Source organism: Mesorhizobium sp. EU05-FHT14A09, from assembly GCF_058790995.1.
Map to the genome: position 1 here is coordinate 398,311 of NZ_JBYTDF010000001.1, position 108,575 is coordinate 506,885.

The following is a 108,575-nucleotide window of genomic DNA, read 5'->3' on the forward strand; positions in this document are numbered from 1 at the left end:
CTTCCATCCCGGAAACCGGGAAAAGATGGACCGTTTCCAATATCTGCCGTTCGGAGCCGGACCGCGCGTATGCATCGGCGCAAGTTTCGCCATGCAGGAAGCGATCATTGCACTCGCCGTCTTGCTGTCGCGGTTCCGTTTCGACTCGGTGGCCGAGACGAAACCATGGCCGGTGCAGAAGCTGACCACGCAGCCCGACGGCGGCCTGCCGATGCGGGTGACGAAGCGGTGAACGACCAGGCGGTGCTCGTGCGCGTCGCCGGCCGGGTTCAGGGTGTCGGCTTTCGTGTTTGGACACAACGCGAGGCGCTGCGTCTTGGTCTGCGCGGCTGGGTGCGCAACGAGCCGGACGGCTCCGTCAGTGCCTTCATTGCCGGTTCGAGCGAAGCCGTGGCCGGGATGCTGGAGCGGTTCCGGTAAGGACCATCCGGGGCTCACGTGAAAAGTGTCGAGACAAGCCCTGCCGGCCTCGCGGATGCACCGGTGGATTTCGACATCACCGGCTGATCGGCCACGTCACGGCTTCGGGAATGGTTCGACCGTGCCCTTGAGCTTGATGGTGATCGGCTGGCCGAAGCGGTCCTTCGACTTGCCGGCGGGCGCACGGATCCAGCCCTCGCTGACGCAATACTCGCTGACATCGTCACGCTCGCGTCCGTTGAACAGGATGCCGACGCCGCGCTCCAGCACTTCGGCGTCGAAAAAAGGGCTGCGTGGGTCGTTGCTCAACCGGTCGGGAAGGCTCATTGGGTGCTCCATTCGCATGGGCGGCTGCGGCGAGGCAGCGCGAAATCAAGGTTGGGAAGCGCTGTTAAGGGCATTTCTCATCGCGGTAAAGACCCCAGCCCGCTAGTGTCCCTGAAAGATGTTCTCGACATGAACCGGCCAGCGCCAGGGCAGAACGGCCACCATGTCGAAGCGCACCGAAAGCCTGCCGAAGTCCGGCTGCCGCGACAGCCACAGATCGGCGGCGCGTTCGATACGATGCTCGGATTCGTATTGGACGGCTTCCATCGCTTCCTTCAAGGTTCGCCGCGCCTTCACTTCGACGATCAGCACGAGATCGCCACGCCGCGCAATCAGGTCGATCTCGCCAAGCCTGGTGCGATAGCGGCGGGCGAGGATGCGATAACCTTTGAAAGTCAGGGCGATTGCGGCGAGCCATTCGCTGCGGTGGCCGCGACGGTAGGACTTGCGTTTCCTGCTGACGGAGGCCTCAGCCACCGTTTGCATCCTTCAGCTCGAGCAGCCTGCGGTAGAGCACCTGCTTCTGCCCACCGGTCATCTTTGCCGCCTCGGCCGCTGCCTTGGAGGTTGGCATTTCCGCGGCAAGTGACAGAAGCAACCGGTCTATGTCCGCCGGACCTTCGGTTCTTGCCACCGGCGGGCCTACACAGACGACGATTTCCCCTTTCGGCGTGTCGGCGGCCGCGTAATGTGCCGCAAGCTCGGCCAGCGTACCGGGGCGCATCTCCTCGAAGGTCTTGGTCAGTTCGCGTCCGATCGCTGCCTGGCGCGTGCCGCCCAGCACCTCGGCCATTGCGCCGAGTGTCTCGGCCAGCCGTCGCGGCGACTCGAAGAAGATCAAGGTCGCCGGCACGCCTTTCAGCTCTTCCAGGCGTGTCTGGCGCTGGCCGGTCTTGGCCGGCAGGAAGCCGGCGAACAGGAAGGTGTCCGAAGGCAGGCCCGATGCCGTCAGTGCGGCAAGCGGTGCCGAAGGGCCGGGTATCGGCACCACGCGGATACCGCGCTCGATCGCTTCGCCGACCAGCCGGTAACCGGGGTCGGAAACCAGCGGCGTGCCGGCATCCGAGATCAGCGCGACGCTTTGTCCCTGTTCGAGCGCCGCGATCAGCCGCGGGCCGGCTTCGGCGGCATTGTGCTCGTGATAGGCTGTGGTGCGACGGCGAATGCCGTAGCGCTCCAGAAGCACGCGCGAAACGCGTGTGTCCTCGCAGGCGACGTGATCGGCAGCAGCCAGCGTTTCCAAGGCGCGCAATGTGATGTCGGCCAAGTTGCCGATTGGTGTAGCGACCAGGTAGAGCGCTGCCTCAAGGGGCCTGGCAGGGAGTTCTGCCTGCCCGATCATGTAGGTCTTCCTGGTTGTATCGCCGCTCATGCGCCCTCCGGTCATCCTTGTTTGGCACGGGCAGTCACGACTTGCAAAAGTCGTGCGTCGCCACACCTTTGCCACAGGGCCGCAGCACACAGGGCGCGGCGGAATTCAAGGGTGATTCTGGAAGCATACGATGCCCAATCATTTCGATGCCTGCATGTCCCAGCTGGAAGCGCGCAGCGCGCGCGAGACAGGACCTTCCAACGTCTCCAGCGACGAAAACGGCGATCATCGCCATGGCAAGGACGAGTTGAAGTCAGTTCGTGGCAGTGAACTCTTCGCCGAAAAAGATCGCGCCAAGAGCAATCACAGGCACTGATTGTTCCGGCGGGATCAACGCGCGAGATCGGCCACGACTGCATCCAGCACGATCATGCCGGCTGGCGTGGCACGCAGGCGCGAATTGCCGATCGACGCGACCAGCCCTTCTTCCTGCAGGATTGAAAGCCGGTCCGAGGGCAGTGCCCGGCCCGAATACTGCTCGTAGCGGGCAAGGTCGATGCCTTCGGCAAGACGTAATCCCATCAGCAGGAATTCGTCAGCCTCTTCCGAACGCGTCAGTATTTCGCCTCCGGTGATGCCATGGCCCTTGCTCTCGACGAGGTCGAGCCAGGTTTCCGGCATTTTCTCCGCCACCGTCACCACGCGCGTGGCTTTCTCGACGAAGCGTCCATGGGCGCCAGGACCGACGCCGACATATTCGCCATAGCGCCAATAGGTCAGGTTGTGACGGCTCTCGGCGCCTGGCTTGGCATGGTTGGAGATCTCATAGGCCGGTAGGCCATGCCCCGCGGTGATTTCCTGCGTCAACTGATAGAGGTCGGCGGCGTGGTCACCATCCGGGATTTCGAACTTCTTTGCCGCATACAGCATGTGGAAGGGTGTGCCTTCCTCGATCGTGAGCTGATAAAGCGACAGGTGGTCGGCGGCATGGCCGATCGCTTCCTTGAGTTCTGCCTCCCAGGCTTCCGGCGTCTGACCGGGACGGGCATAGATCAGGTCGAAGGAAAGCCGCGGGAAAATCTCGCGGGCAAGCCCGATGGCATGCAGCGCTTCGTCGACATTGTGCAGCCGGCCAAGGAATTTGAGGTCGCGGTCGTTCAGCGCCTGTACGCCGAGTGAAACACGATTGACGCCGGCCGCGCGATAGCCACGGAAGCGTTCGGCCTCGACAGAGGATGGGTTGGCCTCCAGCGTCACTTCGATGCCGGCCGGCACTGTCCAGTTCCTGGCAACTGCATCCAGCACCGCGCCGACCGTTTCCGGTTTCATCAGCGACGGCGTGCCGCCACCAAGGAAGATGCTGGTCACTTCGCGCGGGCCGGTGCGCTCGCGCATCTTCGCAAGCTCGGCCTCGAAGGCGCGTGTGTAGCGCTCCTGGTCCACCGGTTGGTGGCGGACATGGCTGTTGAAGTCGCAGTAAGGGCATTTGGCCGCACAGAACGGCCAATGGATGTAGACGCCGAAGCCGGGCGACCGATCCAGCAGCATCAGGTCGAACCCAGCCTGGCGCGGGCGAACTTCTGGAAGGCGCGGGCGCGGTGCGAAAGCGCCTCGGCCTGTCCTGGCTTCCAGCCATGCTTCTGCTCGGCGGTCATTTCGCCGAAGGTCTTGTCGTGGCCATTCGGGCGGAACACCGGATCATAACCGAAACCAAGCTCGCCTCGCGGCGGCCACACCAGCACGCCGTCCGCTTCCCCACGGTAATACTCAGCCTCTCCGTCAGGGAAGGCGAGGCAGATGACAGCGACGAAACGCCCCGTGCGCTGCGCCGTTTCAGTGGCCTTTACGTCCTGCAGTGCGTCTTCAGTCTTCTGCATCGCCATGCCGAAGTCGCGGCTGCCATCGGGCTTTTCCGCCCAATTGGCGGTGTAGACGCCGGGCGCTCCATCGAGCGCATCGACGCAAAGCCCGGAATCGTCCGACAGCGCCGGCAAGCCGGTCGCTTGGGCAGCAGCGAACGCCTTGATGTAGGCATTTTCCTCAAACGTCGTCCCGGTTTCGTCGGGCTCCGGCAGGCCGTACTCCTTGGCCGACTTGGCCTCGAAGCCAAACGGCGCCATCAGGTCGGCGAATTCCTTCAGCTTGCCGGCATTATGGCTGGCGACGACGATCTTCTTTCCATCGAGCGAATGCATTCACAGCTTCCAGATCTTGGGTTCGGCGAATTCCAGCGAATTGCCGGAGGGGTCGCGCAGATAGATGGAGCGGCCGCCTTGCGGCCATTCGAATTCGGCCTCGACGGCGACGCCAAGCGCGTCGAGATGTGCCTTCCAGCGATCCAGCTCTTCGGCACTCGCCGCGAAACAGAGGTGGCCTTGGCCAGCTGTGCCATGAGGCGGCACCGGCAGCCGTGCATCGAGCGCTGGTGGATGTCTTGTCGCGTCCGCATTGAACAGCAGCAGGACGCCATGGCCGCAGAGAAAGAACACATGGCGGCCTTCAACCTTGCCGATGCGCTCCAGGCCGATGATGTCGGCATAGAACACTTCCGCCGCCTCCAGATCGGTGACGTAGAGCGCGGATTCAAGGATGGCAGCAGGCTGCATCGGCCTCAGGCTACCGCCATCTGTTGCAGGGACACTAGCCGGGAAATGCCCTTCTTGGCCAAGCCCATCAGCGCCGAGAACTGTTCTTCCGAGAACGGCTCGCCTTCGGCCGTGCCCTGGATTTCGACGATGCCACCCTTGCCGGTCATGACAAAATTGGCGTCGGTGCCGGCCGATGAATCCTCAAGGTAGTCGAGATCGATGACCGGCTGGCCGTCATGGATGCCGCAGGAAATGGCTGCGACATGATCCTTCAGGACCTTGTCCAGCTTCACCATCTGTCTGGCTTCCATCCAGCGCAGGCAGTCATAGAGTGCCACCCAGCCTCCGGTAATGGAAGCCGTGCGGGTACCGCCGTCGGCTTGGATGACATCGCAGTCGACCGTGATCTGCACTTCGCCCAGGGCCTGCATGTCGACCACGGCGCGCAGGCTGCGGCCGATCAGCCGCTGGATCTCCAGCGTGCGGCCGCCTTGCTTTCCGGCTGAGGCTTCGCGGCGCATGCGGTCGCCGGTCGAGCGCGGCAGCATGCCGTATTCGGCCGTCACCCAGCCCTTGCCGGAGTTGCGCATCCAGCCTGGCACCTTCTCCTCAAGGCTCGCGGTGCACAGCACATGCGTGTCGCCGAATTTCACCAGGCAGGAGCCTTCGGCGTGCTTGGAAACGCCGCGCTCGAAGGAGATCGCACGCATTTCATCAGGCTGGCGTTTGGAGGGGCGCATCAAAGCTCTTTCTTCTTGGTTTTGGAGTCGTGGGCGGCTTGTAGCCCCATGCAGGATCGGGCGCAAAGGAAAACGGGTCGCTTGCGTCGCCCCGGTTGCAATCTATATCCTTGGCCCTGGAGATTTTGCGCCCGATGACCAAACCCATCGTCGATCCGATCATGCAATCGCCGGCCTTCCAGCCGCTCGACATACGTTCGCGCGACATTTTCCGACGCATCGTGGAATCCTATCTCCGGGATGGCGAGCCGGTCGGATCACGCTCCCTGTCGCGGATACTGCCTTCGTCACTGTCGCCGGCCACGATCCGCAACGTGATGAGCGATCTGGAACATCTCGGACTGATCTACGCGCCGCATATTTCCGCTGGGCGGCTGCCGACGCAGCAGGGGCTGCGCTTTTTTGTCGACGCCTTCATGGAGTTTGGCGACCTCACCGACGATGAACGCCGGTCCATCGAGACGCAGGTGAAGGCTTCGGGCGAGGGCATGTCGCTCGAACATATGCTGACCGAAGCCAGTCAGATGCTGTCGGGCATGTCACGCGGCGCCGGGCTGGTGCTGGCCGCCAAGGCCGAAGTTGCGCTGAAGCACATCGAGTTCATCCAGCTGGAACCGGGCAAGGCATTGGCGGTGCTGGTTTCGCAAGGTGGCGACGTCGAGAACCGCGTGATCGACCTGCCGGCCGGCATCACGCTGTCGCAACTGCACGAGGCATCGAACTTCCTCAACGCGCATATCCGTGGCCGGACGCTGGCCGAAGCGCGCGGCGAGATTGCGCGGCTGAAGGAAGAGACCCGCACAGCGCTCGACACGTTGTCGCAGGATCTGGTCGAGAAGGGCCTCGCCGTTTGGGCCGGCACTGAAAGCGGCCTGCCATCGCGCCTGATTGTTCGCGGTCGCGCCAATCTGCTTGAAAACGTCACTGCCCAGGCCGATATCGAACTTTTGAAGCGTCTGTTCGAGGACATGGAAACCCAGGATGGCTTGATCCAGCTCCTCGACCTGGCCGAACAAGGCTCGGGCGTGCGCATCTTCATAGGCTCGGAAAACAAGCTGTTCTCGCTTTCGGGCTCATCGCTGGTCGTTGCGCCTTACCGTGACAAGGATGCGCGAGTCGTCGGTGCTCTCGGAGTGATCGGACCGACGCGGCTGAATTACGCCCGCATCGTGCCGATGGTGGACTATACGGCGCAGCTGATTTCGCGCATGCTGCGGTAATTCGCTGAGACTGCCAGCCAGGAGGGAACACCATGGCGCTGGAAGAGATCAAAGCCCGCATCAGCCTGCTGCTGCAGGAGATGGTCAATCAGCCGGAAGACGAGCACGAGATCCAGGAACAACTGCGCGAGAAATTCTCCGAACTGCGGGCGCTTGGCCTGCCGCTGCCGGCCGATCTTGTCGAACTGGAGCAGCGGCTCGAAGACGGCTTTGGCGCGGAAGCATGACAGCTTTTATCTTTTCACGGTCAGTTGTGATGCGTTGATGCACCTCCCATCCTATCTTCGACCTGGTGGGCCAAGGAGGATGATGTGAAACGTGCTGTTGCAGCCTTGCTGGTTCCATTCTTTGTAGCGCCTGTGTCTCTGGCTTTCGCCCAGCAGTTCGAGGTTCTGAAAGGGGAGGCTGCCTTCGGCGGTTGGCGCACCGACAAGCCCGGTATCCAGCGCCTGCTGACGCCGCAGGATCTGCCGAAACCCTATGTCTCCGATTCCGCCTCCAACAGCCCGAGCGAAATCCGGCGCCCGAACAACGCGCAACCGAAGCTGCCTGCCGGCTTTTCGGCCGAACTGATTGCTTCCGGCATCAGCAATCCGCGTGTCGTACGCGTCGCACCAAATGGCGACATCTTCGTCGCCGACAGCCGTGCTGACCAGGTTCGGCTCTATCGGCTCGGGGACGGCAACGCCAAGCCCGTCGAAGAGGCGATCTACGCCAAGGGCTTGAGTTCACCCTATGGCATAGCCTTCCATCCGCCTGAAAAGCCGCAATGGGTCTATGTCGCCAACACCGACAGCATCGTACGCTTTCCCTACAGGGACGGCGATCTGGAGGCTTCCGGAAAGCCCGAAACCGTTGTCGCGGACATTCCGGACGGCGGTCATTGGACCCGCGACATCGCTTTTTCACCGGACGGCAAGACGCTTTACCTGTCGGTGGGCTCGGCTTCCAATGTGGCGGAAGAGTTGGGCGATCCTCCCGGAGGGCCAAAAGCCTGGGCCGCCAACGAGCCGCTGGGCGCGGCATGGGGTTACGAACGCGGACGAGCCGCGGTCTTTGCTTTCGACCCTGACGGTAACAATCGGCGCAGCGTTGCCACTGGCTTGCGCAATTGCTCGGGGCTTACCGTTCAGGCTGCGACCGGTCAGCCCTGGTGCGTGGTTAATGAACGCGATGCGCTGGGCGACAATCTTCCCTTCGAATACGCGACTTCAGTCAAGCAAGGCGCCTTCTATGGCTGGCCCTGGTACTACATCGGCAGCAATGAAGACCCGCGCCATGCCGGCACGCGTCGCGACCTTGCCGGCAAGGTGACGGTGCCGGATGTGCTGATGCAGGCGCATTCGGCCCCCCTCGGCATCACTTTTTATGAGGGCTCCCAGTTTCCAGCCGAATACAAGGGCGACGCCTTCGTCGCCTTGCACGGTTCATGGAACCGCGGTGCACCAACCGGCTACAAAGTGGTGCGGCTGTTGTTCAAGGACGGCAAGCCGACCGGCGCTTATGAGGACTTCATGACCGGGTTTGTCGTTTCCGATGACGCCGTCTGGGGTCGGCCAGTCGGCGTGGCCGTCGCCAAAGATGGTTCGCTCATCGTCACCGAGGACGGTAACGGCACGGTCTGGCGTGTCTCCTACAAGGGCAAGACCTGAGCTCAGCCGAACTTGCGGCGGGCGTCGAGCGCGAGACCGAGCCCGACCGAACCGAAGGCATCGCCCTGCACGACCTGGGCGTGCGGCACCAGGGCCAGGATGCTGCGTCGCGCCAGCGGAATAGCGGTCGAGCCGCCGGTCAGGAACACGGCCGTGATGTCTCCTGGCTTCACGCCGGCGTCGGCAAGGGTATCGGCAACCGTCTGCGTGACTCGGCCGACTTCGCCGCGGATGGTGTCTTCCAGGCCCTGCTTGTTCAAAGGCGCCGAGAATGTCGCGCCCGACAATCCGACATCCACCGACGCTTCGTCCTGATCTGTGAGTTCGATCTTGGCCCGTTCCACCTTGGTGGCGAGCGCATGGCCGAACCGATGTTCGACCACCTCGATCAGCCGGTCGACGAGATCGGCGCGAGCAGCCTCATACCGGATCTGACGTAGGTCCAGCATGGCCTTCGGCGTGTAGAGCAGGTTGATCCGCTGCCAGGTGGCGAGATCGACGAAATAACCGGCCGGCAGGTTGCGTTTACCGTCTTTCGTCTGCGTCAGATAGCCGAGTTCCGGCATGACATGGGCGATGCTGAGCAGACGGTCGAAGTCAGTGCCGCCGATGTGGACGCCGCGATTGGCCAGGATGTCGTCCTTGCGGTCGTGGACGGTCGAACGCTCCGGCGAAACCCGAACGATGGAAAAGTCCGACGTGCCGCCGCCCATGTCGACGATCAGGGCGAGCTCTTCGCGGTTCAGCGTGTGTTCGTAGTCGAGTGCGGCGGCGATCGGTTCGAACTGGAAGTCGATGTGCTTGAAGCCTTGCTTGCGCACGGCCTTTTCCAGTTGGTTCTGTGCTTCTGCGTCGGCCGCATCGTCTTCGTCGACGAAGCGCACCGGTCGGCCAAGCACCACATTCTCGACCGGTTGCCCGGCATGACTGTCCAGCTTTGCTTTCAGATTCGCGACGAACAGGCCGATGATGTCGGTGAAGGCCAGTGTGCGTGCCTGGATACGCGTCTTTTCATGTGCGAGCGAAGAACCCAGCACGCTTTTCAGCGCCCGCATCAACCGGCCTTCGACACTGTCGGTGTAGTCGGCGATGGCGCGGCGGCCGAACAGGGTGTTGCCATCCTCGAAATTGAAGAAGATCGCGGAGGGCAAAGTCGGGTTTCCGTCTTCGAGTGCCACCAGATGCGGCCTGCCGTTCTCGATCACGCCGACGGTGGAATTGGAAGTGCCGAAGTCTATGCCGCCGAAAGCCGGTCGCATCGTCTTGTCCTGGATGTTTGCGCAAAAGGGTGCGGGCCTGTCGAGGCAAGCCGCAGCGGGACCGTGCGCGTACAGGACCAGAAGCGAAATGTCGATGCCTTCTAAAGCATGATCCCGAAAAGTTGCAGACTTTTCGGACAAAGATCATGCGGCAAACAAACAGAACAGAATTCGCTTTCAGAAAAATGTGAGCGGCTGGACCAAGCGCTATGCCATTTCCAGCGGGCTGACTTCCATGCGATAAAGTATCGGTGCTTTCGAGGCTTTCCCGATGACCCTTGCCGGATTTCTTGCCTATTCCGCCGCTCTTGCGGTCGCCGCCGCCATCCCTGGCCCTGGTATAACCGCCCTGGTGGCGCGAGCGCTGGGCTCCGGCTTCCGGTCTGCATTGGCGATGTCGCTGGGCCTGGTTGTCGGCGACCTCATTTATCTTACCGCCGTGGTACTTGGTCTCGCGCTGGTGGCGCAGAGTTTCGGCATCGTGTTCCTCGTCATCAAATGGTTGGGCGTGCTTTATCTTGTCTATCTCGCCTGGAGTTTCTGGACCGCGGGCATCACGTCGGAGACCATCGAAGCCCGCAAGGGCCGGGATGGTTTCGTGCAATCGGTGCTGGCCGGCCTGGCTGTCCAGCTCGGCAATCCGAAGACGATGATCTTCTATCTGGCAATCACGCCGACCATTGTCGACGTGAAGTCCCTGACGTTCGCGGATTGTGGGGTTCTGCTCGCCATCACGGCTGTCGTGCTGCTCGTTGTGCTGGTGCCTTATCTGGCGCTTGCCGCCAAGGCGCGCTGGTTCCTGCGCTCGCCACGCGCCCTGAAGGCGTTGAACCGCACGGCAGCAGGTTTCATGGTTGGCGCGGCGGCGGCAATCGCCGCCAGGTCCTGAGATTGCTTTTTCAAAGCCTGATCTGAAATCGGATCAATCGGGAAAATTCTTCCGGTCACCCGTTGTTTCCAGCACGCCGCCCGCTCGGATATAGTCGGGCGGCGGCCTATCTTCCGTCGTTCAAAAGCCGCATAAGACAGCCTCGTTTCAGGGAGCAAAATCAATGAACAAGCCTGCAACCTCCGCACGTGTTCCCGGTCGGGGCCGCATCTACAATTCCATCACAGAGACGATCGGCGACACCCCGCTGGTCAGGCTGGACAAGTTCGCCAAGGAAAAGGGCATTGTCGCCAACCTTCTCGCCAAGCTCGAGTTCTTCAACCCGATCGCCTCGGTGAAGGACCGCATCGGCGTTGCCATGATCGAGGCGCTGGAGCGCGACGGCAAGATCACCCCCGGCAAGACCGTGCTGATCGAGCCGACGTCCGGCAACACGGGCATAGCGCTGGCCTTCGCCGCAGCCGCCAAAGGCTACAAGCTGATCCTCACCATGCCGGAAACCATGTCAGTGGAGCGGCGCAAGATGCTGGCGCTGCTCGGTGCCGAACTGGTGTTGACCGAAGGCCCGAAAGGCATGAAGGGCGCCATCGCCAAGGCTGACGAACTGGCTGCTTCGCTGCCGGACGCCATCATTCCGCAGCAGTTCGAGAACCCGGCCAATCCCGAGATCCATCGCGAGACCACCGCCGAGGAGATCTGGAACGATACCAAGGGCGAGGTCGACATCTTCATCTCCGGCATCGGCACCGGTGGCACCATCACCGGCGTCGGCCAGGTGATCAAGAAGCGCAAGCCGTCGTTGCATGTCGTGGCGGTCGAGCCGGAAGCTTCGCCCGTGCTGTCGGGTGGCCAGCCCGGCCCGCACAAGATCCAGGGCATCGGCGCGGGCTTCGCACCGAAGATCCTCGATACCACCATCTATGACGAGATCGTCAAGGTCTCCAACGAGGACGCGGTCGCCAATGCCCGTCTCGTCGCTCGCCTGGAAGGCGTGCCGGTTGGTATCTCCTCAGGTGCGGCATTGCAGGCGGCGATCGTTGTCGGCTCGCGACCGGAAAACAAGGGCAAGAACCTTGTCGTCGTCATCCCGTCGTTCGCTGAGCGCTACCTCTCGACCGTGCTCTTCGAAGGGCTCGGCGCATAGTTCTTTCTCTCAAGGGGGCTGCTGCGGCAAAGCGTTTGCGTCCGCTGGCCCTTGTGAAAAACCATCTGGCCCTGCCGTTGCCGGCTTGAGTGCCGTGCACCGGCAAGGTCAAATCTCTTCGGCTCGAAATAACGCCGGGGAGGAATCGACTGAAAATGCATAAACTCTACACGCGTCCGGGCTCGGGCGGGTTCGTGATCGAGGCCGCGCTCAAGCTGGCCGGTATCGCATTCGAACAGATCGATGTGCCGAAGACGCCGCAGCCCGCTCCGGAATTTCTCAAGATCAGTCCGATGAACCAGGTACCGGTGCTGGTTCTGCCGGACGGTCACGCCGTGCCGGAGACCGCGGCCATCTCGCTGCTGCTTGCCGAACAGCATCCCGGAAAGGGACTCGGTCCGATTGTCGGCGAGCCGGGCAGGGCGGACTTCCTGCGCTGGATGGCGTTCATGGCCACCGCCATCTATATGGCCAATCTACGCTACTACTATCCGCATCGTTCGACCACCGATGCCGACGGCGTCGGCGCGGTCAAGCAAGCAGCGGTTGTCGAAATGGACAAGGAGATCAGCATCCTGGACAGCGCACTGGTCGGGCGCGACTGGCTGGTCGGCGACAGCCGCACCATCGCCGATATCTACATGCTGATGCTGGTGTGCTGGTATCCGGAACCGGACAAGGCGCGCGCTGCCTGGCCGAATGTCGAGCGGGTATGCGCCAGGCTGCGTGCCGATCCCATGCTGGCTGCGCTCAACGGTCCGCACGAGATGTGGCCTGCCTGAGCAACGGCGACAGGCGCTGCTCAGTTCAGCAGCGTCGCCTTTCTTGCCGCGAGGAAGCGTCGCACGGCGTCGTCCCGTTCGAGGCCGATCGCCCGCTCATAGGCTAGCCTCGCTTCATCGATTTGGTGGAGTTCGGCAAGCAACCCGGCGCGTGCTGCCCAGTAAGGCTGGTAGTCTTCGATGCGACGGTCGCCGGCGACCGTATCGAGTTCGGCCAGTCCGGCGGCAGGCCCATCCGTTTCACCAATGGCCACTGCCCGGTTGATCGTCACGACCGGCGAGCCTGCCACCAGCGCAAGCGCATCGTAGAATTGCCGTATCGCCGCCCAGTCGGTCCTGCCGGTCAGGCGCCGGGCGACGTGCACGGACTGGATCGCCGCTTCGATCTGGTAGCGGCCGAGATCGGCCGAACGGCCTGCCCGTTGCAGCAGCGAGTCCGCCTCCTCGATCAGCCTGGCGTCCCACCGGGCCATGTCCTGTTCGCTGAGCGGCACGAAATCGCCTTGCGAACAGCGGCGCGCTTCGCGTCGGGCCTCGGCGTAAAGCATGAGGGCAAGCAGCGAGAGCGCTTCCGGTTCGTCCGGCATCAACTCGGTCAGCAGCCGGCACAGCCAGATGGCTTCGGTCGCCAGATTGCGGCGTCGTGTTTCGGTGCCGGCCGGATCTGTCCAGCCTTCGGCGAAGGCGGCGTAGACGGCCTCCAGCACTGCCGAGAGCCGCTCGGGCAGTTCAGGGCGCTCGGGGATCTGGAAAGGAATGCCTGCTTCCCGGATGCGGGCCTTGGCGCGGACCAGCCGCTGTCCCATCGTGGCGGGCGAGACCAGGAAAGCCGAGGCGATGGTGGCGGCGTCGAAGCCGAGCACGGTCTGCAGGATCAACGGCGCACGCACGCCTGGATCGATCGCCGGGTGGGCGCAGGCGAAGATCAGGCCGAGCCGGTCGTCCGGCAGTTTCTCGCGCATCGCTTCTTCCTCCATCTCGTCGCCGATGAGCCTGAGGTGCGGCAGTGCCGCCTCACGGGTCTGGCGCCGGCGATGCTGGTCTGTGGCCCTGCGGCGCGCCACGGCGAGAAGCCATGCTTCCGGATTTTGCGGAACACCTGTTTCCGGCCATTTCGTCAATGCCATGGCGAAGGCATCGGCGAGCGCATCTTCGGCGCCGGCGACATCGCGCGACCGCGCCGCGAGGAATGCGACAAGCTTGCCGTAGCTGTGGCGGGCGGCTGCTTCGGCTGCCGCCCGGGCCTGTTCCGTGGCCGAGGCCATGACGCTCAGTGTGTCGGCCAGATCGGGCGCACTTCGACAACGCCGTGGCTGGCCGCAGGGCAGCGCGCGGCCCAGCTAAGGGCGGCGTCGAGATCCTCGGCTTCGATCAGATAGAAGCCGCCGAGCTGTTCCTTGGTGGTGGCGAAGGGGCCGTCGAGCACCTCGGTCTTGCCGTCGCGGACCTTGACCGTCGTGGAGACGTTGGACGGTTGCAGCCTTTGGCCCACGACCATGGCTCCGGCTTTTTCGAGCGCGGCGTTGTAGGCCATGTAGGGTTCCGACATCACGCCCTGCATTTCCGGGGTCATCCTGGCGAAGGCGGTTTCGTCGACATGGATCAGAAGTATGTATTGCACGATAGTCTCCCGTGGTTTCGAAGGCCGCGTTCTTGCCGGCCACCCGAATGTCGCGGGAGCTTGCCTGATTTCGACAGGCGATGCGGAAAAATCTTGAGGCCTGCCCAGAAACAGAACCGCCAGCGAAGGCGCCGGCGGTTCGAAGATCGGGAAGTGGTATCGCTGGGGCGGTTCAGGGACGCGCGGGAATTCCGGGCCGCAGTGGCCGGTAGGTGGTCGTGCGATGTTCGCCGGCGGGACGGGCGACCCGGCTGTCGTGACGGCTTTCCAGTGTCATCAGTGCGCGCTCACGCCAAGCGCGTGGGCGCGGCGGGCGCAGGCCGGGCCTGGACCGCGCATGTAGTGGCGTTCCGGCCGATAGGTCGGCGCGATGAATTCGCGGATGGCTGCGGCGTAGCCTTTGAACTGGCTCCAGATGGTCATTCGTCTATTCCCTGTCCCGATTTTCGGATGCCCCGTCCGATTGGGATGCATCCTAGCGAGAAGGCGTGAATAGTCGGTGAACGGGATGTTAATCTTCGGGCAAAACCTTTACGAATCGTGGCCGGAAAGTGGCGGATTGGCGGTGTTTTGACGCCTTTTGACGCCTTCGTCGGCGATGTGGCTTTCGTGCCACAGAAGCTTTCGTTTGGGACTCGAAAATACGCGGTTCTGTTTCGATCCTGCGCTACGAAATACGGAACGATCGAGTCGTCTTGGGAGTTGCGGAAGAGGCTCCGTTTTCACTACGCTGCAGGACATCAACAGCGATCTGCGGGAATGTGAGAATGGAGCTCTGGCGCTTTGTCGACGCCATCAACCAGGCAGGAGAGCGCCCGGCAGCGCCAGCCGATCTGCAGCGGTTCGAGGAAACGACGGGGATCTTCCTTCCCGACGATTATTGCGCGTTCCTGATGACCTGTGCCGGCGGTCGCTGCCTGCAGAAAGTTTCATTCGATTTCCCGAACGGCGTGTGGGCCGGATATGTGGAGGACGTCGGTGGCCTGCACAAGAATCCGCGCTACTCGCTGGAGCACAACCGGAAATCTCCACCATGGCCCTTACACAACGACCTGGTGTGGATCATGAATGACCATGGCGGCAATCCGATCTGCCTCAGGTTCGATGACGGCAATGAGGGAAAGCTCTGCCTGATCGACCACGAGCTCGCGCCGGAGGACGACGACTGGACTCTGGAGGAAGCCAGTTCCAAGGACTGGGGCTACGTCTTGCCTCTGGCGTCCTCGTTCACGGAATTCGTCAGAAGTCTCCGGCGCAAATAATCGATTGGCTTAGATTTCGAGGAATGCCTTCTCGAACGCCTGGCGGCCTTTGGGCGAGAAGGTGACGACGCGGCTGTCCTTTTCGCGGCGCGCCCATTTCTCGGCGAGGATCTTGTCGAGAATTGCGGCGCCCAGCTGTCCGGCGAGATGTGAGCGACGCACGCTCCAGTCGAGGCAGTCGCGGCAGACCGGTCGGCGCGAAGGGCCGAGCTTCTCCACATCGATGCCGACGGCGGTGAAATGCGAATGGCCGATCGGGCCGAGGCGGATCTCCTGGCCATCGCGCACGAGGACGTCGCGGGCAAGGAACGTGTCCATCATTTTCACCGCGTGTTCGCCGGCGAGATGGTCGTAGCAGACCCGCGCCTCGCGCATCGCAGGTTCGCGCGGGCCGGGGCGCGCCCGCTTCGGCCCCACACCCGCAGCCACACCCATGATGGCCTCCAGCATGGAGGCAACCTGCGGCCCGGCCAGGCCGTAATAGCGGTGGCGGCCCTGGGCCGCGACCGTAAGCAAGCCGCCCTCGATCAACTTGGCCAGGTGAGATGACGCCGTCGGCAGGCTGACACCACCCTCCAGCGCCAGTTCGCTCGCCGTTAGCGCGGAACCTGTCATCAGGGCCGTCAGCATGTTGGCCCTGGCCGGGTCGCCGATCAGGCTGGCGATACGGGCAATGTCCGGTCCGTCTTTCATGGTTCGATCTCCATCAAAGCATTGCCGCAGAGAAAAGCACTAATCTGAGGGCAGTTCAAGGAGACAACGATGACCAGCCTGTTCCAACCTGTCAGCCTGCTCCAACCGGTCTGCGTCGATGCCGGTTATGCGAGGTTCCGCTTTCGCTGGAGATCGCGTGGGCTGCTCTCGCACTTCATGCGCCGTTACGATCGCTATCTGCAGCGGCTCGATCTTGCCGAACTCGACGCATGGCAACTCGGCGACCTGGGTCTGACGCCGGAAGACGTTCGGCGCGAATGCGCGAGGTCCTTCTGGCGGTTGTGACCGCATCGGCAGTCTATTCCCATTTTCCAAGCCGACGTTTCGATGCCGATCGAAGCGTCAGTGCCATATCAAGGAGACGACCGTGACCATCACCTGCTTCATCCGCTACGAGATCGACCCTTTCAAAAAGACGGCATTCGAGGAGTACGCCCGTAACTGGGGGCAGGCGATCCCGCGCTGCGGTGCGGACCTGATCGGTTATTTCGCGCCGCATGAAGGCTCGGCCACGACAGCTTATGCGCTCTACAACGTCGACAGCCTGGCCGACTACGAAGCCTACCGCGCTCGCCTCGCCGCCGACCCCGCGGGCAAGGCCAATTTCGAATTCGCCCGTCGCGAGAATTTCATTCGTCGGGAAGACCGGATCTTCCTGAAACTGGCATCCGCGCCGCATGCGGCTTTGGTGAAGCCGTGATCGCGGGCGATGTCTCAATGCTCGGCGGACGCGCCGGCGAGCCGCAGTTGCTCGTCAGGCGTGCGGCCTCATCGGGACCCAGCGTTCTCTACGTCCATGGCGCGACGTTTCCCTCGGCATTGTCGGTCGCATACCGGTTTCACGGCCATTCCTGGATGGATGATCTGCACCAGCGTGGTTTTGATGTGTGGGCGTTCGATTTTGCCGGCTATGGCGGCTCCGATCGTCCCGACTATTTTTCGCGTTCGCCTGTTGGCAAACAACCGGGCGGCCGTGCGCCATCGGCCGCCCGGCAATTGGCTCGTGTCGTCGCGCATGTCCTTGCCACGACCGGGAGGCCGCGGGTTTCGTTGCTTGCCCATTCATGGGGGACACTGGTCGCCGGGCTCTATGCGGCGGCGCGAGCCGAGACGTTGGACCGCCTGGTGCTGTTCGGGCCTTTCGCCCGTCGCGCGGCGGCAAGTCAGATCGAAGCCGATGTCCCGGGCTGGCGGCTGGTGTCGATAGCCGATCAATTGTCGCGTTTTGTAGAGGACGTACCCCCGGGGCACCCGCCTGTCCTGATCGAGCCGGAGCTGGCGTCCTGGGGGCCGGCATACCTCGCCACGGATCCGGCCAGCGCTTTGCGAACGCCGCCATCCGTCCAGATCCCCGGTGGCCCCGTGGCCGATATCGCGGCTGCCTGGAGCGGTCGGATGGCCTATGATCCCGATCTCATCAAGGCGCCCACGCTGATCGTGCGCGGTGCCTGGGATAGCGTTTCGAACGACGCCGATGCTGCCTGGCTGATGAACCGGCTCGGAAGCCGGATCAAGCTCGATCGCAAACTTCCCGACGGCACCCACTTGATGCATCTCGAGACCGGCCGTGTCGCGTTGTTTGAGGCAGTTGGCGATTTTCTCACAGGAGAGACCAATCCATGATCGCTGTTATTTTCGAAGTCACGCCGGCCGACGGTAAGCGTGACGCCTATCTCGGCATCGCCGCCAATCTGCGCCCGTTGCTCGACGGCATCGACGGTTTCATCTCGATCGAGCGGTTCCAGAGTTTGACCGATCCGGCGCGTGTGCTGTCGCTCTCGTTCTGGCGCGACGAGGACGCGGTGAGAAAATGGCGGAACACCGAGGACCATCGTCATGCCCAGAAGGCGGGTCGCGGCGGCATCTTCTCGGATTACCGCCTGCGCATCGCCCACGTCGTCCGCGACTACGGCATGTTCGATCGCGCTGAAGTGCCGGCCGACAGCCAAAGGGCGCATGGCTGATCGGCGCTTCCCGACAAAAGAGAAAGATCGTCAGGCGTTGCCGATCAGTACGCCTGCTGCGAACACCAGGGCGCCGCCAAGCACGACCTGAAACGCGGCGCGCAGGAACGGCGTTTCCATGTAGCGGTTCTGAATGAAGGCGATTGCCCACAATTCGAAGAACACAACCACCGCCGCGACGGTGGTCGCAGTCCAGAAATTCGTGATCAGATAGGGCAAGGCGTGGCCGAGGCCGCCGAGCGACGTCATGATGCCGTTGGCCAGGCCGCGTTTCAGCGGCGAGCCGCGCCCGGAGAGCTTGCCGTCGTCATGGGCGGCTTCGGTGAAACCCATCGAGATGCCGGCGCCGATCGAGGCCGAGAGGCCGACGAGGAAGGTCTGCCAGGTGTCGTGCGTGGCAAAGGCTGCGGCGAAGATGGGTGCCAGCGTCGACACCGAGCCGTCCATCAAACCGGCCAGTCCCGGCTGCACATAGGTGAGGATGAATTGCCGCCGCTCCGTAGCGGCCTCCTCATCACGCACGTCGCCGGGCACATATTTCTGTTCGAGTCTGTGCGCCAGGTCCTCGTGATTCTGCTCTGCGGCGGCGAGGTCGCCAAGCAGCTTGCGGGTGGAAGCGTCCGACGTGCGCTTGGCCGCCTCGATGTAGAAGAGTTGCGCCTGCCGTTCCATCTCCTCGGCCTGGTGGCGAACCTTTTCGATGCCCAGCGGGCGCACCAGCCAATCGGGCTTGCGTTCGTAGTAGCCTTTCACATGCTCGCGGCGGATCAGCGGGATATGTTCGCCGAAACGCTTGCGATGCAGTTCGATCAGCATGCCGCGATGCTTGTCCTCTTCCGCCGCCATCTCCTCGAACATCCTGGCTGAATGCGGATAGCTGTCCTGCAGCCCCTCGGCATAGGAGCGGTAGATACGGGCATCGTCCTCTTCGGAGGAGATGGCCAATGCCAGGATTTCCTGTTCGGAGAGCGATGAAAAGGGACGGCGGCCGAAACCGAAAACGCGCGAAAGCATGATTGATGATCTCTAGTTTAGAATTATTCTAAACTATGTCGAGGTCTGCCGCCGGTCAAGCGTGACTGGTGCAGTCGCGGCCGCAACGGGCGCTTCGTGCGCGCCTTTTTATCGGCAAATGTTCACCTATATATCGAGGAAGCCAAACCGGAGATATTCTGCATGACGGCAGCCAGGCGCGTGAAACATATCGACCCCAAACCCGTGCTCGACCTCATTGCGTCGATCGAAGCTGATCTGGCGCGCCTCAGAGACATGGTGTCGGCCCAGATCGAGCCGTTCGATCCGGCCAATCCGCACAACAAGACATCGGACGGCAAGCTGACGGGTGAGGGGGTCGAATGCTGTTACCGGCTCTTCGACCAGGGGGCATCGCGCTATTCCGTCTCGCAGAAAATGAAGATCTCCTTCGCGGCAGCGACGCACCGTTTCAATTCCTGGCGCAAGGCCGGAGGAAACAAGCGCAAGCCGACGCTGCTGGGGTGAGGGCTGGGCAGTAGGCAATAGCGAATAGGCAGTAGAAAAACGGGTAGACACGCTCCGCGTGACGCCAAGATTTACCGTCTACTGCCTACTGCCTACTGCCCGTGCGATCAGCTCATCAGCGGGCAACGCGGATCGCGACGACCGAAGATAAGGCGCACGCGTTCACCGCTGCGGGTCATGCCACGCACCTCGATGGTGCGGCGGCCGACGCCGGCGACACGAGCGCGGCGTACGCCCATACGCTCGGCCTTGTCGAGCGCGCGGTCCGGGCTGCATTCGCGGCGGCGCTCGGAGAATTCGTCCGGATCGTTGCGGTCGCTGCGCCATTCGTCGGGGCGGCGGCGGCCATAACCGTCGTCCTCATTGCGCCATTCATCCGAGCGGCGGCGATCGCCGCAATATTCGCGGTCGGGATCGCAGCGCCGGTCGCGCATGATGACCTTGGGTCCGTCCGGTCCGATCTGGATGTTGAGATCTTCGGCCGAGGCGGTTGCCAGCGGCATGCTGGTCAGCGCCAATGTCATGGCGAGGGTGGAAAGGGTAAGGATCTTGCGCATTTGGAGGCCTCCTCTCATCGCCGCACATGGTCAGGCGGCGCCTTCCTGTTCAAGTCAGATTTCGCTTAGGGTCGAAACAATCGGTGAGCACCGCCGACGTCCCTGACGAACCGATGACACCAGAGCATTTCCGTTATTACGGAAACGCTCTAACTCTTTGTTTTGCGCAATTCCGGACGGAAAACCGCTACGCACTTTTCCTGGAATTGCTCCAAGCGAATGAACATTGTCACGGTCACATCTTTTCGTTGGCACTCGCCCATGCTTCGCGCACATGATGACGGCGAATGTGTGATTAGGCAGGGTCCCATGACAGCTTCGCTTCCTGCGATCGCGGATGTCCGTAACGCCGCCGAACGTCTGGCGGGTTTGATCGTGACGACACCGTTGATCGAATCTCCCATGCTCAACGAGCGTTTCGGTGGTCGTATCCTGTTCAAGCCGGAAACGCTGCAACGCACCGGTTCGTTCAAATTTCGTGGCGCCTACAACAAGATTTCCTCGTTGTCGCAGGAAGAGCGCCGCGGCGGGGTGGTCGCCTTCTCATCCGGCAATCACGCCCAGGGCGTCGCGGCGGCCGCGGCGATGTTCGGCCTGAAGAGCGTCATCGCCATGCCTTCAGACGCGCCGGAAACCAAGGTTGCCAATGTGCAGCGCATGGGTGCCGAAGTGGTGCGTTTCGATCGCTTCGGCGACGACCGCATGGCGGTGGTGCGGCCCTGGGTGGAGCAAGGCATGGCGCTGGTACCACCCTTCGACGATCCCGCCATCATTGCCGGCCAGGGCACGATCGGGCTGGAATTGGTGGCGCAGGCGACCGCCCTTGGCGTGACGCTCGATGCCGTGGTGATGCCCTGCGGTGGCGGAGGCCTGTCGAGCGGCATTTCGATCGCAGTCAAGGATGCCTCGCCGCAGACCGTGGTCTGGGTGGCCGAGCCCGAACATTTCGACGACACCCGCCGTTCGCTGGAAGCCGGCACGCGCATCGGCAACGATCCTGGCCATGACTCGATCTGCGACGCCATCCTCACCCATGAGCCCGGCGCCATCACATTCGAGATCAACCGCAGGAACCTTGCCGGTTCCATCGCGGTTTCGGACAAAGCGACGGCGGCGGCGATGCGCGATGCCATGGCCTATCTCAAGCTGGTGGTGGAGCCCGGTGGCTGTGTCGGGCTTGCCGCGTTATCCTCCGGCCAGATCGATCTTGCCGGCAAAAGCGTGGCGGTGGTGCTCTCCGGCGGCAACGTTGACTTTGGTACCTATGCCAGGATCCTGGCTGCGGCGTAGTGCGCTTCTGCTGAAAACGGAAACGCCCTAGTCGAGTGTGCGGCGGAAACGCATCAACGCCAGCCCGGCGAACAGCGCCACGAAAAAGATCAGCCAGCCGATCTCGCTGGCGATGGCGCCAAAGCCGGCGCCTTTCAACATCACAGCACGCACGATGCGCAGGAAATGCGTGAGCGGGAAGATTTCGCCAAGCGTTTGTGCCCATCCGGGCATGCCGCGATAGGGGAACATGAAACCGGACAGCAGGATAGAGGGCAGGAAAAAGAAGAAAGTGAGCTGCATCGCCTGCATCTGCGTGCGCGACACCGTCGAGATTGTGTAGCCGAGCAGCACCAGTCCCAGGACGAAGACCAGGATCGACGACAGAAGCAATCCGAGGCTGCCGACGAAGGGGACATGGAACAGGAGCTTCGCCGCAAACAGCACCACCACCACCTGAACCGCCCCGACGCAGGCATAGGGCAAGACCTTGCCAAGCATGATCTCGACCGGGCTCGCCGGCATGGCGAGCAGGTTCTCCATCGTGCCGCGCTCGCTCTCGCGCGTCAGCGCCATGGCCGTCATCATCACCATGGTCATCTGCAGGATGACCCCGAGCAGGCCGGGCACGATGTTGTACTGAGAAATGCCTTCGGGATTGTAGAGGCGGTGGGTGATGACATCGAGCTGGCTAGCCGCATCCTCCGCCGCGGTAGCCTCCATGCCGCGGGCGCGCAGCAGGGCCTGCGAGGCGACGGTGCCGAGCGTGGAGATGGCGCCGCTCGCCGATGACGGGTCGGTCGCATCGGCCTCGATGAGGATTTGCGGCCGGTCGCCGCGTTCGACGCGCTTGCCGAAATCGGCCGGGATGGTGACCACGAAAGAGACGTCGCCGCGCGCCAGCAGGAAGTCCGCCTCGGCCTCCGTGCGGGCGACATAGTCGAAGCGGTAGTAGTTGGTGTTCTCCAGCGCCGAGACCATGGCGCGCGTGTAAGGGTCGTTGCTCATCGCCAGCAACGCGGCGGGCAGCCGCTTGGGATCGTTGTTGATGGCGAAGCCGAACAGGATGAGCAGCATCAGCGGCACCCCCAGCATCATCGCGAAGGTGACGCGATCGCGTCGCATCTGGATGAATTCCTTGGTCAGCAGCGCGCCGAGCCTGGCGGAGGAAAACAGGTTGCTCACGCCATATTGTCCTTCGAGCCGGCCATGAACTGGATGAACACGTCTTCCAGGCTGGTTTCACCGGGCGTCACCCTGACGCCGGGATGCGCTTTTTCGACATCGGCCAGTGCCAGCTTCAGCGCGGCGGCATCCGAGCCGACGACATGCAGTGTCGCGCCGAATGGTGCCACCTGGTCGACACCCGTCCTGCCTTCCAGGGCTGCCGTCACCGTGTCGAGCCGGGGTCCTTCGACGATGAAAGTGGTGAGGCCCGCATTCTTCACCACGTCCGCCACCGTGCCGGTCGCCAGCAGCTTGCCGTAGGAAATGTAGGAGATGCGGTGGCAGCGCTCCGCCTCGTCCATGTAATGGGTCGAGACCAGAACGGTGAGGCCGCCGCGCGCAAGGTGATGGATCTCGTCCCAGAATTCGCGCCGGGCTTTGGGATCGACGCCGGCAGTGGGCTCGTCGAGTAGCAGCAGGCGGGGCTTGTGCATGATGCAGGCGGCGAGAGCCAGCCGCTGCTTCCAGCCGCCGGAAAGCGTTCCGGCAAGCTGGTTGCGTCGGCTGGCCAGGCCGAGTTCCGCAAGCGTCCTTGCGACGTGATCCTCGATCGGCTTCAGGCGATAAAGGCGGGCGACGAATTCGAGATTTTCGCCGATCGTCAGGTCCTCGTAGAACGAGAACTTCTGCGTCATGTAGCCGACCTCGTTCTTGATCTTCAGGCTCTCGGTCCTGAGGTCGTAGCCGAGCACGCTGCCTTCGCCTTCGTCCGGCGTGAGCAGCCCGCACATCATGCGGATTGTCGTTGTCTTGCCGGAGCCATTGGGGCCGAGGAAGCCAACGATCTCGCCTTCCGCCACATCCATCGAGACATGGTCGACGACGGTGCGGTCGCCGAAGCGCTTGACCAGATTTTTGACATCGATGGCGTTCATGCCTAATCGCCACTCACCAGATCCACATCCACGATCTGCCCCGGCTGCAGCCGCCCTGCATCGCCGGCCGGCCGGGCTTCGACCAGGTAGACCAGCTTCTGGCGGTTTTCGAGCGAGTAGATGACCGGTGGGGTGAATTCAGGATCGGGAGAGACGTAGCTGATGCGTGCCTTGAGGTCCTGCGGGCAGCCATCGCAGCGTAAGGCAAGTTGACCACCGACCTTCACGGAGGAGAGGCTGGCTTCGGGCACATAGACGGTGAGTTTCACCGCGCCGTCCGGCAGCACCGAGAGCACCGGCGCGCTCGGGCCGGCGGTGTCTCCGGCATGGCGGATGATGTCGTCGATACGGCCCGCTGCTGGCGCCACAAGCGTGCGCTTGGAAAGCCGCCATTCGGCCTGATCGAGCGCGGTCCTGGCCTGTTTGACCTGGTTTTCGGCGGCCTTGATCGTTTCGGGCCGAGCCGGCAGCTGGCCGACGGCCAGATTGGCGGTGGCCTGGCCGATGGCCGCTTCCGCGACCTCGGCCTGGGTGGCAGCGTCGTCGTACTGCGCCTGGGTGGTAACCCCGCGTTTCAGCAGGTCCTGCGTCCGGGCAAGCGTGCGTGCGGCGTCGGCCGCCTGCGCCTTTGCCGAGCGCAAGGTGGCGTCGAGCACGGCGATCTCTTCCGGCCGCTTGCCCACCTGCAGGTCGGCAAGCTGCGCTTCCGCCTGGGCCAGTGCCGCCTTTGCCTGCGTCACGGCGATCTCGGCATCGGCTTTTTCGAGTGTGGCGACCGGCTGACCGGGACCGACACGGTCACCGCGCCGCGCTGAAACCGCCGTCACCTCGGCCACTTCGATTGGGGCCAACAGCACGAAATCGCCCTCTACATAGCCGACGGCGAGCGGCGCGCTGGCGCTGCATGCCGAGAACAGTTTTGCCGCCAGCGGCAATGAACACAGGAAGCTCATGTTTCACCCCCAAACTATCGGTCTTGCCGCTCATGCTTGTCCTGGCGCGCGTCGAGCATCGCATCGAGATTGCTGTGCAGCGTGGCGAGGATCTTGTCGGCTTCGTCCTGGCCGATCTTTGACCAACCCATGCGGCGCAACACCGGCTCGCGCCCGATCCGGAAATAGACCGCCTGTCCGATCAGCGAGAAAATGGCGAGCCTGGTGCTCTCGCTTTCCGCCGGCTCGCCGGTGGCGCGCTCCCAGATAACGCAGAGCCTTTTGTGTGTCGGCTCGAACAGGCCGGCATAGATGCGATCGAGCGTTGGCGTGGGATCGGCGAGTTCCCGCAACATGAATTGCACGATCTCGCCGGCTTCGGGTCTTGCTACGATGAAAGCGACCATGCCTTGCAGCGTGGCTTTGAGGTGCTTGCGCGCCGTTTCCGGTGTCAGGCTTGCCGGATCGGGCCCGGCCATGCCGCCGAGCGCCTGATCGGCGATTGACTGGATCGTCTCGACGATGTGGTCGGCAACGGCAGCGCGCAGGCCTTCCTTGCCGCCGAAATGATAGGCGATCGAGCCGATATTGGCTTTGGCTGCAGCGGCAATCTCGCGCGTCGAGGTGCCATCATAGCCTTGACGGCCAAACAGCTTGAGTGCGGCGCGCACCAGTGCAGCCTTGGTCATCTCGGCGGGTGAGAGGGATGGTTTGGTTGACATGGACGTAATTTAATCAATCGAATGATTAAAGTAAAGTCGGTGTCGTTTGTCGAGAGCATTGCAGGCGATTCTGTTTTCGCCTGAGATGCTCTCGCTCTTTGTTTTCACGCAGCTCCGGACGCAAAACCGCTGCGCACTTTGCTGAAATTGCTCTAGGACGTGAACGGAGCGGGGACTTGCAACCCCTCGAGCAGCGCGCCGCGAAAGACCGCAATGGGGCGGGCGAGACGGCCGGCGGGCGGTCGGTGCAGCATCCAGGCGCGCACCTGCGGCCGAAAATCCCGGACCTCGATGATTTCGACCCGGTCCTGCCACGGGCTTCCGGCCAAGGCTGCGGGCGTCACGATGCCGATGCCATGGCCACGCGCCACCAGCGACAGCCGCAGATCGGCGCTCAAGGCCTCCACGCCGACATTGAACGGCAGCCGCGCAGCTTCGAACTGGCGGCGGATGAAGTTGCGAAAACCGCATCCTGTCTCATTCATCACCCAGGGAAATTTCGACAGGCCTTCCAGGCTCGTCGGCTTCGGCAGCAGAAGATCCTTCGCGGCGACCAGCACCACCGATTGGATTCCAAGATCCTCGCTGATGAGCTCGTCAGATGGCTGCAGCCCTTCGGCAAGGCAAAGCGCTGCAGCGTCCAGTTCACTGCGCAGGACCTGATCCACCAGCCGCGGCGACCAGCCGGAGGTGATACGCAGTGTCAATTTTGGGAAGTCGGTTCGCAGCCGTTCCACCGGAAAGGCAAGCGCGGCATCCGAAAGATAAGGCATGATGCCAAGCCTGAATTCGCCTTCGATCTCTCCGACCGGCGAAACGCCGGCCTTGAGATCGTCCAGCGAACGCAGCACCCGGCGACCATGTTCATAAGCCTCCCGGCCGGCTGCGGTCGGCTTGAACGGCTTGGACTGGCGATCGAGCAACGTGGTGTTCAGCCGGTCTTCGAGGTTCTGGATGCGCCGTGTCACGCCGGGCTGGGTAAGGTTCAACCGCGCCGAAGCTCCGACGATGGAGCCTGTCTCGACAACGGCGACGAAAGCCTCGAGGTCATGAATATTCATGCGAGTTTTGCATAATCATTATTGGTAATTTTAATTTGTATCATGATGACGGCTGAGAATAAAGCTCCTGGTCGATATGTTCACGACGAGGAGCAGCTCCATGTCCACCAACGTCACCGATGCGTCCTGTGACGTATCGCACCCGACTTCCATCACCGGTTGGCAGGTATTTCTGTTCGCGGTGGCGGTCGGTGTGATCGTGACCAACCTTTTTGCCCCGCAAACCCTTGTCGGCCTGATTGGCCCGGCTTTAGGTTTCGGAACCGGGACCGGCGGGTTGGTGGCGATGGCCACCTTGCTCGGCTACGCTGCGGGGTTGTTCTTCCTCGTCCCCTTGGCCGACCTGTTCGAAAACCGCACGCTGGTCCTGCGGATGTTGGGCTGCGCCGTTCTGGCAACGGTTGCAGCGGCGTTTGCGCCTGATGCCGTGCTGCTGATTGTCATTCTTCTGGTACTGGGTGCAGCCTGTTCCGCAATCCAGATCCTGGTGCCCATTGCCGCATCGATGGCGGAAGCGGAACGACGCGGCCGCGTCATCGGCGATGTCATGAGCGGCCTGATGATCGGCATTCTGCTGGCACGTCCCGCTGCCAGCCTGATTGCCGACGCCTTCGGCTGGCGGGCCTTCTATGGCATGAGTGCGGCCGCGATGCTGCTGCTCGGCGTGGTTCTGGCAATGCGGCTGCCGCAGCGGCGGCCGGTGGGCGGCAAAGCATATCCAGCCCTGATCGGTTCGCTCTGGAAGCTGCTGCGCGCCGAACCGGAATTGCGCCGTCATTCCCTCACGGCCAGCCTCTCGATGGCGGCGTTCAGCCTGTTTTGGACATCCGTGGCGCTTCGTCTGACGCAGCCGCCTTTCGATCTCGGTCAGCGCGGCATTGCGCTGTTTGCACTTGCCGGCGCCGGTGGTGCGGTGGTGACACCTTTGTTCGGTCGCGCCGGCGATCGCGGCTGGACGCGACCTGGAACCATCTTCGCGCACTGCCTCACGATTTTCGCCTTCGCCCTGTCGGCCTGGGCCGGATCGAATTGGTCAGGCTCCTGGCTCCTGCCGCTTCTGTTGCTGGGTGCCAGTGCCATCCTTCTTGACGTCGGTGTCACCGGGGACCAGACCTTGGGTCGGCGGGTCATCAATCTGCTGCAGCCGGAAGCACGGGGCCGTCTCAATGGCCTGTTTGTCGGCCTGTTTTTTCTCGGTGGCGCGGCCGGCTCGGCTCTGGCGGGTGTTGCCTGGACATGGGGTGGCTGGCCGGCGATTTGCGCCATCGGCGCCGTCATCGCAGCAGCCAACCTCGTCATCGACGGTCTTCGGCGCAAGCGATGATGCAGGGCGGCGGCGGCCATGTATCAGGCCAGCCCGCAATTGCGGTTGATTTGCCGCCGCTGCCGCGCTTTATTCCCTGCCGATGGCCAAGGAAGTCGAACGCAAGTTTCTGGTAAGGGACGAGGGTTGGCGCAAGGCGGTGGAGCGCAGCGTCGCGATCACCCAGTTTTATATGGCCATCTCCTCGGAACGATCGATCCGCATGCGTATCAGCAACGGCAAGGCTGCCAAGCTGACGCTGAAGTTCGGATCCGATCTGAGGGTGCGCGATGAGTTCGAATATTCAGTGCCGCTCGCCGACGCACGCGAAATGATGGCTTTCGCCATCGGCAACATCATCCGCAAGACCCGTCATCACGTCCATCATTGCGGTTACATCTATGAAGTCGATGTCTTCAACGATGTGCTCGATGGGCTGGTCGTGGCCGAACTCGAAACGAGCGACAGCGTGCCGGATGCCCTGCTGCCCGCCTGGCTGGGGCGCGAGGTTACCGGGGAACTGCGTTTCTCCAACGCCTCGCTGGCGTTGAACGGTTTTCCGGAGTTGGTGCCATGAGCGCACAGCTCGACGCAAACTTGCCACTTGCCAACGACGCCATGCGCCTGCTGCGGCAGGATGTGCACCTGGCGCTCGATCATCTGGCACGGGCCCATGCCGAGCCGGAGGAGCATCTGCACAAATGCCGTCGCCGGTTGAAAGCCGTGCGGGCGCTGCTGCGGCTTGTGCGGCCCGGCGACGAGGCCTTTTTCGAGGCGGAGAACACACGTTATCGGGACGTGGCGGCAAGCCTGGCAGGGCCGCGCGAGGCAACCGCGCTGATCGAGACGATCGACCGGCTTGCCGGTGCGTATCCCCGCCATGCCGATCTCTATGCCGGTATTCGTGCCGTGTTTGTCGAACGACGTGCTGCCGCCATGAGCGACATCACCGCTTTCGCTGCCGTTATCGAGGCGGCCACGGACACCTGCCGTCAGGGGTTGCTGCGCGTTGGCGCACTGACCCTGCCGGCCGATCCGAACGCCTCTGCGGCAATTGTCGTGGACGGGGTGCGGACTGGGCTGGAGCGTGCAAGGAAAGCGCTCGCCAGAGCCGGTTCGCGCGGCAAGGAGGAGGATTTCCACGACCTGCGCAAGGCCGTCAAGGTTCACGCCGCCCAATTCAACCTGCTGGGCAAGCTTTGGCCGGACAAGCAGCGCTACAAGGCGTTGGACAAGCTCGGCAGCAAGCTCGGGGACCTGAACGATCTCGCTGTCCTGGATGCTCTGCTGACAAAGGACGGTGAAGCCCTTGCGATCACAGCCGAGGCGCGGGCAGCTGTCGGAAAGGATCTGCAGCGGGAAGGCAAACGGTTGCGCAAGGAATGCCTTGCCGCCGCGACCGTACTTTTCGACAAGGATTGGAAGCGCAAGTTCGCAAAGCTGACCGACAAACTGCGGCTGCAGTTCGCGGCGGTTCCAACCACGACTCTGTGGGCTGCCTGAAGCTCACGCGCCCACATCGACGAGCTTGTCTGGATTGCGCACCACATAGACGCCGCAGATCGCGCCAGCGACATTGAGCTCGAAGCTCATCGTCTGCTCGACCTTGCCGGCGATGGCGACGACAAGCCCTGGTGCGCCATTGATGATGGCGGGCGCAATCGTGGTATGCGACGGGTCCGGATTCTTGCGCGCCACGCCGAGCATGAACTTCACCACGGCATCGCTGCCCGACAGAACGTTGATCGCTGCCGGGACCTTGCCGCCGCCATCGGCGACATATTCGACATCCGCAGCCAGCAACACCTTCAGCGGCTCGATATCGCCGGCGCGCATCGCCGTGTCGAATGCGGCCACAAAACGTGCGACGTCCTCGTTCGACGCCGGGAAGCGGCTTTGGTCCTGCCTGATCATCCTGCGGGCGCGAGACGCCATCTGCCGACAGGCTGCCGGTGTACGCTTCAGCGTCGTGGCGATGTCTTCGAACGGCACGTCATAGAGGTCGTGCAGGAAGAGTGCCGCCCGCTCCAGCGGCGACAGGCGCTCCAGCGCCCGCATGACCGAAAATGAGATGTCGAGTGCCGCGTCGCTGCTGTCGGGTTCGACCGCGCCGGCTCGCTCGACGATCGGCTCCGGCAACCAGGGACCGACATAGGTTTCGCGCCGCGCCTGCGCCGAGCGCAGCCGGTCGAGGCACAGGTTGGTGACGATGCGGGAGAGCAGCTTCGGGGCGTCTTCCGGCTCTTCGGCTCCGGCAAAACGCAGCCAGGCATCCTGCACGATGTCTTCCGCCTCGCTTACCGAGCCAAGGTAGCGGTAGGCAAGCCTGGTCAGGCGGTGGCGCTCGCCGAGATAGGCGGCGAGCCGCGGGTTTTCAGCCATCGACCATCTCCCGCCTTGTTTCTTCCGTTGCTTCGCCGGCCAGCCAGGCCAGAACCGGTTCGCAGGCATTGCCGTGGCCGAGCCCGCGCTTGAGCAGCGGGTAGAAGGAACCTGAAACCGTCGCCGCGGCAAGCCCGGCCACGCCGGTCTTGCCCCAGAGCGCCTCGCAGGCCGCCAGGATGTTCATCAGCGCCGGGTCGTTGGCCAGCACGGCTTCGGCGTAGTGGCGGGCAAGTGACATTTCGCGCGGTGCGGTTTCCGCGCCATCGAGCAGCATGGCACGGATGTCGCGCATCGGGACGCCGGCCTCGCGGGCCATGGCGATAGTGAGCCTCAGGCACGAGCCGCAATCCGTCTGCCGTGCCGCAGTGATGCGCGCGGCGAAATAGGGTGCGGCGGCCAATCCAAAGCGGTGGTCGGTGAAAGGCGAGACCAGTCCCAGTTTGAACGCGCCTAAGGTGTCGGTATCCGCGAGCTCCGTGAGGTAGCTGGTATCGTAGCCGTAGCGGCCGCCGAATTTGCGGAAGGCCCGTTTGAGCAGCAGGACAAGCATCAGGCTGGCCTCCTCTCGGGTGCCAGGAGTGCGATGAGAGGCAGCAGGCCCGGCAGCGCGATCAGCATGATGTCGCGCAGCGCATCCGTTGGCGTCGTGCCGTGCAGCAGGTCGGCCAGATGCAGCAGCGCATGGCCACCGAGGAAGATCGAGGCGACCAGGATCGCTTTTCGATCGCGCCTGAAAGCGCCGATGAACAGCCCTGTGCCCGCCGCGATGAAGGCGAGCCCGATGTCGCGGATGAAATGCAGATTGGCCGGACCGGTCTCAGTGACCCCCGGAATGGTTGCATACCAGGGCATTGGGGCGACCAGCATGAAAAGGCCGTTGGCGCTTTGATAAAGGCCGATGACGATGAGCAAAATTCGCATGTCGTTTCTCCTCGCCCTTTGACGGGATAGGTCCAGGAGGTGTGACATCGGACAGAAGATTTTTTCAGGTGCGGGTCCGCTGTAGAACTAGCGCGTTATCGGAAACCCGCTTCGCGCACCGCCGCCGCAAAGCTGCGGCTGACCGGCAACTGCATGCCGTCCTTCAGCGTGAGGAAAAGCTTGCCGTCCAGGCGGGCCGTGCCAGCGACTGCGTCCAGCGCAACCCAGTGCGAACGGTGTATCTGCAGTCCTGCTTCGCCTTCCGTCTCACGCATCGCATCTGCCATACGCATCAGCACAAGTGTCGAGCCCTTGTCCGTGTGCACCTCGACATAGTGATCTTGCATCGAAAGGCTTGTCAGTCTGCCGCGCAGAGGCAGCGGCAGGCGCTCCAGCAGCGGTGGTCTTGCGGTATGCTGGGACGCGGCGAGGGCAATGCCCGCTGGCGGCGCGGCAACCGGCTGTTCGGTATCGGCGCTTGTCTCGCCTTCGATCAGCATAGAGGCAAGCGATAAAGCCGCGGCGATCAAGGCGGAGTTGAAGAACAGCGTGAGGGCCGACGACGCATTCGGTATTGGAGCTGAAAGCGCCGCCCAGTCGAAAGCAGTGACCACGAGCGCGATTGGCACGCCCGCCGCAAGTCCCGTGATGAGTGCCCGCACCACCGATGGCACGGCGCGTCCGTGGAACAGGACCTCGCTGACCAGGCGAATGACGGCATAGCCTGCGGTGAAGGTGGCGAGCGCCAGCGCCAGCCAGTAGGCGAGGCGCGGCAGCAGCGTCAGTCGTTCATATGTGCCGAACGGTCCCGTCACGCCGAGCACGGCGGTGGCGAGCAGGATCAGTCCCCAGAAGCGAGGCGAAAAGGCGAGAGCCTGCATTTCGCGAAGCGTGGAATGCATCAGGCCGTGCTTCACGTATCGGATCGTCCCTTCCCGAAACGACGTTTGCCGCGACGACCGCACGCCGCCACGGTGCTGGCCAGCCGAGACGGCGGACAGCGCCACACTGGTAGCGCGCCGCCCGATACCCTTCAACCGACGATATTCCCGAACGGAGTTTCATCATGTCTGCCCAGGCCGCCAGCCCCAGCCTTATCGACATCGTCACCCACACGCCATTGTGGGTGTGGCCGCTGATCCTCTACGCTCTTTATGCCGGCTGGGCACGCACCCGCGACCGCATCGTTTCACCGGCACGCCTGTTCGCGCTCCCGGTGATCCTTGTTGCACTCGACGTTTTCGAGCTGGCCCGCAGTGGACTTACCTTGCCGACGACCGCGGGGCTCGCCGCGGGTGCCGCCGCCGGAGCGCTGGCTGGCCTGGCGGCAGCCCGGCACACACCGGCTCGTGCTCTTGGCGATGGCCGCCTTGCGGTGAAGGGACATTGGCTGCCTTTTGCCATCGTGCTGGCCATCGTTGTCGTCAGCTATGCGCGCGGCGCGGCGCTGGGCATCGATCCATCGCTGGCCTCCAATGCGCGCTTCCTGCTCGCCAATGCGGTGCTTGCCGGCTTCTTGCCGGCGCTGATGCTGGCACGAACCCTGGGCTCGCTACCACGCGGCTATACCTTTCGATGAGAGGATCGTGCACCCCCTCCGAGTTGCGCCTGTGCGTCCTTGACCGAGGCTGCGAAGCTCACCAGCGGGCGCTTGACCCCGTGGGTGATGAGCATGCGCCGCGTTTGCGGTGAAGCACCGGCGATGACGAACCGCACGCCTGCCTTCCTGGCCTTGTGCGCCGTGCCTTCGATGACATTGGCCGCGGTGGAATCGAACAGCGGCACCTGGGAACAGTCGAGGATGAAGTTCCTGCGCTGATCGGCGATGCGGTCGAGCACGGCAGCCACCGTCGAGGCGGCACCGAAGAAGAAGGCGCCGGAAATGCGGTACACGACGGTGTCAGGGTCGCTGGCCTCGCTCGCATCATAGGCGTGAGGGTCGCCATTGCTGGCATCGGCGACGTCGTCGGCGATCAACGGCGCTTCGTTTTCGGAGATGGCCACGACCTTGGCCATGCGGTCGATGAACAGCACGGACCCCAGTGCGAAGCCGACAACGATGCCTTCCGTAAGGTCGCGAAAGACGACGATCAGAAAGGTTGCGGCAAGAACCAGCGCATCCGCTCTCGAAGAGCGCAGCAGGGCCGTGATCGCCTGTTTCTCGACCATGTTCCAGCAGACGACAGCAAGCACGCCGGCAAGCGCGGCCAGCGGAATGTAGCTGGCGAGCGGTGCCGCCACCAACATGAAGACGAGCAGGAAAATGGAGTGCAGCATGCCGGCGACAGGCCCGTGTGCGCCAGCCCGCACATTGGTGGCTGTGCGCGCGATTGTACCGGTGACGCAGATGCCTCCGAATAGGGCCGAGCCGATATTGGCGAAGCCTTGCGCCACCAGTTCGCAATTGGAGCGATGACGGCGTCCGGTCATGCCGTCGGCGACCACCGCCGACAGCAACGACTCAATGGCGCCGAGCAGGGCAAAGGCGATGGCGTCCGGCAGCACAGCGATCGCCTTGTCCAGGCTCATCGGCGGCAGCGCCGGCAGGGGCAGGCTGCGCGGAATGCCGCCATAACGCGAGCCGATCGTGTCGGTCGGCAGCGCGAGCAGCGCCACCGTCAAGGAAGCCAGCGCCACGGCAACCAGCATGCCTGGCCAATGGGGGCGCCATTTCTTCAGTGCAACGACAGTCCCGATGGAAAGAAGAGCAATGCCGGCGGCGGACGGGTTGAGCGTATTGCCTGCCTGCCAAAGCGCCATCAGCTTCGGCACGAAAGGACCTGGCTCCTTGCCGGGAAGTTTGAGCCCCAGCAGTTCGACGATCTGGCCGGAGAAGATGATGACAGCGATACCGGCGGTGAAACCAACAGTCACCGGGTAGGGGATGTATTTGATGTAGGTGCCGAGCCGCAGATAACCGATCGCGAGCAGGAACAGCCCAGCCATCATCGTGGCAAGCAGAAGCCCGTCCAGGCCCTGGCGGTCTGCGGTGGATGCCACCAGCACGATGAAGGCGCCGGCCGGTCCGCCGATCTGAAAGCGGCTGCCGCCGAGTGCGGAGACGATGAAGCCGCCGATAATCGCCGTGAACAGGCCACGCTCCGGCGTCACGCCGGAGGCAATCGCAATGGCCATGGAAAGCGGCAAAGCCACGATGGCCACAGTCAGGCCCGCCAGAGCATCGGCGCGCAACTGCGGCAGGCGATAGCCTTCGCGCAGCACCGTCACCAGCTTCGGCGTGTATAATTCGGCAAATGTCGGCCCAGCCTTGCGAGCCTGCTGCTGGCGGACCTGATCCATGGCATGCCTTCCGCAAAAGCGTCGGCATCGTCGGCATCGCAATTGTCTTGCGGAAAGTCGGCGCTCGCCGTCGCGAACCTTGGAGCGCTTCCGTTTTTCACGAAAACACTCTAACCCTTTGTTTTTAAGCAATTTCGGACGGAAAACCGCTGCGACTTTTCCTGGAACTGCTCAAGCCGACCCGGATCGGGAAGCCTATACGGAGCTCTTCAGCCGCACGCCCCTGCCGCCGCGATCACTGGCCTGGTTGTCGCCGATCAGTTCCACCCCGGCCTCATCGAGTGCCTGGATGACCTTCATCAGCGTATCGACCACGCCCCGAACCACGCCGTCGCTCGCCTCCATGCGCTGGATGGTCGGCAGCGAAACGCCGGCCCGTTCGGCGAGCGTCTTCTGGTCGATGCCGGCCAGTGCCCGCGCCGCACGCATCTGTGCAGCGGTAATCACCGGTCAGAACTCCCGTCTGAGTCTGCAGAATAAATGTATGGTACTTTCATAATGATGTGTCAAACATGAATATGGATTGGAAATGCATTAGTTCAATTCGTTGTCGCCATTCTTGCCGTGCGGCATGGTGCGCGCCGCCAGCCAGCACAGCATGGCCCAGGCAAAGCCGGCACACCAGCCCGCCAGCACATCCGACGGCCAGTGCACGCCAAGATAGAGCCGCGACACCCCGACCATCAGCGTCAGCAGCACCGCAAGCACGAAGATATAGATCTTGGTGACATGGCCGGGCAGGAAACGCGCGGCCAGCGTACCGAGCGTGAGATAGGTCACGGCCGAGAGCATGGCATGTCCGGAGGGGAAGGAAAGCGAGGTTTCCACCGCGAGCCTGGGCACCAGATCCGGGCGAGGCCGGTCGATACCGAATTTGAGCAGGGTCGACAGGATCTGGCCGCCGCCGACCGCCACCAGCACGAACAGCGCTGTCGTCCAGCGCCGGATGAGCAGGAAATAGATGATGGTTGCAGCGGTGATCAGCGTCAGCACGGCAGCGCTGCCGAGCGCGGTGATGTCGCGTACCGCGCCTTCGAAGCGCGGCGAGCCGATCGGATTGCTCGGATCGCCAGCCTCGCGGAAAGCAAGCAGGATCTGTGTGTCGAAGCTGTGGGGCGCCGAGTCGCGCGCGACCTCCATCAACTCGACGAACCCCCAGAGGCCGCCGGCCACGATGATGCCGGCCAGCAGAACAGGGAATTCAATCCGGTCGTAGAGTGTCGAAATGGTCTTTCGCATCAATCCTGCCGCAATGCCGTCTGTCGAAGAATGCCGGCTTAATCTTTCCCGGCACGGCTGTCATCGGCCTTGCAAATAAGGCCCCAGCGTGACGAGCGCGACGGCAACGATGGCCAGCGCGACACCGACCGCCTGAATGGCCGTCAACTTCTCGCCGAAGAAGGCCAGGGCAACGGCATTCACCGCCACCAGTTGGATGACCGCCGAGAGGCTGAGTGAAATCGACATGCCGAAATCACGGATCAGCTTCAGCATGATCAGATTGCCGAGTGTATAAAGTGCCAGGGTGATGACGATCTTGCCGAGGCTCGGTGCCAGCGCCCAATGTTTGGCTGCCGTGGCGGCAAGCAGGAAAATCACGGTGGAGACACCGAGCTGCGCCATGCCGACTATGTTCACCGATTGCCTCCACCCAGCCCCGCTGGGCAAGCTTGTTTCCCAACGGCAAGCGACGGTCAAGTGGAGAGCCTGAGCCTAGCGCAATTCCAGCAAAAGTTCGCAGCGGTTTTGCGCCCGGAATTGTGCAAAACAAGGAGATAAAGCATTGAAGGCGATCCTGTTTTCGCCGGAAATGCCCTAGCGCAACTGAACCGTCTTCGGAAACTCGATCACCTGGCCCTTCGGCTTCGTGTGCTGGGCGGTGACGATGGCCTCGATCAGGATGTCGAGCGCCTCGCAGGCTTTCGTGCTGGTCTGGTCGTTGCCGCGCAGGTAGTGGGTTGCCCGCTCAAGATGCAGGCGCGCGGCGGCAAAATCACTGTTCATCGGTACTCCGTTTGTTGCCCACCACGAGAGAAAGCATGGAGCGATTCGGTTGCGGGAACGGAAATTCCCGAACAGGCATTTGATTCAAACTTGCTGCATTCCCTGGCTTTAGGCGTGATCCGGCGCATCGGGTTACGGTGCCGGCGACCAGGAGAAGAAGCCGAAATGGACGCGCCCTGCGTCACGAAACTGTTAAGCCCGACCGCTACGCAAGGGGCTGACACGCAGCCCAGCCAGCACCAACAGCCAGAGGTCAGCCATGTCGGACCATAAAGACATCCGCTTCCGCACCAGCCTGCTAGAAGAGAATGACGGTCCGGCGATCAACCCGACAGACAATCGCACCATGGGCGAGATCATCGCCGCACGCTTTTCACGCCGCGGTTTTCTCAAGGGCTCGCTTGCAGTTTCGGCCATAGCGGTCACCGTCAGCCCACTCGCTCTGACCAGCGCAGATGAGGCACGCGCGGCTGAAGGCGGCTCGGCCTTCAGCTTTGACGAGGTCGAAGCCGGCATCGACGACAAGCACCACGTCGCCACCGGCTACGATGCCGATGTGCTCCTGCGCTGGGGTGATCCGCTGTTTGCCGACGCGCCGGATTTCGATCCGAACAAGCAGACTGCCGAGGCTCAGGCAAAGCAGTTCGGCTACAACAACGATTTCGTCGGCTATATCCCTCTGGAGGGCTCGGCCGAGCACGGTCTTCTGGTGGTCAACCACGAATACACCAACCCGCATTTGATGTTCCCAGGCATCGTCAAGGTGGTGGAGAAGGATGGCAAGAAGGCACTCGAGCTTGCGCCGCTGACCAAGGAGCAGGTCGATGTCGAGATGACTGCGCATGGCGGCACGATCGTCGAAATTCGCAAGGAAGGCGGCAAATGGCGGGTGGTGCGTGACGGCAAGCTGAACCGCCGCGTCACCGCCAACACGGAAATGGCGCTCTCCGGTCCTGTGGCCGGTCATGACCGCGTCAAGACCAATGCCGATCCGTCGGGCACGAAAGTCATTGGGACGATCAACAACTGCGCGGGCGGCGTCACCCCTTGGGGTACCTATGTGATGGCCGAGGAGAACATCCACGGCTACTTCTCCGGGGCTTTGCCGGAAGGGCACAGGGAAGCAGCGAATTACAAGCGTCTCGGCATCCCGGAAGGCTCCTATGAGTGGGGCTCCCATTATGATCGCTTCGACCTCGCCAAGGAGCCGAATGAGGCGAACCGCTTCGGCTGGATCGTCGAGGTTGACGTCACCGATCCCAACTCGGCGCCGAAGAAGCGTACGGCGCTCGGTCGTTTCAAGCACGAAGGAGCTGAATCGATCGTCGCCAGGGATGGTCGCGTCGTCTTCTATCTCGGCGACGATGAGCGCTTCGACTACGTCTACAAATTCGTCACTGCCGGCAAGTTCGACCCCGCCAATCCGGCTGCCAGCAAGGATCTGCTCGACGAAGGCACGCTTCACGTCGCCAGGTTCGCGGAAGACGGCGGTGTCGAATGGTTGCCGATCGTCTTTGGCCAGGGCCCGCTGACCGCCGAGAACGGCTTCAGCAGCCAGGCCGATGTGTTGATCGAGACGCGCCGCGCCGCTGACCTGCTCGGCGCCACCAAGATGGACCGCCCCGAGGACATCCAGCCCAACGGCGTCAACGGCAAGGTCTATGTGATGCTGACCAACAACAGCAAGCGCAAGGACGACCAGGTTGACGCCGCGAACCCGCGCGCCAAGAACGCCTTCGGCCATATGATCGAGATCGCCGAGGAAGGCGGTGACTTCGCCGCCACCAAGGGCAGATGGGAAGTGCTGCTGAAATGCGGCGATCCGTCGGTGGCCGAGGTCGGCGCTTCTTTCTCGACCGCGACCACGGCCAATGGCTGGTTCGGCATGCCTGATAACTGCGCCGTCGATTCCACCGGGCGGTTGTGGGTGGCGACCGACGGCAACAACGCCAAGGAAACCGGCCGCACCGATGGCCTCTGGGCGATCGATACCGAGGGGCCGGCGCGCGCCACCTCCAAGCTGTTCTTCCGCGTGCCGGTGGGCGCGGAACTGTGCGGTCCGCAATTCGCGCCGGATGACAAGACGGCCTTCGTGGCCGTGCAACATCCTGGCGATGGCGGCACCGACTGGGAGCCGTTCGGCAGACCGTCCTACTATGAGGATCTTTCGACGCGCTGGCCGGACTTCAAGCCGGATATGCCGGTGCGTCCATCGGTCGTCGCCATCACCAAGCAGGATGGTGGCAAGATCGGCGTCTAGAGCAATTCCAGGAAAAGTGCGGAGCGGTTTTCCGTCCGGAATTGCGTAAGAACAAAGGGTCAGAGCGTTTCCGTGAAAATGGAAACGCTTTGGAGATTTGGATTGCTACCATGCGCAGGCGGCGAGGTCATCGCCGACCTGCGATTTGTGCCGCAATCGCCCTGGCTTCCTGGCCTGCGGCATAGAAGTGGCCGACGATGCTCGGCTGCATGGAGATGAACCATAGGCCGGGCTGGCCGCCGGTCTCTGCTCCGTTGACCTTCGGCTTGCCGGTATCGTCGACAACGCCGAGCCCGTCCAGCATGGTGTCCAGCCCGGTGCGATAACCGGTCGCGGCAATGACGACATCGGCCTTGATCTTCGTGCCGTCGGCCAGCACGACCTGTTCCGTCTCGAAGCCTGCAACCGAGGCCACGACCTTGATGCGGCCAGCCTTGATGGCGTCGATAGCGCCATCATCGGCGGAGATGGCGACGTGATCCTCCTTCAGCCGGGTGATGCCGCCTTTTTTCACAGGCGCGAAACCGAGTTTGCGAAGGTCGCCGAACAGCAGGCGCTGCAGCAGCGCGACCATGAAATCGCCGACCGGAATCGGCAGCGCATCGGTGATCCTCGAGAAGCGCTGCACGGCGATCTTGCCGACGCGTTTGGGCAGGACGGAAGGACCTGCGCGGGCGGCGAGGTGGATCATGGCAGTCTTGGCGCCGATCAGATAGTTCAGCACGTCGAAGCCGGAATTACCGGCGCCGACCACCAGCACGCTCTTGCCTTCATAGTCCCTGGGGCTGCCGAATGCGGCGGAGTGGATCAACCGTCCCTTGTATTCCGATGCTCCCGGCCAGTTTGGCATCCACGGCACCTTGTCATGGCCGGTGGCGACGATGAGGTTCCTGGCGCGGTGCACGCCTTTTCTGGTGTGGATCACCCAGTGGTCGCTTTCGCGCGTGACCCGTTCGACTTCCGTGTTGAACGCGATGGCGATGTGGCGCTCTTCGGCAAAGCGCTCGAGATAGGCGATCACCGCGGCCTTGGGCGGGAATGCCGGCACACCCTTGGGATAAGGCATGCCCGGCAAATAGGACATGTCGCGATGCGTGTTGAGCGCCAGCCGCTCGTGGCGCTGGCGCCACGGTTCGGCGATCTTGGCCTCTTTTTCGAACACGCGGGCCTTGATGCCATGCCGGGCCAGTGCGTCTGCCGCAGCCAGTCCGGCCGCCCCCGCACCGATCACGATCACTTCTTCGATCGCTTCGGTCATATTTCCACCAAATCCTTTCGCGACATCCCAGCCGCAACTCGATTGCGCTATGTGGCAACGAAGCCGATATGGCAAGAGAGGGTTGTGGGGTGGCAGCGGCTTGTTGATTCGGAAGACGGATCGATTAGCCGTTTTTGGGTATCATCTGGGCGTAATTTATGGGCTCGCTCCGCAAAAGCATCGACCGCTTCCTTGACGACCGCGCTGCCGCTGTTCCGCGCGCAAGCCTGCCGCTTGCCAAGCGGCTGGAAATGCTTGCTCAGCACGGCGATTTCTCGCTCGCCTATTCGACGGCCACGCAGCCACTTCTGTCCTACTTCGGCGACGAAGACGGCTACATCGCCTTCCAGACGATGATGGGGCGCCATTATGCGCTGGCCGATCCGGTCGTCGGCGACACGGATCGAGCCGCGCTGATTTGCCGCTTCGTGGAAATCGCTGATTCGCCCTGGTTCGTGCAGGTCGGTGAAGCGACCGCAAAGGTCCTGTCCGGCCTTGGCTACCAGGTCAGCCGCATCGGCTACGACACGCGCCTGCCGCTGCCGGCACATGACTTTTCCGGCAAGCCCAATGAAACCGTCCGCTATTCCGAGCGCTGGCTGGTCAAGAAGGGCTACACGCTGACCGAGGATCCTGGCGGGTTGGCCGACGCCGACGAAGTACGGCGGCTTTCCGATGAGTGGCGGGCCGGCCGCATTGTCGCGCGCCGCGAAATGGCCTTCCTCAACCGTCCGTTCCCGATTCTGCCCGGCCCCGGTATGCGCCGTTTCGTGCTGCTCGATCCGGACAGGAAGCTCACGGCCTTGCTGGATTTCGACCCGATCTCCAGAGGCGGCAAGGTCACCGGTTACACCACGGCCTTCAAGCGCAAGCTGGCCGGCGCTACCCCGCATGCCGAGATCGGCCTGACCAAGTTCGCCGTCGACCAGTTCCGCAAGGAGGGCATTTCCGCTGTTACGCTGGGCCTGTCGCCTTTGGCCGACATGGCGCCGAGCGGTTTTCCCGAAAGCACGTTCTGGCGCGGTGCGTTCAGCCGCGCCTTCGATTCAAATCTGGTCAACCGCCACCGCTTCAATCTGCAGGGCCAGGCCGCCTTCAAACGACGCTTCCACGGTGTCGAGGAACCGGCCTACATCGCGTTCAAGCGTGGCACCGCCAGTGGCATGCTGGCTTTGCTGCGGCTGCTGAAGGCGATCTGACCTGGAAGGTCGCGCCGACCTTCCAGGTCTCGATCGGGCGAAAATCTACGTTCTCAGCCGGTATCCGGTCTTGAAGATCCAGGCGACGACGCCGATGCACAGCAGCAGGAACACCAGCGTGATGCCGAGGCTGATTTCCACCGGCACGTCGGAATGGCCGAAGAAGGCCCAGCGAAAGCCGCTGACCAGATAGACGACGGGATTGAACAGCGAGATCGTACGCCAGACGCCGGGCAGCATGTCGATCGAATAAAACGAACCGCCAAGGAAGGTGAGCGGCGTCACCACCAGCAGCGGGATCAATTGCAACTGTTCGAAGCCGTTGGCCCAGATGCCGATGATGAAACCGAACAGGCTGAACGTGATCGCGGTCAGCACCAGGAAGCCAAGCATCCAGAACGGATGCTGGATGTCGAGTTCGACGAAGAGCGAGGCAGTGGCCAGGATGATCAGGCCGATGCCGATCGACTTGGTGGCGGCGGCCCCGACATAGGCGATGACCACCTCCAGATAGGAGACCGGCGCCGACAGCAATTCGAAGATCGTGCCGACGAATTTCGGGAAATAGATGCCGAAGGAGGCATTGGAAATCGACTGGGTGAGCAGCGTCAGCATGATCAGCCCGGGCACGATGAAGGCGCCGTAGCTCACTCCGTTGACTTCGGTGATGCGCGAACCGATTGCGGCGCCGAACACCACGAAGTAGAGCGACGTCGAGATGACGGGCGAGATCACGCTCTGCATGATGGTGCGCAGTGTGCGCGCCATCTCGACCTTGTAGATCGCCCAGACGGCGCGATGGTTCATGATTGCCTCCTCACCAGGGAGACGAAGATCTCCTCCAGCGAACTGTTTTCGGTATCCAGATCGCGGAACTGGATGCCGGCCTGGTCGAGGTCGCGGATCAGCGAGGCGACGCCTGGCCGTTCTGCCTGGTTGTCATAGGTGTAGGTGAGCTTTGTGCCGTCGGACGAAAGCTCGAGATTGTAACTTTCGAAGCCGTCGGGCAGGGTGGTGAGCGGGCTGCGCAATTCGAGCGTCAGCAGCTTGCGGCCGAGCTTGCGCATCAGCTCCGCCTTTTCTTCCACCAGGATGATCTCGCCCTTGTTGATGACGCCGACCCGGTCGGCCATCTCCTCGGCTTCCTCGATGTAGTGGGTGGTCAGGATGATGGTGACGCCGGAATCGCGCAGCGTCCGCACAAGCGCCCACATATCCTTGCGCAGCTCCACGTCGACGCCGGCCGTCGGCTCATCGAGGAACAGGATTTTTGGCTCATGCGACAGTGCCTTGCCGATCATCACGCGGCGCTTCATGCCGCCTGACAGGGTGATGATCTTGGCATCGCGCTTGTCCCACAGAGACAGGTCCTTGAGGACTTTCTCGATGAAGTTAGGGTCGGCCGGCTTGCCGAACAGCCCGCGGCTGAACGCCAGCACCGACCGCACCGTCTCGAAGGATTCCACCGTGAGCTCCTGTGGCACCAGGCCGATCAGGCTGCGCGCGGCGCGATAGTCTTTCGATATGTCATGGCCGTCGACGGTGACGGTACCGCCAGATCGATTGACGATGCCGCAAATGATCGAGATCAGCGTTGTCTTGCCGGCGCCGTTCGGCCCGAGCAGCGCGAAGATCTCGCCGCGCTTGATGTCGAGATTGATGTTCTTCAGAGCGCTGAAGCCGGTGGCATAGGTTTTCGAGACACCGGAAACGGAGATGACGGATTGCATGATGAAAAAGGTCTGATTGGAAAGGATTTGCGTTGTGCGCCTGAATGTCGGTTCCCGCAACCCGAAATCAAGGCGGCTGCTGACATATCTCGCCATCACTGGCCATGCGGCTAGGCTGGGCGCGGTTGGTCTCGCAGTGACATCGAAAGCGGAACGCCAGGCGAAAAATCATCGGGCCGCCGCAAAAGAACCGGGAAGTTTCCCGACATCAATGTCGATTGATGCGTCGCGAGAGGTTGGTCGCATGAGGAATGGTCTGCTTTTGCCGGCACTTGCGTGCGCGCTCGTTGCCAGTGCCACAGGTTTTCTCATCCACATGATTTCGGCCGAACCAGTCGCCTCATGGGTGGCGCGCCGCATGGCTGGGCAGAGTGTGGCACCATCCTGGGATGTTGCTGTGCCGGCGGCTTTGTCGTCGATCGAAATCGGCGTTGGCTTGACCATTCTCTATGGCCTGTGTCGCTCACGCTTACGATGGCTTGGCACAAGTCTGAGCGGTCTCGCTGTCGGCCTGTTGCTGCTCGCCGTCATGGGGCGCTTGATCCGACAACCGTTGATGGATTTCCTGGTCGGCAATCCCCTTGATGTCGTACTCGCGCAGAACGGCATGAGTTGGTTGACCTGGCTGGCGATGGGATTGGTGACCGCCTGGTGTTACGAGGCTCTCATAGCACGCCGCTTTGCCCAAACCGGAACGTCGACCTAACTGTGTCTCAACTCCTGCATCCGCTGCTTGCGGAACGATCGTTTATGCCGTGAGTTATGCAAATGGCCCGCAGGGTATCATGAGGACGCGCGTCGCGCGCCAGCTTCGGAGGGATCACATGCGTATCATCACTGTTCTTGCGGCGATTTCCTTGGTTGCCGTCGCTGTGCCAGCTGGTGCCCAGGCCAGGGACGTGCCGCCGCAGAACGCCAAGAAACTGTCGGAGATCGTCGCCAAGGTCGAGCAGCGGCCGGACTTCGCCTTCATCGACGAGGTCGACTGGGACAACAAGGGTTATGAGGTCACCTATTTCACCAAGGACGGGGCCAAGGTCGAGATCAAATACGATCCGGTGACCGCAGCGCCCATGAATCTGCAATAGGCTGGTACTGAGGGTGCTGCCGCCCAACAAAAAACCGCGCCGGGATCTTGGCGCGGTCTTTTGTTGTCTGGAGGTGGTCTAAGCCATTAACTCTTCGGGTTCGCCATGACGAGCATCGGCTTTTCGGAATAGAGATCGGGGAACATCGCCTTCAAATTCTCGATCTTCGGCAGGTCGTTGTAGACGATGTAGGGGTAGGTCGGGTTCCGCTCGAGGAAATCCTGATGGTAATCCTCGGCCGGATAGAACGCCTTGCCGGTTTCCAGCGTCGTCACGATCTTTTTGGGAAATGCCTTCGCCGTATCGAGCTGGGCGATGTAGTCCTCGGCAATCGTCTTCTGCTCGGCATTGGTCGCGAACACCGTGGAGCGGTACTGGGTGCCGTAGTCCGGTCCTTGATAGTTGAGCTGGGTCGGATTGTGCGCCACCGAGAAATAGACCTGCAGCAGCTTGCCGTAACTGATCTTCGAAGGATCGTAGGTGACCTCGACGGACTCGGCATGGCCGGTGCTGCCCGAGCCGACGCGCTCGTATTCGGCCGTATCCGCCGCGCCACCGGCATAGCCGGAAACGGCCTTCGTCACGCCCTTGACGTGCTGGAACACGCCCTGCACGCCCCAGAAGCAGCCGCCGGCGAATACGGCCTTCTGCAATCCGGCTGCCGATTTCGCATCGACGGTGGGCGGTGGGATGTTCACCGCTTCTTCGGCCGCACGGGTTGGTCCCTGCAGCAATGTCAGCGCGGTCGCGGCCAGCGCAAGGCCTGTGAGTGCCGAGCGTGTCAAGGCCTTCCACGGTCTGGCTGCCTTGGATTTGCGGTTTGAGATCATGCATGGGCTCCTTCACAAGGGCCGGGCGACGATGCACGCACTATACGACGGTCGAGGCCGATTGGCTTTCACGATCCCGTGCGTCATCGCCCGAATCCGGGGTTATTGTGCTGGTTTCATCGCATCCGCAGGCTTCATGGCGTCAGCTGGCTTCATCGCATCTACGGGTTTCATAGCATCTACGGGTTTCATGGCGTCGGCAGGCTTCATGGCGTCGGCTGGTTTCATGGCGTCAGCCGGTTTCATCGCATCGGCAGGCTTCATCGCATCAGCGGGTTTCATGGCGTCAGCGGGTTTCATTGCATCCGCAGGCTTCATGGCATCTTCGGCATAGGCGCCGCCAGCGGTGAGCGCGGTCGCGGCAAGGGCGAAAGCCAGCGCCTTCAGGCTGAATGGACGGGTCATGCTGTTCTCTCCTTCGAGGTTTGCTGGCGCATCTGACGGCGCCGGTTGTGCCCGGCCGCTGCCGCGGCCGTGCGATGCTTCGGCCGCGATTGGCCGAAGATTCGTGGTGCTTCGCCTAGGTCAACTCCAGCAAAAGCACGCAGCGGCTTTGCGTCTGGAATTGCGTAAAAACAAAGAGATAGAGCATTGAAGGCGATCCTGTTTTCGCCGGAATGCTCTAGTTGACGGCCGCAGCCAGGATCGCTCCGCCTTGCGGTGCCTGCACCAGAACGGCGGTCGAAAGACCGTCGCCGGCCTTGGGCAGCGGCAGTGTCGCCGCTTCGCCGGTCCAGGTGCCTAGCCGGGTCAATGCGTGGACAACATTGGCGTGCGGCAAGCTATGTCCGCTGTTTTCGCCACGCCCGACCGGCACATCGACGACACCTGGCCGATACTGCACCAGCCAGACGTCGGCACCGCCGGCAGGGGCAGCACCGGGGCCGATGGCTGCCTTGCCGTCGGCGAGCGACAGAATCGGTCCGCTCGCGGGCTTGTCTGCGCCAATCAGGGCTTCGATGTCGGAAAGCTGGTTGCCGACCGTATCGGTGCGGCCATTGACGACGACCTGCGGCGTGAACGGGCCGCTGCGGCCAAGCGCCGGTTCATAGGTCACCTGCCGTTCGGTAAATTCCGGCCTGCCGAACGTGTCCTTCCAGCCGAGGTAGTCCCAGTAGGTGACCGCGAAGGACAGCGCCAGCACATCCGGCCGGTCCTTGAGCTTGATCAGGTTGGCATTGGCTGGTGGGCAGGAGGAACAGCCCTGGCTGGTGAACAGTTCAACCACCGTGAGAGGCTGGGCAGCCGCTGCGGCCACGCCGGCCATCAGCAGGGCGCCCGCCGCAATGCCCTTCGCTGCAACAGCCATGCCACCGGAGAAATTCCAGCAAAAGCGCGCAGCGATTTTGCGTACGGAATTGCGTAAAAACAAAGAGATGGAGTGTTTCCGCGCTTCCGCTAGAAGCGGAAACGCTCCAGGGATCTTCGCATGCATCGAATGCTCCGTGTCGCGGCCACCAATGGCCTCTGCTGGAACATTCGGCGCTACGCAGCCGCTCGTTACCGCCCATCACTGCTTCGTGATCGAGCGGGCAAAAAAAGACCCGCCGCAGACGGATCCGGGCGGGTCGAATTGGACGAGAGTAAACTTGGGCAGGGACTATTCAGTGAGGGCTGTGGTCGACGGCTTCTGCGAAAATTCGCATTTGCCTGTCACAGTGTAGAAGAAGTCGGCGTTTGCGACAGGCGCGGGTACCGCGTTGCCACCGTCTTCCCACGCCTGCTGGCTGCTGGTTCCGCAGGGCACCGCCCGAAAGATGTCGACTTTCTTGCCGGTCCCCACTTCGACATCGTCAATGTAAAGGCGGTTCGAAGTCGCCGGGTCATTGGACTTGAGCTGCTTTGGGTTGCCTTCCGGGACATCCATCTGCAGGTAAAGCGTTTCCATTGTGCTGACGTCGACTTTCGCACCGTCGGTATCCGCCGGTGAACTGGTGCAAACCACCTGCACGCTGCCGTCTCTGAAAGCGCCTGGCTTGAGAGGATTGGTCACGGCACTCGTCACGCATGTCTGCGTCTGGCGAACCGTCATCTTACCCTTGCTATCGGGTGTGGAGAGGACGGCTTTGCCGTAACCTTTCCCGCCGTTGTCGTTCTTTTGATAGGTGATCTGCATCAACGCTTTTGCGCTGGTCTGATTAAAGCCGGTGCCATACAGCGTCACTGTTTTGGCCCACCATCCTGAAACCTTGTCGACCTTGAATGTCGCTTCCACCAGCGCTGGTGTCTTGGTGGCGGCGGAAGTGACGCCGATTGCCACGCTGGTGATGGTGGCGAGCTGCATGAATTTGGTCGGCATGTTGTAGCTCGCCGCCGATTTGGCATGCGCCGTGCCGTCGCCGTCGACGATGAAGCTGGACAGGGTCGCGGTGCCGTTGCCCCTGTTGGCGTCATAGAAAGCCTGCAACGCCTCCTGGCGTTTGGCCAGGCTCGTATCGGTCGGCAGCGTGGTGATGGCCAGTGTTGCCGCATCCAGCGCATTTTGCATTTCGTTCTTTGAACTAACGCCGGACGTATAGTCGACCGACAGGCCAAGCACCGCAAACAATGGCAGCGCAGCCAGCGCGAAGGCCGGCGCGAAGGAGGCATTCTCCGAGGTAAGGAACTTCAGGCAGGGCTTTCGCATGAGCGCATCCTGGGGCAACGATCCATGACGGATAGCATGCGCCTTTCCAACGCCCGGCTAACACAACCGCTAAAGATTTAACTTCTATGCGCAACCCCAGCGCCGCCGCCGCTTGCCGGAGCATTCCGCCCCTGATAAAGGCCGCGCCATGAGCACGCCCATTTCCAACATCCGCAATTTTTCGATCGTGGCACACATCGACCACGGCAAATCGACGCTGGCCGACCGCCTGATCCAGATGACCGGCGCGCTGGAGGCGCGCGAGATGACGGAGCAGGTGCTCGACAACATGGATATCGAGCGCGAGCGCGGCATCACGATCAAGGCGCAGACCGTGCGCCTGAACTACAAGGCCAAGGATGGCCAGGACTATGTGCTGAACCTCATCGATACGCCCGGCCATGTCGACTTCGCCTATGAAGTGTCGCGCTCGTTGCGCGCCTGCGAAGGTTCGTTGCTGGTTGTCGACGCCTCGCAGGGTGTCGAGGCGCAGACGCTGGCCAATGTCTACCAGGCCATCGACGCCAACCACGAGATCGTCGTGGTGCTGAACAAGATCGACCTGCCGGCGGCGGAGCCGGACCGCATCAAGGAACAGGTCGAGGAGGTGATCGGGCTCGACGCTTCCGAGGCCGTGATGATTTCAGCCAAGACCGGCATCGGCATCGACGAAGTGCTGGAAGCGATCGTCACCAAGCTGCCGCCGCCGCGCGAAGGCGATGCCACGAAACCGCTGAAGGCCATGCTGGTCGACAGCTGGTACGACGCCTATCTCGGCGTCATTGTTCTGGTGCGCGTCATCGACGGCGTGCTCAAGAAGGGCCAGAACATCCGTATGATGGGCACCGGGGCGAAGTATCCGGTCGAGCGTACTGGCTTCTTTACCCCGAAGATGGTCCAGGCCGACGAGATCGGCCCCGGCGAGTTCGGCTTCATCACCGCCTCGATCAAGGAAGTGGCCGACACCCGCGTCGGTGATACCATCACCGAGGACCGCCGCCCGACCACCGATCCCTTGCCAGGTTTCAAGCCGGCGCAGCCGGTGGTGTTCTGCGGCCTGTTCCCGGTCGATGCCGCCGATTTCGAGGACCTGCGCGCCGCCGTCGGCAAGCTGCGCCTCAACGATGCGTCCTTCTCTTATGAAATGGAAACCTCGGCCGCACTTGGCTTCGGCTTCCGCTGCGGCTTCCTTGGCCTGCTGCATCTGGAGATCATCCAGGAACGGCTGGAGCGCGAGTTCGATCTCGATCTCATCGCCACGGCCCCCTCGGTCGTCTATCGCCTTGCGCTGACCGATGGCACGGAAAAGGAACTGCACAATCCGGCTGATATGCCCGACGTGGTCAAGATCGATCATATCGAGGAGCCGTGGATCCGCGCCACCATCCTGACGCCGGACGACTATCTCGGCGGCATCCTCAAGCTTTGCCAGGACCGGCGCGGCATCCAGGTCGACCTGTCCTATGTCGGCAAGCGCGCCATGCTGGTCTACGAACTGCCGCTCAACGAAGTCGTGTTCGATTTCTACGACCGGCTGAAGTCGATCTCCAAGGGTTATGCTTCCTTCGACTATCATCTGACCGACTACAAGGAGGGCGACCTCGTCAAGATGTCGATCCTCGTCAATGAAGAGCCGGTCGACGCGCTCTCCATGCTGGTTCACCGCACCGCAGCCGAAAAGCGCGGCCGCGCCATGTGCGAGAAGCTGAAGGAATTGATCCCGCAGCACATGTTCAAGATCCCGATCCAGGCCGCTATTGGAGGGAAAGTGATCGCGCGCGAGACAATTTCGGCCCTGCGCAAGGACGTGACCGCCAAGTGTTACGGTGGCGACGTCACCCGCAAGCGCAAGCTGCTGGACAAGCAGAAGGAAGGCAAGAAGCGCATGCGCCAGTTCGGCAAGGTCGACATCCCGCAGGCGGCCTTCATCGAAGCGCTGAAGATGGGGGACAACTAGGGGCGGCTCGACGCACCGCGTGATTGGCGATGCCGCACCTATGCTGCCGATACCATGGTTCGTCCCTTCATCCTGCTTCCGCTCTTCCTGTTGTGCGCCTGTGCATCGCCACGCCCGATGCCGCCGGCTCCGGTCAAAGCCGTGGCATCAGAACCCGCCGAGCCGCTCGATCCTTCGATCAAGCCGCTGAGCCAGGAGCTGGAAGAGGCGGGGCAACAGAAGCGCAGTCCATCCTAGTACCTGCTGCCGTTCTGGCACAGCCTATCCGCCTTTCGCGGTCGGCCGTGATGGTCTAAAGCCCGGGCAGCTTCTGTCTTGCTTGGGTCCTGCCGTGACTGTTTCTTCTTCCGCTCCGCTTTTCCTTGGTATCGACACCGGCGGTACCTATACCGATGCGGTCCTGTGGTCTGATACGGGTGACAGGGGCACGGTGGTCGCCAAGGCAAAGTCGCTGACGACGCGGCACGATCTTGCCGTCGGCATTTCCGGCGCGGTCGGGCAGGTATTGGAACAGACCGGCGCCGATCCCGCCTCGATCAAGCTGGTTTCGATGTCGACCACCCTTGCCACCAATGCGCTGGTGGAAGGGCAGGGCGGGCGTGTCGCGCTGGTCATGATCGGCTTCGGCCAGGGCGATCTCGAACGTGACGGGTTGAAGGCTGCACTCGGCACCGACCCGGTGCTTTTCTGCCCCGGCGGCCATGATGTGCATGGCAATGCGGCAGTTCTTGATCTTTCCGAGCTGGAAGCAGCCCTTCCTGAGCTTGGCCGGTCCGTTTCGGGTTTCGCCGTCTGCGCTTATTTCGCCACCCGCAATCCCGCGCATGAACTCGCTGCACGCGAACTGATCCGTGACGTCACCGGCCTGCCGGTCACCTGCAGCCACGAATTGTCGTCGAAACTCGGTGGCCCGCGCCGGGCGCTGACCACTCTGCTCAATGCGCGGCTGATCGCCATGATCGACCGGCTGGTCGCAGCCACCGAGGGCTTCCTCGTCGAGCGTGGCATTGCCGCCCCTTTGATGGTGGTGCGTGGCGACGGCGCGCTCGTCTCCGCCGATTTTGCGCGCCAGCGGCCGATCGAGACCATTCTCTCTGGGCCGGCAGCCTCCCTGGTCGGTGCGCGCCACATGACCGGGCTGGACGATGCCGTCGTCTCCGACATCGGCGGCACCACGACCGACGTCGCCGTGCTCGACAAGGGGCGGCCACGGCTCGACCCGGAAGGTGCCACTGTTGGTGGCTTCCGCACCATGGTCGAAGCGGTTGCCATGCGCACCTTCGGCCTCGGTGGCGATTCAGAAGTGACACTGGAAGACGGCGGCTTGTCGCCGAGGATCCAGCTGGGACCGCGGCGGGTCGTGCCACTGGCGCTAGCCGGCCTTGCCCATGGTGGGGCGGTTTTGGCCGAACTGGAGCGGCAGCTGCGTGCGCCAAACCCGGGCCGTATGGACGGGCGCTTTGCGGTGCGCACCGGCGTGCCGGAGCGGCTGGCTGCCGGCTTGAGTGCACCGGAGGCCAAGCTTTACGAGGCGATCGGCAGCGTGCCGTTGCCGATCGATCGGTTGCTCACCTCCAATGCGCAGAATGCGACGCTGAACCGATTGGTGGCGCGGGGGCTGGTGCACATTGTCGGCTTCACGCCTTCGGATGCGGCGCACACGCTGGGCAAGCAGTCAAACTGGGACGCTGTGGCCGCCCGGCTGGGCGCCGAACTGTTCGCCCGCCGCAAGGACGGACGCGGCCAGCCGATCGCCGCCTCGCCGGAGGAGATTTCCGAACGAGTTCTGGTGGCGCTGACCAGGCTCTCGGCGGAAGTCATCCTGGAGACCGCCTTCGCCGAAGACGGGCTGGACGGCGCCGCCACCGTGGCGCATGCGCTGGTGCAGCGTGCTGTCGACGCTCATCCAGGCATCGCCAGGCTGACCGTGGCGCTCGATCGCCCGGTGATCGGCCTTGGCGCTTCGGCGCCGCTGCACTATGCGGGGCTTGCTCCCCTGGTCGGCAACGAGTGCATTGTGCCGGTCGACACCGATGTCGCCAATGCGCTGGGTGCCGTGGTCGGCCAGGTGCGGGTGACGGCGGAGGCGCGCGTCAGCCAGCCGAAGGAGGGACTGTTCCGGGTCTCGTCCGGCGAAGGGGTGCGCGACTTCACCAGGGAAGAGGAGGCGATGGCCAAGGCGGAAGCCGATGTGCGCAAGCTCGTTGCCTTGCGCGCCGGCGAGGCCGGAACGGATACCGCCGAGATCGATGTCGCCCGCGATATCCGCGCCTCCGTGGTTGAAGGCCAACGCATGTTCATCGAGGCGCATGTCGTGGCCACTGCCGCCGGTCGGCCGCGCATCGCGGCGTGAGACCGGCACGCAAAGCGGCACTCCAGCCACTTGCGAAGCGTAAACGCGTACCGCGCCGCCTTGTAGCAAGCGCTAAATCGATTGTTCCCCAGCGACACCCGGTTTGCGACTGACGACGAATTGACCGGGCGGCGCTGACATGCCAAAGCCCGCCGATCCTACCCCCGCCTTGCTCCCAGGCGGCATTTCTGGAGACTGTATATATGACCGATCGGATCGAGATCGCCGGATTGCAGATCGCCCGTGAACTGCATGACTTCGTTGCCAATGAAGCCGTTGCCGGCACTGGCGTGAAAGCCGCCGATTTCTGGACCGGCTTTTCGAAACTGGTGCACGATCTCGCGCCGAAAAACCGCGCGCTGCTGAAGAAACGCGACGATTTCCAGGAAAAGATCGACCGCTGGTATCGCGACAATGGCGCGCCGGTCGATATCGATGTCTACAAGGACTTCCTGAAGGAGATCGGCTACCTGCTGCCGGAGGGCCCGGCCTTCAGCGTTTCCACCGACAATGTCGACCCTGAGATCGCCGTTGTCGCCGGCCCGCAGCTCGTCGTGCCGGTGATGAATGCACGTTATGCCCTGAACGCCGCCAATGCGCGCTGGGGTTCGCTCTATGACGCGCTTTACGGCACCGACGCCATTCCCGAGACGGATGGCGGCGAGAAGAGCAAGCACTACAACCCCAAGCGCGGCGAGAAGGTCATCGCCTGGGCGCGCGACTTCCTCAATGAGGCAGCACCGCTCGATGGTGCCGTCTGGCAGGATGCGCGCTCCTTCACGGTCACCGGCGGCGCATTGCGCGTATCACTCAATGGCGGCCGTACCACCGGGCTGAAGCGGCCTGAACAGTTCGCCGGTTATCTCGGCGAGGCGGCCAGCCCCGGCCAGTTCCTGCTGGCCAACAACGGCCTGCACATCGAGGTGCTGATCGACCCGAGCTCGACCATCGGCAAGAACGACGCCGCCCATATTTCCGACGTCTGGCTGGAATCGGCGCTCACCACCATCATGGACTGCGAGGATTCGGTCGCAGCCGTCGATGCCGAGGACAAGGTCGTCGTCTATCGCAACTGGCTGGGTCTCATGAAGGGTGACCTTGCAGAAGACGTGAGCAAGGGTGGCAAGACCTTCACCCGCAAGCTCAATCCCGACCTCGACTACACCGCGCCGGACGGTTCGACTTTCCCGCTCAAGTGCCGCTCGCTGATGCTGGTGCGCAATGTCGGGCACCTGATGACCAATCCGGCCATCCTGCTTTCGGACGGCACGGAAGTGCCGGAAGGCATCATGGATGCCGCGATCACCGCGCTGATCGCGCTGCACGATGTTGGTGAGAACGGCCGCCGCGCCAATTCGCGCGAAGGCTCGCTTTATGTCGTCAAGCCGAAGATGCACGGACCGGAGGAAGTCGCCTTCGCCGTCGAGATCTTCGACCGCGTCGAAAAGCTGATCGGCATGAAGCCCAACACCATCAAGATGGGCATCATGGACGAGGAGCGGCGCACCACCGTCAACCTCAAGGAATGCATTCGCGCCGCCAGGGAGCGCGTGGTGTTCATCAACACCGGTTTCCTCGACCGCACCGGCGACGAGATCCACACCTCCATGGAAGCCGGCGCCATGCTGCGCAAGGGCGACATGAAGCAGGCCGCCTGGATATCGGCCTATGAGAACTGGAATGTAGACACCGGTCTGGAATGCGGTCTCGCCGGCCATGCCCAGATCGGCAAGGGCATGTGGGCGATGCCCGACCTGATGGCGGCGATGCTGGAACAGAAGATCGCTCACCCCAAAGCCGGCGCCAACACCGCCTGGGTGCCGTCGCCGACGGCGGCAACGCTACATGCCACGCACTATCACAAGGTCGACGTGCACGCCGTGCAGGAAAGCCTGAAGAGCCGGCCGAAAGCCAGGCTCGACGACATCTTGACGGTGCCGGTGGTCAAGCGTCCGAACTGGACGCCGGACGAGATCCAGCGCGAGATCGACAACAATGCGCAGGGCATTCTCGGTTATGTCGTGCGCTGGATCGACCAGGGCGTCGGCTGTTCCAAGGTGCCCGACATCAACGATATCGGCCTGATGGAAGACCGCGCCACGCTGCGCATCTCCTCGCAGCACATCGCCAACTGGCTGCATCACGACATCTGCTCACACATCCAGGTGCTGGATTCGCTGCAGCGCATGGCCGTCATCGTCGACACGCAGAATGTCGGCGATCCGAGCTATCGTCCGATGGCGCCGGACTTCGACCGGTCCATCGCTTTCCGGGCCGCCTGCGACCTGGTTTTCAAGGGCCGCGACCAACCGAACGGCTACACCGAGCCGGTGCTGCACAAGCGTCGTCTCGAACTGAAGGCCAAGCTTGCCGGTGGCGCTGCCTAGGCGAGAGGGCGAGCCGCGTGTGCGGCTCGCGTCCGGCTAAGTATCGAGTCTGCTTGTCGAAGGGGCGGCGATCGGTTAGGCGAAGCTGACATGAAACTGCTCGCCATCGATTGCTCCGCCAGCCTCTGCGCCGCCTGCGTTTATGACGCGGTGACGGGCCAGCTTCTCGGTCGGCACGTACTCGATCTCGGCAAGGGCCATGCCGAACACCTGCTGGCGGTGATCGACAAGGCGCTGGCCGATGCCGGCACGACCTATGCCGATATCGGCGCCATCGCCGTTTCGACCGGTCCCGGTTCCTTCACCGGCATCCGCGTTGGCGTCTCCACTGCGCGCGGTCTGGCGCTGGCGCTGAAGATTCCCGCCATTGGCGTCACCACGCTGGAAGCATTGGCCGCAGAAGCCGCATCGGCGTTCCCGGGACGCGCGGTGCTGGCCGTGCTCGACGGGGGGCGCGGTGAAATCCACGCCGCCCTGTTTGGCTCGGATGGCAAGGCGCTTTATGGCCCGGCCATAACAACGCTAGAGGACGCCGCTGCGATGGCGCGGGATAACACCGCGGTGCTGGCCGGTACGGCTGCCGAGGCGGTTGCTGCCGGCGGCAGGTTCGATTTCGGCCCGCTTGTCGCCACGGCCGACGTCGCCACCTATGCACGCCTGGCGGCGATGAAGGGGCCAGGGGAAAAACCCAGGCCGGTTTATCTCCGCGATGCCGATGCCAAGCCACAGGCTGGTTTTGTGTTGCCGAGGGCCGGGTGATGCGCATTCCATTTTTTTCGCCGCGTCGCGAATATGCACTCGAGCCATTGACCATTGCGGATGCCGCCGCCGTTTCGTCGTTGCATCACGAGGATTTCGTGCGGCCATGGACCGATGGCGAATTCGCCACGCTGCTCGGCCAGGATACCGTTTTCGGCTTCGCCGCCCGCGAGGTCGGCCATGGTGCCGAGCCGCCGGTCGGTTTCGTACTGGCCAGGCTTGCCGCTGGCGAGGGCGAAATCCTGACGGTTGCGGTTGCCCGCACCCATCGCAGGCAAGGGCTCGGCTGGCAGCTGATGGATGCTGTGCTGCGCAGCCTGCACGGCGAGCGCGCCGAGGCGCTGTTCCTGGAAGTCGACGAGACCAATGTCGCGGCTCTGAACCTTTATCGCCGGCTCGGTTTCCGCCAGGTTGGCAAGCGGCCGAATTATTATCGTTCTCCCGAACATGGCCCAACCGGCGCGCTTGTCATGCGCCGCGATCTCCGTTAGCCCGGCTATGCTGCTTTCGGGGACATGATGGTCGGAAAAATCAGGACGGTTCTGGCGTTCGCTTATGTCGTGCTGGCAACCGTCGCGCTGGTGCCGCTGCAGCTCATTTCGATGAAGACGGGATGGTGGCCGGAAGGCGTCATCCTGAAACTCTGGCATCGCGCCGTCACGCGCGCGCTTGGCCTTCGCGTCCATGTCCACGGCACGTTGTCAAACCAGCGGCCGCTTCTGGTGGCCTCCAACCACATCTCGTGGACGGACATCCTGGTTCTCGGCTCGCTGGTCGATGTGAAATTCATCGCCCGCGCCGACATGGAGAACTGGCCGGCGATCGGCAAGCTGTCGAAACTGCAGCGCACCGTCTTCATCGAACGCGAGCGCAAGCGTACCTCCGGCGATCAGGCCAACGAGATTGCGGCCCGTCTGGCCAAGGGCGACGCCATGGTGCTGTTTGCCGAAGGCACCACCGGCGACGGCAACATGGTGCTGCCGTTCAAGACCACGCTGTTTGGTGCCGCTTCCATGACCATTGCCGAAGGAATAACGGACGAAGTGTTCATCCAGCCGGTCGCAATCGCCTACACCCGCTTGCATGGCGTGCCGTTGGGCAGGCGCTGGCGGCCGGTCGCTTCCTGGATCGGCGATCAGGATCTCGGCCCTCATCTCAAGGCGTTGCTTGCGGAAGGTGGTCTTGATGTCGAGGTGCATTTCGGCGAGCCGGTGGCCTTCTCGAAGAGCTCCAACCGCAAGGAGACGGCACGCGTCGTCGAAGCGCGCGTGCGCGAGATGATGCAGGCGGCTCTCAGCGAACCGGTGAAGTAGCGCTCTTCGCCGGAAACGGCTGTTTTTCGGGATCGAAAAGCGTTAGAGCAATTTCAGGAAAAGTGTGCGTAGCGGTTTTCCGTCCGGAATTGCGTCAAAACAAGGAGATAGAGCGGGGTCCCGGGAACCCGCTCGCGAAGCCGCGGCATGGAACTGGAAACGCTTTCACTGAACACTGAAAAGGGTGCCGATGCACCCCAGCCGAAGAAGGTCTTCGTCAAGACCTATGGCTGCCAGATGAACGTCTATGACTCGCAGCGCATGACCGATGCGCTCGCGGCGGATGGCTATGCCGAAACCAGCGTCATCGAAGATGCCGACCTGGTATTGCTCAACACCTGCCACATCCGCGAGAGAGCCGCCGAGAAGGTCTACTCGGAGCTCGGCCGCATCCGCGAACTGAAGAACGAGAAAGCGGCGGCGGGCCGGGAGATGCTGATCGGCGTTGCCGGCTGTGTCGCCCAGGCCGAGGGCCGGGAGATCATCCGCCGGGCTCCAGCCGTCGATCTGATCATTGGCCCGCAGACCTATCATCGCCTGCCCGACGTCCTGGCGCGTGTCCGTGGCGGCGGTAAGGTGGTCGAAACCGAATATGCGCTCGAGGACAAGTTCGAACACCTACCACAGCCGAAGCGCGCGCAGGTCGCCAAGCGGGGCGTCGCAGCTTTCCTTACAGTGCAGGAAGGCTGCGACAAGTTCTGCACCTTCTGTGTCGTGCCTTATACCCGTGGCTCGGAAGTGTCGCGGCCTGTCGCCCAGATCATCGCCGAGGCTGAACGGCTGGCCGAGGCCGGCGTGCGCGAAGTGACGCTGCTTGGCCAGAACGTGAATGCCTGGCACGGGGCGGGGCCTGATGGTGCCGAGTGGGGGCTGGGCCGGCTGCTCTATCACCTGGCCGAAATTCCCGGCATCGCCCGGCTGCGCTACACCACCAGTCACCCGCGTGACATGGATGACGAGTTGATCGCCGCACACCGCGACCTGCCCACTCTGATGCCCTATTTGCACCTGCCGGTGCAGTCGGGTTCCGACCGCATCCTCAAGGCCATGAACCGTCGCCATAAGGCGGAGGACTACCTGCGCCTGGTCGACCGGGTCCGCGCCGCGCGTTCGGACATTGCGATGTCGGGCGATTTCATTGTCGGTTTTCCCGGTGAAACGGATGCCGATTTCGCGGACACCATGCGGCTGGTGCGGGAAGTGGGTTACGCGTCCGCGTTCTCGTTCAAATATTCGCCGCGCCCCGGCACCCCGGGAGCCGAAATGGAAGGCCATGTACCGGAACCGCTGAAGGACGAACGCCTGCATACGCTGCAGGCACTGCTGGTCGAACAGCAGCAGGCTTTCACCGCTTCGATGGTCGGGCGCACCATGACGACGCTGATCGAGAAGCCCGGCCGTCAGGCCGGTCAGAAGGTCGGGCGGTCACCGTGGCTGCAGCCGGTGATTGTTGATGAAAAGGTCGGCGAAATCGGTGACATTATCGAGGTGCGAATCACGCGGCCGGGCTTCAACAGTCTGTACGCCGAGCCTATCTGAATAACGGATCAGATGAGGAGAGACGTTTGAGCGCCACTGAACTGAAGAACGTGCCCCCCAGCACTGCATCCGGGGCCTCGGATATGGCGCATATCGTTCTGACTTTCGACAACAACAAGCTGGCCAGTGCGCTTTACGGCCAGTTTGACGAGAACCTGGCACGGCTGGAGCAGAAGCTCGGCGTCGACATCCGTTCGCGCGGCAATCAGCTGACCATCAAGGGTTCGTCGACCGCTGCGGAACAGGCGCGCCGCGCCTTGGACAATCTCTACGATATCCTGCAGAAGGGCGCCGATATCGCCCAGTCGGACGTGGATGGCGCCGTGCGCATGGCGGTTGCCGCCGACGACCAACTGGTGCTGCCGACGATGGAACGCAAGGGCAAGGTATCCGCCGCGCAGATTTCGACCCGCAAGAAGACCATCTATGCCCGCTCGCTGAACCAGGACGCTTACATGCGTGCCCTGGAGCGTTCGGAACTGGTGTTCGGCATCGGCCCGGCCGGTACCGGCAAGACCTATCTGGCAGTCGCGCATGCAGCGATGCTGCTGGAGCGCGGCATGGTCGAGCGCATCATCCTGTCGCGTCCGGCGGTCGAGGCGGGAGAGCGGCTCGGCTTCCTGCCTGGCGACATGAAGGAAAAGGTCGATCCTTATCTGCGCCCCCTCTACGACGCCCTTTACGACATGATGCCGGGCGACAAGGTGGAACGTGCCATAGCTGCCGGTGTGATCGAGATCGCACCGCTGGCCTTCATGCGTGGCCGCACGCTGGCGCATGCCGCCGTCATCCTCGACGAGGCACAGAACACCACCCAGATGCAGATGAAGATGTTTCTGACGCGTCTGGGCGAGAATTCGCGCATGATCATCACCGGTGATCCGACCCAGATCGACCTGCCGCCCAACACCAAGTCTGGCCTGGTGGAAGCGCTGCGCGTCCTCGACGGGGTCCCCGGCATCATCACCGTGCGTTTCGCCGACGTCGATGTCGTGCGTCACCCGCTGGTTGGGGAGATCGTCAGGGCCTACGACCGTGACGGCAAGGTTTCCCGCGGCCTTGGAGCGGACAACTGATCCTTTCCGTGTGCCTGCTAGCGCATGACCCCGAAAATCGGCATCGATTTTCGGAAAGGATCATGCGCCAAAACAAAGTGTTAGAGCGACCTTTGCGCGTCCAAAAGGACGCGCGGCGCTCTAGCCAGTACAAGGTGTAACGACCTTGCGTGAGCTGCCACTTGATATCGATCTCGCAGTCGAGGCTGGCGCTTGGCTGCCGGAGGCGGAGTTGCTTGCCCTTGTCGAACGCGCCACGGCTGCGGCCTTTGATGAACTGCGCCTTGTCGGGACGTCCGAGCTCAGCGTTGTTTTCACCGACGATGCCGCCATACAGGCGCTCAATGCCGAATGGCGCGGCAAGGACAAACCCACCAACGTGCTGTCTTTCCCTGCCTTTCCCACGGCCAAGGGCGGGCAATTGCCGCCGATGCTGGGTGATATCGTGCTGGCGGCCGAGACCGTGGCGCGCGAGGCGGCCGAGGAGAACAAGCCGGTCGAGAACCACGTCAGCCATCTGGTAGTCCACGGCCTGCTGCACCTGCTGGGTTATGACCACGAGACCGACGACGAGGCCGAGGAGATGGAAGCGGTCGAGCGCGCCGCGCTGGCAAGGCTTGCCATTCCCGATCCTTATGCGTAACTAAACACTCAATTGACCGGACGACGATGAACGAGAAATCAGAAACTGCCGCCCCTACGGACGCCGGCAGTGGTTTAAAGGCTTCCGGAAAGACGGAAGAAACGCCCAGTCCGAGTACCAGCTCCGGCAGTTTAGCGAGCGAGCCTTCTTCTGCCGGCCCCTCCCTGTTCGAGCGCGTTCTGGGTCTTTTCCGCCAGCGTAACGGAACCTCGTTGCGCGAGGAAATCGCCGACGCATTGGCCGAAACCGAGTCCGGCACCGAATCCTTCTCGCCCGGCGAACGGGCGATGCTCAACAACATCCTGCGCTTGCGTGAAGTGCGCGTCGAGGATGTCATGGTGCCGCGGGCCGACATCCAGGCGGTCGAGATCGGCACGAGCCTGGGCGATCTGCTGGTGCTGTTCGAACAGTCCGGCCATTCCCGCATGCCTGTCTATTCCGAGACACTGGATGACCCGCGCGGCATGGTTCACATCCGCGATGTGCTTGCCCACATCACGCGTCTTGCTCGGGTCAAGAAACCGGGTCGGGCCAGCCGCAAGACACCGGCCGCGGCTTTGCTCGACCTCACCCAGGTCGATCTCGCCCGCACCATCGGCGATCTCAGCCTGATCCGGCCGGTGCTGTTCGTGCCGCCGTCGATGCTGGCTTCCGACCTGATGGGCCGCATGCAGGCGGCGCGCACGCAGATGGCGCTGGTCATCGATGAATATGGCGGCACCGACGGTCTCGCTTCGTTGGAAGACATCGTCGAAATGGTGGTCGGCGACATCGAGGACGAGCACGACGACGACGAGCCGATGATCACACAGGCCGGCGACGGCATCTATGTGGTCGACGGCAAGGCCGAAATCGATGAAGTCGCCAAGATGATCGGTGAGCATTTCGCTGCAGGTGAACATGGCGAGTCGGTCGACACCATCGGTGGCATGATCTTCAACACGCTAGGCCGGGTGCCGGCGCGGGGTGAGGTGGTGCAGGCCATTCCCGGCTTCGAATTTCATATCCTCGATGCCGATCCGCGCCGCGTGAAGCGCGTGCGTATCGTCGAAAGCCAGAAGGCGATCGAACGTCGACGTCGCGCACGTGCCGAACAGGCCTGATCGGATTCAGAATTTTTAGTTAGCTATTGCGCTAAGTTTTCCGAGATGATACTTAGCCTCATGGATCAGTATTCGGCGCCTTTGGACGGAATTTTTCAGGCGCTCGCCGACCCGACGCGGCGGGCAGTGCTGGCGGAGCTCGGCAAGGGCCCGTCCAGTATCAGCGACCTCGCCAAACCGTTCGACATGGCGCTGCCATCCTTCATGAAGCACATCCATTTCCTTGAAGGCAGCGGCCTGATCCGGACGCAAAAGCAGGGACGCGTGCGCACCTGCGTCATTGAGACCAAGCAGTTTGCGATGATCGAAACCTGGCTGTCGGCACAGCGCGCGGTCTGGGAAGGCCGCAATGACCGCCTGGAACGTTTCGTTCTCGCTGAGCAGAACAAGGAGAGACCGGAATGACCGAGATCGTGAATCCTGAGACCGACCTGACCCTCTCGCGCATCATCAGGGCACCACGCTCGGCCATCTGGAACGCGTGGACCGACCCGGCAAGCTTTGCGCGCTGGTGGGTGCCGGCTCCGGCCAAATGCAAGGTCGAGAAGATGGATCTTCGTCCCGGCGGCGCTCTCGTCACGCGCATCAGCGAGGATGGAGGTCCGTTCCAGCCGCATCTCGATGCCTGTTTCCTGGCCATCGACGAGCAGGAACGCATCGTCTTCACCAACACGCTCACTGGCGGCTGGCGTCCCGCCGACCAACCCTTCATGACCGCGATCATCACCTTGCGCGAGCATCCTGAGGGCACGGATTATGCCGCTCATGTCATGCACAAGAGCAGGGCCGAGCGCGACATGCATGAAGAGATGGGGTTCCACGACGGTTGGGGCACGGTCGCCAGGCAACTCGCCGAGCTGGTCGAGCCGGCCGGTCAGGGCATGCTGAAATCTGCCTGAAATCAGTCACGAGCCGCGCCGGTGCGCCAATGCCGGCATTTGGATCGCGGGGCGGGGCCTGATACACCTCTAGCCATGATTCTCGCGACTCGGAAGAATGCATGGAGCGCCTCGCCGGCCGGATAGTTCTGCTCTGGGGCTGGCGACGTGCGCTGGCGGCCTTTCTGGCCGGCGCGCTGGCGGTTTTGGGGCAGGCCCCCTACGATTTCTTCGCCGTCTGCTTCATTTCATTTCCCGTGCTGGTCTGGCTGCTGGATGGCACGACGGGTGAGGCATCCGGTGGGTTTCTGAGGCGGTTGCGACCGGCCTTCGCCGTCGGTTGGTGGTTCGGCTTCGGCTATTTTCTGGCCGGTCTGTGGTGGATCGGGCAGGCCCTGCTTGTGGAAGCGGACGATTACGCCTGGGCACTGCCGTTCGCAGTGGTCGGCATCCCGTTGTTGCTGGCCTTCTTCTATGGTTTCGCCACCGCTGTCGCTCGGCTGCTTTGGAGCAGCGGGCTGGGGCGTATCGCAGCGCTCGCCTTTGGTTTTGCCTTGGCGGAATGGCTGCGCAGCTTCATCCTGACCGGCTTTCCGTGGAATGCGGTCGGCTACGCAGCGATGCCGGTTCCCCTGCTTATGCAAAGCGTGTCGGCGATCGGCATGAACGGGATGAATGCGCTTGCCGTTTTCGTCTTCGCCATGCCTGCGCTGCTGGTTGGACGGCGTAATCTTGCCGTCGGTGCAATCCTGGCGCTGGTCGTGGTCTGCGCCCATCTCGGCTTCGGTTATCTGCGGCTTACGACACCTTTGTCGGCTGAAAAGACCGTTGACGTGCGCATCGTCCAACCATCGGTCGACATGCGGGAGAAATGGGACGCTTCGGTTCGCGATCGTATTTTCGCGACCTTGCTTGGCATGTCGTCGAAGACACCCGATCCCGGCAAGAAGAAGCCGCAACTTATCTTGTGGCCGGAAACCTCGGTGCCTTTCCTGTTCACCGAGCGGCCGGACGCCTTGACCGCGCTCGGCGACATGCTGGGCGACGGCCAGATGCTGGTTGCCGGGGCGGTGCGCGAAGAGGGCGCGTCGGCCAACACCGGCGCGCTTTATTACAACTCGGTGGTTGCCATCAACGACAAGGGCGAGATCGCCGACGCATTCGACAAGATCCACCTCGTGCCGTTTGGCGAATATCTGCCTCTGGCGGATCTTTTGCGGCGCATCGGCATAGAACAGCTGGTCGCCGGGCCGACGATGTTTTCCGCAGGAAACGATCGCCACCCGCTTTTGTTGCCTGGAGCGATCCGAGGACTGCCATTCATTTGTTATGAAGTCATTTTTCCCGACGAAGTGGCAGTTGACGCTGCGTCAAGTCAGCTTATTGTGAACCTTACCAATGATGCTTGGTTTGGCGATACGCCCGGTCCTTACCAGCATTTCCGTCAGGCCCAGATACGCGCAGTGGAAAATGGAATGCCTCTGTTACGTGCGGCTAACAATGGCATATCCGCGGCTGTGGATGCGCGTGGTCGAATCCTCGACGCGCTGGCCATCAATGCACGCGACAGCATTGATCTGAGCATCCCCGTCGCATCGGTGTCCGATGTGATCTCAGCCGGCCAACGGCGTGTTAACGGATATCTGATTATGCTCGCCCTGGCCCTGATTGCTTTCGTCTTTTCGGTAAGGCACAAGCTACCGGCGAATTGACAGCCCGTATTTTAGAAACCCATTATGGAGCGGTTGGCATCTCTCGCACGCTGTTGCTTTTTCGGATGAGGTGGGAGCTCAGGTCAGAGGTTAGGCGTCAAAAAACACAAGAAGCCGGAAGAATTCGGCGAGGACAAAATGGTAGAAGAAAACAAGAAAAAACCAAACCCAATTGACACTCACGTAGGCAGCCGCATCAGACTTCGGCGTAACATGTTGGGAATGAGCCAGGAAAAGCTTGGCGAAAACCTCGGAATAACGTTTCAGCAGATCCAGAAATACGAGAAGGGTACCAACCGCGTCGGCGCCAGCCGGCTGCAGGCAATCGCCTCGATCCTGAGCGTGCCAGTTTCCTTCTTTTTCGAAGATGCACCAGGGCAGGACGGTGTCGCGCGCGGCGGTTTCGCAGAAGACAACGCCATGGCTTTGGCTGCGGAATTCTGTTCCACCCCGGAAGGCTTGCAGCTCAACCGCGCTTTCGTGAAGGTCGCCGACCCGAAGGTTCGCCGGCGGATCATCGATCTGGTCAAGTCACTCGCCGGCGACGAAGCAGGCTAATCCAGGGGCGATTTTCCACTGTAGCAGAGACTATGGTCAGCTTGGCTCTTTGTCCGGCTGTGCCTGGTATTTTGTTCCATCGCCTTGCCTGCCTTTGATATCCGTTACTCCGCAATCGTCTTGACGAGGCTGGCGCGGCCCCGCTAACACGTGGCCCGCCAGATCGGCAGTCTGCCGATTGCTTTCTAGAGGGATCACCCGTGTCACGGCAGAACTATCTCTTCACATCGGAATCCGTATCCGAGGGGCACCCCGACAAGGTGTGCGACCGCATCTCCGACGAGATCGTCGATCTCGTCTACCGCGAAGCCAAGAAGACCGGCATGGACCCTTGGAAGGTCCGCGTCGCCTGCGAGACGCTTGCCACCACCAACCGCGTCGTCATTGCTGGCGAAGTGCGGGTGCCGGAGACACTTCTCAAGAAAGACAAGGCCGGGAACATCCTGAAGGATGCGGCTGGACATCCGGTGGTCAACCCCTCCAAGTTCAAGTCCGTGGCGCGCAAGGCCATTCGCGCCATCGGCTACGAGCAGTCGGGTTTCCACTGGAAGACCGCAAAGATCGATGTGCTGCTGCACGGACAGTCGCCTGACATTGGCCAGGGCGTCGATAACGCTGCTGATCGTCAGGGCGAAGAAGGTGCCGGCGACCAGGGCATCATGTTCGGTTATGCCTGCCGCGAAACGCCGGATCTGATGCCAGCGCCGATCTACTACAGCCACAAGATCCTCGAGCTTCTGGCTGATGCCCGCCACAAGAACCATGGCGATGCGGGTAGGCTTGGTCCGGACGCCAAGAGCCAGGTCACGGTGAAGTATGTCGACGGCAAGGCCGCCGAAGTCACGCAGATCGTGCTCTCCACCCAGCATCTCGAAGAAAGCTGGGATTCCAAGAAGGTTCGCAAGGTCGTGGAGCCTTACATCCGCGAAGCCCTTGGTGAGCTGAAGATTGCAAATGATTGCAACTGGTACATCAACCCGACCGGCAAGTTTGTGATCGGCGGGCCTGACGGCGACGCCGGCCTTACCGGCCGCAAGATCATCGTCGACACCTATGGCGGTGCCGCACCGCACGGCGGCGGCGCCTTCTCCGGCAAGGACACCACCAAGGTCGATCGTTCGGCGGCCTATGCCGCGCGTTACCTTGCCAAGAACGTCGTGGCGGCCAAGTTGGCCGATCGCTGCACCATTCAGCTCTCCTACGCCATCGGCGTTGCGCAGCCGCTGTCGGTCTATGTCGACCTGCATGGTACGGGCTCCGTTGACGAAGCAAAGCTGGAAGGCGCGCTGCGCAAGGTCATGGATCTGTCGCCGTCGGGCATCCGCCGGCATCTCGACCTCAACAAGCCGATCTACGCCAAGACCTCCTCCTATGGCCATTTCGGCCGCAAGGCGGGCCGTGACGGCTCTTTCTCCTGGGAGAAGACCGATCTGGCCAAGGCGCTCAAGGACGCCGTGGCCGCCTGACGGCGGATGCGGCCATGGAAGAGCAGGGCAGGCGCAGCCGGTTGAGTGAGGCCTTCTTCGGCCGGCGGAAGGGTAAGACCATCCGCCCGGCACAGGCCACGGCGCTCGAGAAAGGCCTCGAGCGTTACCGGCTCGACTTGAAACAGCCTGCACCGAAAGATCTGGGAAGCCTCTTCGAGGCTCCCGTTTCTTCCGTACGGCTCGAAATCGGCTTCGGCGGTGGCGAGCATTTGCGTCAGGAAACGCTGACGCATCCGGACACCGGCTTCATCGGCGCCGAACCCTTCATCAACGGCATGGCCAAGATGATGATGGCGCTGGCAAAAGCGCCGGCGGGCAATCTTCGTGTCTTCGACGACGACGCAGCCTTGCTGCTCGACTGGCTGCCGGAAGCCTCGCTCGACTGGATCGACCTGCTTTATCCCGACCCATGGCCCAAGAAACGGCACTGGAAGCGGCGTTTCGTAAATCCGGTCAATCTCGACCGTTTCGCGCGCGTCCTGAAGCCGGGCGGTCGCTTCTGCTTTGCGTCCGATATCGACACTTACGTGAACTGGACCCTGCAGCATTGCCACGCGCATTCGGGCTTCGAATGGCAGGCTGGCGAGGCGGCTGACTGGCACACGCCTTACCCGGGCTGGGAAAGCACGCGCTACGAGGCCAAGGCGATCCGCGAGGGACGGCGCACGGCCTATCTCACATTCCGCCGGATGTGAGATCACAACCGGCAGCGAGTTGCGGCCTGCATCAGGTTTCTGCGTTCAAAAATACTGCTTCAGGTTTTTGCGAAGTCGCTCCAGGACGCTCCCTTCAGAGAGGTCTGGAGCGAAGGTTTTGCCGGTAATCGCTTCATAGGCCTGGGTATAGATGCGTGAGGTCTGCTCGACGAGATCGGCAGGGATGTCGGGAATGGCGTCTTTGTAGGGATCGCAGCGCGCCGTCACCCAGGCACGCACGAAATCCTTGTCGAAGCTGCGTGGACGTTCGCCCGCCTCGAAGCTTTCGGCATAGCTGTCCGCCAGCCAGTAGCGGCTCGAATCTGGTGTATGGACCTCGTCGGCGAGCACGATGCGGCCGTCGCGGTCGACACCGAATTCATATTTGGTGTCGACCAGGATCAGGCCGCGCTCGGCGGCACGGGTCTGGCCACGGGCGAACAATTTCAACGCGTAGCTGGAAACTGTGTCCCACTGCTCTTCACTCAGCAGGCGCTTGGCAAGGATGTCGGCGCCTGACAGCGGCTCGTCATGGCCACCGTCGAAGGCTTTGCTGGTCGGTGTGATGATCGGCTCGGGCAATTGTTCATTGTCGCGCAGCCCGTCGGGCAGACGCATGCCATACATTTCGCGTTCGCCGTTGCGGTATTTGGTCAGGATCGACGTACCGGTGCTGCCGGCCAGGTAGCCGCGCACCACGATCTCCACCGGCAGGATGTCCAGCCGCGTACCCACAACGACATTGGGATCGGGATAGTCGAGCACGTGATTGGGACAGATGTCGGCGGTTTCTTCGAACCAGTACCGCGCGGTCTGCGTCAGCACCTGTCCCTTGAAAGGGATCGAGGTCAAAACAACGTCGAAGGCGCTCAGGCGGTCTGTGGCGACAATGATGCGGCGGCCATCGGGCAGGTCGTAGTTGTCGCGCACCTTGCCGCGGTAGTAGTTCGGCAGTTCGGGAATGAAAGCATCCGACAATACGCGCGAAACTGTCATGCTGGGTGATCCTTCGTGGGGAATTGTCCCTCGCTTAGTGCGGCCGCGGCCGGAGGGTCAAGGGGTGGAAACGCCACCAGCGCCTTGAGCCCGCGACCGCCTGCCGCGACCGACAGGGTCAGTTTGCCACCGAACAGCTCGGCGATTTCTTCAACGATCGGCAGGCCGAGCCCGCTGCCGGGCTTGTCGGCATCGGCGCCACGCGAGAACCGCGCCCTCACGGCGGCCAGTTTTTCGGGCGCAATGCCCGGGCCGTTGTCCTCGACTTCCAGCACCGTTTTCGGGCCGCCGGATACTCGCACCGTGATCTCGGCCCCGCTGCCGGCATAAGCAATGGCATTGTCGACCAGATTGCCGACCAGTTCGCCGATGAGCAGCGCTTCGCCCCGAATGATGACAGGCTCGCTGCCCTCGAAGCCGAGATCGCTGCCAGCGGCATTTGCCTTCATGACGCGATCGGCAACGCTCTCCATGGCGATGGCGGCGAGATCGACCGATTTCGTATCGATTCCGTCCGATGCAGCAGCTTCAATGCGCGCCAGCAGCAGCAATTGCGAAAGCACATGCTCTGCCCGCACGATCGCCGTGTCTGCCGTCTGCGCTGCAGCCTTGGCCTCATCGAGCGACTTGGCGCGACCGGCGAGTGCAAGTTGCGTGCGAACGATGGTCATCGGTGTGCGCAACTGATGGCTGGCGTTGCCAGTGAAGTTGCGCAGGCCGGACAGGGCGGAACCGAGCCGCACCATGAAGGAATTCACCGTTTCGACCAGCCCGCGCACCTCACCCGGCACCCGGTCGTCGATGGGATGAAGGTCGTCCGGGCTGCGTTCGGCGATTGCCGCACGCAGGCGATAGAGCGGCTGCAGCGACGCATTGACGGCGAACCAGGTGATCAGGGCCGCGCCACCGATCAGCACCACCAGCCGCAGAGCCGAGTGCAGCAGGATGGTCTGAGCGAGCTGGGTTCGCGCAATGGTGGTCTCGGCAACGGTGACCACGAAAGGAATGGAGTCGACACCGGTCGAGGCCGAGCGGGCCAGTGCCGCCAGCCGGATCGGCTCGCCACGAAACATCGCTTCGGAAAACTGGGCTTTTTCCGGCGGAGGCGCGGGCATCGTCGGTAGCGTGTCATAGCCGGTGATGAACGTGCCCGGCGGACCATCGACGCGGTAGAAGACCCGATCCTGCGCCGCCGATGTCAGCATTTCCAGCGCCACATAAGGGATGTCGACCTCAAGGGTACCTTCTTCTGAAACGACGACACGCTCCGCAATCGCCAGCGCCGAGCCTGCAAGCACACGGTCCGACGCCGCGTTTGCCGTTCCGATCGCTTCCCGCCAGGTGTCCAGCAAGGCGATCAGTCCGATCGCGATTAACGGCACGAGCAGCCAGAACAGGAGACGGCGGCGTAGCGAATAGGGTGTACTGGCGGCCATCAGCGAGGGGCTTCCATGTCTCGCGACACCTTCTCGAGATAGTAGCCGATGCCACGCGCTGTACGCACGGTTACACCGTGCGGGGCAAGCCTGCGCCGAAGCCGGCTGACATATTGTTCGATGGCGTTGAAGGACAGCTCTTCGTCGAAGCCGGACAGCGATTCCAGGATCGATTGTTTCGTCACCACCTTTCCTGCGCGCAGGAACAGTGTTTCGAGCAGGCTGACTTCACGGGCGGGGAGGTCAAGCGGCATGCCACCGCCGGAGAAGCTGCGCGAGGTGAGATCGAAGATCACCTCGCCGAACGAAACCGTCGACGACTTCAGCCCGGCATGGCGGCGCAGCAGCATGCGCACACGTGCTTCCAGCTCGTCGACGTCGAACGGCTTGGTCATGTAGTCGTCGGCGCCGAGATCCAATCCTTTGATCTTGTCATGCAGGTCGGCACGCGCGCTCAGGATAAGCACACCCGGCCCATCCTGGCGGGCCCGGATGGTGCGCAGGACCTGGAGCCCGTCCATGCCTGGCAAATTGAGATCGAGGATGACCAGGTCCACGCGTTCGGCGGCAAGCACGGCCAGTGCCGATTGGCCATCAATGACGTGGTCGACCGCGTAGCCGCTGCCTTTCAGCACGGCCACCAGCCCATCGGCTAGTGTCTGCGTGTCCTCCACAACCAGAATGCGCAACGCAGTTCCTCGTCGAAATTGTTTTGCCGAACCTAGAGCATGATCCCGAAAAGTTGCAGACTTTTCGGATGACGATCATGCGCAAGACAAAGACACAGAGCGGAGCGCCGATCCATCTGATCGCATTCCGCCCTGACAGGTCTTTCGTGTGCTCCAAACCGCCGCAATGGGCGACGCTTGTGGATGATCGCGGGCTCGGGCAAGTTGGTCGCTATGCGCTTTCTGGTCTTTGCTCTGTTGGTTTTGCTTTCGAGGCCTGTGCTGGCTGAGACAACGCTTTTCCCGGCTCTCAACGGTGATGCCGGCGCGCGCACGCTGGTCGTCTATTCGGCACTCGACGCACCTTTGGCCAGGGGCATGATCGAGGGGTTTCGCCGCTCCAATCCCGCCGTCGCCGTGCGGTATGAGGAATTGCTCACAGGCGACATCTACACGCGCGTCACCGAAGAGACCAATGCAGGCCAGAAAACCGGCGACGTCGCTTTTTCTTCCGCGATGGATCTGCAGGTCAAACTCGCCAATGATGGTTATGCGCAGGAAAGCAACATGCCGATGAGCGCGCGCTGGCCGCGCTGGGCGAACTGGCGCAACACTGCCTATGCACTGACCTTCGAGCCTGCGGTCTTCGTCTATCACAAGCCGAGTTTTCGCGATGTTTCGCCGCCGGCGACACGTGCGCAGTTCGTCGATTACCTCGAGCGCAATGCCGAAGGTGTCCAGGGCAGGATCGCCACCTACGACATTGAGCGTTCCGGCGTCGGTTTCATGTTCATGGCGCGCGATCAGGAACAGTTTCCTGACATCTGGTCGGTGATCCGCAGCATGGGAAAGGCCGGCGTGAAGCTCTACTCCAGGAGCGCCGCGATCCTGGAGCGCATTGCCGATGGTCGCGCGGTGCTGGGCTATAACATCCTCGGCTCCTATGCGACGGATTGGGCGGCCAGAAATCCCGATGTCGGCATCGTCATGCCGCGGGACTATACGGTCGTCATGTCGCGCATCGGCCTGGTACCGAAGGCCGCGGCGTCACCGGATCTGGGGCGTGCCTTGCTCGCCTACTTCATGTCTGCAGAGGGCCAGACCATCATGGCGCGCGATCTCCACATCGCGGCCGTCAATCCGGATGTGTCCGGTGAAAACACCGCCAACGCCATCCAGGCCACGATGGGCGCGCAATTGCGTCCGGTCCCGGTGAGCCCCGGTCTTCTTGTCTATCTCGATCAGGTCAAACGAACCCGCCTGGTCGAGCGCTGGAACGCTGCTCTACAGGGGCGCTGATCAGGAAGCGTTGGCAAAGGCATCATGTTTAAGTCATGATCGCCGTGCGAGCAGGATGTCAGTCAGATGTCAGCTTGCTCGGTTAGCATTTCTGTCGGTTTGGCTGTTGGAGGCAGTCGGGCCTGCAGGTCTGGGAGGAGAGGGACCGTAACGGTGCCAGCACGAAGGCAGCAGCCTTCGGCGGCAGCCGCTCAAACCATCATTCTCCCAGGGTTGTCTCGACGCGACGCCGGTCGTGCGGCGCGAACCAATGCGAACATGACGCCAGCCGACCCCAATGGGCTGCGTCTCAAGGGAGAGAGACCGTGAAGAAATTCCTTCTGGCGACCATCGTGGCGAGCGTGATGGCCATTCCGGCCTTCGCCGCCGACTACAAGATCATGGCTCCGGCTGCACCCGGCGGCGGCTGGGACCAGACCGCGCGCTCCATGCAGACCGCATTGCAGGACGAGAAGATTTCCGGCTCGGTGCAGGTAACCAACGTGCCGGGTGCCGCCGGCACCATAGGACTTGCGCAATTCGTCAACCAGGCGAACGGCGATCCTTCGCAACTGCTCGTTGGCGGCTATGTCATGGTCGGCGGCATCCTGACCAACAATTCGCCGGTGACGCTCGATCAGGTGACGCCGATCGCGCGCTTGACCGGCGAGTATGAAGTGGTGGTGGTGCCTGCCGCTTCCGACATCAAGGACATGGCTGGGTTGATCGCCAAGCTCAAGGCGGATCCGGGTTCGGTTTCGTGGGGCGGCGGTTCTGCCGGCGGCACCGACCACATCACCGCTGGTCTCATTGCCAAGGCGGTCGGCGTTGATCCGACCAAGGTCAACTACATCGCCTTCTCGGGTGGCGGCGAGGCGCTTGCGGCTCTGCTTGGCAACCAGGTCACGGTCGGCATCTCGGGCTACGGCGAATTCTCGGAACAGGTAAAGGCAGGCACCCTGCGCCTCATCGGTATTTCCAGTGAAAAGCCGATTCCAGGCATCGAAGCGCCGACCTTCAAGGAAGCTGGCGTCGATGTCGCCATCCAGAACTGGCGCATGGTTGCCGCGGCTCCCGGCATCAGCGCGGAGCAGAAGGCAGCGGTCCTTGCCGACATCGAAAAGATGGCAAAGTCCGCCGCCTGGCAGAAAATCCTCGCCGATAAGGGCTGGGAGAACACCTACCTGGCCGGGGACGACTTCACCACGCAGTTGAAGAAGGACACCGAGCTCACGGCCGGTGTGCTTAAGGACATCGGCCTGGTCAAATGAGCGAAAACACGTCCAAACAGATGTCGCGCCGCCCGGACTGGGCGGCGCTTGCCATCGCTGCCGCACTGGTTGTCGTGGCCATCGTGGTCGTCTGGTCGACTGCAAGGCAGGCCGGGGCTGCGAGCTATGCCCGCATCGGTCCGACCACGTTTCCGTATGTGATCGCAGCTGTTTTTTTCGTCCTGGCGATCTGGACGGCGATAGAGGCCTGGCGTGGCGATTTTCCTGAGCGCGAACAGCAACAGATCAGCCCGATCCTTTGGATCGTCGGCGGGCTGGCGGCGCAAATGCTGCTTCTGAAAGTCGCCGGGTTCTCGATTGCCACTGGACTTCTGTTTGCAGCCACGGCGCGCGCCTTCGGCAAGGGGCCTCTGTGGAAGACGATCCCACTTGGCATCGTGCTTGCCTACGTCATCTGGGTGATCTTCGCGCGTGGCCTTTCGCTTTCGCTGCCCGCCGGTCCTCTTGAACATCTTTTGTTTTGAACGGGACTAGGGGACGAGGCCCATGACGACGTTCGAACTTCTGGCGCACGGGCTCGTGGTTGCCCTGCAGCCGATGAACCTACTTTACGCGCTGATCGGCGTGACCTTGGGCACAGCCGTTGGTGTCTTGCCGGGCATCGGTCCGGCGCTGACGGTCGCGCTGCTTTTGCCGGTCACTTACAAACTCGACCCGGCTGGCTCGCTCATCATGTTCGCCGGCATCTACTATGGCGGCATGTATGGTGGCTCGACCACCTCGATCCTGCTCAATACGCCGGGTGAAAGCTCCTCCATCGTCACTGCGCTCGAAGGCAACAAGATGGCGCGCGCAGGGCGGGGCGGTCCTGCCCTTGCCACTGCCGCCATCGGCTCCTTCGTCGCGGGTCTGATCGCTACCATCGGCCTCGCCTTCATCGCGCCGGCCGTGGTGAAACTGGCGCTTTCTTTCGGTCCCGCCGAATACTTCGGTCTGATGGTGCTCGCCTTCATGACCGTATCAGCCGCCTTCGGCGAATCGACGCTGCGAGGCCTGACTTCGCTGTTCATCGGTCTGCTGCTCGGCCTGATCGGCATCGACCTGCAGACCGGCCAGGCGCGGCTTGCTTTCGGCATCCCGGACCTGCTCGACGGCGTCGAGGTGACAACGCTGGCCGTGGCGCTGTTTGCAATCGGCGAAGCTCTCTCCGTTGCCGCTGCCAAGGGAGGCGATTCGACAATTCAGGCGATCAAGGGTTCGGTCTGGATGACGCGCGAGGACTGGCGTCGATCCTGGAAGCCGTGGCTGCGCGGTACCGCGATCGGCTTCCCCATCGGTGCCATGCCGGCCGGCGGTGCCGAGATCGGCACCTTCCTGTCCTACTCGGTGGAAAGGCAACTGGCGGAAAAGCCGGAGGAATTCGGCAAGGGCGCCATCGAGGGCGTCGCCGGGCCAGAGGCGGCCAACAATGCTTCCGCGGCTGGCACGCTGGTGCCGTTGCTGACGCTCGGCCTGCCAACGACGGCGACTGCTGCCATCATGCTGGCTGGTTTCCAGCAGTTCGGACTTCAGCCGGGGCCGTTGCTGTTCGTCAGCAATCCGCAACTGGTCTGGGGCCTTATCGCCAGCCTGCTGGTGGCCAATCTGATGCTGCTGGTGCTGAACCTGCCCTTGATCGGGGTGTGGGTGAGGCTGCTCACCATTCCGACGCCATGGCTTTACGCCGGTATTCTGATGTTCGCGACGCTCGGCACCATTGGCGCCAACCCGTCAACCTTCGAACTCGGCATGCTGCTGGCTTTCGGCCTGCTCGGCTACGGCTTGCGGCGCTTCCACTATCCGATCGCGCCTGTCGTGGTGGGATTGATTCTGGGACCGCTGGCCGAACAGCAACTGCGCCGCGCTGTCGCCATCAGCCAGGGCGATCCTTCGGTGCTGTTCCATTCGTGGATCGCGATCGGGCTTTGGGTGCTTGCAATTGCGGCGGTAGTCGTGCCGCTCTACCTGCGCTGGCGCGGCAAGGATCAGGTGCTGTCACAGCTCGGCGGCGATAGCGACTGAGCCAATTTCTGTGCTGGGCGGCTTGAATGCCGCTCGCTGCTCCGATCGGGGCGGAGGCTTGGGCCTCCGCCTTTCATGTCAGATGCGGCGAATCTTGCCGAACTCGACCGGGTCGATGCCGAGGCGGCGCAGGTCGTTGCCCTTAGGCGCTCGGTTGCCTTCCACGGCGCCGGCCGCATTGATCGCGCTGCCGACGATGTCGATCAGATTGCGGATCGCGGTTCTGCTGGTGCGCACGGTTTTACTCCATCTTTTTCCATACAGCTTTTTGCTGCACTGCACAAAACATAGGAAGCAAGCCGGCCCTCTAACAGGGCTTTGAAGGCAAAGCTGCCATGCAGATCACGCATGGATGGGGAAATCGGCGCCGATTTCGCGCCAGCCTTGCATTTCACCACCGCCATTGTTATATCGGCTTCAAATTCTTGGTCGGTATGACGAAGAGTGGGTCCACCCGGTCCCGCTCTTTTTTGTTACCGGCCGCAGCCAAGAGATTCGAGTAGCGGACACCGCATGACTTCAAGCCAGGCCGATAGCGACGACCGTATCATCCGCGAGAGCGGTATCGATGCACGCATCGCCATCATCGTTGAGCCCGTTCTGCGTGGCATGGGCTTCCGTCTCGTGCGTGTGCGCCTGTCGGGCCAACATGGTCTGACGCTGCAGATCATGGCCGAACGCGAAGACGGCACCATGACCGTCGAGGATTGTGAAGAAGTCAGCCGGGCGGTTTCGCCGGCGCTTGATGTCGACGATCCCATTGAGAAGGCGTATCATCTGGAAGTGTCGTCGCCTGGTATCGACCGGCCACTGGTTCGTACGTCCGATTTCGTCGCCTGGGCCGGCCATCTGGTCAAGTTGGAGACCTCGGTCCTCGTCGCCGACCGCAAACGCTTCAAGGGCAAGATCGCCGAAGCCGATGCCGAAGGCATCCTGCTAGAGCGTGACAAGGCAGCCTACGGCGAAGAGCCGACAGTACGCATTCCATATGACACGATCGCCGAAGCCCATCTCGTGCTGACCGACGATTTGATCCGCGAAGCCTTGTCGAAGGACAACCGGGCACGCAAGGACGCCAAGAAACACCGCGGTGACGATGACGCCGCAGAAGAAACCGAAGCCGAAAAGTGAATGAGCGGCCGCCGGTGAAGGCGGCCCTGTTCAGGGAGACTAAGATGGTTGTAAGCGCCAACAGGCTCGAACTGCTGCAGATTGCAGACGCAGTCGCGCGCGAAAAGTCGATCGACAAGTCGATCGTGATTGCCGCGATGGCCGACGCGATCCAGAAGGCCGCGCGCTCGCGTTACGGCCAGGAAACCAATATCCGCGCCGACATCAATCCGAACACCGGTGAGATGAAGCTGCAACGCCTGATGGAAGTCGTCGAAAACGTCGAGGACTACGCCACGCAGATTTCGCTGTTTTCGGCGCGCGAGCGCAATCCCGATGCGCAGCTCGGCGATTTCATCGCTGAACAGCTGCCGCCGATGGATTTCGGCCGCATCGCCGCGCAGTCGGCCAAGCAGGTCATCGTGCAGAAGGTTCGCGAGGCCGAACGCGACCGTCAGTATGACGAATACAAGGATCGCATCGGCGAGATCGTCAACGGTACCGTCAAGCGCGTCGAATATGGCAACGTCATCGTCGATCTCGGCCGTGGTGAAGCGATCATCCGCCGTGACGAGCTGATTCCTCGCGAAAACTACAAGTATGGCGATCGCGTCCGCGCCTATGTTTACGACGTGCGCCGCGAGCAGCGCGGCCCGCAGATCTTCCTGTCGCGGACTCATCCGCAGTTCATGGCGAAGCTGTTCACCATGGAAGTGCCGGAAATCTACGACGGCATCATCGAGATCAAGTCGGTTGCCCGCGATCCGGGCTCGCGCGCCAAGATCGCCGTCATCAGCCGCGATTCTTCGATCGACCCGGTTGGCGCCTGCGTCGGTATGCGTGGTTCGCGCGTCCAGGCCGTTGTCGGCGAGCTGCAGGGCGAAAAGATCGATATCATTCCGTGGTCGCCTTCCGCAGCCTCCTTTATCGTCAACGCCTTGCAGCCGGCGGAAGTCGCCAAGGTTGTTCTGGATGAAGATGCGGAGCGCATCGAAGTGGTGGTGCCGGACGATCAGCTGTCGCTGGCCATCGGCCGCCGCGGCCAGAACGTGCGCCTTGCTTCGCAGCTGACCGGGTGGGATATCGATATCCTGACCGAGCAGGAAGAGAGCGAGCGCCGCCAGAAAGAATTCGTCGAACGCTCCAACCTGTTCATGGAAGCTCTCGACGTTGACGAGATGGTTGGCCAGGTGCTGGCCTCGGAAGGCTTCACCTCGGTTGAGGAAGTGGCTTATGTCGACGCCGGTGAGATTTCCTCGATCGACGGCTTCGACGACGACACCGCGACCGAGATTCAGAATCGTGCCCGCGAACATCTCGAGAAGGTCGAGGCCGAGCACGACGCCGCCCGCACGAAGCTGGGCGTCAAGGACGAACTGCGTGAAATCCCGGGCGTAACCACCGCGATGATGGTGACGCTGGGTGAGGACGGCGTGAAGACCATCGAGGACTTCGCCGGCTACGCTGCCGACGATCTCGTCGGTTGGAAAGAGCGCAAGGACGGCGAGACCAAGGTATTCCCGGGCGTGCTTGCCGCGCACGGTATTTCCAAGACTGAAGCCGAGCAGATGGTTCTGGCTGCGCGCCTCAAGGCTGGTTGGATTTCCGAAGAGGAAGCCCAGGCTGAGGTCGCTGACGCCGAAACCACCGGCGCGTAAGATGAAACCGGCCGGAGCAACCCTTGTCCGAGATGAACGATCGCACCTGCATCGTCACAAGGAAGACCGCCGAAACGGATGACCTGATCCGTTTCGTCGTCGGTCCGGATTCGGCCGTCGTTCCAGATCTCAAGAGAACATTGCCCGGTCGGGGCTGCTGGGTCAGCGCCGACCGCGTTACTGTTGATAAGGCCTCGGCAAAGGGGCACTTTGCCCGCGCCTTCAAGAAGCAGGTCGTCGTTCCGCCGGAACTCGGCGCTATGGTCGAGGGGCTGTTCATGCGCTCGGCCCTGGGCGCGCTCGGATTAGCCCGCAAGGCCGGTGCGGTTGCGCTTGGCGCCGCCAAGGTCGACAGTGTCGTGCGCTCCGGTAAGGCGGCACTTGTCCTGCACGCATTCGAAGCCTCCGAGGATGGAGTGCGCAAGATCACCCAGGCACGCCGGGCCACCGCCCATCTCGGCGGCCCCGCTATTCCCGCATACAAACTTTTCGCGGAAGCGGATTTGGGTTTGGCATTGGGGGGGACAAATGTGATACATGCTGCCGTTCTCGCGAGCGACGCGGGTAAGGCGGCCGTGAAGCGCATGGTTGCGCTCGACCGTTACCGGGGCGGTTCCCCGGACGATCTGGCAATGATTGCGGCTGTTGCCGGCGATGATGATGCCGCAGAGGATATGGAATGAGTGATACGAATTCGGGCGACGACAAGACGCTGAGTGTTACGCCCAAGAAGACATTGACGCTGAAGCGCCCGGGTATCGAACAGAGCACCGTGCGCCAGAATTTCTCGCATGGCCGCACCAAGCAGGTCGTGGTCGAGACCAAGCGCAAGTTCGTAAAGCCTGGCGAGCAGGCCGCACCGGTCGCACCGTCGGTTTTCGCGCCGAAGCCGGCCGCGCCTCAGCCACAACCTCAGCCGCAACCACAGGTTCAGGCACCGGCCCAGCCGCAGCCTCAGGCCCAGCCGCAGGCTCCGGCCCAGCCACAGGTTCAGGCTCAGCCGCAACCTCGGCCGCAGCAGGCCGCTCCGGTCGTGCAGGAGCAGCGTCGCCCGACGCCGCCTCAGCAAGATCGTGGTGGTATGGTGCTGAACGAACTGTCGCGCGGCGAAATGGAAGCCCGCCGCCGGGCCCTTGAGGGCTCTCAAGCGCGCGAAATCGAAGATCGCCAGCGCGCCAGCGAGGATGCGAGGCGCCGCGCCGAGGAAGAAGAGCGCCGCAAGCGCGAGCGTGAGGAATCCGCGCGCCGTCAGGCCGAGGAAGAGGCCCGCATCAAGGCCGAGGCCGAAGGTCGCCGCCGCGCCGAAGAGGAAGCACGCCGCCGTGCGCCGCAGACTGCCGATCAGGTGGCAGCCGAGGAGGAAGAAACCAAGCCGCGCGGTCGTAGTGGTGCTCCTTCGGCTTTGCCGCCACGCCGTCTCGTGACGCCTGAACTGGCGAAAGCGGCCAAGCCGACCAAGGCCGAGGAAGACCGGCGCCGCGGCAAGCTGACGCTCAACACGGCGACGTCTTCCGAGGATGGCGACGCCCGTGCGCGTTCACTGTCGGCCATGCGTCGTCGCCAGGAGAAGTTCAAGCGCGCGATGCACAATGAGCCGCGCGAAAAGGTGGTGCGTGAAGTGACCATTCCTGAGACGATCACGATCCAGGAACTGGCACAGCGCATGTCCGAGCGCGCCGTGGACGTGGTCAAGTACTTCATGAAGCAAGGCCAGATCCTGAAGCCGGGCGATGTAATCGATGCCGACACCGCCGAACTGGTGGCTTCGGAATTCGGTCACACCGTCAAGCGTGTCGCCGAATCGGACATCGAGGAAGGCCTGTTCAACATCGCCGACCGCGACGAAGATCTCGAATCGCGGCCGCCGGTGGTAACCATCATGGGTCACGTAGACCACGGCAAGACCTCGCTGCTCGATGCCCTGCGTCACGCCAATGTGGTTTCCGGTGAAGCCGGTGGCATCACACAGCATATTGGCGCCTATCAGGTCGAGAAGGACGGTCAGAAGATCACCTTCATTGACACACCAGGCCATGCTGCCTTCACGGCGATGCGCGCCCGTGGCGCCCAAGCCACCGACATCGCGATCCTGGTGGTCGCCGCCGACGATAGCGTGATGCCGCAGACGATCGAATCGATCAGCCATGCCAAAGCGGCCGGCGTTCCGATCATCGTGGCCATCAACAAGGTCGACAAGCCGTCCGCGGATCCGCAGAAGGTGCGCACGCAGCTCCTGCAGCACGAAGTGTTCGTCGAATCGATGGGCGGTGAAGTGCTCGACGTCGAAGTGTCGGCCAAGACCGGCGCAGGCCTCGACAAATTGTTGGAAGCCATTCTGCTGCAGTCCGAAATCCTTGACCTCAAGGCCAATCCGGACCGTACGGCGGAAGGTGTCGTCATCGAAGCTCGCCTCGACAAGGGACGTGGTCCGGTTGCCACCGTGCTGGTGCAGACCGGCACGCTGATGCCGGGCGAAATCCTCGTTGCCGGCAACGAATGGGGCCGTGTGCGCGCGCTGGTCAATGACCGCGGCGAGCAGGTCAAAGAGGCGCCGCCAGCCATGCCGGTGGAAATCCTTGGCCTCCAGGGTACTCCGCAGGCTGGTGACCGTTTCGCGGTTGTCAACAACGAAGCGCGTGCCCGTGAGATCACGGAGTATCGCCAGCGTCTTGCCCGCGACAAGGCCGTTGCCAAGCACGCAACCCAGCGTGGCTCGCTGGAACAGATGATGTCGCAGTTGCAGGCGAGCGGGCTGAAGGAATTCCCGCTCATCATCAAGGGCGACGTGCAGGGTTCCATCGAAGCGATCGTGACGGCACTGGACAAGCTCGGCACCGACGAAGTTCGTGCCCGTATTGTCCATGCCGGTGCCGGCGCCATCACCGAAAGCGATGTCACCCTGGCCGAAACCTCGGGCGCGGCGATCATTGGCTTCAACGTCCGCGCCAATGTACAGGCGAGGGCTGCCGCCGAGCATGCCGGCATCGAGATCCGTTATTACAACATCATCTACAACCTGGTGGATGACGTTAAGGATGCGATGTCAGGCCTGCTTTCGCCGGAGCGCCGCGAAACCTTCCTTGGCAATGCGGAGATCCTCGAGGTCTTCCACATCACCAAGACCGGCAAGGTCGCAGGTTGCCGTGTCACGGAAGGCCGCGTCGAGCGCGGCGCCGGTGTGCGCCTGATCCGCGACAACGTGGTTATCCACGAGGGTACGCTGAAGACTCTGAAGCGGTTCAAGGACGAAGTTCCGGAAGTGCCGGTCGGCCAGGAATGCGGCATGGCCTTCCAGAACTACGAGAACATCCAGGTCGGCGACATCATCGAGTGCTTCCGCGTCGAGATGGTGACCCGCAAACTCTAAGGGCCTGGCGAAAACGGGAGGGCGGCGTCAGCCGCTCTCCTCTGATGACAACCGTGGCTGCGGTCCCACTCCGCAAACGGGTTAGGTCGGCTAATGTTCGGGGCCACCCGCATCGATCCACCTAAGATCCGGCCAATGGCTGGACGGTCTCATGTGATTGTAATTTCCATGCAAATGGCCTTCGCGCCATTGCTGTCACTTGTCCGTGCAGCTTTCCCATCTGAGAGATTGAAATGAGTAGACAGCAATCCAGTGCCCCTTCCCAACGCATGCTGCGCGTCGGCGAGCAGGTGCGCCATGCCTTGTCCGAAATGCTGCAGCGCGGCGACGTGCGAGATGACCTTATCGAGATGACGGTCATCTCGGTATCGGAAGTGCGCATGTCGCCCGATTTGAAAATCGCCACCGCTTTCGTTGCGCCGCTCGGCGCCAAGGACGACAAGGCGGTCGTCGAAGCGCTGAACCGCAATGCCCGTTTCATCCGCGGGCGCATGTCGCCTGCATTGCGGCAGATGAAATACATGCCGGAATTCCGCTTCCGGCTCGACACCAGCTACGACAATTTCTCAAAGATCAACGAGTTGCTGCATTCGCCGGAAGTGGCGCGCGACCTTGGCCACGACGAGAATGACACTGACAAGGAGAACGACGAGTAATGGCGCGTCGCGGTAAGAAGAAGGGCCGTCCGATTTCCGGCTGGCTGATCCTGGACAAACCGGTTGGCATGGGGTCCACCGAAGCCGTATCCAAGGTGAAATGGCTGTTTCAGGCTGAAAAGGCTGGACATGCTGGTACGCTCGATCCGCTTGCTTCCGGCATGCTGCCGATCGCCCTGGGCGATGCGACCAAGACCGTGCCCTATGTGCAGGATGGTGCCAAGATCTACCGCTTTACCGTCGCTTGGGGCGAAGAGCGCAGCACCGACGACCTCGAGGGGCCGGTGACGAAGAATTCGGACAAGCGTCCGAGCGAAGCGGATGTCCGCACGCTGCTTCCCAATTACACCGGCGTCATCATGCAGACGCCGCCGCAGTTCTCCGCCATCAAGATCGCCGGAGAGCGTGCCTATGATCTTGCCCGCGACGGCGAGACGGTCGAGATACCCGCCCGCGAGGTCGAGATCGGGCGCCTCGACATCGTTGAACACGGCACCGACCGCACCATTTTCGAGGTCGAATGCGGCAAGGGCACCTATGTCCGTTCGCTGGCGCGTGACATGGGACGTGACCTCGGCTGCTTTGGTCATATCGCGGACCTGCGCCGCACCGAGGTCGATCCGTTTACGTCGGAGGATTTCGTCACCATCGCTGAATTGGAGGCTGCGCTGCCTCCGGCAGCAGAAGGCGACGATGCGCCGTTCTCCGGCACGGAGCGTCACGCTGCGCTGGACGACTTCCTGATCGACACCGCCGCAGCGCTGGAATGCCTGCCACAGGTCGCCATCAGTGATGATGCGGCCACGAAGATCCGGCTTGGCAATTCCGTCATCATCCGCGGTCGCGATGCACCACTGGAGGCGGAAGAGGCATGCGCTACCGCGCGAGGCAAGCTGGTCGCCATCGGCGCCATCGAGCAGGGCATGTTCAAGCCCAAGCGGGTCTTTGCGGGCTGAGGCCCGTCCCACCAGATCAATTCCGGCAGCGCGCGCAACGGTCTTGTGTCCGGAATTGCGTAGAAACAATAGGTTAGGACATTTCCGGGATTCGGACAGAAGCGGAAATGCTCTAGTATACGCGCCAGGGATTCGCTCGAGGCTCGTATGACAAAAGCGGAAACGGTTCGGAAGCGAGAGCCGGGAATGGCGAAGCGCTCACCTATAGGCGCTTCGCCCGGCACGTTGATTGCCGACCCCAGGGCACGGCGTAGTGAGCTTAGTCTGACGCTGATCGATCGCGACCGCTGCGAAAAGATCGACGACGCCAGCCTCGATGACCTCAAGACGCATTGCGAAAAATGGCCGCTTGTCTGGCTGGATTGTGTCGGCCTGGCAAATGTCGAGTTGATCGAGCAGATCGGTAAGCAGTTCGGCCTGCATCCACTGGCCCTGGAAGACGTCGTCAACACCGGCCAGCGACCAAAGGCTGAGTTTTTCGACGACCACGCCTTTGTCGTCGTCAATATGATCGATGACCCCGCCACCTACCGCTATGAGCAGATTTCCCTGTTCTTCGGCAAGGGGTTCGTCATTACCTTCCAGCAGCGCGAAGGTGATCCTTTCGATCCGGTGCGCAAGCGTATCGTCGCCTCGATGCCCAATCGCTTGCGTTCGCGTGGAGCCGATTATCTCGCTTACGCGCTTATCGATGCCATCGTCGACTCGTTCTTTCCCTTGATCGAAAACGCCAGCGCCCGCACTGACGAGGTCGAGGATGCGATGCTGCGTCATCCACACAAGCAGCAGGTCCGTATTCTGCACGAACAGCGCCGTCACGCCGGCCAGCTGCACCGGACGATGCTTTCGCTGCGTGATGCGCTGGCGGGGCTGGTGCGCTCCGATGCCGCCTACATCAAGCCGGAGACGAAGATTTTCCTCAACGACACGCTGGATCATGCCTATCGACTCGTGGAACTGGCGGATACGCAGCGCGATATGACGACCGGCCTGATCGAAATGCATCTCTCGCTCAGCCAGGCACGGACCAACGAGGTGATCAGTCTGCTCACCATCGTCTCAGCGATCTTCATTCCGCTTACTTTCCTTGTCGGCGTCTGGGGCATGAATTTCGACCCGGCGGCATCGCCATGGAACATGCCGGAGCTGAAGGCCTATTACGGCTATCCGGTTGCTCTTGTTTTCATGGCGCTGGTAGCGATAGGGCTGGTCAGTTTCTTCAAATGGAAGAAGTGGCTCTAGGCCCGGAAGGGGCTGGCGCGCGCTGCGCTCAGGCCAGCCTTGCGAATATGCGCTGGCTTTTTGCGTTTTTTTGCACTATACGCGCCGCAACATCGCGCTGGATTGCGTGATGCTCATCGACCCTTGCTGGACGACATCCCGGCTCTGGGCGCCTCGTTTCCTCCATTGAGAAAGGAAAAATGCGATGTCGATTACTGCTGAACGCAAGAAGGAACTGCTGACCCAGTTTGCTACCGTTGCCGGTGACACCGGTTCGCCGGAAGTGCAGGTTGCCATCCTTTCCGAGCGTATCAAGAACCTGACCGAGCACTTCAAGGACCACAAGAAGGACAACCATTCCCGTCGTGGCCTGCTTGCGCTCGTTTCCCAGCGTCGCAGCCTGCTTGATTATCTCAAGCGCAAGGATGAAGCGCGCTACCAGACGCTGATCGAGAAGCTCGAACTGCGTCGCTGACGAATTGGCCGGCGGGCTCTCATCGAGGGCTCGCCGGTCGCGCATTCGGGCCTCAGGCCCGACCCGGTTTCTGTAGGCAGAGGGCCGCATGAAACCGCCCGTGGACGGTCATGGGGCAGGATTGCAGGATGCTTGCACGGGCGCCAGCCCGGCTCTCTCAAGCCTCCCGTTGTCTTGCCCGTGGCTGCCCGACAAAAGGAGCCAGGAAGGGGGCGTCGCGCATGATTGGATGGCGCGGCCCCTTCCGCATATGAAGGACAAGATATGTTCAAGCAACACAAAGTGGAAATCGAATGGGGCGGCCGTCCGCTCATCCTCGAAACTGGCAAGATCGCGCGCCAGGCTGACGGCGCTGTGCTGGCGACTTATGGCGAGACCGTGGTTCTGGCCACCGTCGTTTCGGCCAAGGAGCCCAAGCCCGGTTTCGATTTCTTTCCGCTGACCGTCAACTACCAGGAAAAGACCTACGCCGCCGGCAAGATCCCGGGCGGCTATTTCAAGCGTGAAGGCCGTCCGAGCGAAAAGGAAACGTTGGTTTCCCGCCTGATCGATCGTCCGATCCGCCCGCTTTTCGCAGACGGCTACAAGAACGACACCCAGATCGTCGTCACCGTCGTGCAGCACGATCTCGAGAACGATCCGGACATTCTGTCGATCGTTGCCACCTCAGCAGCGCTGACGCTTTCAGGCGTCCCGTTCATGGGCCCGATCGGTGGTGCTCGCGTCGGCTACATCAACGGCGAATATGTGCTGAACCCGCATATCGACGAGATGCAGGAATCCAAGCTCGACCTCGTGGTTGCCGGTACGAACGAAGCTGTTCTGATGGTCGAGTCGGAAGCCAAGGAACTGGGCGAGGAGCTGATGCTCGGCGCTGTCATGTTCGGCCATAAGGCTTTCCAGCCGGTGATCGAAGCGATCATCAAGCTGGCGGAGGTTGCCGCTAAGGAGCCGCGTGACTTCACACCGCCATCCTTCGGCGATCTGGAAAAGGAAATGCTCGGCGTTGCCGAGGGCGACCTGCGCGCTGCCTACAAGATCACCGACAAGCAGGCCCGCTACGCTGCGGTTGATGCCGCCAAGGCCAAGGTGAAGGCTGCTTTCACCCCTGCCGAAGGCGAAGATGCGAAGTATTCGTCCGAGCAGGTTTCGACCGTGTTCAAGGAACTCCAGGCCAAGATCGTGCGCTGGAACATCCTCGACACCGGTTCGCGCATCGACGGTCGCGACCTCAAGACCGTCCGTTCGATCGTGTCGGAAGTCGGTATCCTGCCGCGCACGCACGGCTCGGCGCTGTTCACCCGCGGCGAGACCCAGGCGATCGTTGTCGCCACGCTGGGCACCGGCGAAGACGAGCAGTATGTCGACTCGCTGACCGGCATGTACAAGGAGACCTTCCTCCTTCACTACAACTTCCCGCCCTATTCGGTTGGCGAGACCGGCCGCATGGGTTCGCCAGGCCGCCGCGAAATCGGCCATGGCAAGCTCGCTTGGCGCGCCATTCATCCGATGCTGCCTTCGGCCGAGCAGTTCCCGTACACGCTGCGCGTCGTTTCCGAGATCACCGAGTCCAATGGCTCGTCCTCGATGGCGACCGTCTGCGGCACCTCGCTGGCGCTGATGGATGCCGGTGTGCCGCTGGCCAAGCCGGTTGCCGGCATTGCCATGGGCCTCATCAAGGAAGATGAGCGCTTTGCCGTGCTTTCCGACATCCTGGGCGACGAAGATCACCTTGGCGACATGGACTTCAAGGTAGCTGGTACCGCCAACGGCATCACCTCGCTGCAGATGGACATCAAGATCGATGGCATCACCGAGGAGATCATGAAGGTGGCGCTGGGTCAGGCCAAGGACGGCCGCCTGCACATCCTCGATGAAATGGCCAAGGCCATCTCCGAGGGCCGCAAGGAACTCGGCGAGTTTGCGCCGCGTATCGAGGTCATGCACATTCCGACCGACAAGATCCGCGACGTCATCGGTTCGGGTGGCAAGGTCATCCGCGAGATCGTTGAAAAGACCGGTGCCAAGATCAACATCGAGGACGATGGCACGGTGAAGATCGCTTCGTCGAACGCCAAGGAGATCGAGGCGGCGAAGAAGTGGATCCACACCATTGTGGCCGAGCCGGAAGTTGGCGAGATCTATGAAGGCACGGTCGTCAAGACTGCCGATTTCGGCGCGTTCGTGAACTTCTTCGGTCCACGGGACGGCCTCGTACACATCTCGCAGCTGTCCGACCAGCGCGTTGCCAAGACCACAGACGTGGTTAAGGAAGGCGACAAGGTTTGGGTCAAGCTGATGGGCTTCGATGAGCGCGGTAAGGTCCGCCTGTCGATGAAGGTCGTCGATCAGGAGACTGGCAAGGAACTCGCCCGCGAAAAGAAGGCGGAAGGCGAAGAAACCGCCGCCTAATCGATTTATTCACTCGAATTTGTGAAGGGCGCGGCCTCGGCCGCGCCCTTTCCTATTGGGCTGCAGACCGGCTCGATCGCGCAACAGGGGCAGATTGGAGGCAGATTTCGTCCGTTTGCATTTCTGGAACGGCGCACGAAAATTAACTTAATTAGACAAAACTGATTAAGGACTTATTTACATATTAGGGAACCGCGTATGTAGTATTGGCGTATAGGTCATTCGGGAAAAAGGGGGCCTGTCATGGGGTATATCTCGAGATCGACGACCGGCGTCAAGTCGCGGTATATGTTGCGCGCGATGAATGTTGATGACATTCCGACAATCCGGGACATCTTCCAGCAAGTTTTTCGACCAAATTCAAAATCTTGTAACGAGAATTTCGACCAATACTTCCGAAAACTCTTCTTCGAAAACCCTTACTATGATCCGGAGATCGGGAGTGTTGTGCATGAGAATGATCGCGGTGAGATAGACAGCGCGATTTCGATCTTGCCTGTTCCTTACATCGTTGACGGGCAATCGGTGATGGGGCGGCTGCTCTGCGCCTTCATGATGAGGCCCGAAGCCTCACCGCGAGGCGCTGCTGAACTGTCACTCAGCATACGACCGAGTGAAACGACGATCAATTTCAGCGACACGGCCGCACCTGTGAGCCTCAGGCATTTCGAGGCTCTCGGTGGCGTCACGCTGGGAGCGCACGCACTCGGATGGACGCGTATCTTCCAGATGGCAAGCTATCTGGGGACGATTGCGGCGAGGCGGCATCCCTTCCTGGGCGGGTGGGTGGCCTCCACTGGCAGGATGCTCAATCCGCTGTTTCCGCTTCAACCGGTCAAGAAGATTGCGAAATCCAATGTCACGGTGAAGGAAATAACGCATGAAGAAGCGATCTCCATCATTCCTGTCTTGCTGCAAAGCTATGCCGCGCATCCGGATTGGACAGAGAAAGATCTGCATTGGCTTCTGGATATGGCGGAGGACAATCGCGTCGTCGGCGCGCTTCGGTTCTTTGCGATCATTGATCGCAGTGGAGCTCCGAGTGGCTTCTTCTGTTATTACAGCCGCCCAAACGGCACGGTTGAAGTGTTGAACGTGATCGCGAAGTCCGGCACCGAGACGCAGGCTGTCAGCGTCATGCTGTTCCATCTGCAGGAGGAAGGATATGTCGCCGCGCAAGGTCGAGTGGATCCACGCCATCTCTCGGCGCTTGCGCAGCAATCGAACATGTTCTTTCGCCATCGGGCCAATGTTTGCGTCACGACTGCGCGGGCCGATGTCCTGAACGCGGTTCAGCGAAATAACATGTTCATCGGTGGGCTTGCAGGCGAAAGCTGGAGCAGGTTGGCGACTGACTTTTATTGAACTAACCAGTGTTTTGTTCGGGGCGACTGGCGCGGATGGACCGGCCAGTCGCTTCGTTTTTTACGTCATGTCGCCATGGCGGGTAGTCTCTGGCGCGACGGTTGCTGAGAGACGTGAGGATTGGGCCAGGCGGCCCTGTCGCTTTCTCATCGAGTTGGGCTGGCGCGAGTTGCTGCACCGATCAGCTCAAACAACAGCAGCTGTTTCAACGATTTTTTACACAATTCAGACGAGTGTGACCCTGACATAGGGGGCTACGTCGTTCATCCGTCTGCCAAGGTCGAGATGCCGGAACCAGCCAAGACAACCGCGTGAAAGAGGCCTCATGGGGCGTATCTCGGCATCGGCGAACGAGGTGAAATCGCGACGCGTGCGCGCGATGGAGATTCAGGACATTCCGGCCGTCCGAGTTCTTTTCAGGCAAGTCTTCCGTCCCGGCTCGACATCCTGCGATGAAAGCTTCGATCGTTATTTTCAGCGGCTCTTCTTCGAGAATCCCTATTACGATCCTGCGTTCGGGAGCATCGTGCATGAAAACGAGGATGGCGAAGTAGACAGCGCGGTCTCCATTCTGCCGGTTCCCTATACGGTCGATGGACGATCAATCATGGGACGTATGACCTGCGCCTTCATGGGAAAGCCTGGCGGGGCTCCGCGTGGGCCTGCCGAATTGACGCTCGCGCTGCGCCCGACTGGGGGGACGGTAGAGTTCAGCGACAGCGTGGCGCCCGTAAGCCTCAGGCATATCGAGGCTGTCGGGGGGCTGTCGCTCAACACGCACGCGCTGGGGTGGACCCGCATATTCCGGCTGGGTAGCTATGCCGCGAACCTGGTAGCGCAACGGTATCCAGTCGTTGGCGGACGAGCGGCTGTGCCCGTCGGCAAGCTGCTCAACCCGCTACTTCCGCTTGCTCCAGTGAAAGGCACTGCGAAATCCCACGCCACGGTCAAGGAGATAGCGCGGGATGAGGCCGCTTCCCTGGTTCCTGAGCTGCTTCAGGGCTATGCGGTGCATCCGACTTGGACAAGGCAGGATCTGAACTGGGTTCTCCAGCTGGCGGCGGAAAACCAGGCCGCAGGCACATTGCGCCTGTTTGCCGTCGCGGATCACACAGGCGCCCGAAAAGGCTTCTTCTGCTACTACAGCCGAACGAACGGTGTGGCGGAAGTGCTGAATGTGATTGCGAAATGCGGCGCGGAAGGGCCCGCTGTCGATGCCATGTTGTTCCATCTGCAGGAGGAAGGGCATGTCGCGGCGCAGGGGCGTGTGGAACCTCGTCACCTTGCCGCCCTTTCTCGCCAGCCTGGCGTGTTCTTTCGCCACAGAGCCAATGTCTGCGTCGCTACCACGCGGGTGGAGGTGTTGAGCGCGGTTCAGCGAAACGAGATGTTCATCGGCGGTCTGGCCGGAGAGGGCTGGAGCAGGCTTTCAACGGATTTTTTCTGAACGGAAAATGTCACACCTTGACCGGAACGTCATCATGTTCCGCTGAGCGCTGCGAGGCAGGAGATGGTGGACGCCATGACGCAGGAGACTTTTGCCTCCGACATCGGTGGGTGGTCCGTTCTCATTGCGGATTATCTGCGAAACAAGGTGCATCCAGATCGCTGACGCGATAGTGGCCTTGTTATGAGTTCCGAAGCGCTGAAAACCCTGTTCCATCCTTTTGAGGCCGACATGCTGCCTCTGCCTGGCGCTGGCACGCGCACGCTTTTTCTCGGCGCTCTGCCAGGCTATCGACTGCCGGCCGGCTTCGACACTGCTTTGCATCTTGTCCAAGGGTTCCGCCCCGACTTTCGTCATCTGGCGGCATCTGCGCAGGTGGTTTCGCCGGAGCCTGAAGGGGAGGGTTATGATGTCGTGCTTGTCCTCGCCGGTCGTCATCGCGGCCTCAACGAACTGCGTATCGCTGAAGCCATCGAACGCGCGGGCGATGATGGCTTGATCGTCGTTGCCGGCGGCAAGGAAGATGGAATTGCTAGTCTCCGCAGACGGGTCGGTGAATTTGTCCGCATTGAAGGCCATCTTTCGAAACATCATGGCCAGGTTTTCTGGTTTGCCCAGCCGGGCCGTGCTGCTGCTGCCAGATTGCGTGGTATCAATCCTTCGCTTCTGGTCGAGGGCCGTTACGAGACAGCGCCCGGTATGTTTTCCTTCGATCGCGTCGACGCGGGTTCGCGACTTTTGAGCGAGCATCTGCCCGCCGATATCCGGGGCCATGTCGCCGATTTCTGCGCCGGCTGGGGCTATTTGTCGGTCGCGCTTGCCGAGCGGGAGGCCGGCCTGAGCGGGCTTGATCTCTATGAAGCCGACTATGCCTCATTGCAGGCAGCAGGGCGGACATTGACGCGACTGCAGCCGGGCCTTGGCGTCAGGCAGTTCTGGCATGACCTTGCGACCGAACCTGTCGGGGAGCGTTATGACGCTATTGTCATGAACCCGCCTTTCCATCGCGGGCGGGCAGCCGAACCGGAACTCGGCGGCGCGATCATTCGTGCTGCCGCAAAGTCCCTGAAGTCCGGTGGACGCCTTTTGATGGTGGCGAACCGGCAACTGCCTTACGAGCCGTTTCTGGCCGCTGCTTTCTCAAATCACGCTGAAGTCGGGCGCAACGACGCCTTCAAAGTTCTGCTGGCACGCCGCTGATCGACACGGCGGACGGCTGCCAGCCAGGCACCATCAATGCAGGTTTGCTGCGCTGCGCGGGGTGTAGGGGACTTGCTCGAGGGCCTGCCCGCCGATCACCCGCAATGGTGCGGGCCTGCCGAACAGATAGCCTTGAACGACTTCACAGCCTGCTGCCTTCAGCATGGTTGCCTGGCTCTCGGTTTCGACACCTTCGGCGATTGTGGAGACGCCCAACGCACGCGACAGGCCGACAATGGTCGAGACGACGGCGCCGGAGCCGGAATCGGTATCGATGCGGCTGACGAAGGACCGGTCGATCTTCAGCTTGTGGAAGGAGAAATCGATCAGGTAGCTGAGGTTGGAGTAGCCTGTGCCGAAATCGTCGACAGCCACGGAAATACCCATGTCGGACAACTCTTTCAGGATGGCGGCGGCGCGCTCCTTGTCCTGCATCATCGCCGTTTCCGTCACCTCCAGTTCCAGGCGCGACGGCTTGATGCCGGTGCTTGCTATGGTGTTGCGCACCATCGCCAGGAAATCTCTGGTCATGAACTGAACCGGGGAGATGTTGACGGCCACGAAACAGTCTTCCGGCAGGTGCCGGGCATCACTGCAGGCCTTGCGCAGCACCCATTCGCCGATGGGGCCGATCATACCGGTTTCTTCCGCCAGCGGGATGAACTCCATTGGAGGAATCGTGCCACGTTCCGGATGGTTCCAGCGGATCAGCGCCTCATAGCCGACAACCCTTCCGACAGAGAGGTCGAGCTGGGGCTGATAATGCAGGTCGAAATCGCCGCGCTCGAATGCCGTGTGCAGTTCGGACTCGACCCATTGCCGATGATCCGCGACCTTGCCCATTTCAGGCTGGAAAATCGACCACGTGCCGGCTGCGTTGGTTGCCCGTGCATTCTGCAGGGCCAGATTGGCGCGGCGCAGAAGCAATACGGGATCGACGCCATCCTTTGGCATGGCCACGACGCCAACGGAAAGACTGACCGATTGCAGGTGTGTTTTCAGTTGATAGGGAGCGATCAAGTCATCGATCAGCTTCTCGACGAGTGCCTCCATCGAACCGGGAAGGCGCTTGTCAGGATAGAGCACAGCAAATTCGCCTGGCCCGACACGGCCGACCACCGCCTCACGCGGCAGAAGTCCTTTCAGGCGCTGGGCGAAAAGCCGGATGAGATCATCCACCTGGGTGTAGCCGATCGCGTCATTGATCTGGCTGAAGCGGTTGATGTCGATGTCGAGCAGATAGACCGGCTCGCCGGTCTTGAGGGTGGATGACGCGGCTTCCGCCACCTTGCCGACCATTGCATGCTTGGCCAGTGTTCCCGTCAGCTTGTCGAAATTGGTTTCGGAGAAGACATAGTCTGCCGATTCGTCGACACCCGCGAAAAAGGACATTGCCGCACAGGCTGCCGCTAGAGCGCAGAGGCCGGCTACAATGGCAACAAGGGTGTTGAGTGGAAGTTCCGTAAGGTTGTCGCCAATGCCCATCCTGAGGGCCCACAGGCCGAGGATGAAGCTGCCCATGCCCGCGCTGGCGATGGTTATCAGCCGGAAAAGTGGCGTTCGGCCAGGATTCTTGTCAGAGGGCATGCGCAGGTTCCCAATCTGCAGGATGTTCTAACCGCGATCCCCTTAAAATAAGTTTCCTGCGATCGATCGCATTTTATCGGCGACGAAGTTGACTAACGTTTCATGAAAGTTTGCCAAAAGGCAAGAGCATACGCTTCATGATGAGCGATATGCTGTTTGTACCTTGGTAAGGGTAGTCGACGAGGCTAGCGCGAGCCTTGCGCCTCAGTCCTTGCCGCCGTCCAGCCGTTTCAGCTCGTCGAGCGTCGGCATCGAAACCACATGATAGCCGGAATCGACATAGTGGATCTCGCCGGTGACGCCGGATGAAAGGTCGGAAAGCAGATAGAGCGCCGAATTGCCGATTTCGTCGATACCGACGGTACGCCGCAGTGGAGCGTTGCGCTGCTGGTAGGAGTACATGTAGCGCGCATCTGAAATGCCGGCTCCGGCGAGCGTGCGCACCGGGCCAGCCGAAAGTCCGTTCACGCGGATCCCACGCGGGCCGTAGTCATTCGCAAGATAGCGCACGCTGGCCTCAAGGCCTGCCTTGGCGACGCCCATAACATTGTAGTTGGGCATGACCCGTACCGAGCCGGCATAGGTGAGGGTGATCATTGATCCGCCGTCCTGCATCAACGCAGCGGCATGCCGAGCAACTTCCGTGAAAGAGTAGCAGGAAATCACCATGGTGCGCACGAAGTTGTCGCGCGTCGTGTCGGCGTAAAGGCCCTTCAACTCGGTCTTGTCCGAGAATCCGATGGCGTGGACGATGAAATCGAGCTTGCCCCACTCGCTCTTCAGCGTGTCGAAAGTGGCGGCGACCGACGCACTGTCTTCGACATCGCATGGCACCACGAGTGACGCCCCGACCTTCTCGGCCAGTGGTTTGACACGGCGGCCAAAGGCTTCGCCCTGATAGGTGAAGGCAAGCTCAGCGCCTTGTTCGGCCAATTTCTGGGCGATACCCCAGGCGATGGAATGATCATTGGCAACGCCCATGATCAGGCCGCGCTTGCCTTTCATCAAACCCTGCATGTGAAAATCCCTATGCGGTATGGCGCTGGAAAACGAGCGTGGCGTTGGTGCCGCCGAAGCCGAAGGAGTTGGAGAGCACCGTATCGATCTTGGCGTTGTCGATGCGCTTGCGCACGATCGGCACACCATCAAATTCAGGATCGAGCTCCTCGATATGCGCGCTTTCGCCGATGAAGCTGCCCTGCATCATCAAGATGGAGTAGATCGATTCCTGTACGCCTGCTGCGCCCAGAGAATGGCCGGTCAACGATTTGGTGGAGGTAATGTGCGGCAGCCTGTCGCCGAACACCTCGCGGATGGCGCCAATTTCCTTCGAATCGCCGATCGGCGTCGAGGTGCCATGCGTGTTGATGTAGTCGACCGGTTCCTTCACGGTTGCAAGTGCCTGGCGCATGCAGCGGATCGCGCCTTCGCCGGAGGGGGCTACCATGTCGAAACCATCGGAAGTCGCGCCATAACCGGTCAGTTCGGCGTAGATCTTGGCGCCACGCGCCTTGGCGTGCTCAAGTTCTTCCAACACGAGCACGCCGGCGCCACCCGCAATGACGAAGCCATCGCGATTGACATCATAGGCTCTTGAGGCCGTTGCGGCGCGGTCGTTGAATTTGGACGACATCGCGCCCATGGCGTCGAAAAGGTTGGACATCGTCCAGTCGAGGTCTTCGTGGCCGCCGGCGAACATGATGTCCTGCTTGCCCCACTGGATCATCTCGGCGGCATTGCCGATGCAGTGGGCCGACGTCGAACAGGCGGACGAGATCGAATAGTTCACGCCATGGATTTTGAACCAGGTGGCCAGCGTCGCCGAAGCCGTCGACGACATGGCTTTCGGAACGGCAAATGGCCCGATGCGCTTTGGACTGTTGTTCTTGAGTGTGACTTCCGAGGCCTCGACGATGGTGCGCGTCGACGGACCGCCCGAACCCATGATGATGCCGGTGCGTTCGTTACCCGAAACTTCGCTTTCCTCAAGCCCGCTGTCGGCGATGGCTTGCTTCATGGCGACGTGGTTCCACATACCGCCTTGCGACAGAAAGCGAGCGGCACGGCGGTCGACGAGTTCGGTTGCGTCGAGGTTTGGAGCGCCCCAGACTTGGCATTTGAAGCCGTGTTCGGCGAAGTCGTTGGAGAAGCTGATGCCGGATTTGGCATCATGGAGAGAGGCGCTGACCTCCTCGGCATTGTTGCCGATGGACGATACGATGCCGAGGCCTGTAACTACGACCCGTCTCATGTTGCGCTCCTCGTTTTCTCTTTGAGTGCAGGTGTCAGGCCGCTGGCTGCTTCGCCAGGCCCACCCGCAAGTCCGTGGCCGCGTATATGGGTTCGCCGTCGGCCTTCAACCAGCCATCGGCGATGCCAAGCACCAGTCGGCCACGCATGACGCGTTTGAAATCGACGCCGTATTCCACCTTCTTGACCGAAGGCGTCACCATGCCCTTGAACTTGACCTCGCCTGTCGACAGAGCCATTCCCTTGCCCGGCTCGCCCAGCCAGCCGAGGAAAAAGCCCGTGAGTTGCCAGAGCGCATCCAGGCCCAGGCAGCCGGGCATCACAGGATTGTCGATGAAGTGGCAGGGAAAGAACCAGAGGTCGCGGTGGATGGCAAATTCGGCGCGAACGAAACCCTTGTCGAAAGCGCCGCCGGTCTCACTGATCTCGGTAATGCGATCGAACATGAGCATCGGCGGATAGGGAAGCTGGGCATTGCCGGGACCAAACAGGTCGCCCTTCGCGCACGCCAGCAGATCGTCGTAGTCGTAACTCGATTTCCGATCCGCCATTGAGTTCTTCCCCGTCGTTCGTCGGGCGATGTGAAGCCCGTGTCCGATTTCTAGTAACACAGTCCGTTTCACGCCGGAAACCGACGCCGGAGATATCGCGCTGGCTCTAGCCTGCCCATTTCGTCGGGTCAATGCGCGCTATTGATCGGATTTGGCCTACAGAATATATCTGGCATAATATGGGACTGGGATTTTCGCCTGATTTTTGCCGCTCTCGGCGGGCAGTTGCGGGCGGAACGCGATGGTGAGTTGATCGGTTTGGACGATCGGAAAGATGGCATGACTGTGGACAAGCGGGTACGCGAAGCCGGCCTGAGGCCGACTCGCCAGCGCATTGCACTGGCCGATCTGCTGTTTGCCAAAGGCGACCGCCATCTTTCGGCAGAAGAGCTGCATGAGGAAGCGCTTGCCGCGGGTGTGCCGGTTTCGCTGGCCACTGTCTACAATGCGCTGCATCAGTTTACTGAAGCCGGTCTTCTGCGCATCCTGGCTGTCGAGGGCTCACGCACCTATTTCGATACCAATACATCCGACCATCATCATTTCTTTGTTGAAGGTGAGAACCGGGTTTTCGATATCGAAAGTGGTCCCGTGACCGTCGGCAACCTTCCGGAGCCGCCGGAGGGCATGGAAATCGCCAATGTCGATGTCGTGGTGCGTTTGCGCCCTAAGCGCGATTAGTCTGCACGGGCCGCATTCGGCAGCCTGCCGAGCGCTTGGGCCGCCAGGTTTTGCGTTGCGCGGCCGGAACCGACGTCCTACTCGTTGATCTTTTCGCCGGGATATGCGCCCCAGACCAGCGATTGGCTGATCCAGCCCGTGTGGCCGCCCAGGCTCATTTCACACCATTGGCCATCACAGGACTTGATCGTCCCGATGGCGCCGGGTTCGATCATTGCCACCACGCTGGCATCCTTGGCAGCGCTCTTCACGAGGTTGATGCGTGTATCCTTGCCGCGTTGCCACGGCGCAATGATTGCGGTCCGCTTGCCGGAGAGCAGCGCCTGGCTTACCCAGCCTTCGGAGCCATCGGCGTCGCGTACGCGCCGCCAGGTGTCGTACTCCTGAACGATCTCCATCGGCAGCCCGGCCTTGGTGTACATCCAGTCGACCGAATAGTTTACGCCTGGGCCGACGCGCGAATTGACCCGCGCCGATTTCAGGCTGACGAAGCGCGGCAGCGGCAGGCCGCTTGGCCCCAGCGTCACTGTCTGGGCCGGTGCTGCGGCATTTTGTGCCGTCGCGACCGGGGTAAGCGTGAGCAGGCCAAGCATTGTCGCGGAGACAATCAGACGTAGCGACGCGAAACCAGACACGTTCGTTCCTTTTTCCGGCGCCGTCGGCAATCCTGTGCGCGCCCTTTTTCTTTGTCTTCGGCGGTCCCGCTTGTTACATGAGGCATGGCTACCGAGACCAGTTTGCAGTTTCGCCGGTCTTGGTTAAAGAGGTCTCAACAGCATCCCGGGAACGAGGAAACGATGGCCGGCAAAAAGAAGCCTCTCGTTGTGATCACGCGCAAATTGCCGGATCCTGTCGAGACGCGGATGCGCGAACTGTTCGACGCCAGGCTGAATGTCGAGGACAAGCCAATGTCGCGCGAGGAGATCGCGGCGGCGTTGCGCGAGGCCGATGTGCTTGTTCCCACCATCACCGACCGCATCGATGCCGAATTGATCGAGCAGGCGGGACCGAACTTCAAGCTTATTGCAAGCCTCTCCAACGGTGTCGATCATATCGATGTCGCTGCGGCTTCTAAAAAAGGCATCGCCGTCACCAACACGCCGAATGTGCTGACCGAAGACACCGCCGACATGACTGTGGCGCTGATGCTTGCGGTGCCACGGCGGCTTGCAGAAGGCTCCAACGTGCTGACCGGCGACAAAAAATGGCCCGGCTGGTCGCCGACCTGGATGCTCGGGCGCCGTATCTGGGGCAAACGACTTGGTATCGTCGGCATGGGACGCATTGGTACCGCCGTTGCCCGCCGCGCCAAGGCATTCGGCCTTTCCATCCACTACCACAACCGTCACCGTGTTCTGCAAAGCGTCGAGGACGAACTCGAGGCCACCTACTGGGAAAGCCTCGACCAGATGCTGGCCCGCATGGACATCATCTCGGTCAACTGCCCGTCGACACCAGCCACTTTCCATCTCCTGTCCGCCAGGAGGCTGGCGCTGCTGCAGCCCTCCGCCTATATCGTCAACACGGCACGCGGCGACATCATTGATGAGGATGCGCTGATCAAGCTGCTGCAGGAAGGCAAGATCGCCGGTGCAGGCCTCGACGTCTACGAGAACGAACCCGCGCTGAATACCAAGCTGCTCAGGCTCGCCGCAAAGCACAAGGTGGTTCTGCTGCCGCATATGGGGTCGGCGACCCTCGAGGGCCGTATCGACATGGGCGAGAAGGTCATCATCAACATCCGTACTTTTTTCGACGGTCACCGCCCGCCGGATCGTGTGTTGCCAGCCCGCGTGTAGTCGCCGTGTACCCGGATCAGGATGTCAGGATGCGGATCGTGCCGTCCTGGTCCACGCGCACGCTTTTCCCGTCATAGCCTGAAAAGGCTTGCCGGCCGAGCTTGACCGCAATCGGGGTTGGCCAGCCCATCTCACGCGCCACGATCAGGCCGAGCAGCAGGATGGCATCGGGTTCGTTGAGCGCCAGCGCTGTCGGCGCATGGCCATTGTGGACGAGTTCCATGAGAACCGCCGAGGCTGATGACGACCCGATGGTGCCGGGCAGGAACAGCACCTTGCCGGCAATGCTCGTACCACATTGCGGATGGCGCACATCGGCGATTCGCCCGCTCTTTGGATCAACGCCGCCCCAGAAGCTTATTGGTGCCGAAAGGATCAGTGCTTCGCCATCGCCGGCATGTCCGGGCACGAGGATTTCGGCGTGGATGGTCATGCCGCGATCTCCGCATACCGAGGGCGGCCGGCCACCGCGCTTTCGACGCAGTCGGCAAGTGAACCATAGAGCACGTGATAGCCGGTGTTGCCCGGCGCATAGTGGGCGAATTTGCCCGAGTTGGTCATCAGCACGCCATCGGCGCGATCCGGCATGATCGGCGTCACGACGACACAGGTGTCGGTCACGATGACGACACCACAGGCCTCCAGGGCTTCGCGCCGTCCTTCGCGTTCGATCTCGGCGAGGACGTGCCGGCCGGTGCAGGCGTAGATCGGAACACGCAGTAAGCGGCCGGCCAGCAGCCTCTCCAGCATGTCGAACTCGGTTTTGGAAAGGTGTGGGCTGCCGATCGCGACGGCGTCGATCTCGTTGGGCTTGTCGGCCGTCGAAAGCCGGCCTCTCGCTACGGCGATCATATCGGCGGTGACGGGGATGACGGTTTCAGGCCTTTTGCCACCGAGCGTTGTGGGAAGGTCAGGTGCTTCAGGGGTAATCCCGGCAATGTGGAACAGCCCGACTGCGCCGGAGGAAGCCGCTGCAGCGCCGAATGCCTTCAGCGCATCCTCGCCAGGGTGGTCGCGAATGCCGTCGATCACGCCGACAGCTTCGCCCACCTCGCGCCCGTAGAGGCTGCCAAGTATCGGCCATGCCGTCTCGGAAGCCAGAAACGAAGCTGACAGGCCTGATACATCGAAAACCAGCCTCGCGAGCCGATTTTCCGACTGATGTAGGCCATAATCCGGAGCTCTGCCGGCAATCGCGCAGGCGATGTCGAGGAAGTCGCCATAACGGTTGGTGCGGGCACCGAGCACGGAATTGCAGAAGACGACTGCGTTGGATTCGCCCCAGGCCACATCGGTTCCCAAAGCCGGCCGGTGTCCGGCTTGATAAGGAGCACAGGTCCAGCTCTGCTCGCAGCCGAGTTTGCGATAGGCCTCCATCATACGTCTTGCCATCGAACGTTGCGGCTCTTCCAGCCGGACACGTGAACAGCCCATCAGATCGAGTGCGCCGACATTGAGTGTGGCCCGTACGGAAACATGCGCGTCGCCCGCGACCAGCCGTTCGGCAAAGAGCGTGCCGGAATCCCCGTGGTAGAGTGCGCCGTCGATATGGGCCGATACGATGGGGATCAGCCGCCGTGCGCCGAGCAACCGTGCACTCTCGGCAACGATGCGCATCGCCATGGCGGCCCCTTGGCCGTCGCGGCCGGAAGCGATCGCTGCTTCTTCGGAAGTGAGTTCGGCCATCATGATAGGGTTTTGCGCATGGTCACTGATGTCGGCCGGTCGTAGCCGGTATGGGCAGTCTGCGCCGTTTCGACAAAACCCATGCGGCCGAAGGCTGCCCGATTGGCGGCGAGTTCAATGCGTACCTGCAATTCGAGAACTGGCTTGCCCGCTGCATGCGCAAGCGTTTCGACGGCTCTCATCAGTTCACGGCCGAGTTTCCTACCCTGCAGGCTGGGCTCGACTGCCAGCTTGCCGACGTAGAAATGTCGCGCATGCTCCGCAGCGAAAATGCAACCGACGATCTTGCCGTCCAGGATGGCGAGAAAGCCGCTTTCCTTGCCGGCTTTTTCGCGGAGGCTTTCGGATGTCAGCCGGTGCGCCGAGGAGGGTGGGTCGATCACGCCATCCATATGGGCGAAGGCGCGCAGGATAAGCGCGAGCAATTCATCCCAGCGCGCGAACTCGGAGGACAATCCTGTGACCGTGATCCCGGCGTTCATCCCTGGCTCCGGTAGCGGATCGTGTCGAAACGTGCGGCCAGCCCGTCATAGAGCAGCAAGCGTCCGACCAGCGGTTCGCCGATGCCCGCAATGAGCTTGATCGTCTCCATCGCCTGCAAGGTACCGACAACGCCGGTGAGTGCGCCGAGAACGCCGGCGACGGCGCAGGACGGAACCAGTCCAGGCGGCGGCGCTTCCGGAAAGAGGTCGCGGTAGCTGGGGTTGGGACGTCCGTCCTCTCCGTTTTCAAAAGGCTTCAGCACGGTGATGGAGCCGTCGAAACGGCCGACCGCGGCATGCACCAGCGGCTTCCCTTCCGCCGCGCAGGCATCTGCCAGCGCGTAGCGGGTTTCAAAGTTGTCGGAACCGTCCACCACGACGTCGTAGCTGCGGATGAGTTCGGCTGCGTTTTCGGATGTCAGGCGCAGATTGTGCAGTTCCACCGCGACATGTGGATTGATGCGGGCGATCGCGGCCTTGGCGCTCTCGCCCTTGGCGGTTCCAACCGCTCCGGTGTCATGAATGACCTGGCGCTGCAGATTGGACAACGAAACGGTGTCGTCGTCGACGATGCCCAGCGTACCGACGCCGGCCGCCGCCAGATACTCCAGCACTGGTGCCCCAAGCCCGCCGGCGCCAAGAACTAGCACACGGGCGCGTTTCAGCCTCTGTTGGCCAGGTCCGCCGATTTCCGGCAACACGACATGGCGCGCATAGCGTTCGAGTTCTTCATCAGAAAGGGCGGGGGTGCTCATATGCGGACCATACCGTCCCGCCGGGCAGTTGTCAGGCGTCAGCAGTTGGCACAACAGCGCCGTGATCGACGCTGAGAAACTGCGCTCGACCGCGCAGGCTGGAAAACAGCGCCGCGTCGGTGCCGGTCATGAACGCCTGGCAGTTCAACTCTTCCAGGATCGAAAACAATGCCGCGCGGCGGCCGGCATCGAGATGCGCCGCGATCTCGTCAAGCAGCAGGATGGGAGTGAGGCCTGACATTTCTCCGGTAAGGCGTGCATGCGAAAGCACCAATCCGACCAACAGCGCCTTTTGTTCTCCGGTCGAGCAGAGTTCGGCGGGCATCGCCTTTGGGCGATGTCGCACCAGCAGATCTGAGCGATGCGGTCCGTCCAGAGTGCGGCCTGCGGCGCGGTCGCGGTCGCGCCCGTTGGCCAGCGCACGACGGAATTTCTCCTCCAGCTCGACTGCCGGCATGGTGTCGATCTCGGTTTCCAGCTCGCCTGCGAGTTCGATATCGGCTTGCGGAAAAGGTCCGTCTCCCGGCAATTTCTCGATCATCGCCGACAAAAGCCGCACCATCTCGCGGCGAGCGGCGGCAATCGCCACGCCGGTTTCGGCCATCTGCGTTTCGATCGCATCGAACCAGGCGCTGTCGCGGGTGCCTTCGGCGAGCAGCCGGTTTCGGCCGCGCATGGCTTTCTCATAGTCCAGGGCGCGTTGCCCGTGACTGCCGTCGATCGCCAGCACCAGCCGGTCGAGGAAGCGGCGGCGATCGCCTGCGGGGCCGGTGAACAGGGCATCCATCGCTGGCGTTAGCCAGACGACGCGCAGCCATTCCAGCATGTCCTCGGCAGAACGAACCGTCGCGCCATTGATACGCACGCGTCGCCCGCTTTCGCCGGGTGCATCGCTGCCTGTTATGCCGGTACCGATTTCTGCCTCTCCGGATGGGCCATCGAGACGAACATGCAGCGCGAAGCCGCCATCGCCGCCATCCCGGGCAACGTCGCCATAGGGGGCACGACGCAAGCCACGACCTGGCGTGAGAAAGGAGATGGCCTCGAGCAGATTGGTTTTGCCGGCGCCGTTATCGCCACTGAAGACGACCGCGCCCGGCTCCAAATCAAGCGACAATTCCGCATAGTTGCGGAAATTGGTGAGTGTGAGCCGGGTGAGGTGGGTCTGTACGCGGCTGGCGCCGTCCCGGCTCTGTTCGCTTGTCATATTCTCAATGTGCGCTGCTACACGCGCATCGGCATCAGCACGTAGAGCGCGTTCTCGTCACTGGTATCGTGGATCAAAGTGGGAGATCCGGCATCGGCCAGCATGAACCTGGCCTCACCCCCGGTGAGTTGCGCTGCAACATCGAGCAGGTAACGTGCGTTGAAGCCGATCTCGATGGGATCGGCGCTATAGTCGGCAGCCAGTTCTTCGGTAGCGCTGCCGGAGTCGGGGTTGTTGACTGCCAGCGTCACCTGGCCATCCGAGATCGTCAGCTTTACCGCGCGTCCGCGTTCGGAGGAGATAGTGGAAACGCGGTCAACCGCAGCCGCAAAGCTCTGGCGATCGATGACCAGCTTCTTGTCGTTGCCGGTCGGAATGACCCGCTGGTAGTCGGGGAAGGTGCCGTCGATCAGCTTTGACGTGAGGACGACGCTGCCGATGGTAAGACGGATCTTGGTATCGGAAAGCTCGGTCGTCACCGCCACATCCGGGTCGTCGACCAGCTTCTGCAGTTCGCTGACGGTCTTCCGCGGGATGATGATGCCTGGCATGCCTTCGGAGCCCGCAGGTGCATCCATTTCGGCGCGCGCAAGGCGGTGGCCGTCGGTCGCGACGGAACGCAGCTTCAGTTTTCCACCCACTTCATGCGTGTGCAGGAAGATGCCATTGAGATAGTAGCGGGTCTCTTCGGTCGAGATCGCGAACTGCGTCTTGTCGATCAGGCGCTTGAGAGCAGTCGCGTCAAGCCGGAAGATATGGGAGAAGGTTCCCGCCGACAATTCCGGGAAATCGGACTGCGGCAGGCACTGCAGCCGGAAGCTGGAGCGGCCCGAGATGACGGTCATGGCATTGCCGTCCTCATCCGTCTTCAGCATCACCTCGGCGCCATCCGGCAATTTGCGCACGATGTCGTAGAGCAGATGCGCGGGCACGGTGGTCGCGCCCGACTGTTCCACCTTTGCAGGTGCGGCTTCTGTCACTTCCAGATCAAGGTCGGTGGCCTTCATTTCCAGGCTGCCGCCCTCGGCCATCAACAGCACGTTGGACAGGATCGGGATGGTGTTGCGGCGCTCGACCACGCGGTGAACGTGGTTGAGGGACTTCAGGAGATTGGACCGTTCGAGGATAACACGCATGACGATGAAGGCTCGCTTGAATGACTTTCGAGGTTCCGTGGCACGGCGCCCCGCGAAAGGTCTGAACACATTCAGATTCTTGCCAAGCTGACAGGAAAAAACCCCTGAACGCAAGCCCGCGGAACCGGCAGCGAGCGGTTCCGCGGGCTTTGTCGGGGATAACGGCAGATGTGGGCGGCTTCCTCGCCGCCACGCTCGTCAAGCCTGGTCGTTGATCAGCCGGCGGAGCAATTCGAGCTCCTGCGCCAGCGTGTTGTCCGCGCCCGACAGATCTTCGATCTTGCGGACAGCGTGAAGAACCGTGGTGTGGTCACGGCCGCCGAACCTGCGGCCGATTTCCGGGAGCGAGCGCGGGGTGAGCACCTTGGAAAGGTACATTGCCACCTGGCGCGGCTTGACGATGGTGCGGGTGCGCCTGTTTGAGAGCAGTTCCGTCTTCGAGACGTTGTAATGGCGCGCCACGATGCGCTGGATATCCTCGATGCGCACGCGCTTGGGCTCGCCCGTGCGGTAGATATGACCGAGGATCTCATCGATACGGTCGATCGTGATCTGAGGCTCGAACGACTGCCGGAAGAGCAACTGGTTGAAGGCTCCTTCCAGTTCGCGGCCGGAGCCGGTCACGGTGCGGGCAACATGGTCGAGAATGTCGTCGGCAATGTCGAGCGAGGTATCGTCATGCTTGGCTGTGGCCAGGCGCTGTTTCAGCATGGCCAGGCGCATCGTGTAGTCGGGTGCTGCCATCTCTAGTGCAACGCCGCCATTGAGACGCGAGCGGACGCGCGGCTCCAGCGATTCCAGTTCGGACGGCGGCCGGTCAGCGGCAACCACCACCTGTTTGGCGCTGTCGAGCAGCATGTTGATCAGGTGGCAGAATTCGTGCTGGATCGACTTGCCTTGCAGGAACTGCATGTCGTCGATGATCAGCAGGTCGATGTCGCGCAGCTGCTCCTTGAGGGTAAGTGCATTGTTGTCGCGGATCGCGGTAGCGAAGCGCCACATGAAGTATTCGGCGGTCAGGTAAACGACGCGCGATTTCGGATTTTGGCGCAGCGACTCTGCTGCGATCGCCTGCAGCAGGTGGGTTTTGCCCAGTCCAACAGTGGCGTGAAGGAACAAGGGGTTGAATCGCACCGCGCTCGAAGCCGACTCGGCAACGGCACGCGCGGCGGCGAAAGCCACACGGTTTGACGGGCCTTCAACGAATGAGCCGAAAGTATAGCGCGGATCAAGCGGCGAGCCGAGCACGTTCTGGCGGAAATCAGGCTCGACAGTCGTGCCGCGGACAAGCGGCGCGCGCTCCTGTTTGCCTGCGCCCAGGGCGGTGCCGGCAGCAAGTGTGCTCTGCGCCTGTTTGGCGACCTTGCGCAGCGGCGCGGTTTCCAGTTCCGGGCCGGCATGGCGCGTGGCGCTGCGAACGACCACCTCGACCTTGAGGATGCCGGCTTCTTCCTGCTTCCACAGCTCGGTGATGACGTCGAGATAGTGGCCGTTGATCCAGGAGCGCAGGAAGGCGGTCGGTACCGACATGCGGGCGACGCCCTTGGAGAGCTCCACAAGCTTCATGCGACCGAACCAGCTGGAATAGACCTCGCTGCCGAGGCGCGCCTTCAACTGCGCCCTGATACGCTCGAAACGTTGTTCGGCCTCATTGCTTGCAGCCATAGCGCCTTCTCCGACGATGTCTCCGGAAAAAGGAAAGCTGCCGCCGAGCTCCCTGTTTGTGCCACTGTGTATCATTCAGATCCTCGTTCTTTGTCTGACTTTCACCGCGGGCTGATCTTCGCAGCCTTCTTTCGGTGTCATACCTCCCACGTTCCCGGCCGCCGCTGGCTGGAAACGCAGTTTTGCGCGGGAAGGCGAAGAGCCCCCAGGAATGCAATCCGAAGTGACAGACAAAACGAACCCATCTGGCGAAATGCCAGCTACGTCCGACCTGCCATGCCCTGTTAACCCCGGTCCCCACTACATCGAAAGGGCAGATCTAACCCTTCGCGGAATTGCTTCCGCGTTGCAGATTTTGCCTGTTTTTGGGCTAGGTCGAGAGCCTAACGGCCCGCCCCTCTCGATGACCAGACATTACAGAAATCGCTGTGGAAAGGGCAAGGCCGCCTCTAACGCATTTTTAACGAATCTGGCAGCCATCGGGGCGCATTTTGGCCTCCTTACATGCCCCTCCGCTGGCAAAGTTCTTGTGATTCAAACCCTTTTCCGGCGAATATGAAAAAGGGTAGCTGGCGCGAAATAATTTTTAAAAAATCGCTTGACATTGAGTTCTTCCCGAAGCCCGGCTGGCGCTGTGAACAAGCTGTGGACAATTGCGCGTTGCCATCAGCTAACCTTTTGAAGTTAAAAGGGTATTTATGTCGGGGAGGATTTGACTGCGGTTTCGCGATCTCTTCCGGAACAAAGATGCCGGCAAAGTTCCCGACATGTTCGACAACTGCCGCAACGGCAGTTATCGGACGTTCATTTCAAGTCATTGCCGGCAAACGAAAAAACCCGACGCAGGAGCGCCGGGTTCTCAGAATTTCGTAGTGCCTGGTAGGTTAGGCCGACAGCGTCTTCAGGCGCTGAGCGAGGCGCGAAACCTTGCGGGACGCGGTGTTCTTGTGCAGAACACCCTTGGTGGCAGCGCGCATCAATTCCGGCTGAGCGTCCTTGAAGGCTGCCTCAGCGGCAACCTTGTCACCAGCCGCCAGCGCTTCTTCCAACTTGCGCACATAAGTGCGCACGCGCGAACGGCGGTTCTTGTTCACTGCCGCACGACGAGCGATCTTGCGCGTAGCCTTCTTGGCCGACGAGGTATTGGCCATACTGCCTCTCTTCTTATCTCTATGGTAAGCGTTTGCGGCGTGCCGCAGGGCGCAAAAAACAGATGGGCAGCCACAGGCCGCCTCAGTCGTGGCGGCTTATAGTTCAGCTTTTCCGATGCGTCAACGCTGCCGGCATGTATTTTCCGTGCATTGGCGGCCTCAACGGTTGCTGAAGTTGGCTTTTCGCTTCTCTGCGAAAGCGGCCATGCCTTCCTTTTGGTCATCGAGGGCGAACATCGAGTGGAAAACGCGCCTTTCGAATCGCAGGCCTTCGGCGAGAGTCGTCTCGTAGGATCGATTCACGGCCTCCTTGGCCATCATGACGGCAGGTAGGGAGAAGTCAGCGATCTTGGTCGCAGCCTGTAGCGCGTCGTCGAGGAGTTCGGCCACAGGCACGACACGTGAGACCAGGCCACAGCGCTCCGCTTCCGCAGCGTCCATCATGCGTCCGGTCAGCACCATGTCCATGGCTTTGGACTTGCCCACGAAACGGGTGAGCCGCTGCGATCCTCCCATGCCCGGCATGACACCGAGCGTGATCTCGGGCTGGCCGAACTTGGCGTTGTCGGCGGCGATGATGAAGTCACACATCATGGCGAGTTCGCAACCACCCCCCAGGGCATAGCCGGCGACCGCGGCGATAACCGGTTTGCGGGCGCGCGTAAGCTCCTCCCAGCCGACGAAAAAGTCCTGCATGAAGGCTTCGACATAGGTCTTGGCCTGCATTTCCTTGATGTCGGCACCGGCGGCGAATGCCTTTTCGGATCCCGTGATGACCATGGCGCCGATGTTGGTGTCAGCCTCGAAGACCTTCACCGCACCGAGGATATCGGCGAGCACCTGCGAATTGAGTGCGTTCAGCGCCTTTGGTCGGTTGAGCGTGATCAGTCCGACCTTGCCACGGGTTTCGGCGATGATGGTTTCATAAGCCATGGATCGGTCTCCTCATTGTGGTGAGACCCGTCTAGCCTACTCCTGACAGGAGCGGCAATAGAAGGTGGAGCGCCCGCTCTGAACGATCCGTTCGATATGCCCGCCACAGCCCGGCTTGGAGCAGGGCTCTCCCTCGCGGTCGTAGACGGCGAAGGAGTGCTGGAAATAGCCCAGAGAGCCGTCGGTCTGAACATAGTCTTTGAGAGATGAACCACCGGCGGCTATTGCATCCGCGATGACTGAACGCACGGCCTCGGCCAGTTTTTCGCTTTGTTCCTTAGCCCTCTTGTTTGTGCCGGCAATCGTACCGGCTGCGCGCGTCGGCAGCAGGTCGGCACGCCACAGCGCTTCCGAGACATAGATGTTGCCGAGGCCGGCGATCAGCCGCTGATCGAGCAGGGCAGCCTTGAGAGGCGTCTTGCGTCCCTCGAACAAGGAGCTGAGCATCGGACCATCCAGCGCATTGCCGGTTGGCTCGACACCGAGATCCTTGAGCATGGGGTGCTCTTCGGCCGTGCCTTCGCCAAACAGCATGAAGCCGAAACGACGCGGATCGTTGAAGACGACACGTGCTTCGCCGCCTGCTGCCGGCGCGAGGTGGAATACGACATGATCGTGTGCGACAGCTTTCGAACGGTCGTGATGAAAGTCGCCCGGGATATCGGCACCACTCGCCTGTTCTATGCGGAAAGAGCCGGACATGCCGAGATGACAGATCAGCAGCGGTCCGTCCTCCACATGCATGGTCAGATATTTGGCGCGTCTGCCCAATGCCGTGATCCGTCTGCCCTCAAGCCGTTCAACAAAACGCTCGGGGAAAGGAAAACGCAGATCCGGGCGGCGTGCCTCCACGGCCGTAATGCGAGCGCCTTCCATGACTGGCTGCAAGCCGCGTCGGACAGTTTCTACCTCAGGCAATTCAGGCATGGTCACGCAGCTCAGCGAGGAAAGAAGTGCCGTGGCGGCCGGGAGGCAAGTCGAGATGCTCAGCCACCGTTTCGCCGATGTCGGAAAAAGTCAGCCTGAGCCCGATGTCGCCACCTTTCAAGCCTGGGGCGACGCCGATCACCGGAATCCGCTCGCGGGTGTGATCCGTCCCGCGCCAGGTCGGGTCGTTGCCGTGATCGGCCGTGAGGATGAACAGATCGCCGATTTGCAGTTTCGCCAAAGCTTCGGGAATACGCTTGTCGAAGGCTTCCAGTGCGGCCGCATAGCCAGCCACGTCGCGGCGATGACCGAAATCGGTATCGAAGTCGACAAAATTGGCAAAGACGAAATCACCGTCGCGCGCGTCGTCGATCGCCGTAAGCGCCTTGTCGAACATCGCCATGTTACCCGGCGCTTTTCGTACTTCCGAAATGCCGCGATGTGCGAAGATGTCGCCGATCTTGCCGACGGCAATGACGCGGCTGCCGCGCGCTGTCAGTCGGTCGAGAAGCGTGGACTCGGGCGGCGGAACGGAAAAATCGCGACGGTTGGGTGTGCGGCTGAACGTGGCTGCGGTTTCGCCGATGAAAGGTCGGGCAATGACACGGCCAATATTCAGCGGGTCGACCAGTCGGCGCACGACCTTGCAGAAATCATAAAGCCGTTCAAGGCCGAAATGCTGTTCGTGCGCGGCGATCTGCAGCACGGAGTCGACCGAAGTGTAGCAGATCGGCATGCCGGTGCGGATATGTTCTTCGCCGAAGTCTTCGATCACGCCGACACCTGATGCATGCCGGTTGGCGAGGATGCCCGGCACCTTGCCTTCGTGGATCATCGCCTCGGTCAGTGAGGCAGGGAACGCCGGAATGGTGTCTGGAAAATAGCCCCAGTCGAAACGCACCGGCAGAGCGGCGATCTCCCAATGGCCGGACGGGGTATCCTTGCCGCTTGAAACCTCCTGCGCTGCGCCATGGAACGTGCCTGTATTCACAGAGGCGTCGGCGAAAGTGAAACCCGTTGCCGTCCTGGCGGCGCGACCAAGGCCGAGCGCAGCCATGTTGGGCACGTCGAGCGGCCCACTGCGGAGACCCTGGCGGTCGGCCTTGCCGGCTGCGCATGCCTCAGCGATGTGACCGAAGGTGTCAGCACCCTTGTCGCCGTATTTCTCGGCATCGGCGGCACCTCCGATACCGAAGGAATCCAGAACGAAGATGAAAGCGCGCGCCATTCGGGCCTTTCAGTTAGTTGGTCGGCCAAGACATAGAATTGCGCAACGGCGTTGGCAATTCGGAAACCAAACGGAAACCGTTTCCGCCGACAATGGTGGCAGCGGCTTTCGACGAAGTCGGACGGAAACTCAAGAAGGGGATCAATTCCGGGTCGATGCCACGCTATTTTTCTCTTCATCAGATGGTTGCAACCGTCGCGGCTTTGCTGATCCCAGCAATGTCGCCTGCCTATGCCGATTGGCAAGACGACATCGGCACGTTCCGGATCGGCATTATTGCAGAGCCGGGCGCCGGCAACACGGTGTCCGGGCTCTCAGCCCTGACCAAAGCTTATTCCATGGCACTTGGCATGAAAGTCGAGTTCCTTGTTGCGCCGGACTACGCCACGCTGGTCGAAGCGCAGGCGGCTGGCCGGATCGAGTATGCGATCTATTCTGCGCTGGCCTACGCCGCCGCCTTCGAGCGTTGCGGCTGCGTCGAACCTCTTGTAGCGCCTACCGACAAGGACGGAGCGACCGGTATCCGATCGATTCTGATAACGCGGGACGGAAGAATTCCAGCGCTAAAGGCCATGACCACACAGCGTGTGGCCGTGGGACCGGCGGACAGCGTCGCAGGTTGGATGCTGCCCATGGCGGGACTCGCATCTGAGCGGATCTTTTCGCAAACCAACCCGTTCCTGGAGCATGCGCCTTCGGCCCTGGCAGCGGAGACAATGCTGGTCGACAAGAAAGTCGATGCCGTCTTTGGCTGGGCTCCGTCTGGTCCAGATAAAGATGGGGCGATGACAGGTGGTACGATCGCACGATTGAACGAGGCAGGCGTTTCAGCGGCGACGCTTCAAGTGATCTGGAAGTCGGATCTGCTGCGCTATGGTCCTCACGCCGTTCGGACAACTCTCGATCCCGAAGCCAAGCGGCGTTTGCGGGTTTTTCTGACCAATCTCAAAGGACAGACGCCGGAGACGTATAACCTGCTGGAGTCCAGACATCCCGGCGGGTTCGTGTCGGTCGATCACCGTGATTACGCGACCGCTGACGCGATCCTGCAGCGGATAGGTCAATCAGACGTTGCTCAAGGAATCGACAGGCTCGTGCCCTAGCAGTCGGAACAGGCCAGAGCCGCAACGGTCCGTGGACGAAGCAGATAGCTCTCGCTCATCTTGATCCCAGCAAAGGAGTTGAGAAACCCTAGCCCCTGATTGGCTTGCGACCAGGTGATCACAGGTTCATAAACCAGCTCGCTGTCTACCTTGACCAGGAAGGTGTTCGGGATGACTAGCGCGGACGGGATCGTAATTTTGGTTGTTTTGTCCATGCCGGGGCCGAACACGCCGTTTTCCAGCTTGCGTGACCAGGCAATACTCAAAGTCGAATTCGCATCAATCTGCACGCCTGTAACCGTGATGGTGGGCTTGCTGCGGTTGTAAGGCAACAGGGTAGTCTGCCCGATATCCATGATGCTCTGGATAGCGGCTTTGTCGATGCCACCGGGGGTCTGCGCGACCAGGTCGGCAACCATGCTGCCAAGGCGGCTGACCTTCTTGTTAGCCTCGATGGCTTGGGAGGCCTCCATGGAAAGGAAATACATCATCAGCAAAATGGGGGCCAGAAAGGCA

Annotated in this window: 115 protein-coding genes and 1 pseudogene (2 of these 116 only partly in view); 60 read left to right on the forward strand and 56 right to left on the reverse strand. The window is 61.9% G+C overall.

All coding sequences use genetic code 11. The features are described from left to right. On the forward strand, positions 1-232 hold the 3' end of the coding sequence (locus AC3WTO_RS01665) for a cytochrome P450 (protein ID WP_492458941.1). It extends 1,136 nt beyond the left edge of the window; 232 of the gene's 1,368 nt are visible here — the last part of the coding sequence; the start codon falls outside the window, past its left edge; the stop codon is at positions 230-232. Then, positions 166-507 (forward strand): annotated as a pseudogene (locus tag AC3WTO_RS01670) (acylphosphatase). Before AC3WTO_RS01665 ends, AC3WTO_RS01670 begins: the two are co-directional and overlap by 67 nt. Before the next feature lie 9 nt (positions 508-516). Here AC3WTO_RS01670 and AC3WTO_RS01675 read toward each other — a convergent pair. From AC3WTO_RS01675 to rsmI, 3 genes are all read right to left on the reverse strand, one after another. Further along, positions 517-747: a DUF3297 family protein gene (locus tag AC3WTO_RS01675; protein ID WP_492458942.1), complete on the reverse strand. Its 231-nt coding sequence runs from the start codon at positions 745-747 to the stop codon at positions 517-519. A 102-nt stretch (positions 748-849) separates the two neighbouring features. Next, positions 850-1,233 carry a YraN family protein gene (locus tag AC3WTO_RS01680; protein ID WP_492458943.1) on the reverse strand — a complete coding sequence of 128 codons (384 nt, stop codon included), beginning with the start codon at positions 1,231-1,233 and terminating at the stop codon, positions 850-852. Beyond that, a complete protein-coding gene (gene rsmI, locus AC3WTO_RS01685) occupies positions 1,217-2,119 on the reverse strand; it encodes a 16S rRNA (cytidine(1402)-2'-O)-methyltransferase (RefSeq protein ID WP_492458944.1) in 903 nt (300 codons plus the stop codon). The genes AC3WTO_RS01680 and rsmI overlap by 17 nt, the downstream gene beginning before the upstream one ends. A 130-nt stretch (positions 2,120-2,249) precedes the next feature. On the opposite strand from rsmI, the gene AC3WTO_RS01690 reads away from it, so the two are divergent. After that, positions 2,250-2,435 carry a hypothetical protein gene (locus AC3WTO_RS01690; RefSeq protein WP_492458945.1) on the forward strand — a complete coding sequence of 62 codons (186 nt, stop codon included), beginning with the start codon at positions 2,250-2,252 and terminating at the stop codon, positions 2,433-2,435. A 14-nt stretch (positions 2,436-2,449) separates the two neighbouring features. Here AC3WTO_RS01690 and hemW read toward each other — a convergent pair whose 3' ends face one another. The 4 genes from hemW to rph are packed head-to-tail and all read right to left on the reverse strand — an operon-like array spanning position 2,450 to position 5,387. Continuing rightward, the gene (gene hemW, locus AC3WTO_RS01695) at positions 2,450-3,607 is read right to left on the reverse strand and encodes a radical SAM family heme chaperone HemW (protein WP_492458946.1); all 1,158 of its coding nucleotides are present in this window, start codon (positions 3,605-3,607) and stop codon (positions 2,450-2,452) included. Beyond that, a complete protein-coding gene (gene rdgB, locus AC3WTO_RS01700) occupies positions 3,607-4,254 on the reverse strand; it encodes an RdgB/HAM1 family non-canonical purine NTP pyrophosphatase (protein WP_492458947.1) in 648 nt (215 codons plus the stop codon). Before rdgB ends, hemW begins: the two co-directional genes overlap by 1 nt. Next, positions 4,255-4,665 (reverse strand): VOC family protein, encoded by a 411-nt coding sequence (locus AC3WTO_RS01705; protein WP_492458948.1) that lies wholly within the window; start codon positions 4,663-4,665, stop codon positions 4,255-4,257. Positions 4,666-4,670: 5 nt separating this feature from the next. Continuing rightward, positions 4,671-5,387: a ribonuclease PH gene (rph, locus tag AC3WTO_RS01710; RefSeq protein ID WP_101936017.1), complete on the reverse strand. Its 717-nt coding sequence runs from the start codon at positions 5,385-5,387 to the stop codon at positions 4,671-4,673. 134 nt (positions 5,388-5,521) lie between these two features. Here rph and hrcA point away from each other — a divergent pair, with 134 nt between their 5' ends. The 3 genes from hrcA (at position 5,522) to AC3WTO_RS01725 (ending at position 8,259) form a co-directional block, all read left to right on the forward strand. Beyond that, on the forward strand, positions 5,522-6,607 hold the full coding sequence (gene hrcA, locus AC3WTO_RS01715) for a heat-inducible transcriptional repressor HrcA (protein WP_492458949.1): 1,086 nt from the start codon (positions 5,522-5,524) through the stop codon (positions 6,605-6,607). 32 nt (positions 6,608-6,639) lie between these two features. Further along, positions 6,640-6,834, forward strand: a complete 195-nt coding sequence (locus AC3WTO_RS01720) for a hypothetical protein (RefSeq protein ID WP_492458950.1) — start codon at positions 6,640-6,642, stop codon at positions 6,832-6,834. Between the two features lie 84 nt (positions 6,835-6,918). After that, positions 6,919-8,259 carry a PQQ-dependent sugar dehydrogenase gene (locus AC3WTO_RS01725; protein ID WP_492458951.1) on the forward strand — a complete coding sequence of 447 codons (1,341 nt, stop codon included), beginning with the start codon at positions 6,919-6,921 and terminating at the stop codon, positions 8,257-8,259. 2 nt (positions 8,260-8,261) lie between these two features. On the opposite strand, the gene AC3WTO_RS01730 is transcribed toward AC3WTO_RS01725, so the two are convergent. Then, entirely contained in the window at positions 8,262-9,518 is a 1,257-nt protein-coding gene (locus tag AC3WTO_RS01730; protein ID WP_492458952.1) for an Hsp70 family protein, read from the reverse strand. Between the two features lie 271 nt (positions 9,519-9,789). Here AC3WTO_RS01730 and AC3WTO_RS01735 point away from each other — a divergent pair, with 271 nt between their 5' ends. From AC3WTO_RS01735 to AC3WTO_RS01745, 3 genes are all read left to right on the forward strand, one after another. Beyond that, entirely contained in the window at positions 9,790-10,407 is a 618-nt protein-coding gene (locus tag AC3WTO_RS01735; protein WP_492458953.1) for a LysE family translocator, read from the forward strand. A 163-nt stretch (positions 10,408-10,570) separates the two neighbouring features. Further along, on the forward strand, positions 10,571-11,551 hold the full coding sequence (cysK, locus tag AC3WTO_RS01740; protein WP_492458954.1) for a cysteine synthase A: 981 nt from the start codon (positions 10,571-10,573) through the stop codon (positions 11,549-11,551). 155 nt (positions 11,552-11,706) lie between these two features. Further along, a complete protein-coding gene (locus AC3WTO_RS01745; RefSeq protein WP_492458955.1) occupies positions 11,707-12,333 on the forward strand; it encodes a glutathione S-transferase family protein in 627 nt (208 codons plus the stop codon). 20 nt (positions 12,334-12,353) lie between these two features. On the opposite strand, the gene AC3WTO_RS01750 is transcribed toward AC3WTO_RS01745, so the two are convergent. The 3 genes from AC3WTO_RS01750 to AC3WTO_RS01760 form a co-directional block, all read right to left on the reverse strand. Beyond that, positions 12,354-13,598 carry an RNA polymerase sigma factor gene (locus tag AC3WTO_RS01750; protein ID WP_492458956.1) on the reverse strand — a complete coding sequence of 415 codons (1,245 nt, stop codon included), beginning with the start codon at positions 13,596-13,598 and terminating at the stop codon, positions 12,354-12,356. Positions 13,599-13,603: 5 nt separating this feature from the next. After that, positions 13,604-13,954 carry a YciI family protein gene (locus tag AC3WTO_RS01755; protein ID WP_492458957.1) on the reverse strand — a complete coding sequence of 117 codons (351 nt, stop codon included), beginning with the start codon at positions 13,952-13,954 and terminating at the stop codon, positions 13,604-13,606. Positions 13,955-14,230: 276 nt separating this feature from the next. Beyond that, positions 14,231-14,377, reverse strand: a complete 147-nt coding sequence (locus AC3WTO_RS01760) for a hypothetical protein (RefSeq protein WP_129410768.1) — start codon at positions 14,375-14,377, stop codon at positions 14,231-14,233. 344 nt (positions 14,378-14,721) lie between these two features. Between AC3WTO_RS01760 and AC3WTO_RS01765 the strand changes: the two genes are divergently transcribed. Next, positions 14,722-15,216: an SMI1/KNR4 family protein gene (locus AC3WTO_RS01765; protein ID WP_492458958.1), complete on the forward strand. Its 495-nt coding sequence runs from the start codon at positions 14,722-14,724 to the stop codon at positions 15,214-15,216. 9 nt (positions 15,217-15,225) lie between these two features. On the opposite strand, the gene AC3WTO_RS01770 is transcribed toward AC3WTO_RS01765, so the two are convergent. Continuing rightward, complete coding sequence (locus tag AC3WTO_RS01770) at positions 15,226-15,909, reverse strand: ArsR/SmtB family transcription factor (protein ID WP_492458959.1); 684 nt, start codon at positions 15,907-15,909, stop codon at positions 15,226-15,228. Between the two features lie 69 nt (positions 15,910-15,978). Here AC3WTO_RS01770 and AC3WTO_RS01775 point away from each other — a divergent pair, with 69 nt between their 5' ends. From AC3WTO_RS01775 to AC3WTO_RS01790, 4 genes are all read left to right on the forward strand, one after another. Beyond that, positions 15,979-16,215, forward strand: a complete 237-nt coding sequence (locus tag AC3WTO_RS01775; protein WP_492458960.1) for a DUF1127 domain-containing protein — start codon at positions 15,979-15,981, stop codon at positions 16,213-16,215. Between the two features lie 82 nt (positions 16,216-16,297). Continuing rightward, positions 16,298-16,630, forward strand: coding sequence for an NIPSNAP family protein (locus tag AC3WTO_RS01780; protein WP_492458961.1), 333 nt, complete (start codon positions 16,298-16,300; stop codon positions 16,628-16,630). Then, positions 16,627-17,553 carry an alpha/beta hydrolase gene (locus tag AC3WTO_RS01785; protein WP_492458962.1) on the forward strand — a complete coding sequence of 309 codons (927 nt, stop codon included), beginning with the start codon at positions 16,627-16,629 and terminating at the stop codon, positions 17,551-17,553. Before AC3WTO_RS01780 ends, AC3WTO_RS01785 begins: the two co-directional genes overlap by 4 nt. Continuing rightward, complete coding sequence (locus AC3WTO_RS01790; RefSeq protein ID WP_492458963.1) at positions 17,550-17,894, forward strand: antibiotic biosynthesis monooxygenase family protein; 345 nt, start codon at positions 17,550-17,552, stop codon at positions 17,892-17,894. The genes AC3WTO_RS01785 and AC3WTO_RS01790 overlap by 4 nt, the downstream gene beginning before the upstream one ends. A 30-nt stretch (positions 17,895-17,924) precedes the next feature. Here the strand turns inward: AC3WTO_RS01790 and mbfA are convergent, their stop codons facing one another. Beyond that, positions 17,925-18,908, reverse strand: coding sequence for an iron exporter MbfA (gene mbfA / locus AC3WTO_RS01795; protein ID WP_492458964.1), 984 nt, complete (start codon positions 18,906-18,908; stop codon positions 17,925-17,927). A 162-nt stretch (positions 18,909-19,070) separates the two neighbouring features. Here mbfA and AC3WTO_RS01800 point away from each other — a divergent pair, with 162 nt between their 5' ends. After that, positions 19,071-19,394 carry a hypothetical protein gene (locus AC3WTO_RS01800; protein ID WP_492458965.1) on the forward strand — a complete coding sequence of 108 codons (324 nt, stop codon included), beginning with the start codon at positions 19,071-19,073 and terminating at the stop codon, positions 19,392-19,394. Positions 19,395-19,501: 107 nt separating this feature from the next. Here AC3WTO_RS01800 and AC3WTO_RS01805 read toward each other — a convergent pair whose 3' ends face one another. Further along, positions 19,502-19,951 carry a hypothetical protein gene (locus AC3WTO_RS01805; RefSeq protein WP_492458966.1) on the reverse strand — a complete coding sequence of 150 codons (450 nt, stop codon included), beginning with the start codon at positions 19,949-19,951 and terminating at the stop codon, positions 19,502-19,504. 309 nt (positions 19,952-20,260) lie between these two features. Here AC3WTO_RS01805 and AC3WTO_RS01810 point away from each other — a divergent pair, with 309 nt between their 5' ends. Next, positions 20,261-21,241, forward strand: coding sequence for a threonine ammonia-lyase (locus AC3WTO_RS01810; protein WP_492458967.1), 981 nt, complete (start codon positions 20,261-20,263; stop codon positions 21,239-21,241). A 27-nt stretch (positions 21,242-21,268) separates the two neighbouring features. On the opposite strand, the gene AC3WTO_RS01815 is transcribed toward AC3WTO_RS01810, so the two are convergent. The 5 genes from AC3WTO_RS01815 to AC3WTO_RS01835 form a co-directional block, all read right to left on the reverse strand. Then, complete coding sequence (locus tag AC3WTO_RS01815; protein ID WP_492458968.1) at positions 21,269-22,405, reverse strand: ABC transporter permease; 1,137 nt, start codon at positions 22,403-22,405, stop codon at positions 21,269-21,271. Beyond that, positions 22,402-23,322 carry an ABC transporter ATP-binding protein gene (locus tag AC3WTO_RS01820; protein WP_492458969.1) on the reverse strand — a complete coding sequence of 307 codons (921 nt, stop codon included), beginning with the start codon at positions 23,320-23,322 and terminating at the stop codon, positions 22,402-22,404. The genes AC3WTO_RS01815 and AC3WTO_RS01820 overlap by 4 nt, the downstream gene beginning before the upstream one ends. A gap of 2 nt (positions 23,323-23,324) precedes the next feature. Continuing rightward, the gene (locus AC3WTO_RS01825; RefSeq protein ID WP_492458970.1) at positions 23,325-24,275 is read right to left on the reverse strand and encodes an HlyD family secretion protein; all 951 of its coding nucleotides are present in this window, start codon (positions 24,273-24,275) and stop codon (positions 23,325-23,327) included. A 14-nt stretch (positions 24,276-24,289) separates the two neighbouring features. Next, positions 24,290-24,976, reverse strand: coding sequence for a CerR family C-terminal domain-containing protein (locus tag AC3WTO_RS01830; RefSeq protein WP_492458971.1), 687 nt, complete (start codon positions 24,974-24,976; stop codon positions 24,290-24,292). A gap of 152 nt (positions 24,977-25,128) precedes the next feature. Further along, a complete protein-coding gene (locus AC3WTO_RS01835; protein WP_492458972.1) occupies positions 25,129-26,037 on the reverse strand; it encodes a LysR family transcriptional regulator in 909 nt (302 codons plus the stop codon). 100 nt (positions 26,038-26,137) lie between these two features. Between AC3WTO_RS01835 and AC3WTO_RS01840 the strand changes: the two genes are divergently transcribed. From AC3WTO_RS01840 to AC3WTO_RS01850, 3 genes are all read left to right on the forward strand, one after another. Next, on the forward strand, positions 26,138-27,361 hold the full coding sequence (locus AC3WTO_RS01840; RefSeq protein WP_492458973.1) for an MFS transporter: 1,224 nt from the start codon (positions 26,138-26,140) through the stop codon (positions 27,359-27,361). Positions 27,362-27,443: 82 nt separating this feature from the next. Then, positions 27,444-27,917, forward strand: coding sequence for a CYTH domain-containing protein (locus AC3WTO_RS01845; RefSeq protein ID WP_492458975.1), 474 nt, complete (start codon positions 27,444-27,446; stop codon positions 27,915-27,917). Continuing rightward, positions 27,914-28,843 carry a CHAD domain-containing protein gene (locus tag AC3WTO_RS01850; protein WP_492458976.1) on the forward strand — a complete coding sequence of 310 codons (930 nt, stop codon included), beginning with the start codon at positions 27,914-27,916 and terminating at the stop codon, positions 28,841-28,843. The genes AC3WTO_RS01845 and AC3WTO_RS01850 overlap by 4 nt, the downstream gene beginning before the upstream one ends. Positions 28,844-28,846: 3 nt before the next feature. Here AC3WTO_RS01850 and sigJ read toward each other — a convergent pair whose 3' ends face one another. From sigJ to AC3WTO_RS01870, 4 genes are all read right to left on the reverse strand, one after another. Beyond that, the gene (gene sigJ, locus AC3WTO_RS01855; protein ID WP_492458977.1) at positions 28,847-29,722 is read right to left on the reverse strand and encodes an RNA polymerase sigma factor SigJ; all 876 of its coding nucleotides are present in this window, start codon (positions 29,720-29,722) and stop codon (positions 28,847-28,849) included. Beyond that, a complete protein-coding gene (locus AC3WTO_RS01860; RefSeq protein ID WP_492458978.1) occupies positions 29,715-30,275 on the reverse strand; it encodes a hypothetical protein in 561 nt (186 codons plus the stop codon). Before AC3WTO_RS01860 ends, sigJ begins: the two co-directional genes overlap by 8 nt. Further along, the gene (locus tag AC3WTO_RS01865; RefSeq protein WP_492458979.1) at positions 30,275-30,646 is read right to left on the reverse strand and encodes a hypothetical protein; all 372 of its coding nucleotides are present in this window, start codon (positions 30,644-30,646) and stop codon (positions 30,275-30,277) included. Before AC3WTO_RS01865 ends, AC3WTO_RS01860 begins: the two co-directional genes overlap by 1 nt. A 95-nt stretch (positions 30,647-30,741) precedes the next feature. After that, complete coding sequence (locus tag AC3WTO_RS01870) at positions 30,742-31,548, reverse strand: LytTR family DNA-binding domain-containing protein (protein WP_492458980.1); 807 nt, start codon at positions 31,546-31,548, stop codon at positions 30,742-30,744. A 164-nt stretch (positions 31,549-31,712) separates the two neighbouring features. Between AC3WTO_RS01870 and AC3WTO_RS01875 the strand changes: the two genes are divergently transcribed. Further along, positions 31,713-32,225, forward strand: a complete 513-nt coding sequence (locus tag AC3WTO_RS01875; protein WP_492458981.1) for a DUF6622 family protein — start codon at positions 31,713-31,715, stop codon at positions 32,223-32,225. Here AC3WTO_RS01875 and AC3WTO_RS01880 read toward each other — a convergent pair. From AC3WTO_RS01880 to AC3WTO_RS01900, 5 genes are all read right to left on the reverse strand, one after another. Further along, entirely contained in the window at positions 32,210-33,946 is a 1,737-nt protein-coding gene (locus tag AC3WTO_RS01880) for a SulP family inorganic anion transporter (RefSeq protein WP_492458982.1), read from the reverse strand. The two genes, AC3WTO_RS01875 and AC3WTO_RS01880, sit on opposite strands and share 16 nt — an antisense overlap. A 195-nt stretch (positions 33,947-34,141) precedes the next feature. Continuing rightward, the gene (locus AC3WTO_RS01885) at positions 34,142-34,393 is read right to left on the reverse strand and encodes a helix-turn-helix domain-containing protein (protein WP_492458983.1); all 252 of its coding nucleotides are present in this window, start codon (positions 34,391-34,393) and stop codon (positions 34,142-34,144) included. A gap of 87 nt (positions 34,394-34,480) precedes the next feature. Further along, positions 34,481-35,185 (reverse strand): phosphatase PAP2 family protein, encoded by a 705-nt coding sequence (locus AC3WTO_RS01890; RefSeq protein WP_492458984.1) that lies wholly within the window; start codon positions 35,183-35,185, stop codon positions 34,481-34,483. Between the two features lie 60 nt (positions 35,186-35,245). Beyond that, positions 35,246-35,569 carry a hypothetical protein gene (locus tag AC3WTO_RS01895; RefSeq protein WP_492460011.1) on the reverse strand — a complete coding sequence of 108 codons (324 nt, stop codon included), beginning with the start codon at positions 35,567-35,569 and terminating at the stop codon, positions 35,246-35,248. Positions 35,570-35,761: 192 nt separating this feature from the next. Then, positions 35,762-35,950 carry a hypothetical protein gene (locus AC3WTO_RS01900; RefSeq protein WP_129410741.1) on the reverse strand — a complete coding sequence of 63 codons (189 nt, stop codon included), beginning with the start codon at positions 35,948-35,950 and terminating at the stop codon, positions 35,762-35,764. A gap of 259 nt (positions 35,951-36,209) precedes the next feature. Between AC3WTO_RS01900 and AC3WTO_RS01905 the strand changes: the two genes are divergently transcribed. Continuing rightward, the gene (locus tag AC3WTO_RS01905; RefSeq protein ID WP_492458985.1) at positions 36,210-38,210 is read left to right on the forward strand and encodes a PhoX family protein; all 2,001 of its coding nucleotides are present in this window, start codon (positions 36,210-36,212) and stop codon (positions 38,208-38,210) included. 127 nt (positions 38,211-38,337) lie between these two features. Here the strand turns inward: AC3WTO_RS01905 and AC3WTO_RS01910 are convergent, their stop codons facing one another. After that, the gene (locus AC3WTO_RS01910; protein ID WP_492458986.1) at positions 38,338-39,468 is read right to left on the reverse strand and encodes a flavin-containing monooxygenase; all 1,131 of its coding nucleotides are present in this window, start codon (positions 39,466-39,468) and stop codon (positions 38,338-38,340) included. Between the two features lie 158 nt (positions 39,469-39,626). On the opposite strand from AC3WTO_RS01910, the gene AC3WTO_RS01915 reads away from it, so the two are divergent. Further along, the gene (locus AC3WTO_RS01915; protein WP_492458987.1) at positions 39,627-40,667 is read left to right on the forward strand and encodes a phosphatidylglycerol lysyltransferase domain-containing protein; all 1,041 of its coding nucleotides are present in this window, start codon (positions 39,627-39,629) and stop codon (positions 40,665-40,667) included. A 45-nt stretch (positions 40,668-40,712) separates the two neighbouring features. On the opposite strand, the gene AC3WTO_RS01920 is transcribed toward AC3WTO_RS01915, so the two are convergent. Together AC3WTO_RS01920 and AC3WTO_RS01925 are read right to left on the reverse strand one after the other, a co-directional pair. Then, positions 40,713-41,474 (reverse strand): ABC transporter permease, encoded by a 762-nt coding sequence (locus tag AC3WTO_RS01920; protein WP_492458988.1) that lies wholly within the window; start codon positions 41,472-41,474, stop codon positions 40,713-40,715. Beyond that, complete coding sequence (locus AC3WTO_RS01925; RefSeq protein WP_492458990.1) at positions 41,471-42,397, reverse strand: ABC transporter ATP-binding protein; 927 nt, start codon at positions 42,395-42,397, stop codon at positions 41,471-41,473. The genes AC3WTO_RS01920 and AC3WTO_RS01925 overlap by 4 nt, the downstream gene beginning before the upstream one ends. A gap of 244 nt (positions 42,398-42,641) precedes the next feature. Here AC3WTO_RS01925 and AC3WTO_RS01930 point away from each other — a divergent pair, with 244 nt between their 5' ends. Continuing rightward, complete coding sequence (locus tag AC3WTO_RS01930) at positions 42,642-43,103, forward strand: hypothetical protein (protein ID WP_492458991.1); 462 nt, start codon at positions 42,642-42,644, stop codon at positions 43,101-43,103. A 118-nt stretch (positions 43,104-43,221) separates the two neighbouring features. Continuing rightward, positions 43,222-43,485 (forward strand): PepSY domain-containing protein, encoded by a 264-nt coding sequence (locus AC3WTO_RS01935; protein ID WP_492458992.1) that lies wholly within the window; start codon positions 43,222-43,224, stop codon positions 43,483-43,485. An 86-nt stretch (positions 43,486-43,571) separates the two neighbouring features. On the opposite strand, the gene msrA is transcribed toward AC3WTO_RS01935, so the two are convergent. The 4 genes from msrA to AC3WTO_RS01955 form a co-directional block, all read right to left on the reverse strand. Further along, complete coding sequence (gene msrA, locus AC3WTO_RS01940; RefSeq protein WP_492458994.1) at positions 43,572-44,315, reverse strand: peptide-methionine (S)-S-oxide reductase MsrA; 744 nt, start codon at positions 44,313-44,315, stop codon at positions 43,572-43,574. A 102-nt stretch (positions 44,316-44,417) separates the two neighbouring features. Beyond that, positions 44,418-44,720 carry a hypothetical protein gene (locus AC3WTO_RS01945; protein ID WP_492458995.1) on the reverse strand — a complete coding sequence of 101 codons (303 nt, stop codon included), beginning with the start codon at positions 44,718-44,720 and terminating at the stop codon, positions 44,418-44,420. A 217-nt stretch (positions 44,721-44,937) separates the two neighbouring features. Continuing rightward, complete coding sequence (locus AC3WTO_RS01950) at positions 44,938-45,624, reverse strand: DUF1223 domain-containing protein (RefSeq protein ID WP_492458996.1); 687 nt, start codon at positions 45,622-45,624, stop codon at positions 44,938-44,940. A 291-nt stretch (positions 45,625-45,915) separates the two neighbouring features. Continuing rightward, positions 45,916-46,941 carry a pilus assembly protein TadG-related protein gene (locus AC3WTO_RS01955; protein ID WP_492458997.1) on the reverse strand — a complete coding sequence of 342 codons (1,026 nt, stop codon included), beginning with the start codon at positions 46,939-46,941 and terminating at the stop codon, positions 45,916-45,918. 148 nt (positions 46,942-47,089) lie between these two features. Between AC3WTO_RS01955 and lepA the strand changes: the two genes are divergently transcribed. The 16 genes from lepA (at position 47,090) to trmB (ending at position 65,380) form a co-directional block, all read left to right on the forward strand. Next, positions 47,090-48,898: a translation elongation factor 4 gene (gene lepA / locus AC3WTO_RS01960; RefSeq protein ID WP_492458998.1), complete on the forward strand. Its 1,809-nt coding sequence runs from the start codon at positions 47,090-47,092 to the stop codon at positions 48,896-48,898. Between the two features lie 331 nt (positions 48,899-49,229). Continuing rightward, entirely contained in the window at positions 49,230-51,251 is a 2,022-nt protein-coding gene (locus AC3WTO_RS01965) for a hydantoinase/oxoprolinase N-terminal domain-containing protein (protein WP_492458999.1), read from the forward strand. Positions 51,252-51,454: 203 nt separating this feature from the next. Next, positions 51,455-53,638 carry a malate synthase G gene (locus tag AC3WTO_RS01970; protein ID WP_492459000.1) on the forward strand — a complete coding sequence of 728 codons (2,184 nt, stop codon included), beginning with the start codon at positions 51,455-51,457 and terminating at the stop codon, positions 53,636-53,638. 90 nt (positions 53,639-53,728) lie between these two features. Beyond that, positions 53,729-54,397, forward strand: a complete 669-nt coding sequence (gene tsaB, locus AC3WTO_RS01975) for a tRNA (adenosine(37)-N6)-threonylcarbamoyltransferase complex dimerization subunit type 1 TsaB (protein WP_492459001.1) — start codon at positions 53,729-53,731, stop codon at positions 54,395-54,397. Beyond that, positions 54,397-54,888: a GNAT family N-acetyltransferase gene (locus AC3WTO_RS01980; protein WP_492459002.1), complete on the forward strand. Its 492-nt coding sequence runs from the start codon at positions 54,397-54,399 to the stop codon at positions 54,886-54,888. The genes tsaB and AC3WTO_RS01980 overlap by 1 nt, the downstream gene beginning before the upstream one ends. Positions 54,889-54,915: 27 nt before the next feature. Beyond that, positions 54,916-55,710 (forward strand): lyso-ornithine lipid O-acyltransferase, encoded by a 795-nt coding sequence (olsA, locus tag AC3WTO_RS01985; RefSeq protein ID WP_492459003.1) that lies wholly within the window; start codon positions 54,916-54,918, stop codon positions 55,708-55,710. Between the two features lie 147 nt (positions 55,711-55,857). Next, positions 55,858-57,249: a tRNA (N6-isopentenyl adenosine(37)-C2)-methylthiotransferase MiaB gene (miaB, locus tag AC3WTO_RS01990; RefSeq protein WP_492459004.1), complete on the forward strand. Its 1,392-nt coding sequence runs from the start codon at positions 55,858-55,860 to the stop codon at positions 57,247-57,249. A gap of 83 nt (positions 57,250-57,332) precedes the next feature. After that, positions 57,333-58,325, forward strand: coding sequence for a PhoH family protein (locus AC3WTO_RS01995; RefSeq protein ID WP_492460012.1), 993 nt, complete (start codon positions 57,333-57,335; stop codon positions 58,323-58,325). Positions 58,326-58,470: 145 nt separating this feature from the next. Then, positions 58,471-58,947, forward strand: coding sequence for an rRNA maturation RNase YbeY (ybeY, locus tag AC3WTO_RS02000; protein WP_492459005.1), 477 nt, complete (start codon positions 58,471-58,473; stop codon positions 58,945-58,947). Positions 58,948-58,973: 26 nt separating this feature from the next. Beyond that, a complete protein-coding gene (locus tag AC3WTO_RS02005) occupies positions 58,974-60,050 on the forward strand; it encodes a hemolysin family protein (RefSeq protein ID WP_492459006.1) in 1,077 nt (358 codons plus the stop codon). Between the two features lie 60 nt (positions 60,051-60,110). Continuing rightward, positions 60,111-60,455, forward strand: coding sequence for an ArsR/SmtB family transcription factor (locus tag AC3WTO_RS02010; RefSeq protein WP_492459007.1), 345 nt, complete (start codon positions 60,111-60,113; stop codon positions 60,453-60,455). Next, positions 60,452-60,949 (forward strand): SRPBCC family protein, encoded by a 498-nt coding sequence (locus tag AC3WTO_RS02015; protein ID WP_492459008.1) that lies wholly within the window; start codon positions 60,452-60,454, stop codon positions 60,947-60,949. Before AC3WTO_RS02010 ends, AC3WTO_RS02015 begins: the two co-directional genes overlap by 4 nt. A 101-nt stretch (positions 60,950-61,050) precedes the next feature. Further along, positions 61,051-62,640: an apolipoprotein N-acyltransferase gene (lnt, locus tag AC3WTO_RS02020; RefSeq protein WP_492459009.1), complete on the forward strand. Its 1,590-nt coding sequence runs from the start codon at positions 61,051-61,053 to the stop codon at positions 62,638-62,640. Between the two features lie 138 nt (positions 62,641-62,778). Continuing rightward, complete coding sequence (locus tag AC3WTO_RS02025; protein WP_492459010.1) at positions 62,779-63,198, forward strand: helix-turn-helix domain-containing protein; 420 nt, start codon at positions 62,779-62,781, stop codon at positions 63,196-63,198. A gap of 200 nt (positions 63,199-63,398) precedes the next feature. Further along, positions 63,399-64,664 carry a methionine adenosyltransferase gene (metK, locus tag AC3WTO_RS02030; RefSeq protein WP_492459011.1) on the forward strand — a complete coding sequence of 422 codons (1,266 nt, stop codon included), beginning with the start codon at positions 63,399-63,401 and terminating at the stop codon, positions 64,662-64,664. Positions 64,665-64,678: 14 nt separating this feature from the next. After that, positions 64,679-65,380: a tRNA (guanine(46)-N(7))-methyltransferase TrmB gene (trmB, locus tag AC3WTO_RS02035; protein WP_492459012.1), complete on the forward strand. Its 702-nt coding sequence runs from the start codon at positions 64,679-64,681 to the stop codon at positions 65,378-65,380. 45 nt (positions 65,381-65,425) lie between these two features. Here the strand turns inward: trmB and AC3WTO_RS02040 are convergent, their stop codons facing one another. The 3 genes from AC3WTO_RS02040 to AC3WTO_RS02050 are packed head-to-tail and all read right to left on the reverse strand — an operon-like array spanning position 65,426 to position 68,501. Further along, entirely contained in the window at positions 65,426-66,376 is a 951-nt protein-coding gene (locus AC3WTO_RS02040) for a phosphoribosylaminoimidazolesuccinocarboxamide synthase (RefSeq protein WP_492459013.1), read from the reverse strand. Beyond that, the gene (locus AC3WTO_RS02045; protein WP_492459014.1) at positions 66,373-67,812 is read right to left on the reverse strand and encodes a sensor histidine kinase; all 1,440 of its coding nucleotides are present in this window, start codon (positions 67,810-67,812) and stop codon (positions 66,373-66,375) included. Before AC3WTO_RS02045 ends, AC3WTO_RS02040 begins: the two co-directional genes overlap by 4 nt. After that, the gene (locus AC3WTO_RS02050) at positions 67,812-68,501 is read right to left on the reverse strand and encodes a response regulator transcription factor (RefSeq protein WP_492459015.1); all 690 of its coding nucleotides are present in this window, start codon (positions 68,499-68,501) and stop codon (positions 67,812-67,814) included. The genes AC3WTO_RS02045 and AC3WTO_RS02050 overlap by 1 nt, the downstream gene beginning before the upstream one ends. Positions 68,502-68,578: 77 nt before the next feature. Between AC3WTO_RS02050 and AC3WTO_RS02055 the strand changes: the two genes are divergently transcribed. From AC3WTO_RS02055 to AC3WTO_RS02075, 5 genes are all read left to right on the forward strand, one after another. Continuing rightward, the gene (locus AC3WTO_RS02055) at positions 68,579-68,770 is read left to right on the forward strand and encodes a hypothetical protein (protein ID WP_492460062.1); all 192 of its coding nucleotides are present in this window, start codon (positions 68,579-68,581) and stop codon (positions 68,768-68,770) included. Then, positions 68,715-69,779 (forward strand): ABC transporter substrate-binding protein, encoded by a 1,065-nt coding sequence (locus AC3WTO_RS02060; protein ID WP_492460013.1) that lies wholly within the window; start codon positions 68,715-68,717, stop codon positions 69,777-69,779. The genes AC3WTO_RS02055 and AC3WTO_RS02060 overlap by 56 nt, the downstream gene beginning before the upstream one ends. Before the next feature lie 305 nt (positions 69,780-70,084). Next, a complete protein-coding gene (locus AC3WTO_RS02065) occupies positions 70,085-71,029 on the forward strand; it encodes a Bug family tripartite tricarboxylate transporter substrate binding protein (RefSeq protein WP_492459016.1) in 945 nt (314 codons plus the stop codon). Continuing rightward, a complete protein-coding gene (locus tag AC3WTO_RS02070) occupies positions 71,026-71,514 on the forward strand; it encodes a tripartite tricarboxylate transporter TctB family protein (RefSeq protein WP_492459017.1) in 489 nt (162 codons plus the stop codon). The genes AC3WTO_RS02065 and AC3WTO_RS02070 overlap by 4 nt, the downstream gene beginning before the upstream one ends. 22 nt (positions 71,515-71,536) lie before the next feature. After that, complete coding sequence (locus AC3WTO_RS02075) at positions 71,537-73,051, forward strand: tripartite tricarboxylate transporter permease (RefSeq protein ID WP_492459018.1); 1,515 nt, start codon at positions 71,537-71,539, stop codon at positions 73,049-73,051. A gap of 78 nt (positions 73,052-73,129) precedes the next feature. Here AC3WTO_RS02075 and AC3WTO_RS02080 read toward each other — a convergent pair whose 3' ends face one another. Further along, positions 73,130-73,288: a hypothetical protein gene (locus AC3WTO_RS02080; RefSeq protein WP_492459019.1), complete on the reverse strand. Its 159-nt coding sequence runs from the start codon at positions 73,286-73,288 to the stop codon at positions 73,130-73,132. A gap of 276 nt (positions 73,289-73,564) precedes the next feature. Between AC3WTO_RS02080 and rimP the strand changes: the two genes are divergently transcribed. The 12 genes from rimP to AC3WTO_RS02140 all read left to right on the forward strand — a co-directional run bounded on the left by rimP (position 73,565) and on the right by AC3WTO_RS02140 (position 88,918). Beyond that, positions 73,565-74,182, forward strand: coding sequence for a ribosome maturation factor RimP (rimP, locus tag AC3WTO_RS02085; protein WP_492459020.1), 618 nt, complete (start codon positions 73,565-73,567; stop codon positions 74,180-74,182). Positions 74,183-74,226: 44 nt separating this feature from the next. Continuing rightward, a complete protein-coding gene (nusA, locus tag AC3WTO_RS02090; RefSeq protein ID WP_492459021.1) occupies positions 74,227-75,819 on the forward strand; it encodes a transcription termination factor NusA in 1,593 nt (530 codons plus the stop codon). 32 nt (positions 75,820-75,851) lie between these two features. Further along, positions 75,852-76,502 (forward strand): RNA-binding protein, encoded by a 651-nt coding sequence (locus AC3WTO_RS02095; protein ID WP_492460014.1) that lies wholly within the window; start codon positions 75,852-75,854, stop codon positions 76,500-76,502. Beyond that, on the forward strand, positions 76,499-79,186 hold the full coding sequence (gene infB / locus AC3WTO_RS02100) for a translation initiation factor IF-2 (protein WP_492459022.1): 2,688 nt from the start codon (positions 76,499-76,501) through the stop codon (positions 79,184-79,186). The genes AC3WTO_RS02095 and infB overlap by 4 nt, the downstream gene beginning before the upstream one ends. Positions 79,187-79,419: 233 nt before the next feature. Then, a complete protein-coding gene (rbfA, locus tag AC3WTO_RS02105) occupies positions 79,420-79,842 on the forward strand; it encodes a 30S ribosome-binding factor RbfA (protein WP_492459023.1) in 423 nt (140 codons plus the stop codon). Beyond that, positions 79,842-80,798, forward strand: coding sequence for a tRNA pseudouridine(55) synthase TruB (truB, locus tag AC3WTO_RS02110; protein WP_492459024.1), 957 nt, complete (start codon positions 79,842-79,844; stop codon positions 80,796-80,798). The genes rbfA and truB overlap by 1 nt, the downstream gene beginning before the upstream one ends. Positions 80,799-80,945: 147 nt before the next feature. Beyond that, the gene (corA, locus tag AC3WTO_RS02115; protein WP_492459025.1) at positions 80,946-82,040 is read left to right on the forward strand and encodes a magnesium/cobalt transporter CorA; all 1,095 of its coding nucleotides are present in this window, start codon (positions 80,946-80,948) and stop codon (positions 82,038-82,040) included. Positions 82,041-82,224: 184 nt separating this feature from the next. Beyond that, positions 82,225-82,494, forward strand: a complete 270-nt coding sequence (gene rpsO, locus AC3WTO_RS02120; protein ID WP_492459026.1) for a 30S ribosomal protein S15 — start codon at positions 82,225-82,227, stop codon at positions 82,492-82,494. 264 nt (positions 82,495-82,758) lie between these two features. After that, positions 82,759-84,906 (forward strand): polyribonucleotide nucleotidyltransferase, encoded by a 2,148-nt coding sequence (gene pnp / locus AC3WTO_RS02125; protein ID WP_492459027.1) that lies wholly within the window; start codon positions 82,759-82,761, stop codon positions 84,904-84,906. 243 nt (positions 84,907-85,149) lie between these two features. Beyond that, the gene (locus AC3WTO_RS02130; protein ID WP_492459028.1) at positions 85,150-86,271 is read left to right on the forward strand and encodes a hypothetical protein; all 1,122 of its coding nucleotides are present in this window, start codon (positions 85,150-85,152) and stop codon (positions 86,269-86,271) included. A gap of 325 nt (positions 86,272-86,596) precedes the next feature. Beyond that, the gene (locus tag AC3WTO_RS02135; RefSeq protein WP_492459029.1) at positions 86,597-87,718 is read left to right on the forward strand and encodes a hypothetical protein; all 1,122 of its coding nucleotides are present in this window, start codon (positions 86,597-86,599) and stop codon (positions 87,716-87,718) included. Positions 87,719-87,901: 183 nt separating this feature from the next. Then, positions 87,902-88,918, forward strand: a complete 1,017-nt coding sequence (locus tag AC3WTO_RS02140; RefSeq protein ID WP_492459030.1) for a class I SAM-dependent methyltransferase — start codon at positions 87,902-87,904, stop codon at positions 88,916-88,918. Positions 88,919-88,951: 33 nt separating this feature from the next. Here AC3WTO_RS02140 and AC3WTO_RS02145 read toward each other — a convergent pair whose 3' ends face one another. The 4 genes from AC3WTO_RS02145 to fabA form a co-directional block, all read right to left on the reverse strand. Then, entirely contained in the window at positions 88,952-90,505 is a 1,554-nt protein-coding gene (locus AC3WTO_RS02145) for a putative bifunctional diguanylate cyclase/phosphodiesterase (RefSeq protein ID WP_492459031.1), read from the reverse strand. Between the two features lie 204 nt (positions 90,506-90,709). Then, entirely contained in the window at positions 90,710-91,522 is an 813-nt protein-coding gene (gene fabI, locus AC3WTO_RS02150; RefSeq protein WP_492459032.1) for an enoyl-ACP reductase FabI, read from the reverse strand. 10 nt (positions 91,523-91,532) lie between these two features. After that, on the reverse strand, positions 91,533-92,756 hold the full coding sequence (gene fabB, locus AC3WTO_RS02155) for a beta-ketoacyl-ACP synthase I (protein ID WP_492459033.1): 1,224 nt from the start codon (positions 92,754-92,756) through the stop codon (positions 91,533-91,535). 34 nt (positions 92,757-92,790) lie between these two features. Then, positions 92,791-93,306: a 3-hydroxyacyl-[acyl-carrier-protein] dehydratase FabA gene (gene fabA / locus AC3WTO_RS02160; RefSeq protein WP_492460015.1), complete on the reverse strand. Its 516-nt coding sequence runs from the start codon at positions 93,304-93,306 to the stop codon at positions 92,791-92,793. Positions 93,307-93,585: 279 nt separating this feature from the next. On the opposite strand from fabA, the gene irrA reads away from it, so the two are divergent. Next, positions 93,586-93,987, forward strand: coding sequence for an iron response transcriptional regulator IrrA (gene irrA / locus AC3WTO_RS02165; protein WP_054309462.1), 402 nt, complete (start codon positions 93,586-93,588; stop codon positions 93,985-93,987). 77 nt (positions 93,988-94,064) lie between these two features. Here the strand turns inward: irrA and AC3WTO_RS02170 are convergent, their stop codons facing one another. Further along, on the reverse strand, positions 94,065-94,622 hold the full coding sequence (locus tag AC3WTO_RS02170; protein WP_492459034.1) for an SH3 domain-containing protein: 558 nt from the start codon (positions 94,620-94,622) through the stop codon (positions 94,065-94,067). Between the two features lie 162 nt (positions 94,623-94,784). Between AC3WTO_RS02170 and AC3WTO_RS02175 the strand changes: the two genes are divergently transcribed. After that, positions 94,785-95,786, forward strand: coding sequence for a 2-hydroxyacid dehydrogenase (locus AC3WTO_RS02175; protein WP_492459035.1), 1,002 nt, complete (start codon positions 94,785-94,787; stop codon positions 95,784-95,786). A gap of 16 nt (positions 95,787-95,802) precedes the next feature. Here the strand turns inward: AC3WTO_RS02175 and AC3WTO_RS02180 are convergent, their stop codons facing one another. From AC3WTO_RS02180 to AC3WTO_RS02230, 11 genes are all read right to left on the reverse strand, one after another. Next, the gene (locus tag AC3WTO_RS02180; RefSeq protein WP_492459036.1) at positions 95,803-96,219 is read right to left on the reverse strand and encodes an aconitase X swivel domain-containing protein; all 417 of its coding nucleotides are present in this window, start codon (positions 96,217-96,219) and stop codon (positions 95,803-95,805) included. Beyond that, positions 96,216-97,475, reverse strand: coding sequence for an aconitase X (locus tag AC3WTO_RS02185; protein WP_492459037.1), 1,260 nt, complete (start codon positions 97,473-97,475; stop codon positions 96,216-96,218). The genes AC3WTO_RS02180 and AC3WTO_RS02185 overlap by 4 nt, the downstream gene beginning before the upstream one ends. Further along, positions 97,472-97,954: a GNAT family N-acetyltransferase gene (locus AC3WTO_RS02190; protein WP_492459038.1), complete on the reverse strand. Its 483-nt coding sequence runs from the start codon at positions 97,952-97,954 to the stop codon at positions 97,472-97,474. Before AC3WTO_RS02190 ends, AC3WTO_RS02185 begins: the two co-directional genes overlap by 4 nt. Next, positions 97,951-98,709, reverse strand: coding sequence for a molybdopterin-synthase adenylyltransferase MoeB (locus tag AC3WTO_RS02195; RefSeq protein ID WP_492459039.1), 759 nt, complete (start codon positions 98,707-98,709; stop codon positions 97,951-97,953). Before AC3WTO_RS02195 ends, AC3WTO_RS02190 begins: the two co-directional genes overlap by 4 nt. 31 nt (positions 98,710-98,740) lie before the next feature. Further along, complete coding sequence (recF, locus tag AC3WTO_RS02200) at positions 98,741-99,916, reverse strand: DNA replication/repair protein RecF (RefSeq protein WP_492459040.1); 1,176 nt, start codon at positions 99,914-99,916, stop codon at positions 98,741-98,743. 17 nt (positions 99,917-99,933) lie between these two features. Beyond that, positions 99,934-101,052, reverse strand: coding sequence for a DNA polymerase III subunit beta (gene dnaN, locus AC3WTO_RS02205; protein WP_492459041.1), 1,119 nt, complete (start codon positions 101,050-101,052; stop codon positions 99,934-99,936). A 198-nt stretch (positions 101,053-101,250) separates the two neighbouring features. After that, positions 101,251-102,789 carry a chromosomal replication initiator protein DnaA gene (gene dnaA, locus AC3WTO_RS02210; protein WP_492460016.1) on the reverse strand — a complete coding sequence of 513 codons (1,539 nt, stop codon included), beginning with the start codon at positions 102,787-102,789 and terminating at the stop codon, positions 101,251-101,253. 812 nt (positions 102,790-103,601) lie between these two features. Then, the gene (gene rpsT, locus AC3WTO_RS02215; protein WP_492459043.1) at positions 103,602-103,868 is read right to left on the reverse strand and encodes a 30S ribosomal protein S20; all 267 of its coding nucleotides are present in this window, start codon (positions 103,866-103,868) and stop codon (positions 103,602-103,604) included. A 159-nt stretch (positions 103,869-104,027) separates the two neighbouring features. After that, positions 104,028-104,801, reverse strand: a complete 774-nt coding sequence (locus tag AC3WTO_RS02220) for an enoyl-CoA hydratase (RefSeq protein ID WP_492459044.1) — start codon at positions 104,799-104,801, stop codon at positions 104,028-104,030. 36 nt (positions 104,802-104,837) lie between these two features. Next, positions 104,838-105,728 (reverse strand): bifunctional DNA-formamidopyrimidine glycosylase/DNA-(apurinic or apyrimidinic site) lyase, encoded by an 891-nt coding sequence (mutM, locus tag AC3WTO_RS02225; RefSeq protein WP_492459045.1) that lies wholly within the window; start codon positions 105,726-105,728, stop codon positions 104,838-104,840. Next, positions 105,721-106,956, reverse strand: coding sequence for a phosphopentomutase (locus tag AC3WTO_RS02230; protein WP_492459046.1), 1,236 nt, complete (start codon positions 106,954-106,956; stop codon positions 105,721-105,723). Before AC3WTO_RS02230 ends, mutM begins: the two co-directional genes overlap by 8 nt. A gap of 182 nt (positions 106,957-107,138) precedes the next feature. Between AC3WTO_RS02230 and AC3WTO_RS02235 the strand changes: the two genes are divergently transcribed. After that, a complete protein-coding gene (locus tag AC3WTO_RS02235) occupies positions 107,139-108,059 on the forward strand; it encodes a phosphate/phosphite/phosphonate ABC transporter substrate-binding protein (RefSeq protein WP_492460017.1) in 921 nt (306 codons plus the stop codon). Here the strand turns inward: AC3WTO_RS02235 and AC3WTO_RS02240 are convergent. Next, positions 108,056-108,575: the 3' portion of a TadE/TadG family type IV pilus assembly protein gene (locus tag AC3WTO_RS02240; protein ID WP_492459047.1), read on the reverse strand. 98 nt of this gene lie beyond the right edge of the window; 520 of the gene's 618 nt are visible here — the last part of the coding sequence; its start codon lies off the right edge, out of view; it ends in the stop codon at positions 108,056-108,058. The two genes, AC3WTO_RS02235 and AC3WTO_RS02240, sit on opposite strands and share 4 nt — an antisense overlap.

What these genes read in the sequence shown, in the direction of transcription:
- dnaN (WP_492459041.1), bottom strand. Translation starts at nt 101,052, where the DNA reads ATGCGTGTTATCCTCGAACGGTCCAATCTCCTGAAGTCCCTCAACCAC.
- corA (WP_492459025.1), top strand. Translation starts at nt 80,946, where the DNA reads ATGACAAAAGCGGAAACGGTTCGGAAGCGAGAGCCGGGAATGGCGAAG.
- AC3WTO_RS01875 (WP_492458981.1), top strand. Translation starts at nt 31,713, where the DNA reads ATGTCTGCCCAGGCCGCCAGCCCCAGCCTTATCGACATCGTCACCCAC.
- lnt (WP_492459009.1), top strand. Translation starts at nt 61,051, where the DNA reads ATGGAGCGCCTCGCCGGCCGGATAGTTCTGCTCTGGGGCTGGCGACGT.
- nusA (WP_492459021.1), top strand. Translation starts at nt 74,227, where the DNA reads ATGGTTGTAAGCGCCAACAGGCTCGAACTGCTGCAGATTGCAGACGCA.
- AC3WTO_RS01820 (WP_492458969.1), bottom strand. Translation starts at nt 23,322, where the DNA reads ATGAACGCCATCGATGTCAAAAATCTGGTCAAGCGCTTCGGCGACCGC.
- recF (WP_492459040.1), bottom strand. Translation starts at nt 99,916, where the DNA reads ATGACAAGCGAACAGAGCCGGGACGGCGCCAGCCGCGTACAGACCCAC.
- AC3WTO_RS02010 (WP_492459007.1), top strand. Translation starts at nt 60,111, where the DNA reads ATGGATCAGTATTCGGCGCCTTTGGACGGAATTTTTCAGGCGCTCGCC.
- AC3WTO_RS01705 (WP_492458948.1), bottom strand. Translation starts at nt 4,665, where the DNA reads ATGCAGCCTGCTGCCATCCTTGAATCCGCGCTCTACGTCACCGATCTG.
- AC3WTO_RS01870 (WP_492458980.1), bottom strand. Translation starts at nt 31,548, where the DNA reads ATGCATTCCACGCTTCGCGAAATGCAGGCTCTCGCCTTTTCGCCTCGC.
- AC3WTO_RS01750 (WP_492458956.1), bottom strand. Translation starts at nt 13,598, where the DNA reads ATGGCCTCGGCCACGGAACAGGCCCGGGCGGCAGCCGAAGCAGCCGCC.
- AC3WTO_RS01830 (WP_492458971.1), bottom strand. Translation starts at nt 24,976, where the DNA reads ATGTCAACCAAACCATCCCTCTCACCCGCCGAGATGACCAAGGCTGCA.
- fabB (WP_492459033.1), bottom strand. Translation starts at nt 92,756, where the DNA reads ATGAGACGGGTCGTAGTTACAGGCCTCGGCATCGTATCGTCCATCGGC.
- infB (WP_492459022.1), top strand. Translation starts at nt 76,499, where the DNA reads ATGAGTGATACGAATTCGGGCGACGACAAGACGCTGAGTGTTACGCCC.
- AC3WTO_RS02040 (WP_492459013.1), bottom strand. Translation starts at nt 66,376, where the DNA reads ATGACAGTTTCGCGCGTATTGTCGGATGCTTTCATTCCCGAACTGCCG.
- AC3WTO_RS02230 (WP_492459046.1), bottom strand. Translation starts at nt 106,956, where the DNA reads ATGGCGCGCGCTTTCATCTTCGTTCTGGATTCCTTCGGTATCGGAGGT.
- AC3WTO_RS02195 (WP_492459039.1), bottom strand. Translation starts at nt 98,709, where the DNA reads ATGAGCACCCCCGCCCTTTCTGATGAAGAACTCGAACGCTATGCGCGC.
- AC3WTO_RS01930 (WP_492458991.1), top strand. Translation starts at nt 42,642, where the DNA reads ATGAGGAATGGTCTGCTTTTGCCGGCACTTGCGTGCGCGCTCGTTGCC.
- AC3WTO_RS01845 (WP_492458975.1), top strand. Translation starts at nt 27,444, where the DNA reads ATGGCCAAGGAAGTCGAACGCAAGTTTCTGGTAAGGGACGAGGGTTGG.
- fabA (WP_492460015.1), bottom strand. Translation starts at nt 93,306, where the DNA reads ATGGCGGATCGGAAATCGAGTTACGACTACGACGATCTGCTGGCGTGC.
- AC3WTO_RS01865 (WP_492458979.1), bottom strand. Translation starts at nt 30,646, where the DNA reads ATGCGAATTTTGCTCATCGTCATCGGCCTTTATCAAAGCGCCAACGGC.
- olsA (WP_492459003.1), top strand. Translation starts at nt 54,916, where the DNA reads ATGGTCGGAAAAATCAGGACGGTTCTGGCGTTCGCTTATGTCGTGCTG.
- AC3WTO_RS02185 (WP_492459037.1), bottom strand. Translation starts at nt 97,475, where the DNA reads ATGATGGCCGAACTCACTTCCGAAGAAGCAGCGATCGCTTCCGGCCGC.
- AC3WTO_RS02145 (WP_492459031.1), bottom strand. Translation starts at nt 90,505, where the DNA reads ATGCCCTCTGACAAGAATCCTGGCCGAACGCCACTTTTCCGGCTGATA.
- AC3WTO_RS02220 (WP_492459044.1), bottom strand. Translation starts at nt 104,801, where the DNA reads ATGGCTTATGAAACCATCATCGCCGAAACCCGTGGCAAGGTCGGACTG.
- AC3WTO_RS01915 (WP_492458987.1), top strand. Translation starts at nt 39,627, where the DNA reads ATGGGCTCGCTCCGCAAAAGCATCGACCGCTTCCTTGACGACCGCGCT.
- AC3WTO_RS02180 (WP_492459036.1), bottom strand. Translation starts at nt 96,219, where the DNA reads ATGACCATCCACGCCGAAATCCTCGTGCCCGGACATGCCGGCGATGGC.
- AC3WTO_RS01770 (WP_492458959.1), bottom strand. Translation starts at nt 15,909, where the DNA reads ATGAAAGACGGACCGGACATTGCCCGTATCGCCAGCCTGATCGGCGAC.
- fabI (WP_492459032.1), bottom strand. Translation starts at nt 91,522, where the DNA reads ATGCAGGGTTTGATGAAAGGCAAGCGCGGCCTGATCATGGGCGTTGCC.
- AC3WTO_RS01945 (WP_492458995.1), bottom strand. Translation starts at nt 44,720, where the DNA reads ATGACCCGTCCATTCAGCCTGAAGGCGCTGGCTTTCGCCCTTGCCGCG.
- AC3WTO_RS01880 (WP_492458982.1), bottom strand. Translation starts at nt 33,946, where the DNA reads ATGGATCAGGTCCGCCAGCAGCAGGCTCGCAAGGCTGGGCCGACATTT.
- AC3WTO_RS02070 (WP_492459017.1), top strand. Translation starts at nt 71,026, where the DNA reads ATGAGCGAAAACACGTCCAAACAGATGTCGCGCCGCCCGGACTGGGCG.
- tsaB (WP_492459001.1), top strand. Translation starts at nt 53,729, where the DNA reads ATGAAACTGCTCGCCATCGATTGCTCCGCCAGCCTCTGCGCCGCCTGC.
- AC3WTO_RS01935 (WP_492458992.1), top strand. Translation starts at nt 43,222, where the DNA reads ATGCGTATCATCACTGTTCTTGCGGCGATTTCCTTGGTTGCCGTCGCT.
- rph (WP_101936017.1), bottom strand. Translation starts at nt 5,387, where the DNA reads ATGCGCCCCTCCAAACGCCAGCCTGATGAAATGCGTGCGATCTCCTTC.
- rpsO (WP_492459026.1), top strand. Translation starts at nt 82,225, where the DNA reads ATGTCGATTACTGCTGAACGCAAGAAGGAACTGCTGACCCAGTTTGCT.
- AC3WTO_RS02130 (WP_492459028.1), top strand. Translation starts at nt 85,150, where the DNA reads ATGGGGTATATCTCGAGATCGACGACCGGCGTCAAGTCGCGGTATATG.
- rpsT (WP_492459043.1), bottom strand. Translation starts at nt 103,868, where the DNA reads ATGGCCAATACCTCGTCGGCCAAGAAGGCTACGCGCAAGATCGCTCGT.
- AC3WTO_RS01920 (WP_492458988.1), bottom strand. Translation starts at nt 41,474, where the DNA reads ATGAACCATCGCGCCGTCTGGGCGATCTACAAGGTCGAGATGGCGCGC.
- AC3WTO_RS01690 (WP_492458945.1), top strand. Translation starts at nt 2,250, where the DNA reads ATGCCCAATCATTTCGATGCCTGCATGTCCCAGCTGGAAGCGCGCAGC.
- AC3WTO_RS01895 (WP_492460011.1), bottom strand. Translation starts at nt 35,569, where the DNA reads ATGGCGCAGCTCGGTGTCTCCACCGTGATTTTCCTGCTTGCCGCCACG.
- AC3WTO_RS02015 (WP_492459008.1), top strand. Translation starts at nt 60,452, where the DNA reads ATGACCGAGATCGTGAATCCTGAGACCGACCTGACCCTCTCGCGCATC.
- AC3WTO_RS01825 (WP_492458970.1), bottom strand. Translation starts at nt 24,275, where the DNA reads ATGAGCTTCCTGTGTTCATTGCCGCTGGCGGCAAAACTGTTCTCGGCA.
- sigJ (WP_492458977.1), bottom strand. Translation starts at nt 29,722, where the DNA reads ATGGCTGAAAACCCGCGGCTCGCCGCCTATCTCGGCGAGCGCCACCGC.
- AC3WTO_RS02235 (WP_492460017.1), top strand. Translation starts at nt 107,139, where the DNA reads ATGGTTGCAACCGTCGCGGCTTTGCTGATCCCAGCAATGTCGCCTGCC.
- AC3WTO_RS02175 (WP_492459035.1), top strand. Translation starts at nt 94,785, where the DNA reads ATGGCCGGCAAAAAGAAGCCTCTCGTTGTGATCACGCGCAAATTGCCG.
- AC3WTO_RS01835 (WP_492458972.1), bottom strand. Translation starts at nt 26,037, where the DNA reads ATGAATATTCATGACCTCGAGGCTTTCGTCGCCGTTGTCGAGACAGGC.
- AC3WTO_RS02075 (WP_492459018.1), top strand. Translation starts at nt 71,537, where the DNA reads ATGACGACGTTCGAACTTCTGGCGCACGGGCTCGTGGTTGCCCTGCAG.
- AC3WTO_RS02135 (WP_492459029.1), top strand. Translation starts at nt 86,597, where the DNA reads ATGGGGCGTATCTCGGCATCGGCGAACGAGGTGAAATCGCGACGCGTG.
- AC3WTO_RS02055 (WP_492460062.1), top strand. Translation starts at nt 68,579, where the DNA reads ATGCGCAAGACAAAGACACAGAGCGGAGCGCCGATCCATCTGATCGCA.
- hemW (WP_492458946.1), bottom strand. Translation starts at nt 3,607, where the DNA reads ATGCTGCTGGATCGGTCGCCCGGCTTCGGCGTCTACATCCATTGGCCG.
- rimP (WP_492459020.1), top strand. Translation starts at nt 73,565, where the DNA reads ATGACTTCAAGCCAGGCCGATAGCGACGACCGTATCATCCGCGAGAGC.
- rsmI (WP_492458944.1), bottom strand. Translation starts at nt 2,119, where the DNA reads ATGAGCGGCGATACAACCAGGAAGACCTACATGATCGGGCAGGCAGAA.
- AC3WTO_RS01790 (WP_492458963.1), top strand. Translation starts at nt 17,550, where the DNA reads ATGATCGCTGTTATTTTCGAAGTCACGCCGGCCGACGGTAAGCGTGAC.
- AC3WTO_RS01775 (WP_492458960.1), top strand. Translation starts at nt 15,979, where the DNA reads ATGACCAGCCTGTTCCAACCTGTCAGCCTGCTCCAACCGGTCTGCGTC.
- AC3WTO_RS01730 (WP_492458952.1), bottom strand. Translation starts at nt 9,518, where the DNA reads ATGCGACCGGCTTTCGGCGGCATAGACTTCGGCACTTCCAATTCCACC.
- AC3WTO_RS01955 (WP_492458997.1), bottom strand. Translation starts at nt 46,941, where the DNA reads ATGCGAAAGCCCTGCCTGAAGTTCCTTACCTCGGAGAATGCCTCCTTC.
- rbfA (WP_492459023.1), top strand. Translation starts at nt 79,420, where the DNA reads ATGAGTAGACAGCAATCCAGTGCCCCTTCCCAACGCATGCTGCGCGTC.
- trmB (WP_492459012.1), top strand. Translation starts at nt 64,679, where the DNA reads ATGGAAGAGCAGGGCAGGCGCAGCCGGTTGAGTGAGGCCTTCTTCGGC.
- miaB (WP_492459004.1), top strand. Translation starts at nt 55,858, where the DNA reads ATGGAACTGGAAACGCTTTCACTGAACACTGAAAAGGGTGCCGATGCA.
- pnp (WP_492459027.1), top strand. Translation starts at nt 82,759, where the DNA reads ATGTTCAAGCAACACAAAGTGGAAATCGAATGGGGCGGCCGTCCGCTC.
- AC3WTO_RS01765 (WP_492458958.1), top strand. Translation starts at nt 14,722, where the DNA reads ATGGAGCTCTGGCGCTTTGTCGACGCCATCAACCAGGCAGGAGAGCGC.
- AC3WTO_RS02060 (WP_492460013.1), top strand. Translation starts at nt 68,715, where the DNA reads ATGCGCTTTCTGGTCTTTGCTCTGTTGGTTTTGCTTTCGAGGCCTGTG.
- AC3WTO_RS01910 (WP_492458986.1), bottom strand. Translation starts at nt 39,468, where the DNA reads ATGACCGAAGCGATCGAAGAAGTGATCGTGATCGGTGCGGGGGCGGCC.
- hrcA (WP_492458949.1), top strand. Translation starts at nt 5,522, where the DNA reads ATGACCAAACCCATCGTCGATCCGATCATGCAATCGCCGGCCTTCCAG.
- AC3WTO_RS01995 (WP_492460012.1), top strand. Translation starts at nt 57,333, where the DNA reads ATGGCGCATATCGTTCTGACTTTCGACAACAACAAGCTGGCCAGTGCG.
- AC3WTO_RS02005 (WP_492459006.1), top strand. Translation starts at nt 58,974, where the DNA reads ATGAACGAGAAATCAGAAACTGCCGCCCCTACGGACGCCGGCAGTGGT.
- AC3WTO_RS01970 (WP_492459000.1), top strand. Translation starts at nt 51,455, where the DNA reads ATGACCGATCGGATCGAGATCGCCGGATTGCAGATCGCCCGTGAACTG.
- AC3WTO_RS01850 (WP_492458976.1), top strand. Translation starts at nt 27,914, where the DNA reads ATGAGCGCACAGCTCGACGCAAACTTGCCACTTGCCAACGACGCCATG.
- rdgB (WP_492458947.1), bottom strand. Translation starts at nt 4,254, where the DNA reads ATGCATTCGCTCGATGGAAAGAAGATCGTCGTCGCCAGCCATAATGCC.
- AC3WTO_RS01720 (WP_492458950.1), top strand. Translation starts at nt 6,640, where the DNA reads ATGGCGCTGGAAGAGATCAAAGCCCGCATCAGCCTGCTGCTGCAGGAG.
- AC3WTO_RS01800 (WP_492458965.1), top strand. Translation starts at nt 19,071, where the DNA reads ATGACGGCAGCCAGGCGCGTGAAACATATCGACCCCAAACCCGTGCTC.
- AC3WTO_RS01980 (WP_492459002.1), top strand. Translation starts at nt 54,397, where the DNA reads ATGCGCATTCCATTTTTTTCGCCGCGTCGCGAATATGCACTCGAGCCA.
- AC3WTO_RS01680 (WP_492458943.1), bottom strand. Translation starts at nt 1,233, where the DNA reads ATGCAAACGGTGGCTGAGGCCTCCGTCAGCAGGAAACGCAAGTCCTAC.
- AC3WTO_RS01745 (WP_492458955.1), top strand. Translation starts at nt 11,707, where the DNA reads ATGCATAAACTCTACACGCGTCCGGGCTCGGGCGGGTTCGTGATCGAG.
- lepA (WP_492458998.1), top strand. Translation starts at nt 47,090, where the DNA reads ATGAGCACGCCCATTTCCAACATCCGCAATTTTTCGATCGTGGCACAC.
- AC3WTO_RS02045 (WP_492459014.1), bottom strand. Translation starts at nt 67,812, where the DNA reads ATGGCCGCCAGTACACCCTATTCGCTACGCCGCCGTCTCCTGTTCTGG.
- truB (WP_492459024.1), top strand. Translation starts at nt 79,842, where the DNA reads ATGGCGCGTCGCGGTAAGAAGAAGGGCCGTCCGATTTCCGGCTGGCTG.
- AC3WTO_RS02025 (WP_492459010.1), top strand. Translation starts at nt 62,779, where the DNA reads ATGGTAGAAGAAAACAAGAAAAAACCAAACCCAATTGACACTCACGTA.
- mutM (WP_492459045.1), bottom strand. Translation starts at nt 105,728, where the DNA reads ATGCCTGAATTGCCTGAGGTAGAAACTGTCCGACGCGGCTTGCAGCCA.
- AC3WTO_RS01925 (WP_492458990.1), bottom strand. Translation starts at nt 42,397, where the DNA reads ATGCAATCCGTCATCTCCGTTTCCGGTGTCTCGAAAACCTATGCCACC.
- mbfA (WP_492458964.1), bottom strand. Translation starts at nt 18,908, where the DNA reads ATGCTTTCGCGCGTTTTCGGTTTCGGCCGCCGTCCCTTTTCATCGCTC.
- irrA (WP_054309462.1), top strand. Translation starts at nt 93,586, where the DNA reads ATGACTGTGGACAAGCGGGTACGCGAAGCCGGCCTGAGGCCGACTCGC.
- AC3WTO_RS02190 (WP_492459038.1), bottom strand. Translation starts at nt 97,954, where the DNA reads ATGAACGCCGGGATCACGGTCACAGGATTGTCCTCCGAGTTCGCGCGC.
- cysK (WP_492458954.1), top strand. Translation starts at nt 10,571, where the DNA reads ATGAACAAGCCTGCAACCTCCGCACGTGTTCCCGGTCGGGGCCGCATC.
- AC3WTO_RS01805 (WP_492458966.1), bottom strand. Translation starts at nt 19,951, where the DNA reads ATGCGCAAGATCCTTACCCTTTCCACCCTCGCCATGACATTGGCGCTG.
- AC3WTO_RS01760 (WP_129410768.1), bottom strand. Translation starts at nt 14,377, where the DNA reads ATGACCATCTGGAGCCAGTTCAAAGGCTACGCCGCAGCCATCCGCGAA.
- AC3WTO_RS02095 (WP_492460014.1), top strand. Translation starts at nt 75,852, where the DNA reads ATGAACGATCGCACCTGCATCGTCACAAGGAAGACCGCCGAAACGGAT.
- AC3WTO_RS01840 (WP_492458973.1), top strand. Translation starts at nt 26,138, where the DNA reads ATGTCCACCAACGTCACCGATGCGTCCTGTGACGTATCGCACCCGACT.
- AC3WTO_RS02140 (WP_492459030.1), top strand. Translation starts at nt 87,902, where the DNA reads ATGAGTTCCGAAGCGCTGAAAACCCTGTTCCATCCTTTTGAGGCCGAC.
- AC3WTO_RS01810 (WP_492458967.1), top strand. Translation starts at nt 20,261, where the DNA reads ATGACAGCTTCGCTTCCTGCGATCGCGGATGTCCGTAACGCCGCCGAA.
- AC3WTO_RS01950 (WP_492458996.1), bottom strand. Translation starts at nt 45,624, where the DNA reads ATGGCTGTTGCAGCGAAGGGCATTGCGGCGGGCGCCCTGCTGATGGCC.
- AC3WTO_RS01900 (WP_129410741.1), bottom strand. Translation starts at nt 35,950, where the DNA reads ATGAACAGTGATTTTGCCGCCGCGCGCCTGCATCTTGAGCGGGCAACC.
- AC3WTO_RS01905 (WP_492458985.1), top strand. Translation starts at nt 36,210, where the DNA reads ATGTCGGACCATAAAGACATCCGCTTCCGCACCAGCCTGCTAGAAGAG.
- AC3WTO_RS01890 (WP_492458984.1), bottom strand. Translation starts at nt 35,185, where the DNA reads ATGCGAAAGACCATTTCGACACTCTACGACCGGATTGAATTCCCTGTT.
- msrA (WP_492458994.1), bottom strand. Translation starts at nt 44,315, where the DNA reads ATGATCTCAAACCGCAAATCCAAGGCAGCCAGACCGTGGAAGGCCTTG.
- AC3WTO_RS01735 (WP_492458953.1), top strand. Translation starts at nt 9,790, where the DNA reads ATGACCCTTGCCGGATTTCTTGCCTATTCCGCCGCTCTTGCGGTCGCC.
- AC3WTO_RS01860 (WP_492458978.1), bottom strand. Translation starts at nt 30,275, where the DNA reads ATGCTTGTCCTGCTGCTCAAACGGGCCTTCCGCAAATTCGGCGGCCGC.
- AC3WTO_RS01675 (WP_492458942.1), bottom strand. Translation starts at nt 747, where the DNA reads ATGAGCCTTCCCGACCGGTTGAGCAACGACCCACGCAGCCCTTTTTTC.